111 protein-coding genes, 3 tRNA genes and 4 rRNA genes (1 of these 118 running past the window's edge) are annotated in these 114,844 nt (G+C 52.0%); 64 read left to right on the top strand and 54 right to left on the bottom strand.

From position 1 onward, the window contains the following. From secY to P2W74_RS01945, 10 genes are all read left to right on the top strand, one after another. Nucleotides 1-796 carry the 3' portion of a preprotein translocase subunit SecY gene (gene secY / locus P2W74_RS01900; protein ID WP_001118864.1) on the top strand. 536 nt of this gene lie to the left of the window's left edge, so only the last 796 of its 1,332 coding nucleotides appear in the window; its start codon lies off the left edge, out of view; the stop codon is at nt 794-796. Between the two features lie 31 nt (nt 797-827). Continuing rightward, nucleotides 828-944: a 50S ribosomal protein L36 gene (rpmJ, locus tag P2W74_RS01905; protein ID WP_000868187.1), complete on the top strand. Its 117-nt coding sequence runs from the start codon at nt 828-830 to the stop codon at nt 942-944. Between the two features lie 146 nt (nt 945-1,090). Beyond that, nucleotides 1,091-1,447 carry a 30S ribosomal protein S13 gene (gene rpsM, locus P2W74_RS01910; protein WP_003031135.1) on the top strand — a complete coding sequence of 119 codons (357 nt, stop codon included), beginning with the start codon at nt 1,091-1,093 and terminating at the stop codon, nt 1,445-1,447. 16 nt (nt 1,448-1,463) lie between these two features. Beyond that, on the top strand, nt 1,464-1,853 hold the full coding sequence (gene rpsK / locus P2W74_RS01915) for a 30S ribosomal protein S11 (RefSeq protein ID WP_001029684.1): 390 nt from the start codon (nt 1,464-1,466) through the stop codon (nt 1,851-1,853). 33 nt (nt 1,854-1,886) lie between these two features. Continuing rightward, nucleotides 1,887-2,507, top strand: coding sequence for a 30S ribosomal protein S4 (gene rpsD / locus P2W74_RS01920; RefSeq protein ID WP_000135224.1), 621 nt, complete (start codon nt 1,887-1,889; stop codon nt 2,505-2,507). A 25-nt stretch (nt 2,508-2,532) separates the two neighbouring features. Beyond that, on the top strand, nt 2,533-3,522 hold the full coding sequence (locus P2W74_RS01925; protein WP_001162094.1) for a DNA-directed RNA polymerase subunit alpha: 990 nt from the start codon (nt 2,533-2,535) through the stop codon (nt 3,520-3,522). 40 nt (nt 3,523-3,562) lie between these two features. Then, complete coding sequence (gene rplQ, locus P2W74_RS01930) at nt 3,563-3,949, top strand: 50S ribosomal protein L17 (protein WP_001216372.1); 387 nt, start codon at nt 3,563-3,565, stop codon at nt 3,947-3,949. A gap of 107 nt (nt 3,950-4,056) precedes the next feature. Next, a complete protein-coding gene (locus P2W74_RS01935; protein ID WP_276293685.1) occupies nt 4,057-4,425 on the top strand; it encodes a DnaJ family domain-containing protein in 369 nt (122 codons plus the stop codon). Nucleotides 4,426-4,435: 10 nt separating this feature from the next. Continuing rightward, nucleotides 4,436-4,861, top strand: coding sequence for a Zn(2+)-responsive transcriptional regulator (gene zntR, locus P2W74_RS01940; RefSeq protein WP_276293686.1), 426 nt, complete (start codon nt 4,436-4,438; stop codon nt 4,859-4,861). 55 nt (nt 4,862-4,916) lie between these two features. Further along, nucleotides 4,917-5,135 carry an alternative ribosome-rescue factor A gene (locus P2W74_RS01945; RefSeq protein ID WP_276293687.1) on the top strand — a complete coding sequence of 73 codons (219 nt, stop codon included), beginning with the start codon at nt 4,917-4,919 and terminating at the stop codon, nt 5,133-5,135. Here P2W74_RS01945 and mscL read toward each other — a convergent pair. The 5 genes from mscL to def form a co-directional block, all read right to left on the bottom strand. Beyond that, nucleotides 5,132-5,545: a large-conductance mechanosensitive channel protein MscL gene (mscL, locus tag P2W74_RS01950; RefSeq protein ID WP_276295284.1), complete on the bottom strand. Its 414-nt coding sequence runs from the start codon at nt 5,543-5,545 to the stop codon at nt 5,132-5,134. The two genes, P2W74_RS01945 and mscL, sit on opposite strands and share 4 nt — an antisense overlap. A 146-nt stretch (nt 5,546-5,691) precedes the next feature. After that, the gene (gene trkA, locus P2W74_RS01955) at nt 5,692-7,068 is read right to left on the bottom strand and encodes a Trk system potassium transporter TrkA (protein ID WP_276293688.1); all 1,377 of its coding nucleotides are present in this window, start codon (nt 7,066-7,068) and stop codon (nt 5,692-5,694) included. Between the two features lie 21 nt (nt 7,069-7,089). After that, nucleotides 7,090-8,379, bottom strand: coding sequence for a 16S rRNA (cytosine(967)-C(5))-methyltransferase RsmB (gene rsmB, locus P2W74_RS01960; RefSeq protein WP_276293689.1), 1,290 nt, complete (start codon nt 8,377-8,379; stop codon nt 7,090-7,092). Between the two features lie 52 nt (nt 8,380-8,431). After that, nucleotides 8,432-9,379 carry a methionyl-tRNA formyltransferase gene (gene fmt / locus P2W74_RS01965; protein WP_276293690.1) on the bottom strand — a complete coding sequence of 316 codons (948 nt, stop codon included), beginning with the start codon at nt 9,377-9,379 and terminating at the stop codon, nt 8,432-8,434. 14 nt (nt 9,380-9,393) lie between these two features. After that, complete coding sequence (gene def, locus P2W74_RS01970) at nt 9,394-9,903, bottom strand: peptide deformylase (RefSeq protein ID WP_192610782.1); 510 nt, start codon at nt 9,901-9,903, stop codon at nt 9,394-9,396. A gap of 129 nt (nt 9,904-10,032) precedes the next feature. Between def and dprA the strand changes: the two genes are divergently transcribed. The 6 genes from dprA to P2W74_RS02000 are packed head-to-tail and all read left to right on the top strand — an operon-like array spanning nt 10,033 to nt 13,825. Then, on the top strand, nt 10,033-11,157 hold the full coding sequence (gene dprA, locus P2W74_RS01975) for a DNA-protecting protein DprA (RefSeq protein ID WP_276293691.1): 1,125 nt from the start codon (nt 10,033-10,035) through the stop codon (nt 11,155-11,157). After that, entirely contained in the window at nt 11,129-11,602 is a 474-nt protein-coding gene (smg, locus tag P2W74_RS01980) for a DUF494 family protein Smg (protein WP_192610784.1), read from the top strand. Before dprA ends, smg begins: the two co-directional genes overlap by 29 nt. Nucleotides 11,603-11,628: 26 nt before the next feature. After that, nucleotides 11,629-12,183: a DNA topoisomerase family protein gene (locus P2W74_RS01985; protein WP_276293692.1), complete on the top strand. Its 555-nt coding sequence runs from the start codon at nt 11,629-11,631 to the stop codon at nt 12,181-12,183. After that, nucleotides 12,176-12,748: an L-threonylcarbamoyladenylate synthase type 1 TsaC gene (gene tsaC, locus P2W74_RS01990; RefSeq protein WP_276293693.1), complete on the top strand. Its 573-nt coding sequence runs from the start codon at nt 12,176-12,178 to the stop codon at nt 12,746-12,748. The genes P2W74_RS01985 and tsaC overlap by 8 nt, the downstream gene beginning before the upstream one ends. 4 nt (nt 12,749-12,752) lie before the next feature. Beyond that, nucleotides 12,753-13,571 (top strand): shikimate dehydrogenase, encoded by an 819-nt coding sequence (gene aroE, locus P2W74_RS01995; RefSeq protein WP_276295285.1) that lies wholly within the window; start codon nt 12,753-12,755, stop codon nt 13,569-13,571. Continuing rightward, on the top strand, nt 13,568-13,825 hold the full coding sequence (locus tag P2W74_RS02000) for a DUF1488 family protein (protein ID WP_276293694.1): 258 nt from the start codon (nt 13,568-13,570) through the stop codon (nt 13,823-13,825). Before aroE ends, P2W74_RS02000 begins: the two co-directional genes overlap by 4 nt. Here the strand turns inward: P2W74_RS02000 and P2W74_RS02005 are convergent. Next, nucleotides 13,801-14,355, bottom strand: a complete 555-nt coding sequence (locus P2W74_RS02005; RefSeq protein ID WP_276293695.1) for a gamma carbonic anhydrase family protein — start codon at nt 14,353-14,355, stop codon at nt 13,801-13,803. The two genes, P2W74_RS02000 and P2W74_RS02005, sit on opposite strands and share 25 nt — an antisense overlap. Before the next feature lie 472 nt (nt 14,356-14,827). Between P2W74_RS02005 and P2W74_RS02010 the strand changes: the two genes are divergently transcribed. The 7 genes from P2W74_RS02010 to rrf (P2W74_RS02040) all read left to right on the top strand — a co-directional run bounded on the left by P2W74_RS02010 (nt 14,828) and on the right by rrf (P2W74_RS02040) (nt 20,232). Continuing rightward, nucleotides 14,828-16,375, top strand: a 16S ribosomal RNA gene (locus tag P2W74_RS02010). 70 nt (nt 16,376-16,445) lie between these two features. Continuing rightward, a tRNA-Ile gene (locus tag P2W74_RS02015) sits at nt 16,446-16,522 on the top strand. A 60-nt stretch (nt 16,523-16,582) separates the two neighbouring features. Further along, nucleotides 16,583-16,659, top strand: a tRNA-Ala gene (locus tag P2W74_RS02020). Between the two features lie 207 nt (nt 16,660-16,866). Beyond that, nucleotides 16,867-19,777 (top strand): 23S ribosomal RNA (locus P2W74_RS02025). A gap of 93 nt (nt 19,778-19,870) precedes the next feature. After that, a 5S ribosomal RNA gene (gene rrf / locus P2W74_RS02030) occupies nt 19,871-19,986 on the top strand. A 14-nt stretch (nt 19,987-20,000) separates the two neighbouring features. Next, nucleotides 20,001-20,076: transfer RNA gene (locus tag P2W74_RS02035), tRNA-Thr, on the top strand. Nucleotides 20,077-20,116: 40 nt separating this feature from the next. Next, a 5S ribosomal RNA gene (gene rrf, locus P2W74_RS02040) occupies nt 20,117-20,232 on the top strand. The 16S, 23S and 5S rRNA genes sit together here with 3 tRNA genes alongside, the layout of an rRNA operon. A gap of 407 nt (nt 20,233-20,639) precedes the next feature. On the opposite strand, the gene P2W74_RS02045 is transcribed toward rrf (P2W74_RS02040), so the two are convergent. The 7 genes from P2W74_RS02045 to P2W74_RS02075 form a co-directional block, all read right to left on the bottom strand. Then, complete coding sequence (locus P2W74_RS02045) at nt 20,640-21,398, bottom strand: amino acid ABC transporter ATP-binding protein (RefSeq protein WP_276293696.1); 759 nt, start codon at nt 21,396-21,398, stop codon at nt 20,640-20,642. 7 nt (nt 21,399-21,405) lie between these two features. Further along, on the bottom strand, nt 21,406-22,509 hold the full coding sequence (locus P2W74_RS02050; RefSeq protein WP_276295112.1) for an amino acid ABC transporter permease: 1,104 nt from the start codon (nt 22,507-22,509) through the stop codon (nt 21,406-21,408). A 9-nt stretch (nt 22,510-22,518) separates the two neighbouring features. Further along, nucleotides 22,519-23,700, bottom strand: a complete 1,182-nt coding sequence (locus tag P2W74_RS02055) for an amino acid ABC transporter permease (RefSeq protein ID WP_276293697.1) — start codon at nt 23,698-23,700, stop codon at nt 22,519-22,521. A 71-nt stretch (nt 23,701-23,771) separates the two neighbouring features. Next, a complete protein-coding gene (locus P2W74_RS02060) occupies nt 23,772-24,797 on the bottom strand; it encodes an amino acid ABC transporter substrate-binding protein (RefSeq protein WP_276293698.1) in 1,026 nt (341 codons plus the stop codon). A 448-nt stretch (nt 24,798-25,245) separates the two neighbouring features. Beyond that, nucleotides 25,246-25,467: a lipoprotein gene (locus P2W74_RS02065; RefSeq protein WP_276293699.1), complete on the bottom strand. Its 222-nt coding sequence runs from the start codon at nt 25,465-25,467 to the stop codon at nt 25,246-25,248. A gap of 269 nt (nt 25,468-25,736) precedes the next feature. Then, a complete protein-coding gene (locus tag P2W74_RS02070; protein ID WP_276293700.1) occupies nt 25,737-28,850 on the bottom strand; it encodes an efflux RND transporter permease subunit in 3,114 nt (1,037 codons plus the stop codon). 11 nt (nt 28,851-28,861) lie between these two features. Then, entirely contained in the window at nt 28,862-30,019 is a 1,158-nt protein-coding gene (locus P2W74_RS02075) for an efflux RND transporter periplasmic adaptor subunit (protein WP_276293701.1), read from the bottom strand. Nucleotides 30,020-30,425: 406 nt separating this feature from the next. On the opposite strand from P2W74_RS02075, the gene envR reads away from it, so the two are divergent. Next, nucleotides 30,426-31,088: an acrEF/envCD operon transcriptional regulator gene (envR, locus tag P2W74_RS02080; RefSeq protein ID WP_276293702.1), complete on the top strand. Its 663-nt coding sequence runs from the start codon at nt 30,426-30,428 to the stop codon at nt 31,086-31,088. A 37-nt stretch (nt 31,089-31,125) separates the two neighbouring features. Here envR and P2W74_RS02085 read toward each other — a convergent pair whose 3' ends face one another. From P2W74_RS02085 to acuI, 12 genes are all read right to left on the bottom strand, one after another. Then, the gene (locus tag P2W74_RS02085; protein ID WP_276293703.1) at nt 31,126-31,290 is read right to left on the bottom strand and encodes a DUF2556 family protein; all 165 of its coding nucleotides are present in this window, start codon (nt 31,288-31,290) and stop codon (nt 31,126-31,128) included. Nucleotides 31,291-31,372: 82 nt separating this feature from the next. Continuing rightward, on the bottom strand, nt 31,373-32,257 hold the full coding sequence (gene yhdJ, locus P2W74_RS02090; protein ID WP_276293704.1) for an adenine-specific DNA-methyltransferase: 885 nt from the start codon (nt 32,255-32,257) through the stop codon (nt 31,373-31,375). 86 nt (nt 32,258-32,343) lie between these two features. Then, complete coding sequence (gene fis / locus P2W74_RS02095; RefSeq protein WP_000462905.1) at nt 32,344-32,640, bottom strand: DNA-binding transcriptional regulator Fis; 297 nt, start codon at nt 32,638-32,640, stop codon at nt 32,344-32,346. 25 nt (nt 32,641-32,665) lie between these two features. Continuing rightward, nucleotides 32,666-33,631: a tRNA dihydrouridine synthase DusB gene (gene dusB / locus P2W74_RS02100; protein WP_192613679.1), complete on the bottom strand. Its 966-nt coding sequence runs from the start codon at nt 33,629-33,631 to the stop codon at nt 32,666-32,668. A 359-nt stretch (nt 33,632-33,990) separates the two neighbouring features. Next, complete coding sequence (gene prmA, locus P2W74_RS02105) at nt 33,991-34,872, bottom strand: 50S ribosomal protein L11 methyltransferase (RefSeq protein WP_276293705.1); 882 nt, start codon at nt 34,870-34,872, stop codon at nt 33,991-33,993. A gap of 11 nt (nt 34,873-34,883) precedes the next feature. Beyond that, a complete protein-coding gene (gene panF / locus P2W74_RS02110) occupies nt 34,884-36,335 on the bottom strand; it encodes a sodium/pantothenate symporter (RefSeq protein WP_276293706.1) in 1,452 nt (483 codons plus the stop codon). Beyond that, nucleotides 36,325-36,567, bottom strand: coding sequence for a YhdT family protein (locus P2W74_RS02115; protein WP_192613676.1), 243 nt, complete (start codon nt 36,565-36,567; stop codon nt 36,325-36,327). The genes panF and P2W74_RS02115 overlap by 11 nt, the downstream gene beginning before the upstream one ends. A gap of 107 nt (nt 36,568-36,674) precedes the next feature. Continuing rightward, the gene (accC, locus tag P2W74_RS02120; protein ID WP_276293707.1) at nt 36,675-38,024 is read right to left on the bottom strand and encodes an acetyl-CoA carboxylase biotin carboxylase subunit; all 1,350 of its coding nucleotides are present in this window, start codon (nt 38,022-38,024) and stop codon (nt 36,675-36,677) included. Nucleotides 38,025-38,034: 10 nt separating this feature from the next. Beyond that, nucleotides 38,035-38,505, bottom strand: a complete 471-nt coding sequence (accB, locus tag P2W74_RS02125; protein WP_276293708.1) for an acetyl-CoA carboxylase biotin carboxyl carrier protein — start codon at nt 38,503-38,505, stop codon at nt 38,035-38,037. Between the two features lie 393 nt (nt 38,506-38,898). Further along, on the bottom strand, nt 38,899-39,498 hold the full coding sequence (gene msrQ, locus P2W74_RS02130; protein ID WP_276293709.1) for a protein-methionine-sulfoxide reductase heme-binding subunit MsrQ: 600 nt from the start codon (nt 39,496-39,498) through the stop codon (nt 38,899-38,901). Further along, entirely contained in the window at nt 39,499-40,503 is a 1,005-nt protein-coding gene (msrP, locus tag P2W74_RS02135; RefSeq protein WP_276293710.1) for a protein-methionine-sulfoxide reductase catalytic subunit MsrP, read from the bottom strand. A gap of 118 nt (nt 40,504-40,621) precedes the next feature. Further along, nucleotides 40,622-41,596, bottom strand: coding sequence for an acrylyl-CoA reductase (NADPH) (gene acuI / locus P2W74_RS02140; protein WP_276293711.1), 975 nt, complete (start codon nt 41,594-41,596; stop codon nt 40,622-40,624). A gap of 268 nt (nt 41,597-41,864) precedes the next feature. Here acuI and csrD point away from each other — a divergent pair, with 268 nt between their 5' ends. From csrD to tldD, 8 genes are all read left to right on the top strand, one after another. Next, nucleotides 41,865-43,805, top strand: a complete 1,941-nt coding sequence (csrD, locus tag P2W74_RS02145; RefSeq protein ID WP_276293712.1) for an RNase E specificity factor CsrD — start codon at nt 41,865-41,867, stop codon at nt 43,803-43,805. A gap of 307 nt (nt 43,806-44,112) precedes the next feature. Then, on the top strand, nt 44,113-45,156 hold the full coding sequence (gene mreB, locus P2W74_RS02150; RefSeq protein WP_000913396.1) for a rod shape-determining protein MreB: 1,044 nt from the start codon (nt 44,113-44,115) through the stop codon (nt 45,154-45,156). A gap of 64 nt (nt 45,157-45,220) precedes the next feature. Further along, nucleotides 45,221-46,237, top strand: coding sequence for a rod shape-determining protein MreC (gene mreC / locus P2W74_RS02155; RefSeq protein WP_276293713.1), 1,017 nt, complete (start codon nt 45,221-45,223; stop codon nt 46,235-46,237). After that, complete coding sequence (mreD, locus tag P2W74_RS02160) at nt 46,237-46,725, top strand: rod shape-determining protein MreD (RefSeq protein ID WP_276293714.1); 489 nt, start codon at nt 46,237-46,239, stop codon at nt 46,723-46,725. The genes mreC and mreD overlap by 1 nt, the downstream gene beginning before the upstream one ends. An 8-nt stretch (nt 46,726-46,733) precedes the next feature. After that, nucleotides 46,734-47,327 carry a Maf family protein gene (locus P2W74_RS02165; RefSeq protein ID WP_276293715.1) on the top strand — a complete coding sequence of 198 codons (594 nt, stop codon included), beginning with the start codon at nt 46,734-46,736 and terminating at the stop codon, nt 47,325-47,327. Continuing rightward, complete coding sequence (gene rng / locus P2W74_RS02170; RefSeq protein WP_192613665.1) at nt 47,317-48,786, top strand: ribonuclease G; 1,470 nt, start codon at nt 47,317-47,319, stop codon at nt 48,784-48,786. The genes P2W74_RS02165 and rng overlap by 11 nt, the downstream gene beginning before the upstream one ends. Before the next feature lie 58 nt (nt 48,787-48,844). Continuing rightward, nucleotides 48,845-52,651, top strand: coding sequence for an AsmA2 domain-containing protein YhdP (gene yhdP, locus P2W74_RS02175; protein ID WP_276293716.1), 3,807 nt, complete (start codon nt 48,845-48,847; stop codon nt 52,649-52,651). Between the two features lie 75 nt (nt 52,652-52,726). Then, nucleotides 52,727-54,172, top strand: a complete 1,446-nt coding sequence (gene tldD / locus P2W74_RS02180) for a metalloprotease TldD (protein ID WP_276295113.1) — start codon at nt 52,727-52,729, stop codon at nt 54,170-54,172. Between the two features lie 94 nt (nt 54,173-54,266). On the opposite strand, the gene aaeR is transcribed toward tldD, so the two are convergent. Further along, entirely contained in the window at nt 54,267-55,196 is a 930-nt protein-coding gene (gene aaeR, locus P2W74_RS02185) for an HTH-type transcriptional activator AaeR (protein WP_276293717.1), read from the bottom strand. Nucleotides 55,197-55,378: 182 nt separating this feature from the next. On the opposite strand from aaeR, the gene aaeX reads away from it, so the two are divergent. The 4 genes from aaeX to P2W74_RS02205 all read left to right on the top strand — a co-directional run bounded on the left by aaeX (nt 55,379) and on the right by P2W74_RS02205 (nt 58,892). Continuing rightward, the gene (aaeX, locus tag P2W74_RS02190; RefSeq protein ID WP_162379314.1) at nt 55,379-55,582 is read left to right on the top strand and encodes a p-hydroxybenzoic acid efflux pump operon protein AaeX; all 204 of its coding nucleotides are present in this window, start codon (nt 55,379-55,381) and stop codon (nt 55,580-55,582) included. Between the two features lie 7 nt (nt 55,583-55,589). Further along, nucleotides 55,590-56,522, top strand: a complete 933-nt coding sequence (aaeA, locus tag P2W74_RS02195) for a p-hydroxybenzoic acid efflux pump subunit AaeA (protein WP_276293718.1) — start codon at nt 55,590-55,592, stop codon at nt 56,520-56,522. Nucleotides 56,523-56,527: 5 nt separating this feature from the next. After that, nucleotides 56,528-58,495, top strand: a complete 1,968-nt coding sequence (aaeB, locus tag P2W74_RS02200) for a p-hydroxybenzoic acid efflux pump subunit AaeB (protein ID WP_276295114.1) — start codon at nt 56,528-56,530, stop codon at nt 58,493-58,495. Nucleotides 58,496-58,619: 124 nt separating this feature from the next. Then, nucleotides 58,620-58,892 (top strand): barstar family protein, encoded by a 273-nt coding sequence (locus tag P2W74_RS02205; protein WP_203359808.1) that lies wholly within the window; start codon nt 58,620-58,622, stop codon nt 58,890-58,892. A 63-nt stretch (nt 58,893-58,955) separates the two neighbouring features. Here the strand turns inward: P2W74_RS02205 and yhcN-B are convergent, their stop codons facing one another. The 3 genes from yhcN-B to argR all read right to left on the bottom strand — a co-directional run bounded on the left by yhcN-B (nt 58,956) and on the right by argR (nt 60,433). Next, the gene (gene yhcN-B / locus P2W74_RS02210; protein WP_162379317.1) at nt 58,956-59,222 is read right to left on the bottom strand and encodes a DUF1471 family stress response protein YhcN-B; all 267 of its coding nucleotides are present in this window, start codon (nt 59,220-59,222) and stop codon (nt 58,956-58,958) included. Between the two features lie 99 nt (nt 59,223-59,321). Next, nucleotides 59,322-59,585, bottom strand: a complete 264-nt coding sequence (yhcN, locus tag P2W74_RS02215; RefSeq protein WP_276293719.1) for a peroxide/acid stress response protein YhcN — start codon at nt 59,583-59,585, stop codon at nt 59,322-59,324. Between the two features lie 377 nt (nt 59,586-59,962). Continuing rightward, entirely contained in the window at nt 59,963-60,433 is a 471-nt protein-coding gene (gene argR / locus P2W74_RS02220; RefSeq protein WP_162379319.1) for a transcriptional regulator ArgR, read from the bottom strand. 415 nt (nt 60,434-60,848) lie between these two features. Between argR and mdh the strand changes: the two genes are divergently transcribed. Further along, nucleotides 60,849-61,787, top strand: a complete 939-nt coding sequence (mdh, locus tag P2W74_RS02225) for a malate dehydrogenase (protein WP_276293720.1) — start codon at nt 60,849-60,851, stop codon at nt 61,785-61,787. Nucleotides 61,788-61,860: 73 nt separating this feature from the next. Here the strand turns inward: mdh and degS are convergent, their stop codons facing one another. From degS to zapG, 3 genes are all read right to left on the bottom strand, one after another. Then, nucleotides 61,861-62,928 (bottom strand): outer membrane-stress sensor serine endopeptidase DegS, encoded by a 1,068-nt coding sequence (degS, locus tag P2W74_RS02230; RefSeq protein WP_276293721.1) that lies wholly within the window; start codon nt 62,926-62,928, stop codon nt 61,861-61,863. 92 nt (nt 62,929-63,020) lie between these two features. Further along, entirely contained in the window at nt 63,021-64,388 is a 1,368-nt protein-coding gene (degQ, locus tag P2W74_RS02235) for a serine endoprotease DegQ (RefSeq protein ID WP_276293722.1), read from the bottom strand. Between the two features lie 167 nt (nt 64,389-64,555). Beyond that, nucleotides 64,556-64,954 carry a Z-ring associated protein ZapG gene (gene zapG, locus P2W74_RS02240; RefSeq protein ID WP_203359810.1) on the bottom strand — a complete coding sequence of 133 codons (399 nt, stop codon included), beginning with the start codon at nt 64,952-64,954 and terminating at the stop codon, nt 64,556-64,558. Between the two features lie 192 nt (nt 64,955-65,146). Between zapG and zapE the strand changes: the two genes are divergently transcribed. From zapE to rpsI, 3 genes are all read left to right on the top strand, one after another. Then, nucleotides 65,147-66,274 (top strand): cell division protein ZapE, encoded by a 1,128-nt coding sequence (gene zapE / locus P2W74_RS02245; RefSeq protein ID WP_276293723.1) that lies wholly within the window; start codon nt 65,147-65,149, stop codon nt 66,272-66,274. Nucleotides 66,275-66,492: 218 nt separating this feature from the next. Next, nucleotides 66,493-66,921 carry a 50S ribosomal protein L13 gene (gene rplM, locus P2W74_RS02250; RefSeq protein ID WP_024551131.1) on the top strand — a complete coding sequence of 143 codons (429 nt, stop codon included), beginning with the start codon at nt 66,493-66,495 and terminating at the stop codon, nt 66,919-66,921. Nucleotides 66,922-66,936: 15 nt separating this feature from the next. Continuing rightward, nucleotides 66,937-67,329 carry a 30S ribosomal protein S9 gene (rpsI, locus tag P2W74_RS02255; RefSeq protein WP_003860436.1) on the top strand — a complete coding sequence of 131 codons (393 nt, stop codon included), beginning with the start codon at nt 66,937-66,939 and terminating at the stop codon, nt 67,327-67,329. 63 nt (nt 67,330-67,392) lie between these two features. On the opposite strand, the gene P2W74_RS02260 is transcribed toward rpsI, so the two are convergent. Then, a complete protein-coding gene (locus P2W74_RS02260; RefSeq protein WP_276293724.1) occupies nt 67,393-67,647 on the bottom strand; it encodes a hypothetical protein in 255 nt (84 codons plus the stop codon). On the opposite strand from P2W74_RS02260, the gene sspA reads away from it, so the two are divergent. Next, nucleotides 67,646-68,284 (top strand): stringent starvation protein SspA, encoded by a 639-nt coding sequence (sspA, locus tag P2W74_RS02265; protein ID WP_192613654.1) that lies wholly within the window; start codon nt 67,646-67,648, stop codon nt 68,282-68,284. The two genes, P2W74_RS02260 and sspA, sit on opposite strands and share 2 nt — an antisense overlap. A gap of 5 nt (nt 68,285-68,289) precedes the next feature. Further along, nucleotides 68,290-68,793, top strand: a complete 504-nt coding sequence (gene sspB / locus P2W74_RS02270) for a ClpXP protease specificity-enhancing factor (protein WP_276293725.1) — start codon at nt 68,290-68,292, stop codon at nt 68,791-68,793. 55 nt (nt 68,794-68,848) lie between these two features. Here sspB and dcuC read toward each other — a convergent pair whose 3' ends face one another. Then, nucleotides 68,849-70,216 carry an anaerobic C4-dicarboxylate transporter DcuC gene (dcuC, locus tag P2W74_RS02275; RefSeq protein ID WP_276293726.1) on the bottom strand — a complete coding sequence of 456 codons (1,368 nt, stop codon included), beginning with the start codon at nt 70,214-70,216 and terminating at the stop codon, nt 68,849-68,851. Nucleotides 70,217-70,602: 386 nt separating this feature from the next. On the opposite strand from dcuC, the gene nanR reads away from it, so the two are divergent. The 5 genes from nanR to nanQ all read left to right on the top strand — a co-directional run bounded on the left by nanR (nt 70,603) and on the right by nanQ (nt 75,493). Further along, entirely contained in the window at nt 70,603-71,394 is a 792-nt protein-coding gene (nanR, locus tag P2W74_RS02280; RefSeq protein WP_276295115.1) for a transcriptional regulator NanR, read from the top strand. 134 nt (nt 71,395-71,528) lie between these two features. Then, complete coding sequence (gene nanA, locus P2W74_RS02285) at nt 71,529-72,422, top strand: N-acetylneuraminate lyase (protein WP_276293727.1); 894 nt, start codon at nt 71,529-71,531, stop codon at nt 72,420-72,422. Between the two features lie 110 nt (nt 72,423-72,532). After that, entirely contained in the window at nt 72,533-74,023 is a 1,491-nt protein-coding gene (locus P2W74_RS02290; protein WP_276293728.1) for an MFS transporter, read from the top strand. A gap of 130 nt (nt 74,024-74,153) precedes the next feature. Beyond that, a complete protein-coding gene (gene nanK / locus P2W74_RS02295) occupies nt 74,154-75,026 on the top strand; it encodes an N-acetylmannosamine kinase (RefSeq protein ID WP_276293729.1) in 873 nt (290 codons plus the stop codon). Further along, a complete protein-coding gene (gene nanQ, locus P2W74_RS02300; protein ID WP_276295116.1) occupies nt 75,026-75,493 on the top strand; it encodes an N-acetylneuraminate anomerase in 468 nt (155 codons plus the stop codon). Before nanK ends, nanQ begins: the two co-directional genes overlap by 1 nt. Before the next feature lie 94 nt (nt 75,494-75,587). Here the strand turns inward: nanQ and gltD are convergent, their stop codons facing one another. After that, nucleotides 75,588-77,006 carry a glutamate synthase subunit GltD gene (gene gltD, locus P2W74_RS02305; protein ID WP_276293730.1) on the bottom strand — a complete coding sequence of 473 codons (1,419 nt, stop codon included), beginning with the start codon at nt 77,004-77,006 and terminating at the stop codon, nt 75,588-75,590. A gap of 9 nt (nt 77,007-77,015) precedes the next feature. Next, on the bottom strand, nt 77,016-81,476 hold the full coding sequence (gene gltB / locus P2W74_RS02310) for a glutamate synthase large subunit (RefSeq protein WP_276293731.1): 4,461 nt from the start codon (nt 81,474-81,476) through the stop codon (nt 77,016-77,018). A 685-nt stretch (nt 81,477-82,161) separates the two neighbouring features. Here gltB and mnmL point away from each other — a divergent pair. The 4 genes from mnmL to mtgA all read left to right on the top strand — a co-directional run bounded on the left by mnmL (nt 82,162) and on the right by mtgA (nt 87,216). Further along, entirely contained in the window at nt 82,162-83,097 is a 936-nt protein-coding gene (gene mnmL / locus P2W74_RS02315; protein ID WP_276293732.1) for a tRNA modification radical SAM protein MnmL/YtqA, read from the top strand. 172 nt (nt 83,098-83,269) lie between these two features. Continuing rightward, the gene (gene arcB / locus P2W74_RS02320; RefSeq protein ID WP_276293733.1) at nt 83,270-85,606 is read left to right on the top strand and encodes an aerobic respiration two-component sensor histidine kinase ArcB; all 2,337 of its coding nucleotides are present in this window, start codon (nt 83,270-83,272) and stop codon (nt 85,604-85,606) included. Between the two features lie 231 nt (nt 85,607-85,837). Further along, nucleotides 85,838-86,491 carry an isoprenoid biosynthesis glyoxalase ElbB gene (gene elbB, locus P2W74_RS02325; protein WP_276293734.1) on the top strand — a complete coding sequence of 218 codons (654 nt, stop codon included), beginning with the start codon at nt 85,838-85,840 and terminating at the stop codon, nt 86,489-86,491. Next, the gene (gene mtgA / locus P2W74_RS02330) at nt 86,488-87,216 is read left to right on the top strand and encodes a monofunctional biosynthetic peptidoglycan transglycosylase (protein ID WP_276293735.1); all 729 of its coding nucleotides are present in this window, start codon (nt 86,488-86,490) and stop codon (nt 87,214-87,216) included. The genes elbB and mtgA overlap by 4 nt, the downstream gene beginning before the upstream one ends. Nucleotides 87,217-87,332: 116 nt before the next feature. On the opposite strand, the gene pgtA is transcribed toward mtgA, so the two are convergent. From pgtA to P2W74_RS02345, 3 genes are read right to left on the bottom strand one after another with little or no spacing between them, the layout of a single operon-like run. Beyond that, nucleotides 87,333-88,619 carry a two-component system response regulator PgtA gene (gene pgtA, locus P2W74_RS02335; protein WP_276293736.1) on the bottom strand — a complete coding sequence of 429 codons (1,287 nt, stop codon included), beginning with the start codon at nt 88,617-88,619 and terminating at the stop codon, nt 87,333-87,335. A gap of 2 nt (nt 88,620-88,621) precedes the next feature. Then, entirely contained in the window at nt 88,622-90,589 is a 1,968-nt protein-coding gene (gene pgtB / locus P2W74_RS02340) for a two-component system sensor histidine kinase PgtB (protein ID WP_276293737.1), read from the bottom strand. Then, nucleotides 90,586-91,818: an ABC transporter substrate-binding protein gene (locus tag P2W74_RS02345; RefSeq protein WP_276293738.1), complete on the bottom strand. Its 1,233-nt coding sequence runs from the start codon at nt 91,816-91,818 to the stop codon at nt 90,586-90,588. The genes pgtB and P2W74_RS02345 overlap by 4 nt, the downstream gene beginning before the upstream one ends. Nucleotides 91,819-92,283: 465 nt before the next feature. Here P2W74_RS02345 and pgtP point away from each other — a divergent pair, with 465 nt between their 5' ends. Both pgtP and P2W74_RS02355 read left to right on the top strand, forming a co-directional pair. Then, complete coding sequence (pgtP, locus tag P2W74_RS02350) at nt 92,284-93,672, top strand: phosphoglycerate transporter PgtP (protein ID WP_276293739.1); 1,389 nt, start codon at nt 92,284-92,286, stop codon at nt 93,670-93,672. A 6-nt stretch (nt 93,673-93,678) separates the two neighbouring features. Beyond that, nucleotides 93,679-94,617 carry a PQQ-dependent sugar dehydrogenase family protein gene (locus P2W74_RS02355; protein WP_276293740.1) on the top strand — a complete coding sequence of 313 codons (939 nt, stop codon included), beginning with the start codon at nt 93,679-93,681 and terminating at the stop codon, nt 94,615-94,617. A 110-nt stretch (nt 94,618-94,727) separates the two neighbouring features. On the opposite strand, the gene yrbL is transcribed toward P2W74_RS02355, so the two are convergent. The 12 genes from yrbL to P2W74_RS02415 form a co-directional block, all read right to left on the bottom strand. Further along, nucleotides 94,728-95,360: a PhoP regulatory network protein YrbL gene (gene yrbL, locus P2W74_RS02360; protein ID WP_276293741.1), complete on the bottom strand. Its 633-nt coding sequence runs from the start codon at nt 95,358-95,360 to the stop codon at nt 94,728-94,730. A 312-nt stretch (nt 95,361-95,672) separates the two neighbouring features. Continuing rightward, complete coding sequence (gene npr, locus P2W74_RS02365; RefSeq protein WP_012135339.1) at nt 95,673-95,945, bottom strand: PTS phosphocarrier protein NPr; 273 nt, start codon at nt 95,943-95,945, stop codon at nt 95,673-95,675. Then, on the bottom strand, nt 95,942-96,796 hold the full coding sequence (rapZ, locus tag P2W74_RS02370) for an RNase adapter RapZ (RefSeq protein ID WP_162379338.1): 855 nt from the start codon (nt 96,794-96,796) through the stop codon (nt 95,942-95,944). Before rapZ ends, npr begins: the two co-directional genes overlap by 4 nt. Nucleotides 96,797-96,841: 45 nt before the next feature. Then, nucleotides 96,842-97,333, bottom strand: a complete 492-nt coding sequence (ptsN, locus tag P2W74_RS02375; RefSeq protein WP_276293742.1) for a PTS IIA-like nitrogen regulatory protein PtsN — start codon at nt 97,331-97,333, stop codon at nt 96,842-96,844. A gap of 118 nt (nt 97,334-97,451) precedes the next feature. Continuing rightward, nucleotides 97,452-97,739: a ribosome hibernation promoting factor gene (gene hpf, locus P2W74_RS02380; protein WP_162379340.1), complete on the bottom strand. Its 288-nt coding sequence runs from the start codon at nt 97,737-97,739 to the stop codon at nt 97,452-97,454. Nucleotides 97,740-97,761: 22 nt separating this feature from the next. Beyond that, on the bottom strand, nt 97,762-99,195 hold the full coding sequence (gene rpoN, locus P2W74_RS02385) for an RNA polymerase factor sigma-54 (protein ID WP_276293743.1): 1,434 nt from the start codon (nt 99,193-99,195) through the stop codon (nt 97,762-97,764). Between the two features lie 47 nt (nt 99,196-99,242). After that, nucleotides 99,243-99,968 (bottom strand): LPS export ABC transporter ATP-binding protein, encoded by a 726-nt coding sequence (gene lptB / locus P2W74_RS02390; RefSeq protein WP_276293744.1) that lies wholly within the window; start codon nt 99,966-99,968, stop codon nt 99,243-99,245. 6 nt (nt 99,969-99,974) lie between these two features. Next, entirely contained in the window at nt 99,975-100,529 is a 555-nt protein-coding gene (gene lptA, locus P2W74_RS02395) for a lipopolysaccharide ABC transporter substrate-binding protein LptA (RefSeq protein WP_276293745.1), read from the bottom strand. After that, a complete protein-coding gene (gene lptC, locus P2W74_RS02400) occupies nt 100,498-101,073 on the bottom strand; it encodes an LPS export ABC transporter periplasmic protein LptC (RefSeq protein WP_276293746.1) in 576 nt (191 codons plus the stop codon). Before lptC ends, lptA begins: the two co-directional genes overlap by 32 nt. Beyond that, complete coding sequence (gene kdsC / locus P2W74_RS02405; RefSeq protein ID WP_276293747.1) at nt 101,070-101,636, bottom strand: 3-deoxy-manno-octulosonate-8-phosphatase KdsC; 567 nt, start codon at nt 101,634-101,636, stop codon at nt 101,070-101,072. The genes lptC and kdsC overlap by 4 nt, the downstream gene beginning before the upstream one ends. Before the next feature lie 19 nt (nt 101,637-101,655). Further along, nucleotides 101,656-102,642 carry an arabinose-5-phosphate isomerase KdsD gene (kdsD, locus tag P2W74_RS02410; protein ID WP_276293748.1) on the bottom strand — a complete coding sequence of 329 codons (987 nt, stop codon included), beginning with the start codon at nt 102,640-102,642 and terminating at the stop codon, nt 101,656-101,658. A 13-nt stretch (nt 102,643-102,655) separates the two neighbouring features. Next, nucleotides 102,656-103,633: a calcium/sodium antiporter gene (locus P2W74_RS02415; RefSeq protein ID WP_276293749.1), complete on the bottom strand. Its 978-nt coding sequence runs from the start codon at nt 103,631-103,633 to the stop codon at nt 102,656-102,658. A 212-nt stretch (nt 103,634-103,845) separates the two neighbouring features. On the opposite strand from P2W74_RS02415, the gene mlaF reads away from it, so the two are divergent. The 7 genes from mlaF to murA all read left to right on the top strand — a co-directional run bounded on the left by mlaF (nt 103,846) and on the right by murA (nt 108,651). Further along, on the top strand, nt 103,846-104,658 hold the full coding sequence (gene mlaF, locus P2W74_RS02420; RefSeq protein ID WP_276293750.1) for a phospholipid ABC transporter ATP-binding protein MlaF: 813 nt from the start codon (nt 103,846-103,848) through the stop codon (nt 104,656-104,658). Nucleotides 104,659-104,665: 7 nt separating this feature from the next. Further along, nucleotides 104,666-105,448 (top strand): lipid asymmetry maintenance ABC transporter permease subunit MlaE, encoded by a 783-nt coding sequence (mlaE, locus tag P2W74_RS02425; RefSeq protein WP_045448070.1) that lies wholly within the window; start codon nt 104,666-104,668, stop codon nt 105,446-105,448. Between the two features lie 4 nt (nt 105,449-105,452). Continuing rightward, nucleotides 105,453-106,010, top strand: a complete 558-nt coding sequence (gene mlaD, locus P2W74_RS02430; protein WP_276293751.1) for an outer membrane lipid asymmetry maintenance protein MlaD — start codon at nt 105,453-105,455, stop codon at nt 106,008-106,010. Nucleotides 106,011-106,028: 18 nt separating this feature from the next. Then, nucleotides 106,029-106,664 carry a phospholipid-binding protein MlaC gene (gene mlaC, locus P2W74_RS02435; protein WP_276293752.1) on the top strand — a complete coding sequence of 212 codons (636 nt, stop codon included), beginning with the start codon at nt 106,029-106,031 and terminating at the stop codon, nt 106,662-106,664. Beyond that, nucleotides 106,664-106,957 carry a lipid asymmetry maintenance protein MlaB gene (gene mlaB, locus P2W74_RS02440; protein WP_276293753.1) on the top strand — a complete coding sequence of 98 codons (294 nt, stop codon included), beginning with the start codon at nt 106,664-106,666 and terminating at the stop codon, nt 106,955-106,957. The genes mlaC and mlaB overlap by 1 nt, the downstream gene beginning before the upstream one ends. A gap of 126 nt (nt 106,958-107,083) precedes the next feature. Then, entirely contained in the window at nt 107,084-107,338 is a 255-nt protein-coding gene (gene ibaG / locus P2W74_RS02445; RefSeq protein ID WP_192613625.1) for a BolA family iron metabolism protein IbaG, read from the top strand. 53 nt (nt 107,339-107,391) lie between these two features. Continuing rightward, on the top strand, nt 107,392-108,651 hold the full coding sequence (murA, locus tag P2W74_RS02450) for a UDP-N-acetylglucosamine 1-carboxyvinyltransferase (RefSeq protein ID WP_276293754.1): 1,260 nt from the start codon (nt 107,392-107,394) through the stop codon (nt 108,649-108,651). Nucleotides 108,652-108,710: 59 nt separating this feature from the next. Here murA and sfsB read toward each other — a convergent pair whose 3' ends face one another. Together sfsB and ispB are read right to left on the bottom strand one after the other, a co-directional pair. Continuing rightward, complete coding sequence (sfsB, locus tag P2W74_RS02455) at nt 108,711-108,995, bottom strand: DNA-binding transcriptional regulator SfsB (protein ID WP_276293755.1); 285 nt, start codon at nt 108,993-108,995, stop codon at nt 108,711-108,713. A gap of 228 nt (nt 108,996-109,223) precedes the next feature. Then, nucleotides 109,224-110,195 (bottom strand): octaprenyl diphosphate synthase, encoded by a 972-nt coding sequence (gene ispB / locus P2W74_RS02460; protein WP_276293756.1) that lies wholly within the window; start codon nt 110,193-110,195, stop codon nt 109,224-109,226. Nucleotides 110,196-110,452: 257 nt separating this feature from the next. Between ispB and rplU the strand changes: the two genes are divergently transcribed. The 4 genes from rplU to cgtA all read left to right on the top strand — a co-directional run bounded on the left by rplU (nt 110,453) and on the right by cgtA (nt 113,322). Further along, complete coding sequence (gene rplU / locus P2W74_RS02465; RefSeq protein WP_276293757.1) at nt 110,453-110,764, top strand: 50S ribosomal protein L21; 312 nt, start codon at nt 110,453-110,455, stop codon at nt 110,762-110,764. Between the two features lie 19 nt (nt 110,765-110,783). Continuing rightward, nucleotides 110,784-111,041 (top strand): 50S ribosomal protein L27, encoded by a 258-nt coding sequence (gene rpmA, locus P2W74_RS02470; protein ID WP_003025030.1) that lies wholly within the window; start codon nt 110,784-110,786, stop codon nt 111,039-111,041. A gap of 127 nt (nt 111,042-111,168) precedes the next feature. Then, on the top strand, nt 111,169-112,134 hold the full coding sequence (locus P2W74_RS02475) for a DMT family transporter (RefSeq protein ID WP_276293758.1): 966 nt from the start codon (nt 111,169-111,171) through the stop codon (nt 112,132-112,134). 15 nt (nt 112,135-112,149) lie between these two features. Continuing rightward, nucleotides 112,150-113,322, top strand: coding sequence for an Obg family GTPase CgtA (cgtA, locus tag P2W74_RS02480; RefSeq protein ID WP_276293759.1), 1,173 nt, complete (start codon nt 112,150-112,152; stop codon nt 113,320-113,322). A 79-nt stretch (nt 113,323-113,401) separates the two neighbouring features. Here the strand turns inward: cgtA and dacB are convergent, their stop codons facing one another. Further along, nucleotides 113,402-114,835: a serine-type D-Ala-D-Ala carboxypeptidase gene (gene dacB, locus P2W74_RS02485; RefSeq protein ID WP_276293760.1), complete on the bottom strand. Its 1,434-nt coding sequence runs from the start codon at nt 114,833-114,835 to the stop codon at nt 113,402-113,404. Nucleotides 114,836-114,844 lie beyond the last annotated feature (9 nt).

A 114,844-nucleotide genomic window follows, 5' to 3' on the forward strand; every position in this document is an offset into this window, starting at 1 on the left:
TGAGCGTGGTATCGGCAACGGTATCTCGATCATTATCTTCGCTGGTATTGTTGCGGGACTCCCGCCAGCCATTGCCCATACTATCGAGCAAGCGCGTCAAGGCGACCTGCACTTCCTCGTGTTGCTGTTGGTTGCAGTATTAGTATTTGCAGTGACGTTCTTTGTTGTATTTGTTGAGCGTGGTCAACGCCGCATTGTGGTAAACTACGCAAAACGTCAGCAAGGTCGTCGTGTCTATGCTGCACAGAGCACACATTTACCGCTGAAAGTGAATATGGCGGGGGTCATCCCGGCAATCTTCGCTTCCAGTATCATTCTGTTCCCAGCAACCATCGCGTCATGGTTCGGGGGCGGAACCGGTTGGAACTGGCTGACAACAATTTCGCTGTATTTGCAGCCTGGGCAACCGCTTTATGTGTTACTCTATGCGTCTGCAATCATCTTCTTCTGTTTCTTCTACACGGCGTTGGTTTTCAACCCGCGTGAAACAGCAGATAACCTGAAGAAGTCCGGTGCATTTGTACCAGGAATTCGTCCGGGAGAGCAAACGGCGAAGTATATCGATAAAGTAATGACCCGCCTGACCCTGGTTGGTGCGCTCTACATTACCTTTATCTGCCTGATCCCGGAGTTCATGCGTGATGCAATGAAAGTACCGTTCTACTTCGGTGGGACCTCACTGCTTATCGTTGTTGTCGTGATTATGGACTTTATGGCTCAAGTGCAAACTCTGATGATGTCAAGTCAGTACGAGTCTGCATTGAAGAAGGCGAACCTGAAAGGCTACGGCCGATAATTGGTCGCCCGAGAAGTTACGGAGAGTAAAAATGAAAGTTCGTGCTTCCGTCAAGAAATTATGCCGTAACTGCAAAATCGTTAAGCGTGATGGTGTCATCCGTGTGATTTGCAGTGCCGAGCCGAAGCATAAACAGCGCCAAGGCTGATTTATTCGCATATTTTTCTTGCAAAGTTGGGTTGAGCTGGCTAGATTAGCCAGCCAATCTTTTGTATGTCTGTGCGTTTCCATTTGAGTATCCTGAAAACGGGCTTTTCAGCATGGTGCGTACATATTAAATAGTAGGAGTGCATAGTGGCCCGTATAGCAGGCATTAACATTCCTGATCAAAAACATGCTGTGATCGCATTAACTTCGATCTACGGCGTCGGCAAGACCCGTTCCAAGGCCATTTTGGCTGCAGCGGGTATCGCTGAAGATGTTAAGATCAGTGAGCTGTCTGAAGAACAAATCGACACGCTGCGTGACGAAGTTGCCAAATTTGTCGTTGAAGGTGATCTGCGCCGTGAAGTTAGCATGAGCATCAAGCGCCTTATGGACCTTGGTTGCTATCGCGGTTTGCGTCATCGTCGTGGTCTCCCGGTTCGCGGTCAGCGTACCAAGACCAACGCACGTACCCGTAAGGGTCCGCGCAAACCGATCAAGAAATAATCGGGGTGATTGAATAATGGCAAAGGCACCAATTCGTGCACGTAAACGTGTAAGAAAACAAGTCTCTGACGGCGTGGCTCATATCCATGCTTCTTTCAACAACACCATCGTGACTATCACTGATCGTCAGGGTAACGCGCTGGGTTGGGCAACAGCCGGTGGTTCCGGTTTCCGTGGTTCTCGCAAATCCACTCCGTTTGCAGCTCAGGTTGCAGCAGAGCGTTGCGCTGACGCCGTAAAAGAATACGGCATCAAGAATCTGGAAGTTATGGTCAAAGGACCGGGTCCAGGTCGCGAATCTACTATTCGTGCACTGAACGCCGCTGGTTTCCGCATCACTAATATTACTGATGTGACTCCGATCCCTCATAACGGTTGTCGTCCGCCGAAAAAACGCCGCGTATAACGCTGTCGTTTCCAGGTTTGTTGGAGAAAGAAAATGGCAAGATATTTGGGTCCTAAGCTCAAGCTGAGCCGTCGTGAGGGCACCGACTTATTCCTTAAGTCTGGCGTTCGCGCGATCGATACCAAGTGTAAAATTGAACAAGCTCCTGGCCAGCACGGTGCGCGTAAACCGCGTCTGTCTGACTATGGTGTGCAGTTGCGTGAAAAGCAAAAAGTTCGCCGTATCTACGGTGTGCTGGAGCGTCAGTTCCGTAACTACTACAAAGAAGCAGCACGTCTGAAAGGCAACACCGGTGAAAACCTGTTGGCTCTGCTGGAAGGTCGTCTGGACAACGTTGTATACCGTATGGGCTTCGGCGCCACTCGTGCAGAAGCACGTCAGCTGGTAAGCCATAAAGCAATTATGGTAAACGGTCGTGTTGTTAACATCGCTTCTTATCAGGTTAGTCCGAATGACGTTGTTAGCATTCGTGAGAAAGCGAAGAAGCAGTCTCGCGTGAAAGCCGCTCTGGAGCTGGCTGAGCAGCGTGAAAAGCCAACCTGGCTGGAAGTTGATGCTGGCAAGATGGAAGGTACGTTTAAGCGTAAGCCTGAGCGTTCTGATCTGTCTGCGGACATTAACGAACACCTGATCGTCGAGCTTTACTCCAAGTAAAGCTTAGTACCAAAGAGAGGACACAATGCAGGGTTCTGTGACAGAGTTTCTAAAACCGCGCCTGGTAGATATCGAGCAAGTGAGTTCGACGCACGCCAAGGTGACCCTTGAGCCTTTAGAGCGTGGCTTTGGCCATACTCTGGGTAACGCACTGCGCCGTATTCTGCTCTCATCGATGCCGGGTTGCGCGGTGACCGAGGTTGAGATTGATGGTGTACTACATGAGTACAGCACCAAAGAAGGCGTTCAGGAAGATATCCTGGAAATCCTGCTCAACCTGAAAGGGCTGGCGGTGAGAGTTCAGGGTAAAGATGAAGTTATTCTTACCTTGAATAAATCTGGCATTGGCCCTGTGACTGCAGCCGATATCACCCATGATGGGGATGTCGAAATCGTCAAGCCGCAGCACGTGATCTGCCACCTGACCGATGAGAACGCGTCTATTAGCATGCGTATCAAAGTTCAGCGCGGTCGTGGTTATGTGCCGGCTTCTACCCGAATTCATTCGGAAGAAGATGAGCGCCCAATCGGCCGTCTGCTGGTCGACGCATGCTACAGCCCTGTAGAGCGTATTGCCTACAATGTTGAAGCAGCGCGTGTAGAACAGCGTACCGACCTGGACAAGCTGGTCATCGAAATGGAAACCAACGGCACAATCGATCCTGAAGAGGCGATTCGTCGTGCGGCAACCATTCTGGCTGAACAACTGGAAGCTTTTGTTGACTTACGTGATGTACGTCAGCCGGAAGTGAAAGAAGAGAAACCAGAATTCGATCCGATCCTGCTGCGCCCTGTTGACGATCTGGAATTGACTGTCCGCTCTGCTAACTGCCTTAAAGCAGAAGCTATCCACTATATCGGTGATCTGGTACAGCGTACTGAGGTTGAGCTTCTTAAGACGCCTAACCTTGGTAAAAAATCTCTTACTGAGATTAAAGACGTGCTGGCTTCCCGTGGACTGTCTCTGGGCATGCGCCTGGAAAACTGGCCACCGGCAAGCATCGCTGACGAGTAACCGGATCACAGGTTAAGGTTTTACTGAGAAGGATAAGGTCATGCGCCATCGTAAGAGTGGTCGTCAACTGAACCGCAACAGCAGCCATCGCCAGGCAATGTTCCGCAACATGGCAGGTTCACTGGTTCGTCATGAAATCATCAAGACGACCCTGCCTAAAGCGAAAGAGCTGCGCCGCGTAGTTGAGCCGCTGATTACTCTTGCCAAGACTGATAGCGTAGCTAATCGTCGTCTGGCATTCGCCCGCACTCGTGATAACGAGATCGTGGCAAAACTGTTTAACGAGCTGGGCCCGCGTTTCGCGAGCCGCGCCGGTGGTTACACTCGCATTCTGAAGTGTGGCTTCCGTGCAGGCGACAACGCGCCGATGGCATACATCGAGCTGGTTGATCGCTCTGAGTCGAAAGCAGAAGCTGCTGCAGAGTAATCTGTAGTAACGTAAGAAAACCCGCCCCGGCGGGTTTTTTTATATCCGTTGTATCCCCACTTGCCTACAATATCTGTACTCTTTTTGTTCATCCCCTGGAGTGTTGTATGTGGTTACTTGACCAGTGGGCAGAGCGCCATATTGTCGATGCACAATCCAAAGGCGAGTTTGATAACCTTCCTGGTAGCGGTAAAGCGCTTATTCTTGACGATGACTCGCATGTCCCAGACGATCTTCGTGTTGGTTATCGCTTATTAAAAAATGCAGGATGCCTGCCTCCTGAACTGGAACAACGCAGAGAGGCCATCCAGTTACTTGATATACTCAAAGGTATCAGGCAGGACGACCCGCAGTATCAGGAGATCAGCCGACGTCTGTCATTGCTCGAGTTAAAACTGAGACAGGCTGGTTTGAGTACTGAGTTTTTACGCGGAGAATATGCGGATAAACTGATGCATAAAATCAACGATCAATAACGGAGTTCTTATGTACCGCATTGGTGAACTGGCAAAGCTGGCGGAAGTGACCCCTGATACCATCCGCTATTATGAAAAGCAGCAAATGATGGAGCATTTTGTGCGCACCGAAGGAGGATTTCGGCTTTATACCGAAAGCGATCTCCAGCGGCTTAAATTTATTCGTTATGCGCGCCAACTTGGTTTTACGCTTGAGTCGATCCGCGAGCTCCTTTCGATCCGTGTTGATCCGGAACATCACACATGTCAGGAATCAAAGGGGATTGTGCAGGAGCGACTGAAAGAAGTGGAAGCCAGAATAGCAGAACTGCAAACTATGCAGCGTTCATTGCAAAGACTCAATGATGCCTGCTGTGGCAAGGCGCACAGTAGCGTGTATTGTTCGATTCTGGAGGCCCTTGAACAGGGAGCCAGCGGAGTAAAAACGGGATGTTGATTTATTGAACGGGGGCGCTTACACTCGCGCCGTAAAACAGATAACTGGAGAAATTATGAGTCGTTATCAGCACACGAAAGGGCAGATAAAGGACAATGCTATTGAGGCATTACTGCATGACCCTTTGTTCAGGCAGCGCGTAGAAAAAAATAAAAAAGGGAAAGGAAGTTATTTGCGAAAGGGCAAGCATGGTAATCGGGGTAACTGGGAGGCCAGTGGCAAGAGCGTGAATTACTTTCTTACCACTGGCCTTCTGCTTTCAGCGACGTGTTAAGAACGCGTATTTTGTTCTTTCAGCAGGTCGCGAATTTCGGTAAGCAACACTTCTTCTTTTGTCGGTGCAGGTGCCGCAGCCGGTTCTTCTTTCTTACTACGATTGAGGTTATTGATCAGTTTGATCGCCATAAAGATGGCAAACGCAACAATAACAAAATCAAAGATGTTCTGGATAAACACACCATAATGCATGACGACCGCTGGGATATCTCCCTGTGCAGCACGCAGTGTGACAGCAAATTGTTTAAAGTCGATCCCACCAATTAATAATCCCAGAGGGGGCATGATGATATCGGCAACCAGTGATGAAACAATTTTACCGAATGCCGCACCAATAATGACACCCACTGCCAAATCCACAACATTCCCGCGCATCGCGAATTCGCGAAACTCTTTAATTATGCTCATTTTATTCTCCCTAAGCAGACTGACGAGTCTAAGTTTAACAAATGTTAAGGTATTTTCCATTTAAGGATATTCTCTTTAGGAAAATAAATTAAACCTTGATAAATAAAGGGAATTAAAAAAGGCACCGAAATGGTGCCCTTTTTTAATTACAGGAAGAACGGACTTGGCTGGAATAAACGTTCAACGTCGGTAATAAACTTTTTGTCTGTCAGGAACATAATGACATGATCGCCCTGTTCAATACGCAGGTTATCGTTGGCGATCATGACATCATTCCCTCTGACAACCGCACCAATGATCGTTCCCGGTGGCAGTTTTATTTCATCGATCACGCGACCCACGACGCGGGAAGTCGTCTCATCACCGTGTGCCACAGCCTCTATGGCCTCCGCAACGCCACGGCGCAATGAAGAAACCCCGACAATGTCAGCTTTACGTACGTGACTGAGAAGTGCGGATATTGTTGCCTGCTGCGGTGAAATCGCAATATCAATCACGCTGCCCTGAACAAGGTCGACATAAGCACGGCGCTGAATCAGCACCATCACCTTTTTAGCCCCCATTCGTTTGGCGAGCATCGCCGACATAATATTGGCTTCATCATCGTTGGTGACTGCGATGAATAGATCGACTTGATCGATATGTTCTTCCGCCAACAATTCCTGATCCGACGCATCGCCAAAGAAGACGATCGTATTCTGTAGTTTCTCGGCAAGCTCGGCTGCACGTTGCTGATTACGTTCAATCAACTTCACGCTGTAATCTTTTTCCAGACGGCGCGCAAGTCCTGCGCCGATATTACCGCCACCAACCAGCATGATGCGCTTGTAGGGTTTTTCCAGGCGTTGCAATTCACTCATCACCGCACGAATGTGCTGAGACGCAGCGATAAAGAAGACTTCGTCACCCGCTTCGACAATCGTGGATCCTTGCGGACGAATCGGTCTGTCATGACGAAAAATTGCCGCAACACGGGTATCAATATGCGGCATATGTTCGCGCATTGTGGATAACGCGTTTCCAATCAGTGGGCCGCCATAATACGCTTTTACCACTGCCAGGCTGACTTTGCCTTCCGCGAAATTGACCACTTGTAATGCGCCAGGATATTCAATCAATCGATAGATATTATCAATGACTAATTGTTCTGGAGCGATGAGATGATCGATAGGAACCGCTTCGGAATGGAACAGCTTATCCGCATCGCGGACATAATCTGGCGAGCGAATTCGTGCAATACGATTCGGAGTGTTGAAGAGAGAATAGGCGACCTGACAGGCGACCATATTGGTTTCATCGGAACTGGTAACGGCGACGAGCATGTCTGCATCATCAGCTCCCGCTTCACGCAGCACACGAGGATGGGAACCGTGTCCTTGCACAACGCGAAGATCGAATTTGTCCTGCAAAGTACGCAAGCGCTCACCGTTGGTATCGACCACCGTGATATCGTTGTTCTCTCCGACCAGGTTTTCAGCCAGCGTACCGCCAACCTGCCCTGCGCCCAGAATGATAATTTTCATCAGTCGCGACCCGTTATCTCATCACTTTTTGATTAGCTTAGCGTAAAAGAAGCCATCACCTTCTTCCAATCCTGGCAGATTTTGCAGCCCAGGATTCTCAGGTGTACCTGTCTCCTGTAATGCAGCGTTTGGAGTGCGCTGCAGGAAGGCTTTAATCTGCTGACTGTTTTCTTCCGGCAGAATGGAACAGGTAGCGTAAACCAGCGTACCGCCAGGCTTCAGGTGTGGCCATACAGCATCAAGAATTTCAGCCTGCAACTGAGCAAGTTCAGCAATATCACGGTCACGACGCAGCCACTTGATGTCCGGATGGCGACGAATAACGCCAGTGGCCGAACAGGGGGCATCCAGCAGAATTCGATCAAACTGCTGCTCGCCGCACCATTGTGCCGGATAACGCCCATCACCTTGCTTAACGGCTGCCTTCATGCCGAGGCGTTTCAGGTTGTCGTAAACGCGTGATAAGCGTTTTTCATCAACGTCGACTGCCGTTACATTAGCATCAGGGGCAACTTCCAGAATATGTGTCGTTTTACCACCAGGAGCGCAGCATAAATCGAGGATCTGCTCACCGTTTTGCGGTAGCAGATAGCCGACGCAACCTTGGGCAGAGGCATCCTGAACGGTAACCCAACCTTGCTCGAAACCAGGCAAAGCCAGTACTGACGTAGGGGGCTCCAGACGCACGGCATCCGGGTAATCCGGGTGTGGGAAGCCGGTCAGGCCGGCGTCAGCCAACAGATCAAGCCATGCATCGCGGGTATGGTGATTGCGGTTAACGCGTAACCACATTGGCGGTCGTTGGTTATTGGCTTCAAGGATACTTTCCCACTGCTGTGGATAGGCATTCTTAATGCGCTTTACTAACCAGGACGGATGTAAGAAACGAAGTTCGCTTTGTGCAAATTCGGTTAATAGTTCTTCCTGGCGGCGCTGGAATTGGCGTAGTACGCCGTTTATCAGCCCTTTCAACTGTGGGCGTTTGATAACGACTGCACCTTCCACAGTCTCAGCAAGCGCAGCATGAGGAGGAATACGGGTATGCAATAGTTGGTAGAAGCCGACCATAATCAAATAATGGACCGTGCGCTGCTTGCCCGTCATCGGGCGCTCCATCAGTTGTTTGATCATCCACTCCAACTGGGAAAGCGTGCGCAATACGCCAAAGCAGAGTTCCTGCAACAGTGCTTTATCTTTATCGGTGACTTTCTGCTGCATGGCGGGCAGAACATTGCTTAACGACTGCCCCTTTTCGACAACCTGTTCGACGGCTTGGGCCGCCATACTGCGTAAATTAAGATTTTTTTTCATAACCGCAAAAATAAAAATGCCCGGTTACACCGGGCGTATTGAGATGTGACCGTCAGGCCAGACGGTTGCCAGGAATAAACCATTCCCGACGTGAATTTAGTAGATCCTGGGCACTCATCGCCTTTTTCCCTGCGGGTTGCAATGAGAGCAGGTTCAGAATGCCGTTGCCCGTCGCGACCTGGATACCTTGTTTGGTGGCTTCAAGGATGGTGCCGGGTTCTGCTTGCGTGGCGGTCTCAATGACTGATGCCTGCCAGACTTTCACGGGCTGACCCTCTATTTCCAGCCAGCTCATCGGCCAGGGGTTAAAGGCGCGAATGCAACGTTCTAACTGTGCGGCAGAGAGAGACCAGTCTATGCGGGCCTCTTCTTTGCTGAGCTTCTCTGCATGGGTAACCAGAGCGTCGTTTTGCACTTCAGGCTTTGCGGTACCCGCTGCGAGTTGCTTGAGTGTATCGATCAGCCCCTGCGGCCCCAGGTTTGCCAGTTTGTCATACAGCGTGCCGCTGGTATCTTCTGCTGTGATCGGGCATGCAAGCTTATAAAGCATGTCGCCAGTATCCAGGCCGACATCCATTTGCATAATGGTTACACCCGTTTCGCTATCTCCTGCCCACAGCGAACGCTGAATAGGTGCGGCGCCTCGCCAACGAGGGAGAAGGGAGCCGTGAACGTTGATGCAGCCAAGACGTGGCATGTCCAGTACTGCTTTTGGCAGAATCAAGCCATAAGCCACTACGACCATCACATCAGCCTTCAAGTCGGCAACCTGTTGCTGGTTTTCGTGCGGGCGTAAAGATACAGGCTGAAAAACCGGTAACCCTTTCTCTTCGGCCAGTACTTTCACTGGGCTGGGCATCAGTTTTTTGCCGCGTCCTGCCGGGCGGTCAGGTTGGGTAAACACACCAACGACGTTATGTCCTGAAGACAACAGCGCGTCGAGATGACGCGCTGCAAAGTCAGGTGTTCCCGCAAAAATGATACGTAGTGAGTCTGACACGTTGATTCTTGTCCTTAAGCTCGGGCGTTCAGGCGGTCGAGTTTTTCAACTTTCTGACGAATGCGTTGTTGTTTCAGCGGCGACAGGTAATCAATAAAAAGTTTACCGACCAGATGATCCATTTCGTGCTGAATACAAATCGCCAGCAGGCCATCAGCTTCCAGTTCAAATGGTTTACCATCGCGATCGAGGGCGCGAATTTTTACTTTCTCTGCGCGTGGCACTAACGCACGCTGCTCTGGAATAGAGAGACAGCCTTCCTCAATGCCAGTTTCACCGTATTTTTCCAGCAACTCTGGATTGATGAGTACCAGACGTTCATCGCGGTTCTCGGACACATCAATCACGATAATCCGTTGATGAATATCGACCTGCGTTGCCGCCAGGCCAATACCTTCTTCTGCGTACATCGTCTCGAACATATCATCGACGATACGCTGAATTTCTGCATTCACTTCTTCTACCGGTTTTGCGACTTTGCGAAGACGCTCGTCCGGAATATGTAACACTTGCAAAACTGACATAGTTATCCAGAGTTGTGTTCAGGAGTTGGAAAGATTATTACCTCTATTCTAGACAAAACCCCTGCTGATTGACAGCATCACTGACCAATCGCAAAGATTGCCAGGACCGCTTGTGACAGGGGGAGAAGGATGACCCATATCGAAGTTTGGCTACGCCTAATGCGTGTCAGTGAGATGTACGGCGACGCAATGGTACGTACGGCCAATGTTCTCATTAATCAGACCCATATTGATCCTGCATTGTTACACAGTGCAGGATTCTCAATCCGTCAGGCTGAACGCTTTTTAACGCTCCCACAAAAGGAACTGGACATTGCGTTGGACTGGTTAGCGCAGCCTCATCACTATTTCATTACGGCGGAGAGTAAGCATTATCCTCAACAGCTTCGTGCGATTGAGGACTACCCCGGCGCGCTCTTTGTGGCTGGGGATCCTGAATGCCTTTCCTCCCCCCAGCTTGCCGTTGTGGGGAGCCGCTCGCACTCCTGGTATGGCGAACGATGGGGGCGCATATTCTGTGAAAGGCTTGCCGCGGTAGGGATAACGGTGACCAGCGGACTGGCACTCGGTATCGATGGCGTCGCACATAAAGCCGCGTTAAGTGTAAATGGGAAAAGCGTTGCTGTATTGGGTAACGGTCTGTTGACTATACATCCGCGTCGGCATGCCCAGCTCGCAGAAAACATCGTCGGTATGGGAGGAGCTTTGATCTCTGAGTTTCCGCTGGCGACACCTCCGTTAGCGCATCATTTCCCCCGGCGAAACCGCATTATTAGTGGTCTCAGTAAAGGCGTTTTGGTGATTGAGGCGGCTCTGCGCAGCGGGTCTTTGGTTACCGCACGTTGTGCGATGGAGCAAGGGCGAGAGGTCTTTGCTTTACCAGGGCCGATAGGTAGCCCGGGGAGTGAAGGTCCCCATTGGCTGATAAAGCAGGGGGCCACACTGGTGACAGCGCCAGAGGATATACTCGAAAATTTGCAATACGGGTTACATTGGTTGCCAGATGAGCCTGAAAATACACTTTATTCACCAGATCACGAAGCGGTGGCATTGCCATTTCCTGAGCTCCTGGCTAACGTAGGAGATGAGGCAACACCTGTTGACGTCGTCGCTGAACGTGCCGGCCAACCTGTGCCAGTGGTAGTGGCTCAACTACTCGAACTGGAGTTAGCAGGATGGATCGCAGCTGTACCCGGCGGCTATGTCCGATTGAGGAGGGCAAGCCATGTTCGACGTACTAATGTATTTGTTTGAGACATACATCCATAACGAAGCTGAATTGCGTGTGGATCAGGACAAACTGGAACGGGATCTTACCGACGCTGGTTTTGATCGTGAAGACATCTACAACGCGTTATTGTGGCTGGAAAAGCTTGCTGACTATCAGGAAGGCCTCGCTGAACCCATGCAACTCGCCTCAGATCCGCTCTCTGTACGTATTTATACTGCTGAAGAGTGCGATCGCCTGGATGCCAGTTGCCGGGGATTCTTGTTATTCCTGGAGCAGATACAGGTGCTAAACCTCGAGACACGGGAAATGGTCATTGAACGTGTGCTCGCACTGGATACTGCAGAATTCGACCTGGAAGATCTAAAGTGGGTGATCCTGATGGTTCTGTTCAACATTCCAGGTTGTGAAAATGCATATCAACAAATGGAAGAATTACTCTTTGAAGTGAATGAAGGTATGCTGCATTAAACGATCTTTATTCAGCATGAGTTGTTATGGCTAAATCAGCACTGTTCACGGTGCGTAAAAATGAGCCCTGCCCGCAATGCGGGGCCGAACTTGTTATTCGTTCCGGGAAACACGGTCCGTTTCTCGGCTGCTCGCAATATCCGGAATGTGATTATGTCCGTCCTCTGAAATCGTCAGCGGACGGACATATTGTCAAAGTTCTGGAGGGTAAATTTTGTCCTGCATGCGGCGCTGAACTTGTGTTGCGGCAGGGGCGGTTCGGTATGTTTATTGGTTGCAGCGATTATCCCGCGTGTGGGCATACCGAAATTATCGATAAACCTGATGAAACCGCGATTACCTGCCCTCAGTGTCGGACGGGTCATCTGGTCCAGCGCCGTTCACGTTATGGCAAAACCTTTCACTCCTGCGATCGCTATCCTGAGTGTCAGTTTGTCATCAACTTCAAACCGATAGCGGAAGAGTGTCCTGAGTGCCACTACCCTCTACTCATCGAAAAGAAAACCGCGCAGGGTGTGAAACACGTCTGTGCCAGTAAACAATGTGGAAAGCCGTTACCGGCGGATATTAAAAGTGAATAAAAACCTGCCATCAGACGTTATCGCTGCCGCGATAGAGGTACTGAGTAAAGAAAATGTCATCGCCTATCCAACAGAAGCCGTCTTCGGTGTGGGGTGTGATCCTGATAGCGAAGTGGCCGTTAATCGCCTGTTGGCCTTAAAACAGCGCCCGGTCGATAAAGGGTTAATTTTGATCGCGGCCAGTTTTGAGCAGCTTAAACCGTATATTGACGATAGTATGCTGACCAATGCCCAGCGTGATGCCGTGTTTGCGCGTTGGCCTGGTCCGGTGACTTTTGTTTTCCCCGCGCCGGCGACAACGCCTCGCTGGTTGACGGGACGCTTTGATTCACTGGCCGTGCGCGTCACCGACCATCCGCTCGTGGTTGCATTGTGCCAGGCTTATGGTAAGCCGTTAGTTTCTACCAGCGCCAACCTGAGTGGATTGCCGCCATGCCGTACTGTTGAAGAAGTACGGGAGCAGTTCGGGGCAGACTTCCCTGTTGTTGAAGGCGAAACGGGAGGTCGTTTGAATCCATCTGAAATTCGTGATGCCCTGACGGGTGAATTGTTTCGACAGGGGTAAGATGATGGAAACCTATGCCGTTTTTGGTAATCCGATCGCACACAGTAAGTCGCCGTTCATTCATCAGCATTTTGCACAGCAACTGCAAATTGAACACCCATATGGGCGTGTATTAGCGCCGATCAATGATTTTATCGGTACGCTTAATACCTTCTTTGCTGAAGGGGGAAAAGGGGCGAATGTTACCGTTCCTTTTAAAGAAGACGCGTTCGCGCGAGCAGATGAATTGACGGAGCGCGCGGCTCTTGCCGGGGCCGTCAACACGCTCAAAAAGCTTGAGGATGGTCGCATACTGGGTGATAACACTGACGGTATTGGTCTGTTAAGCGATCTTGAACGCTTATCCTTCATTCGGCCGGGTGCGCGCGTCCTGCTCATTGGTGCGGGCGGCGCTTCCCGTGGCGTATTGTTGCCACTGATTTCCATGGATTGCGCAGTGACTATCGTGAACCGAACGGCTTCGCGTGCGGAAGAACTGGCGCAAATTTTTGCGCATACGGGGAGTGTTCAGTCTCTGAGAATGGATGCGCTGGCGGGTCATGAGTTCGATCTGATCATTAACGCAACGTCCAGTGGGATCAGTGGTGATATTCCTGCTATTCCCGCATCACTTATTCATCCTTCCGTTTATTGCTACGACATGTTCTACCAGAAAGGGAATACACCGTTCCTTACCTGGTGTATAGAGAAGGGAGCCAGATCTTACGCAGATGGTCTGGGTATGCTGGTGGGGCAGGCGGCGCACGCTGTTTTGCTTTGGCACGGTACATTACCAGACGTTGAGCCAGTGATTAAATTGCTGCAACAGGAGTTGTCTGCATGAATCAGGCCATCCAGTTCCCTGACAGAGAAGAGTGGAACGCAGATATCGACGCTGTCAGCTTTCCTGCGCTGGTAAATGGTATGCAACTCATGTGTGCGATTAAAGGAGAGAAGCTGGCGCATCGTTTTGGCGGCGATACTCCTGAGCAGTGGCTGGCTGCTTTTTGTGATCATCGCTGGGATCTGGAAGAAGAAGCAGAAGCACTGATCCAGTCCCAGCAAGAAGACGATCACGGTTGGGTCTGGTTGTCCTGACTGAGATATTCGTCTTTCCACTTCACATAGTTATTCGCGGAGTATTGCAGACCCGCCCTCTCCGCGTCGCTCAGTGGGCGGATTTGTTTCACCGGGCTTCCCAGATACAGATATCCACTCTCAAGACGTTTGTTTTGCGGCACGAGACTACCTGCCCCGATCATGACGTCATCTTCTATTACTGCGCCATCCAACAGAATGGATCCCATTCCGACTAAGACGCGGTTACCAATAATGCAGCCGTGTAGCATGACCTTGTGTCCGACGGTCACATCTTCACCCACGATCAAGGGATTACCTTGTGGGTTGGACGTCGATTTATGGGTGACATGCAGTACGCTGCCATCCTGAATATTCGTACGGGCACCGACCTCGACGTAATTCACGTCTCCGCGAATAGCAACGAGCGGCCAAATACCGACATCATCCGCCAGCCGAACATCGCCAATGACGACACTGCTGGCATCGATCATCACGCGTTTTCCGATCTGCGGGAAAAGATCCTTATAAGGACGTAGTACGTCAGACATATTTACCTCAACAAAATAGAACCGTAATGAAGACTTTGGTTGGATTATTGGCTCTGTGCAAGCGATTTGAGTATCAAAAAACAGGCGAATTGAGCAGGAATGGAACGAAAGGGGTGAAAAAGCAGCAAACAGAAAAAAAGATCGAAAAAAACCTTGTGCAAAAATCACGGATCCCTATAATGCGCCTCCATCGACACGGCGGATGTGAATCACTTCACACAAACAGCCGGTTCGGTTGAAGAGAAAAATCCTGAAAATCAGGGTTGACTCTGAAAGAGGAAAGCGTAATATACGCCACCTCGCGACAGAGCGCTGAAGCGCGTCGCACTGCTCTTTAACAATTTATCAGACAATCTGTGTGGGCACTCGAAGATACGGATTCTTAACGTCGCAAGACGAAAAATGAATACCAAGTCTCAAGAGTGAACATACGTAATTCATTACGAAGTTTAATTCTTTGAGCATCAAACTTAAATTGAAGAGTTTGATCATGGCTCAGATTGAACGCTGGCGGCAGGCCTAACACATGCAAGTCGAACGGTAGCACAGGAGAGCTTGCTCTCTGGGTGACGAGTGGCGGACGGGTGAGTAATGTCTGGGAAACTGCCCGATGGAGGGGGATAACTACTGGAAACGGTAGCTAATACCGCATAATGTCGCAAGACCAAAGAGGGGGACCTTCGGGCCTCTTGCCATCGGATGTGCCCAGATGGGATTAGCTAGTAGGTGGGGTAACGGCTCACCTAGGCGACGATCCCTAGCTGGTCTGAGAGGATGACCAGCCACACTGGAACTGAGACACGGTCCAGACTCCTACGGGAGGCAGCAGTGGGGAATATTGCACAATGGGCGCAAGCCTGATGCAGCCATGCCGCGTGTATGAAGAAGGCCTTCGGGTTGTAAAGTACTTTCAGCGGGGAGGAAGGGGTTAAGGTTAATAACCTTAGCCATTGACGTTACCCGCAGAAGAAGCACCGGCTAACTCCGTGCCAGCAGCCGCGGTAATACGGAGGGTGCAAGCGTTAATCGGAATTACTGGGCGTAAAGCGCACGCAGGCGGTCTGTCAAGTCGGATGTGAAATCCCCGGGCTCAACCTGGGAACTGCATCCGAAACTGGCAGGCTAGAGTCCTTGTAGAGGGGGGTAGAATTCCAGGTGTAGCGGTGAAATGCGTAGAGATCTGGAGGAATACCGGTGGCGAAGGCGGCCCCCTGGACAAAGACTGACGCTCAGGTGCGAAAGCGTGGGGGAGCAAACAGGATTAGATACCCTGGTAGTCCACGCCGTAAACGATGTCGACTTGGAGGTTGTTCCCTTGAGGAGTGGCTTCCGGAGCTAACGCGTTAAGTCGACCGCCTGGGGAGTACGGCCGCAAGGTTAAAACTCAAATGAATTGACGGGGGCCCGCACAAGCGGTGGAGCATGTGGTTTAAATTCGATGCAACGCGAAGAACCTTACCTACTCTTGACATCCACGGAATTTAGCAGAGATGCTTTAGTGCCTTCGGGAACCGTGAGACAGGTGCTGCATGGCTGTCGTCAGCTCGTGTTGTGAAATGTTGGGTTAAGTCCCGCAACGAGCGCAACCCTTATCCTTTGTTGCCAGCGGTTCGGCCGGGAACTCAAAGGAGACTGCCAGTGATAAACTGGAGGAAGGTGGGGGATGACGTCAAGTCATCATGGCCCTTACGAGTAGGGCTACACACGTGCTACAATGGCATATACAAAGAGAAGCGACCTCGCGAGAGCAAGCGGACCTCATAAAGTATGTCGTAGTCCGGATCGGAGTCTGCAACTCGACTCCCGTGAAGTCGGAATCGCTAGTAATACGTGGATCAGAATGCCACGGTGAATACGTTCCCGGGCCTTGTACACACCGCCCGTCACCCCATGGGAGTGGGTTGCAAAAGAAGTAGGTAGCTTAACCTTCGGGAGGGCGCTTACCACTTTGTGATTCATGACTGGGGTGAAGTCGTAACAAGGTAACCGTAGGGGAACCTGCGGTTGGATCACCTCCTTACCTTAAAGAACCTGCCTTTGTAGTGCTCACACAGATTGTCTGATGAAAATTAGCAGTAAGAAATCTCTGCAGGCTTGTAGCTCAGGTGGTTAGAGCGCACCCCTGATAAGGGTGAGGTCGGTGGTTCAAGTCCACTCAGGCCTACCAAATTCCTTCTGATACCGCGTTGTGTCTCAGACGGATTAAGGTGAACGAGATGACTTCGATGGGGCTATAGCTCAGCTGGGAGAGCGCCTGCTTTGCACGGCAGGAGGTCTGCGGTTCGATCCCGCATAGCTCCACCATTACTTACTGCAAAAACACCAAGAAAACTTCAGAGTGTACCTGAAAAGGTTCACTGCGAAGTTTTGCTCTTTAAAAATCTGGATCAAGCTGAAAATTGAAACGACACACTGTGTCTGTTCTCCGTAATAAGAACAGATAAGCGGTGTGTTCGAGTCTCTCAAATTTTCACAACACGATGTGTTTTACGAAACACCTTCGGGTTGTGAGGTTAAGCGACTAAGCGTACACGGTGGATGCCCTGGCAGTCAGAGGCGATGAAGGACGTGCTAATCTGCGATAAGCGTCGGTAAGGTGATATGAACCGTTATAGCCGGCGATTTCCGAATGGGGAAACCCAGTGTGTTTCGACACACTATCATTACGTGAATACATAGCGTAATGAAGCGAACCGGGGGAACTGAAACATCTAAGTACCCCGAGGAAAAGAAATCAACCGAGATTCCCCCAGTAGCGGCGAGCGAACGGGGAGCAGCCCAGAGTCTGAATCAGCATGTGTGGTAGTGGAACGGTCTGGAAAGTCCGACGGTACAGGGTGATAGTCCCGTACACAAAATCGCATGTGGTGTGAACTCGAAGAGTAGGGCGGGGACACGTGGTATCCTGTCTGAATATGGGGGGACCATCCTCCAAGGCTAAATACTCCTGACTGACCGATAGTGAACCAGTACCGTGAGGGAAAGGCGAAAAGAACCCCGGCGAGGGGAGTGAAAAAGAACCTGAAACCGTGTACGTACAAGCAGTGGGAGCCTCTTTTATGGGGTGACTGCGTACCTTTTGTATAATGGGTCAGCGACTTATATTCTGTAGCAAGGTTAACCGAATAGGGGAGCCGAAGGGAAACCGAGTCTTAACTGGGCGTTAAGTTGCAGGGGTATAGACCCGAAACCCGGTGATCTAGCCATGGGCAGGTTGAAGGTTGGGTAACACTAACTGGAGGAACCGAACCGACTAATGTTGAAAATTAGCGGATGACTTGTGGCTGGGGGTGAAAGGCCAATCAAACCGGGAGATAGCTGGTTCTCCCCGAAAGCTATTTAGGTAGCGCCTCGTGAACTCATCTTCGGGGGTAGAGCACTGTTTCGGCTAGGGGGTCATCCCGACTTACCAACCCGATGCAAACTGCGAATACCGAAGAATGTTATCACGGGAGACACACGGCGGGTGCTAACGTCCGTCGTGAAGAGGGAAACAACCCAGACCGCCAGCTAAGGTCCCAAAGTCATGGTTAAGTGGGAAACGATGTGGGAAGGCACAGACAGCCAGGATGTTGGCTTAGAAGCAGCCATCATTTAAAGAAAGCGTAATAGCTCACTGGTCGAGTCGGCCTGCGCGGAAGATGTAACGGGGCTAAACCATGCACCGAAGCTGCGGCAGCGACACTATGTGTTGTTGGGTAGGGGAGCGTTCTGTAAGCCGTTGAAGGTGGCCTGTGAGGGTTGCTGGAGGTATCAGAAGTGCGAATGCTGACATAAGTAACGATAAAGCGGGTGAAAAGCCCGCTCGCCGGAAGACCAAGGGTTCCTGTCCAACGTTAATCGGGGCAGGGTGAGTCGACCCCTAAGAGCGAGGCCGAAAGGCGTAGTCGATGGGAAACAGGTTAATATTCCTGTACTTGGTGTTACTGCGAAGGGGGGACGGAGAAGGCTATGTTGGCCGGGCGACGGTTGTCCCGGTTTAAGCATGTAGGCGGAGCGTTTAGGTAAATCCGGACGCTTACTAACGCTGAGGTGTGATGACGAGGCACTACGGTGCTGGAAGTAACAAATGCCCTGCTTCCAGGAAAAGCCTCTAAGCATCAGGTAACACAAAATCGTACCCCAAACCGACACAGGTGGTCAGGTAGAGAATACCAAGGCGCTTGAGAGAACTCGGGTGAAGGAACTAGGCAAAATGGTGCCGTAACTTCGGGAGAAGGCACGCTGATATGTAGGTGAAACGACTTGCTCGTGGAGCTGAAATCAGTCGAAGATACCAGCTGGCTGCAACTGTTTATTAAAAACACAGCACTGTGCAAACACGAAAGTGGACGTATACGGTGTGACGCCTGCCCGTGCCGGAAGGTTAATTGATGGGGTTATCCGTAAGGAGAGAAGCTCTTGATCGAAGCCCCGGTAAACGGCGGCCGTAACTATAACTGGTCCTAAGGTAGCGAAATTCCTTGTCGGGTAAGTTCCGACCTGCACGAATGGCGTAATGATGGCCAGGCTGTCTCCACCCGAGACTCAGTGAAATTGAACTCGCTGTGAAGATGCAGTGTACCCGCGGCAAGACGGAAAGACCCGTGAACCTTTACTATAGCTTGACACTGAACACTGGTCCTTGATGTGTAGGATAGGTGGGAGGCTTTGAAGTGTGGACGCCAGTCTGCATGAGCCAACCTTGAAATACCACCCTTTAATGGCTGGTGTTCTAACGTAGACCCGTAATCCGGGTTGCGGACAGTGTCTGGTGGGTAGTTTGACTGGGGCGGTCTCCTCCTAAAGAGTAACGGAGGAGCACGAAGGTTAGCTAATCCTGGTCGGACATCAGGAGGTTAGTGCAAAGGCATAAGCTAGCTTGACTGCGAGAGTGACGGCTCGAGCAGGTGCGAAAGCAGGTCTTAGTGATCCGGTGGTTCTGAATGGAAGGGCCATCGCTCAACGGATAAAAAGGTACTCCGGGGATAACAGGCTGATACCGCCCAAGAGTTCATATCGACGGCGGTGTTTGGCACCTCGATGTCGGCTCATCACATCCTGGGGCTGAAGTAGGTCCCAAGGGTATGGCTGTTCGCCATTTAAGTGGTACGCGAGCTGGGTTTAGAACGTCGTGAGACAGTTCGGTCCCTATCTGCCGTGGGCGCTGGAGAATTGAGGGGGGCTGCTCCTAGTACGAGAGGACCGAGTGGACGCATCACTGGTGTTCGGGTTGTCATGCCAATGGCATTGCCCGGTAGCTAAATGCGGAAGAGATAAGTGCTGAAAGCATCTAAGCACGAAACTTGCCCCGAGATGAGTTCTCCCTGAGACTATAAGTCTCCTGAAGGAACGTTGAAGACTACGACGTTGATAGGTCGGGTGTGTAAGTGTAGCGATACATTGAGCTAACCGATACTAATGAACCGTGAGGCTTAACCTTACAACGCCAAAGGTGTTTTGGCGAAGAGACATCAGATTCAGCTTGATACAGATAAGATTAACCGGCGAAAAGCGGGTTAATAAACAGAATTTGCCTGGCGGCTGTAGCGCGGTGGTCCCACCTGACCCCATGCCGAACTCAGAAGTGAAATGCCGTAGCGCCGATGGTAGTGTGGGGTCTCCCCATGCGAGAGTAGGGAACTGCCAGGCATCAAATTTAGCGTGCTGATATGGCTCAGTTGGTAGAGCGCACCCTTGGTAAGGGTGAGGTCCCCAGTTCGACTCTGGGTATCAGCACCACTTAATTCGGTTAAAGTTCGGTGCAGTAAAAAAGAATTTGTCTGGCGGCTGTAGCGCGGTGGTCCCACCTGACCCCATGCCGAACTCAGAAGTGAAACGCCGTAGCGCCGATGGTAGTGTGGGGTCTCCCCATGCGAGAGTAGGGAACTGCCAGACATCAAATCAAAGCGAAAGGCTCAGTCGAAAGACTGGGCCTTTTGTTTTATCTGTTGTTTGTCGGTGAAAGCTCTCCGGAGCAGGACAAAATCGTCGGGAACGATTTTGAACGCCGTTTACGGCGGCCCCGCAGGGGCGAGTATCAGGATGATACGAGTACTATGGAGTCGGGAGCGGATTTGAACGTTGCGCAGCAACGGCCCGAAGGGTGGCGGGCAGGACGCCCGCCATAAACTGCCAGACATCAAATAAGAAGAACCCCGGTCCGCAAGGTCCGGGGTTTTTTGCGTTTGTTAGCCTGATAAGCGCAGTGACATAAGGCGGGACAAGTGCTCGAATTTTGCCGGATAGTGGCGTAAACACCTTATCCGGCCAACGGGTCTTGCCAGGCATTAAATTATGCAAAATTAATGCAGTACCTGCGACAAAAACGCGCGGGTGCGCTCTGATTTTGGTTGGGAGAAAAATTCCTCCGGGGGTGCCTGTTCAACAATTTCACCACGATCCATAAAGATCACCCGGTCAGCTACCGTTCTGGCAAACCCCATTTCATGCGTCACACACAGCATCGTCATCCCGGACTGCGCCAGGCCAATCATGGTATCCAGTACCTCTTTCACCATTTCAGGATCCAGAGCTGAGGTAGGTTCGTCAAAAAGCATAATTTTTGGTTTCATGCACAGTGAGCGCGCAATCGCCACGCGTTGTTGCTGGCCACCCGATATTTGTCCCGGGAATTTATGCGCATGTTCAGCGATCCGTACCCGTTCCAGATAAAGCATCGCCAGCGCTTCAGCCTCTTTCTTTGGCATTTTATGAACCCAAATCGGTGCGAGCGTGCAATTTTGCAAAACCGTCAGGTGAGGAAACAAATTGAAGTGCTGGAACACCATCCCAACTTCCTGCCTGACACGCTCAATATTGCGGATGTCTTCATTGAGTTCAATTCCATCCACGATGATACGTCCTTGCTGATGCTCCTCCAGATGGTTAATACAGCGGATGGTGGTTGATTTACCTGAGCCGGATGGCCCACAAAGTACAATTCGCTCGCCTTGCTTCACATTCAGATTGATATTTTTCAGGACATGAAATTGCCCGAACCATTTGTTGACGTTTTCCAGCGTAATCATCGCGTCGGCAGGTTGGATTAATAATTGGCTCATAGATTCCTCAGTGCGGCGTACGCCCGGTGTTAAAACGTTTCTCCAGATGCTGGCTATAGCGAGACATGCTGAAACAGAAAACCCAGTAAATCAGAGCAGCAAAAACATATCCTTCGGTCGACATGCCCAGCCAGGCGGGATCGACAGTGGCCTGCTGCACGCTGCTAAACAGATCAAACAGGCCGATGATGATCACCAGACTGGTATCTTTAAACAGTGCAATGATGGTGTTCACAAGCCCTGGGATCACCATCTTCAACGCTTGCGGAAGAATGACGAGCCCCTGGGTTTTCCAGTAACCCAATGCCAGAGACTCCGCTGCTTCATACTGGCCTTTTGGTAACGCCTGTAATCCCCCGCGCACCACTTCTGCGACATAGGCGGACTGGAACAGAATTACGCCTACCAGTGCCCGGATAAGTTTGTCGATGCTGGTACCTTCCGCCATGAAGAGCGGTAGCATGACTGAAGACATAAACAGTACGGTAATCAGGGGGACGCCACGCCAGAATTCAATAAAAATGACGGACAGTACGCGAACGACCGGCATATGAGAACGGCGGCTTAGCGCCAGCAAAATCCCTAATGGCAGCGCCCCCGCGATGCCCACCGAGGCAATAATCAGGGTCAGGGTTAACCCGCCCCACTGCCGTGTTTCTACTCGATTAAGCCCCAAAACACCGCCATACATGAGCCACCAGACAACGATAGGGTAGATGACGGCCCAAACCGCAATATAGCGCCCGCGATGTGGTATCGATCTCCAGAACATAGGGGCAATGGAGAGCAGGCCGATGAGTAATGCAAGATTGATACGCCAGCGCTGTTCATGTGGATAGAGCCCATACATAAACTGACCAAAGCGCTCATGGACAAACACCCAACAGGCGCCTGCTTTTGTGCAATCACCCCGGGTGGAACCTACCCAGTTAGCCTGCAAGAATGCCCAGTTCAGTAGAGGGGGAATGAGTTCCCACATGAGCCATAGGCAAAAAATCGTCAGCAGACTATTGGACCAACTGGAAAATAAATTCTTACGGGCCCACAGCACTGCGCGGCCTGCGCCGTTACTGGCGGGGCGCGGGGGATGAGACAGCAGAGCTTTTGTCATCATGATTCCTTAGCGCTCTATCAGTGCGATACGGCGGTTATAAATGTTCATCAGCAGTGATATAGACAGGCTGATAATGAGGTACACAGACATGGTAATGGCGATAGTCTCAATGGCTTGCCCCGTCTGGTTGAGAACCGTCCCGGCAAACAGCGACACCATGTCCGGGTAGCCAATGGCGGCGGCAAGCGAAGAGTTTTTGACAATGTTCAGATACTGGCTGGTCAGTGGCGGAATGATCACGCGCAGCGCCTGAGGAATAATGACCTGGCGTAACGTCACCGTATTTGGCAGACCCAATGAACGTGCCGCCTCATGTTGACCATAAGGAACCGCCTGAATACCGGCCCGAATAATTTCTGCAATAAATGCGGAGGTATACACTGATAACGCCAGAGTCAGCGCGGCCAACTCGGGAATGAGAGCCATTCCCCCCCGGAAGTTAAACCCACGTAATTCCGGTACGTTCCAGTGAAGCGCAGCGCCAAAAATCCAGTGCGCCATCATGGGGAACAAGACGATCAATGCCATCGCCGTCGGCCAGGTTCTGCGTAACTGACCTGTTTTTATCTGGTGCATTTTGTTGAAGCGAAATAGCCCAACGGACAACGCGGCGGCAAACAGGATTGCAAGGCAAAACGCGAACAGACCTTCCCCTGGCAATGGGGATGGGATATAGAGCCCCCGGTTGCTCAGAAAGACCAGATCCAGCGCACTGACGGCCTGACGCGGCCCCGGAAGATTGCGCAGTACGGCAAAGTACCAAAAGAAGATCTGCAACAGGGGCGGGATATTGCGGAAGGTTTCGATGTAGAGGGTGGAAAGTTTGCGTAATAGCCAGTTATCCGAGAGGCGAGCAAGCCCGAGAAAGAAACCGAGAAATGACGCGAATACAATGCATAATGCGGAAACTAAAAGCGTATTGAGCAATCCGACGATAAATACGCGACCATAGGTATCGCCCTGTTCGTAATCGATCAGGTGCTGGACGATACCGAATCCGGCACTGCGATCGAGAAAAGCAAACCCTGAGGTAATGCCCCGGTTGCCTAAATTATTAATGGTGTTATGTATTAAATAGATAGCAACGCTGACAACCACGATGACGGCGAGTATTTGAAATAACCAGGCGCGTACCGCAGGGTTAGAAAAGGATAACGTTCCTTTTACGGGGGGGCGGCGATGGAACATAGAAAAACCTCGGAAACCATGACTCTTGGCTGAGCGCCGCCTGGTCGCGGCGCCCGTTACATCACATCGGATTAGCGTACGGGAGGGGCATACTGAATGCCGCCGTTGTTCCAGAGATTATTCTGACCACGTTTGATCTTCAGGGGGCTTTCCGATCCCACGTTACGTTCAAAGATCTCCGCGTAGTTCCCCACTTGCTTAATGACGTTGTAAGCCCATTTGTTATCGAGCTTAAGATCCTTGCCGTAATCCCCTTCTTTACCCAGCAGATGCGCCATATCAGGTGTTGCCGGGTTAGCGGCTTTTTCATCTACGTTCTTCGAGTTCACGCCCATTTCCTCAGCGTTCAGCATGGCAAAGAGCGTCCAGCGGACGACAGAGAACCACTCATCGTCGCCACGGCGAACGACAGGTCCCAGCGGTTCTTTTGAAATGACTTCCGGCAACACTATCCATTCAGTCGGATTGCTGAGTTTGATCCTCAGGGCATACAGTTGAGACTGGTCGGAAGCTAATGTATCGCAACGACCTGATTCCAGCGCTTTGGCTGATTCGTCAGAGCGGTCGAAAGTCACCGGTGTGTATTTCATGTTATTGGCCTTGAAGTAATCGGCCACATTGAGTTCAGTATCGGTTCCCGCCTGGATACAAACGGTCGCACCGTCCAGCTCTTTGGCGCTCTTCAGGTCTGCTTTATTATGCGTAAGGAAACCGATGCCATCGTAGTAAGTCACACCGGTGAAAGACATGCCCATGCCGGCGTCGCGGGAAGAGGTCCAGGTGGTATTGCGGGATAACATATCAACTTCGCCAGACTGCAACGCAGTAAAACGTTCTTTTGCCGTGAGCGGGGTGTATTTTACTTTTGTATCATCGCCAAATACTGCGGCGGCGACACCACGGCAAACATCGACATCAATACCCGAAAATTTACCGTTCGCGTCAGCGTAAGAAAAACCAGGCAGGCCGTCACTGATACCACATTGTACGAAACCTTTTTTCTTCACAGCATCCAGAGTTGCTCCGGCATGTGCCTGATTTGCAACCGCAAGCAGCACGCCGGCTGCAGCTACGCTGGCTATCATCATCTTTTTCATAATGCATCCTGTGGCGAAATTATTGTTATTGAGAGACGTTCTGGAAACGCCTTTTACCTGTCTGTGGCTCTGGCCATACTCTTTTAAGCAAAGGTGGTGCCAGGTTTTGCGTTCGAATCTCTAACGCAATATGTCTGAGTGTAGACAGGAAAAAATAAATGCAGCGCCCTGAAATGGTGCGAAATTGAAACGTAAGCCACATTTTGGAGCAAAATATTTAAATTTCAGGTGATGTGTTGAATAATGATTTCGGGCGTGAAAATTGACAGGGTAAGAATGTAGAAAAAATGAGGATAGTTGCGAGAGTTTTGGTTGCTAAATTTATCGCTGTACTCTGTAAGTAAAACGAATAATTAAAAATCAGGGATTAAAACGAAGCCAACATTTTGTCTTATATGAAGATTATTTCTTTGACGTTAAAAGCGCGGCAATGCCGCGCTTTTAACATTTATTTGGACAGCGCGATGATCCCCATCGTCATGCCAGCCACGGCGGCAGCCCCTACGGCGACAGCCCCTGCAGTTTCCCAGTTATCCTGAGTGGTCCCCTTCATACAGGTATTGGTATGAACCAGACGGCCCTGATCATCATACACGGGTACGCAAGGGGAATCATGTGCACAGCCCGCCAGTAATGCGGCGAGCAATGTCACTGAAATTAATCTTTTCATGGTGTTACCTCAAAAATAAACGTTTCGCGAAATACAGCAAAGACAAATGCCAGGCCATCTGCGAACTCGTGGTTATTTTACCACCACTTAAAAAGCGGCTGGCATAGGGAATAATCTCAATTCGTGTGAATTGTAAACATAATGGAGAAACAAGCCGGTTGAGAGAACGTTATCGGGATGAAATAGAGAAAAATAAATGACTATCTGTTTAATAAATAAGGAGGAGATTATTTTGTAAAAAGACGCCCGGAGGCGCCTTTATTTACAAATTAATCGTGATGTCGGTTGAAGCGGCGTTTCACCACGACGAAGAACACAGGCACAAAGAAGATGGCCAGCAATGTCGCCGTAAGCATCCCTCCCATCACGCCTGTTCCTACCGCATTTTGCGCACCGCTACCGGCACCATGACTGATAACCAATGGCATAACCCCCAGAATGAAGGCGAGGGATGTCATCAGAATAGGACGCAGACGCATACGTGATGCTTCGAGCGTTGCTTCAATTAATCCGCGCCCCTCTTTTTCCATCAGATCCTTGGCAAACTCGACAATCAAAATGGCGTTTTTGGCTGAAAGCCCGATCGTCGTTAGCAGGCCAACCTGGAAGTACACGTCATTGTTCATTCCGCGAAGCGATGCCGCCAGAAGCGCACCGACCACACCGAGCGGTACCACCAGCATGACCGAGAATGGAATGGACCAGCTTTCATACAGTGCGGCAAGACAGAGAAAGACCACGATTAACGAGATTGCATACAGTGCGGGTGCCTGGTTTCCAGAAAGACGTTCCTGGTATGACATACCCGTCCAGTCGTGGCCAATCCCACCTGGGAGTTTGGCTGCCAGACTTTCCATCAGTACCATGGCCTCGCCCGTACTTCTGCCAGGCGCTGCTTCACCCAGCAGTTCCATTGACGGCATACCATTGTAGCGTTCCAGACGCGGCGAACCATATACCCAGTGCGCTGAACTGAAGGTTGAGAACGGCACCATTTCGCCATTTGCGCTGCGCACATAGAAATTATTGATGTCGCTGGGCAGCATGCGGAACGGCGCATCCGCCTGTACGTATACTTTTTTCACCCGACCGTGATCGATAAAGTCATTCACGTAGGTGCCACCGAGCGCGGTGGAGATCGTCTGGTTGATATCGGACAGACTCACACCCAGCGCTTGTGCTTTTTCCTGATCGATTTCCAGCTTGAATTGCGGGGTATCTTCCAGGCCATTAGGACGCACACGTACCAGCAAATCCGGATGTTCTTTCACCATGCCCAATAGCTGATTTCGCGCATTGGTGAGTTCTGTATGGCCGAGGTTGGCCTGGTCGATCAACTCAAAGTCAAAACCCGTTGCCGTACCTAATTCGATAATGGCTGGGAGGTTAAACGGAAATACAAGCCCGTCTTTGATCTGGCTGAAGGCTTTAGTCGCACGCACCACGATCGCACCTACGCCATTTTCTTCTCCAGAGCGCTCTTCCCATGGTTTAAGACTAATAAAGACGATACCGGAGTTTTGCCCCTGACCGCTGAAGCTGAATCCATTGACGGTGAAGACGGACTCAACGTTGGCTTTTTCCTGTTTCAGATAATAATCCTGAATTTGATCCAGAACTTTTTGTGTACGATCCTGCGTCGCGCCTGCCGGTAGCTGTACCATCGTCATGAAAACGCCCTGATCTTCCTCTGGAAGAAAGGAGGTTGGCAGCCGCAGGAACAGGATGGCCATTCCACCGACAATAAGGACATACACCAACAGATAACGTCCTGTCTTGCGTAGAATACCGCTCACGCTGCTGCTGTAGTGATCAACGCTCTTATCAAATAGCGCGTTAAACCAGCCGAAGATGCCGCCTTTCTTTTCGTGATGTTCGCCAGATGCCGGTTTGAGCAACGTGGCGCAAAGGGCAGGGGTCAGAATGAGCGCGACAAGCACTGAAAGCGCCATCGCAGACACGATGGTCAATGAGAACTGGCGATAAATTGCGCCTGTCGATCCACCGAAGAACGCCATCGGGACAAACACCGCAGAGAGCACCATCGCAATACCGACCAGCGCACCCTGTATCTGTTCCATGGATTTCTGCGTTGCCTCTTTCGGCGGCAGCTTATCTTCCACCATCACGCGTTCGACGTTCTCTACCACTACGATGGCGTCATCAACCAGCAAGCCGATGGCGAGAACCATCCCGAACATCGTCAGGGTATTGATCGAAAATCCGAAGGCTGCCAGCACGGCGAATGTGCCCAACAGAACGACCGGCACAGCGATGGTTGGAATTAACGTGGCGCGCAGGTTTTGTAAAAACAGATACATGACCAGGAAGACAAGGATAATGGCTTCAAACAGTGTCTTCACCACTTCGTGAATCGAGATTTTTACAAAGGGGGTGGTGTCATACGGGTAAACGACCTTTAAACCTTGCGGGAAAAAAGGCTGTAATTCGGCGAGTTTTGATTTGATCGCCGCAGCCGTATTCAGCGCATTGGCGCCGGTTGCCAGCTTAATCCCCAGACCTGTCGCCGCCTGACCATTAATTTTGGTCACCATATTGTAGTTTTCGCCGCCGAGTTCAATACGGGCCACCTCTTTGAGGTGGACCATCGAACCATCCTGGTTCACCTTCAGCGTGATACGACCAAACTCCTCCGGTGTTTTCAGCCGCGTCTGAGCAATGATGGATGCGTTCAACTGCTGATCTGCTATGGAGGGGGTTCCCCCTAACTGACCTGCAGCAATCTGGTTATTCTGCGTTTTTAGCTGATTGATAACGTCCAGCGGCGTGAGTTGATACTTATTCAGCGCGTTGCTGTCGAGCCAGATACGCATGGCATACTGCGCACCAAACAGTTGCACGTCACCCACGCCCGAGGTGCGGCTGATGGCATCCTTGACGTTAGACGCGACATAATCGGAAATGTCATCCTGCGTCAGACTCTTGTTGTCGGAAACGAATCCCGCCACAAGAAGGAAGCTGCTGCTGGATTTTTCGACGCTAATGCCCTGCTGTTGTACTTCCTGAGGCAGGAGAGGCATGGCCAGTTGCAGTTTGTTCTGCACCTGAACTTGCGCAATATCAGGGTCGGTGCCGGACTGGAATGTCAGCGTGATCGTCACGCTTCCGGAAGAGTCGCTGGTGGATGACATATACATCAGGTTATCGATGCCATTCATATTTTGTTCGATAACCTGGGTCACCGTGTCCTGCACGGTTTGTGCATCCGCGCCTGGGTAAGTCGCGGAAACAGCAACTGCTGGGGGCGCAATGGTGGGGTACTGCGCAACAGGTAGCTGTATTATTGCCAGGGCGCCGGCCATCATCAGAATGATAGCCAGTACCCAGGCAAAGATAGGGCGATTAATAAAAAAATTAGCCATGTCCTGTTACCTTATTGCGCCGAATCGGCTGTCGGAGCATCGGTGGTTGCCTTGACATGGACACCCTGGCGAACTTTCTGTAATCCGCTAACAATGACGTTGTCACCGGGTTGCAAGCCTTCACTGATGAGCCATTTATCGCCAATCGCCTGCGTGGCGATAACGGCACGGGTTTCTGCCTGACTTTGTTTGTTGACTACCATCACGGTGGCATCGCCGCGAGGCGTGCGAGTTACACCCTGTTGCGGAACGAGAATGGCATTAGGCTGGGTTCCTTCATCAATACGCGCGCGAACAAACATGCCGGGAAGCAGGGTGTGTTGAGGGTTAGGAAAAACGGCTCTTAGCGTTATTGAGCCGGTGCTTTCGTCAACCGTCACATCAGAGAATTGCAGGGTACCTTTCAACGGATATACCTGACCATTCTCCATGACAAGCTCAACATCGCTGCGGGTATTGTCTTTGTGCAGGCTTCCTTGTTCAACTGACTGTCTGAGGCGCATAAAGTCGTTGCTGGATTGCGTCACATCCACATAAATCGGATCAAGCTGCTGCACGGTCGCCAGTGCAGTTGACTGACCATTGGTCACCAGAGCGCCTTCGGTTACGCTGGATTTGCCAATCCGTCCGCTAATTGGCGATGTCACTTTAGTGTAAGCAAGGTTGATGTGTGCGCTCTCAACAGCTGCTTTTGCCGCAACTACCGCCGCATCGGCCTGGCGAGCATCAGCAATGGCCTGATCGTACTCTTGCTGGCTGATGTATTTTGTTCCCACTAACGGAACGTAACGTTTCACGGTTAAATGCGCGATTGTGGCCGCAGCTTCACTTTTTGCCAGTTCACCTTTGGCGCTGTTGTAATCGGCCTGATACGTCGCGGGATCGATCTGGTAAAGCGACTGACCGGCTTCAATATCGCTGCCTTCAGTAAAATTCCTTTTGAGTACAATCCCACTCACCTGAGGGCGTACCTCTGCAATTCGAAATGAGGCCGTGCGTCCAGGCAGCTCGGTGGTGATAGCGAGAGGTGCGGATTCGACCACATGAACGGTGACTTGTGGTTCAGCGGGATTCATCTGTGTTTCCCCTTGATCGTTACAACCGGCAAGTAACGCAGCAGAGATTATGATGAATGAGGGCAGGAGTGAAAACCTGGCATATTTCGTCATTACTGTTCCTTAAAAAACCAAAAGCTCGTTATTTACCGGGTAACGGTAAGGCGTTAACGTGTACAAATAAAATAACAGTTGGCTATCCTACAAATTATTAGCTTGCGATGTAAGCAATACTTATTTCGTTGCGCTACCAACGGCACGGAAACACAAAAAAAGATTAACATTTTGCATTCTTTAAATGATTGGGGAGGTAAAGCTTTGATGTTTATTAACACATCTTGAAATTTATATTTGTGTTATGAATATCTAACATTTTTATATGCGTTCCATTTATTGTTTTTTTTGAATATTTAGTGCTTAATTAAAAGTAAGTGATACATTCCTTCACTATTAAAGATATTATGAGATTGTCTTAATCATCTCTTTATCGCCACTTACTCTGTCCCAGACACGCTGAATCATGGTTAAAAAAACGAAAGCTGATGCCCTCAAGACCCGGCAACACTTGATTGAAACGGCAATTACGCAGTTTGCCTTGCGCGGTGTAGGCAACACCACCTTAAACGATATCGCGGATGCGGCGAACGTCACTCGTGGGGCTATCTATTGGCATTTTGAGAATAAGAACCAGCTTTTTAATGAGTTGTGGTTGCAACAACCCGCACTGCGCGATCTTATTCAGGACAGATTAACATCTTACCCTGGAGATAATCCTTTACAGGACCTGCGTGAGAAATTAGTTGCCGGGTTACAATATATTGCAGAAAACCCAAGGCAGCAGGCGTTATTGCAAATTTTATATCACAAATGTGAATTTCATAACGGCATGACATCAGAGCAGGAAATTCGAGAGAAAATTGGCTTCAGTCATCAAACAATGCGTGAACTCTTGCAACAATGCATGGCGAAAAATTTGATTTCAATCTGTCTTGATTTAGACGTCATATTAATTATTCTGCATGGTAGTTTTAGCGGAATAGTAAAAAACTGGTTAATGAATCCGGCAAGTTATGATCTCTACAACCAGGCGCCTGTGCTAGTCGATAATGTCCTGAGAATGCTAAGCCCGGAGGGTTGCGTGATGCAATTGATGCAGAGCGACAACTGTGTTGAGGAGGCATAATTTTTCATCGAACATGAGTGAGTCGGATGCCCAGTCCTTACTGGAGGTCGGCACATTTGACCAGTTTGAGGGGATTGACGGAGTTCATATTACGGCACTTGTCATATTCTGAGGTCATCAGTTCGATCCATTGCATGAGTAATGCATCAAACAGGAAAACCGAAACGGCAAAAACAACCAGCCACCAATATTTGCGAATCATTACCAAACCCTGAGTATTCATGCCCGAGCGTGCAGGGAATATACATGAAATTGTGTGGCGGAAAAGCAGACTTACAATGCTTTTAATTCGTTGAATCCATCCCCGTTGTTTCTATATTACGGCTCTTTTTCGACAGGTTTTTCGTCTTCCGCTTTTTCATTTTTTCAAGGTCTTTTTCCGAATAATGCGAACTGATGCGTAGTCTTCGCAGACCCATTTTGACGTATTCATTATTGACTTCGATGCCGATAAATTTTCGCCCGGCGTCCACCGCGACGGCTCCGGTGGTGAAACTCCCCGCAAACGGATCCAGGACGGTATCACCCGGATTTGAGGAGGCCAGCACGATCCGCTTTAACAGTGCCGTGGGTTTTTGCGTTGGATGGTTTTCGTATTCATCCATCAGGAAACGTACGCGTGGGAAGTCCCAGACATTTCCGGGAACCTTTTGCTGATTGTAGGGTTGCGGCGGATTTTTCCTGTAATCGATCAGCGCTCTTTTAGCGCCGGTTTTGGTTTCAACCAAAATGTCTTCCCGGTTGAAGGTATAACTTTTGGGGTCTTTGACCATCATCAGGATCGGCTCATACATCGAACCAAAGAAATTTTTAGCCTGCACGCCTGAGCTGTCGTATGACCATACGATACGGCTTTTAATATCAAACAGTTTTCTGCATTTAAGATCGATATGCGGCATGTTTTCGGTGCTGTTCATGATGTACATCGTGCCCTGTTTCTTCAGGACCCGGTGGCACTCATCAATACATTCGAACAGCCAGGCAAGAAAAACCTCTTCGTTCCATGATTCGACCATGCCATCGAAGTCTTTTCCGATGTTGTAAGGGGGATCGGCAAAGATAAGGTCGACGCTGCCGGAAGGCAGTTTTTTCAGTTCAGTCAGCGCATCACCATGGATTATTTTTTTAGATTCATCGCCATAGTAGTTAGGGGCAAATCCAGCATTCATGGTTAAACTCCTGTGTGATGCGAATAAAAAAGGCGCTTCCCCATGCCGAGTAGCGCCTTTTTACACAAGCAATTAGCTAATCGAAATTAGTTCATGCCGTACTTTTTCAATTTTTTACGCAGCGTACCACGGTTGATGCCCATCATCAGGGCAGCGCGGGTCTGGTTACCACGGGTGTATTGCATCACCATGTCCAACAGGGGCTGTTCTACTTCAGCCAGTACCAGCTCATAGAGGTCATTCACATCCTGACCATTCAGTTGAGCAAAATAGTTCTTCAGTGCCTGTTTAACCGAGTCACGCAGGGGTTTTTGGGTTACCTGATCCTGAGAGTTAACGGTAGAAACGGTCAGTACGTCAGAATTTACGCGTTGTTCGAACATAGTTCTGTCAGCTCTTTATTTCTGTTTACGCAAAATTTTCGAAGTATGCCTCCAACGCCACCAGCTGTTCGCTGGCATCCTCAATGGCGTTGAATGTGCGCCGAAACTGGTCATTTGGAGCGTGCTCCTGGAGATACCAGGAGACGTGTTTACGTGCAATTCGGTACCCTTTTGCCTGACCATAAAAGTCATGCAGTTCCCGAACATGCGCGCAAAGCAAGCGCTTAACCTCTGCCAGAGGCAGGGGGGGTAGCAGCTCCCCAGTGTCCAGATAATGCTGGATTTCCCGAAAGATCCAGGGTCTTCCCTGAGCAGCACGGCCTATCATAAGGGCATCCGCCCCCGTATAGTCGAGTACAGCTCTGGCTTTATGCGGGTCAGTTATGTCGCCATTCGCGATAATCGGAATGGAAACTTTCTGCTTAACTGTCCGAATGCTGTCGTACTCAGCGTCTCCATTGAACAGACAGGCGCGGGTGCGTCCATGAATGGTCAGAGCCTGAATGCCACAGTCTTCAGCCAGTTGGGCAATCTCTACGCAGTTACGGTGTTCCGGAGCCCAACCGGTGCGAATCTTGAGAGTGACAGGAACGTCCACAGCACTGACGACCTCGTTGAGTATCGACTTCACGAGATCCGGGTACTGTAGTAGGGCTGAACCTGCAAGCTTGCGATTCACTTTTTTAGCCGGACACCCCATATTGATATCAATAATTTGGGCGCCGCTTTCCACGTTAATACGTGCGGCATCAGCCATTTCAACAGGGTCGCTACCGGCAATTTGCACCGTGCGAATTCCTGGCTCATCAACGTGCACCATCCGTAAACGAGATTTGTCGCTTTCCCACACTTGCGGGTTAGAAGACATCATCTCAGATACTGTTAAACCTGCTCCCATCTCATAACACAGCGTCCGAAAAGGTCTGTCAGTAATGCCAGCCATGGGCGCTGCGATCAGGCGATTTCTAAGCTGGTATTGTCCGATGCGCATGAGTTAAGAAATGACCATACTGTGACTGCAAGGCGGCGTATATTACGCATTTTTTGCCCGAGATGAAAGGCCAAACTTTGACCAATCCTCTGAGGTGGATCAAAGAATCGCAGTTAAAGCGGACGGTAATTATTAATAGATTATATAAATCATTGAGTTATAAATTTACGCGGGAAATTTATACGTCTGCAATTTTGCGTAACTTCTCATTTTTTCTTCATTGAGAAGTGCGCAAACAAGATAATCTGCTGAATTAATCAGCAAATTATCGTCTGACTCTGTGATCGCGGCCTCATTACAGGACAATCCCGCCCACCTCTCGGGGCAAGAGGCGTGGTCGAATAACCACGCCGAATGTATTACTTTTTACGACCGGTAATACGACACCATTCTTCTTTCTCTACCACGGGGTCGAGGGTAAAGAGATCGGCGTACGCTTCACAAACACTGTCTGCCTGACTGGCGAGAATGCCAGAAAGTCCCAGTAAACCGCCCTCAGAGGGCAGCACGCTGATTAACGGTGCCAGTTCGCGTAATGGGCCTGCCAGGATGTTTGCCACGACGACATCGGCTTTCATGGCTTCTGGCTGGTCTTGCGGCAGATAGAGTTCCAGGCGGTCAGAGACGCCATTACGTTGGGCATTGTCACGGCTGGCCTGAATGGCCTGTGGGTCAATATCCACACCGATCGCTTTTGCCGCACCCAGCTTCAGGGCCGCAATGGCCAGAATGCCGGAGCCACAGCCAAAGTCGATAACCGTCTTACCGTTCAGATCAAGTCCATCCAGCCATTGCAGGCACAATGAGGTGGTAGGGTGCGTACCGGTACCAAACGCCAGACCCGGGTCCAGCATGACGTTAACGGCGTTTTCATCCGGAACATCACGCCAGCTTGGGCAAATCCACAGACGTTCGCCAAAGCGCATCGGGTGGAAGTTATCCATCCATTCGCGCTCCCAGTCTTTGTCTTCGAGCTGTTCGATTTTATGGACGAAGCCAGTGCCCAGCAGAGGGTGATTCTCAAGGATGGCCACCACCTCTTTCATGTCGGTTTCGGCGTCGAAAAGGCCAGTCACATCCGTATCGCCCCAAAGACGGGTTTCGCCCGGCAACGGTTCAAACACCGGCGTATCGTGCGTATCCTGGAAGGTGATAGAAACGGCGCCCGCTTCCATCAGAGCGTCGCTTAACTCTTCAGCATTCGCACCGGTGGTATTCAGTTTCAGTTGGATCCAAGGCATAGCAAAACTCTTTATTTATCAGTAGTCAATACGGAGGCTTGTGGGGCGGTTGAACCAAAACGGTTTCCGACCAGGAAAGCCAACAAACTTAGCAGCAACGAGGGCACAATAGGATGGAAGCCCATGTACTGAACATTAAAGGTGGCCAGTACGGCATACAGCACGCCACCGACGATCATGGCGCTCAATGCCCCTGCCGCATTCGCACGTTCCCAGTACAGGCCGAGTACCAGCGGCCATAAGAACACCGCTTCCAGCCCGCCAAATGCCAGCAGATTCAGCCAGATGATCATCTCTGGCGGCTTCCACGCGGCAAGGAGTAGCAGCGCGCCCAGCAAAAGGGTTATCACCGCCGACATCCGCTTGAGCCGTGTTTCATTGGCAATCTGTTCCGGGCGAATGTTCAGATAGAGATCTTTAATGATCGTAGCGGAACTTTGCAGCAACTGGGCGTTGATCGTCGACATGATCGCCGCCATAGGGGCCGCCAGAAAGATCCCTGCGGCAAAGGGAGGTAACACTTTGACCATCAGCGTCGGGATAACCAGATCGGGCACCGTCAGGTCAGGGATGACCGCACGGCCTAACGCACCCGCCAGGTGCATACCGAACATCAGGATCGCCACCACAATCGTGCCGATAATGATTCCCCGGTGTACCGCTTTACTGTCTTTATAGGAGATGCAGCGCACCGCCGTATGCGGCAGGCCGATAACGCCGAAACAGACCAGTACCCAAAACGAGGTCATAAAGGCTGGCGACAGAATATCGTCCGCACCCTGTGGCGAAACCAGCTTCGGATCGATCGTTTGCAAGGTTTCTACGGCATGGCTTAAACCGCCTGCAGCATGCACCACGCCTACCAGCAGGACGATTGTGCCAATCAGCATCACCATGCCTTGCATAGTGTCGTTGAGCACGCTGGCGCGAAAGCCGCCAAATGCAGTGTACAGCGCGATACTGATACCAAAAATCAGCAAGCCGGTGTCGTAGGGGATCCCCGCCGCCGTCTCCAGCAGACGCGCACCGCCAATGAACTGCACGGTCATTGCACCCACAAATGCCACCAGTAAACTGAGACTGGCCAGCCACACCAGAAGACGGCTTTGGTAACGGGCAAACAGCATATCGTTAAGCGTCACGGCATTGTAACGCCGTGCCAGAATAGCGAATTTTTTACCGAGAATGCCCAGCGAGAGCCAGACTGCAGGCAACTGGATCATGGCCAGCAGTACCCAACCCAGCCCGTACTTGTAGGCGGCACCGGGGCCGCCAATAAATGAACTGGCGCTGATGTAGGTGGCGGTCAGCGTCATTGCCAGGACAACCCCCCCCATTGAGCGACTACCGAGAAAATACTCATTCAGGAAGCTGCCAGTGGCTCTTTTTCTCATGGCGTAGACCGAGAGGCCAAAGACCACCAGAAGATAAGCAACAAGCGGCAAAATGACTTCAAGCTGCATCGTCATCCTCCAGAGGAATATCGCGATAGATAAATTTCACCATTGCCCAGCAGAGTAAAATAAAGACCAGCGGCGTTAACAGACAGGCCATTTCAAACCAGTGTGGCAGTCCGGTAATGCCCAGCGCCGAATCAGGTAAGTAAGCAGCTACTAACCAAGCCGCCAAATATAAAAGGGTCAGCCACAGCGCCCAGCGCGCTTCTTTATGGGCCTGAACAAAACGTTTGTCCATTTTTTGTCCCTTGTGGATGAAGAAAGCGGGATTGTACATGATGGGGCTTTACGATCCCCAGAAATAAAAAAGGCCGGATAATCCGGCCTTTTTCAGTTAGCGTATGCTTACTTGTTTTGCAGACCGAGTTTCTTCTCCAGATAGTGGATGTTGGTTCCACCATTCTGGAAGTGCTCGTCGCTCATGATACGCATCTGCAGTTCAACGTTGGTTTTGATCCCGTCGATGATCAGCTCTTGCAGGGCGTTCTTCATGCGGGCAATCGCCACATCACGGTTTTCGCCGTAGCAGATAAGCTTACCGATCATTGAGTCATAGTACGGCGGTACGGTGTAACCGGCGTAGATATGAGATTCCCAACGCACACCAAAGCCACCCGGCGCGTGGAAACGCGTGATTTTACCCGGGCTTGGCAGGAAGGTGTTCGGGTCTTCGGCGTTGATACGGCATTCTACCGCATGGCCTTTAACCACAACTTCGTCCTGTTTGATGGACAGAGGCTGACCGGCAGCAATACGCAACTGCTCTTTGATCAGGTCAACACCGGTGATCATTTCGGTAACCGGGTGTTCAACCTGAATACGGGTGTTCATTTCAATGAAGTAGAACTCGCCGTTTTCGAACAGGAACTCGAAAGTACCCGCACCGCGATAGCCGATATCGACACACGCTTTAGAGCAGCGCTCGCCGATGTAGCGACGCAGTTCCGGCGTAATGCCCGGTGCTGGAGCCTCTTCGACCACTTTCTGGTGACGACGCTGCATGGAGCAGTCACGTTCTGCCAGATAAATAGCGTTACCCTGACCGTCAGCCAGCACCTGAATTTCGATGTGGCGTGGGTTTTCCAGGTATTTTTCCATGTAAACCATGTCGTTGCTGAAGGCGGCTTTCGCTTCAGCTTTGGTCATGGAAATGGACTGCGCCAGTTCAGCATCGCTACGTACAACGCGCATACCGCGACCGCCGCCACCGCCGGACGCTTTGATGATAACCGGGTAGCCAATGCGTTTAGCATGAGCACGGTTAGCATCCATATCGTCAGTCAGAGGGCCGTCAGAACCTGGTACGGTTGGCACACCGGCTTTTTTCATTGCGGTGATTGCAGACACTTTGTCGCCCATCAGGCGGATGGTGTCGGCTTTCGGACCGATGAAGATAAAGCCAGAGCGTTCAACTTGTTCAGCAAAGTTGGCGTTCTCAGAGAGGAAGCCGTAACCCGGATGAATTGCCACCGCGCCGGTGATTTCAGCGGCGCTGATGATAGCCGGGATGTTCAGATAGCTTTTTACGGACGGAGCCGGGCCAATACAGACCGTCTCATCCGCCAACAATACGTGTTTTAAATCGCGATCCGCGCTTGAGTGCACAGCGACCGTCTTGATGCCCAGTTCTTTACAGGCACGAAGAATACGCAGTGCGATCTCGCCGCGGTTGGCGATAACAATTTTATCCAGCATGTTCGCCTCGTTATTCGATGACGACCAGCGGCTCGTCAAATTCTACCGGTTGACCACTTTCGACCAGAATCGCTTTCACCACGCCGGATTTATCGGCTTCGATCTGGTTCATCATTTTCATGGCTTCAACGATGCACAGGGTATCGCCCGCGTTAACTTTCTGACCGATTTCGATGAACGCTTTTGCATCCGGGCTCGGAGTGCGGTAGAAGGTACCAACCATCGGGGAACGTACGATGTGACCACTGATTTCAGCTGCTGCTGGGGCTTCCATGCTTGGAGTTACAGCCTGAGCGACAGCGTTAGACAGAGCTGGCTGTTGCATCATTGGCGCAGCATAAGCCTGTTGCATCATAGGAAAACCTGCATTTGGCGCTGCACGGCTGATGCGTACAGACTCTTCGCCTTCAGAAATTTCCAGTTCGGAGATGCCTGATTCTTCAACCAGCTCGATCAGTTTTTTAATCTTACGAATATCCATGAGTGGGTTCCGTACTCTTTGTTTAGTGTGATTGTGACAGGCGTTTTACTGCCGTCTGTAAAGCGTATGTCCCGGACGCTGGCAATCAAGTGAATCTCCAGTCATGTCGGGACGCCGGTATATTTGGCCTCACGTTGTTATATGAGACTTGTCGGACATTGTGCTGCGATCTTCTGCAATCCTCCGGCAAAAAACAAAATATACCTTCAATGCGCGAATGTCACCTTTTCAGCGGCTTAAAAACACTGTCGGGGAAACCAAGGTCGCACATTATAACGATTTCGTAGCAATTGGCAGCTAAATACTGGTCTTATCAGGGAAGATAATCAACCGCTAACCTGTAAACGCCATCAGAGAGTCTGTGTTTTGCAACAAGCCGCACATATCGGGCAACTACCGCCACCATTGGCGGAACTTCTTGTAACGCCATGCCAAAAGCGCAAACGCAAGCAGGGCATAAATGACCGGTTGCGGGGAGATAATTTTTACCGACCACAGGTAATGAATGGGCGCAAGAATCGCCACAAGATAGACGAAGTTGTGCAAAAGTTGCCAGCGTTTACCCAGTTTTCGTTGTGCAGCCTGCGTGGACGTTAATGTGAGGGCCAACAATATAGTCCAACTGATAATCCCCAGCACCAAATAGGGGCGCGTAATCAATTCGCGGCCGAACAGCGCAAGATTATTAATACCTAACTCCAGCGTCGCATAGCTGGTCAAATGCAGCGTCGCCCAGGCGAAACACCATAGTCCTAATAAGCGACGGATGCGTATCAATAATGGCTGTTTAGCGTAGCGCGCCAGAGGGGCGACGAGCAAGGTCGCCAGGAGGAATTTCAGTGCAGTCCTACCGGTAAAGTGTTGAATATCTTTGACGGGGTCAGCGCTTAGCCCCCCGTTGTTCACTGCCCATACGAGCCACAAAAACGGTAACAAACCGGCGAGATGTAAAAGCACTTTCAGCCCGGTTATCTGTTTTACCGACAATCGCACTTAGAAATTCTCCCGCAAATTCAAACCGCGATAGAGAGCGGCAACGTCATCGGCATAACCGTTGAACAGAAGTGTGGGCTGGCGTTGCACATCCAGAATACCGCCTGAACCGATAAAACGTTCTGTCGCTTGCGACCAGCGAGGGTGATCGACCTGTGGGTTCACATTCGCATAAAAACCGTACTCGTTAGGGGCGGCCAGATTCCAGGTGGTAGGAGGGCGTTCACGGGTCAATTTGATACTCACAATCGACTTAATCCCTTTAAAACCATACTTCCACGGCACTGTTAAACGGATAGGGGCGCCGTTTTGCGGGGGAAGCGCTTTGCCATATACCCCCACGGTGAGCAGCGTGAGTGGGTGCATCGCCTCATCCAGACGCAGTCCCTCAACGTAGGGATATTTCAGCCCTCCGCCAATAAAACGATCTTTTTGCCCCGGCATTTGGTCGGGCGCGTAGAGGGTTTCGAACGCGACATATTTGGCGTTGCTGGTGGGTTCAACCAGCGCCAGCAATTTATGCAGAGGAAAACCAATCCAGGGGACGACCATGGACCACGCTTCAACGCAACGCATGCGGTAAATGCGCTCTTCAAGCGGAAAACGCGTGGTTAGCGCGTCATGATCCAGCGTTAAGGGTTTCGCCACCTCACCGCTGATCTTCAGGGTCCAGGGATCGGTTTTCAGACTACCCGCATTCGCTGCCGGGTCTGCTTTATCCAGGCCAAATTCGTAGAAGTTGTTATAGCCGGAGACTTTATCGGCTGGCGTTAACGGCAGATCGTTTTGCCAGGCGGAAGGCTTACTGAACTTCAGCGGCTTACCGGCAGGTGCTGGCGGGCGATCGTTGCCTTTAAACCAATCCAGGAGATCGGCATGGGCAGTGGCGGGCAGTGACAGGGCCGCGGTGCTGATCCCTAACGCTTTGAGGACCTGGCGGCGTTGCATAAAAAAAGCCGATTCGGCAGTGACATCGGCTTCTGTAAATGGACGTATTCTTTTCATAACAGACCCCGGTATACGCGCCATGGCTCACGGGTGGCGCGTAGTTACTATGGCAGGAAGTCTGTCAATCTGCTGCGAAATTTAGTTAATTAAGTGTAAATTTCTGATGCGTACGCCCTTATTTTACCTTCACCAGCGTGCGGCCTTGTACCTGGTTATTAATGATGGCATTAGCGAACTTCGGTGCGTCAGCCAGGGTAATTTCTGTTGCTGCCTGCGTATAGAAAGATTCTGGCAGGTCGTTAACCAGGCGTTTCCATGCTTGTGCACGGCGGGCGGCGGGCGTCATGACCGAATCCACGCCCTGTAAACGCACATTACGCAGAATAAATGGCATTACCGTGGTTGGCAGAGTAAACCCACCCGCCAGTCCGCAGGCGGCGACACAGCCGCCGTAGTTCATTTGCGCCAGCACTTTTGCCAACACCTTGTCGCCGACAGTATCAATTGCGCCTGCCCAGAGCTGTTTCTCCAGTGGGCGAGTTTCGGCAAATTCATCGCGGCCGAGAATGCGGTTGGCGCCAAGGCTACGCAGGTAGTCATGGGTGCTTTCACGGCCCGATACCGCCGCAACCTGATAACCCAGTTTATGCAGCAGCGCGACGGCGGTACTGCCCACACCGCCGCTGGCGCCAGTGACCACAATCTCACCGTCTTCAGGGCGAATGCCCGCATCTTCCAGCGCCATTACGCACAGCATTGCCGTAAACCCGGCGGTGCCGATGACCATCGCTTTACGGCCATCCAGCCCTTGCGGAAGGGCAACCAGCCAGTCGCCTTTCACCCGTGCGCGTTCTGCCAGACCGCCCCAGTGGTTTTCACCTACTCCCCAGCCGGTCAGTAATACCTCTTGCCCTGCATGAAAACGGGGATCTTCGCTTGCGCAAACGGTACCCGCGAAATCAATACCAGGAATCATCGGAAAATGACGGATAATTTTACCTGTGCCCGTTATGGCGAGTGCGTCTTTGTAGTTCAGGCTCGACCAGTGTATGTCCACCGTCACATCACCTTCCGGCAGCCGACTTTCTTCGAGGGTCTGAACGGATGCGAGGGTTTTACCGTCCTGCTGTTCTAAGATCAAAGCCTGCATAACCTGTCCTCAATTTGCATGTGCCCGTCGTTTTTCAAGCGGCAACCCGAAATCCATTGGGCATCGTGGATTGGAAAATTATCTACGAAGACTATACTCGCTAATTAAAACGTGAAGTCGATTCAGCGCAATAAATTGCCAGATATACCTGATTTGGTAGTATGCCCGCACACTTTGCGCAACAGGGCGGATTTCGTGTTTAGTTTTGCGTTTTCGTGTCGCTTTATCACTTTTTTGCCGCTTTATAACTATCGGAGTTAACACAAGGATGCGATTAACGACGAAATTTTCAGCCTTTGTTACGCTGCTCACTGGACTCACGATCTTCGTGACGCTCATTGGCAGTTCGCTGAGTTTCTACAACGCCATTCAGTACAAGTACTCCAGCCGCGTTCAGGCGGTCGCCACGGCAATCGATACCCATCTTGTCTCCAGCGATTTCGTCACGCTGACGCCCCAGGTTAACGAACTGATGATGTCGGCCGATATTGTGCGCACCGATATTCTGCAGGGAACAAAGCAGGTTTACAGCTATTCACGTCACGGCAGCTATCGTCCGGCAGGCACCAATCATCTTTACCGTGAGCTGACGGTGCCTTTGGTGAAGCACCCTGGAATGTCATTGCATCTGGTGTATCAGGATCCCATGGGCAATTACTTCCATTCGCTGATGACCACCGCACCGCTGACGCTGGCGATTGGATTCATTATTCTCATGCTGTTTCTGGCAGTGCGTTGGCTGCAGCGTCAGCTTTTCGGTCAGGAACTTCTGGAAGTGCGTTCGACGCGCATTTTAAACGGCGAACGCGGGCCAAACGTGCGTGGCTCGGTGTATGAGTGGCCAGCGCGAACCAGTAGCGCGCTCGATATGCTGCTCTCTGAAATTCAGAATGCCCGCGAACAACGCAGTCGGCTGGATACGTTGATCCGCTCTTACGCGGCGCAGGATATAAAAACAGGGCTGGGCAACCGCCTGTTTTTTGATAACCAACTGGCGACGTTGCTGGAAGACCAGGAGAAGGTCGGCGCGCATGGCGTAGTGATGATGATCCGGCTGCCAGACTTTAATCTTCTGCGCGACAGTGGGGGGCGTAACCTTGCCGAAGAGCAGCTGTTCATGCTTATTAATCTGCTCTCGACATTCATCATGCGCTACCCAGGTTCGCTCCTGGCGCGCTATCACCGCAGCGACTTCGCCGTTTTATTACCGCACCGCACACTGAAAGAATCTGAAAGTATTGCCGGGCAGCTGCTAAAAGCGGTCGACGCGTTACCGGTGAATAAAATGCTCGATCGTGACGATATGGTGCATATTGGTATTTGCGCCTGGCGCAGCGGGCAGTCAACGGAACAAGTGATGGAACATGCTGAAGCCGCCACCCGCAATGCCGTATTGCAGGGAGGGAACAGTTGGGCGGTTTATGACGATTCCCTGCCGGAAAAAGGCCGTGGCAACGTGCGCTGGCGTACACTCATTGAGCAGATGCTGACTCGCGGCGGGCCACGAATTTATCAAAAACCGGCGGTGACGCGCGAAGGCCGGGTACACCATCGGGAACTGATGTGTCGCATTTTTGATGGCGAAGAAGAGGTGATTGCGGCGGAATACATGCCGATGGTGCTGCAGTTTGGCTTGTCGGAAGAGTACGACCGCCTGCAGATCAGTCGCCTGATCCCATTATTAGGTTACTGGCCGCAAGAATCCCTGGCCATGCAGGTGACGGTGGAGTCGTTAATTCGTCCCCGTTTCCAGCGCTGGTTGCGTGATACCTTGATGCAGTGTGAAAAATCGTATCGGAAACGCATAATTATTGAACTTGCAGAGGCAGATGTGTGTCAACACATCAGCCGGTTACAGCCTGTGATTCGTCTGGTGAACGCGCTTGGCGTTCGGGTGGCGGTTACGCAGGCGGGTTTGACGCTGGTAAGCACCAGTTGGATTAAAGAACTCAATGTCGAATTGCTCAAGCTGCATCCCGGCCTGGTAAGAAACATTGAGAAGCGAACGGAGAACCAGCTGTTGGTTCAAAGTCTGGTGGAGGCCTGCACGGGCACCCATACGCAGGTTTACGCCACGGGCGTCCGATCGCGTAGCGAGTGGCACACATTGACCGAGCGCGGAGTGGCGGGCGGACAGGGCGATTTTTTTGCCTCATCACAGCCACTTGACACAAACGTGAAAAAATATTCGCAAAGATACTCGGTTTAACCTGCCGTTTAATTTGTTTTCACGTAGAATAACGCGCGCTGTGCCTCATGGGGGTGTGCTTGTCTGCTCGCCAGATTGTTGCAGCAAATATGCAGGTGAATGACCTTTGACAGGTTGCAAATGCGGGCGAGGATGGCTGCTGATGTACTCAGCCCTGAGGGACTCAGGCAGAGATTTGTAACAAAGGAAACGAACTGCACTAATTTTCACCGTAGCAGATGATTTTTGCGCCTTGTCGCTGCTGCGTGTGGTTGGTAAAGTAAGCGGATTTTGTTTTCCGCCCCAGCTTTCAGGATTATCCCTTAGTATGTTGAAAAAATTTCGTGGCATGTTTTCCAATGACCTGTCCATTGACCTGGGTACCGCGAATACCCTGATTTATGTAAAAGGACAAGGCATCGTATTGAATGAGCCTTCCGTTGTGGCCATTCGTCAGGATCGTGCCGGCTCACCAAAAAGCGTGGCTGCAGTAGGTCATGACGCGAAGCAGATGCTGGGGCGTACGCCGGGCAATATCGCTGCGATTCGCCCAATGAAAGACGGCGTTATCGCTGACTTCTTCGTGACTGAAAAAATGCTCCAGCACTTTATCAAGCAAGTGCACAGCAACAGCTTTATGCGTCCAAGCCCTCGCGTACTGGTGTGTGTTCCGGTTGGCGCGACTCAGGTTGAACGTCGTGCGATTCGTGAATCCGCTCAGGGCGCAGGCGCTCGTGAAGTGTTCCTGATTGAAGAACCGATGGCGGCGGCCATTGGTGCCGGTCTGCCGGTTTCCGAAGCAACCGGTTCTATGGTTGTCGATATCGGTGGCGGTACCACTGAAGTTGCGGTTATCTCCCTGAACGGTGTGGTTTACTCTTCTTCCGTGCGTATTGGCGGCGACCGCTTCGACGAAGCGATCATCAATTACGTACGTCGTAATTACGGCTCTCTGATCGGTGAAGCCACCGCAGAGCGTATTAAACACGAAATCGGCTCCGCCTATCCGGGCGACGAAGTGCGCGAAATCGAAGTTCGCGGCCGTAACCTGGCTGAAGGCGTTCCGCGTGGCTTTACCCTGAACTCAAACGAGATTCTGGAAGCGCTGCAGGAACCGCTGACTGGTATCGTGAGCGCGGTGATGGTTGCACTGGAACAGTGCCCGCCAGAGCTGGCGTCCGACATCTCCGAGCGTGGTATGGTTCTGACCGGCGGTGGCGCATTGCTGCGTAACCTTGACCGTCTGTTAATGGAAGAGACCGGTATCCCAGTCGTTGTTGCTGAAGATCCGCTGACCTGTGTGGCGCGCGGCGGCGGCAAGGCGCTGGAAATGATCGACATGCACGGCGGCGATCTGTTTAGCGAAGAGTAGTCGAGTGCAGGCAGGGTAGCCCGTGGGCTGCCCTTCCGCTCTGACACGAGAATACGCATAGCCTATGAAGCCCATTTTTAGCCGTGGCCCGTCGCTACAGATTCGCCTCATTCTGGCGGTGCTGGTTGCGCTCGGCGTGATTATTGCCGACAGCCGCCTGGGTACGTTCAGTCAAATTCGAACGTACATGGATACCGCCGTCAGTCCTTTCTACTTTATTTCAAATGGTCCCCGGGAATTACTCGACGGCGTATCGCAAACGCTGGCATCGCGTGACCAACTCGAACTTGAAAACCGGGCGTTGCGGCAGGAACTGCTGCTGAAAAACAGCGAAATACTGATGCTGGGGCAATATAAACAGGAGAACGCGCGCTTGCGCGAGCTGCTGGGATCGCCGCTGCGTCAGGATGAGCAAAAGATGGTGACTCAGGTCATCTCAACGGTGAACGACCCTTACAGCGATCAGGTGGTGATCGACAAAGGCAGCGTTAACGGCGTTTATGAAGGCCAGCCGGTCATCAGCGACAAAGGCGTGGTCGGTCAGGTTGTTGCGGTAGCAAAACTGACCAGCCGTGTACTGCTAATTTGCGACGCGACGCATGCGCTGCCGATTCAGGTACTGCGTAACGATATTCGCGTTATCGCTGCGGGCAATGGTTGCACTGATGATTTGCAGCTTGAGCATTTACCGGCCAATACCGATATTCGCGTTGGCGATGTGCTGGTGACATCCGGTCTGGGTGGTCGGTTCCCGGAAGGGTATCCGGTTGCGGTGGTCTCTTCCGTTAAGCTGGATACGCAGCGTGCTTACACCGTGATTCAGGCCCGTCCGACGGCGGGTTTACAGCGCCTGCGTTACCTGCTGTTGCTGTGGGGCGCTGACCGTAACGGCGCGAACCCAATGACGCCGGAAGAAGTACACCGTGTAGCAAATGAACGCCTGATGCAGATGATGCCGCAAGTTCTTCCTGCGCCAGACGCGATGGGGCCGCCTGCGCCCGTTCCAGCTCCAGCGACAGGGATAACCCAACCGCCAGCGGATGCGACGACGCCACCGCCCCGCGCGCCGGGAGGGCAATAGTGGCAAGCTATCGTAGCCAGGGACGCTGGGTTATCTGGCTCTCGTTTCTTATCGCACTGTTGCTGCAAGTCATGCCCTGGCCGGACGACATTATCGTCTTCCGGCCAAACTGGGTGCTGCTCATTTTGCTGTACTGGACTCTCGCGCTACCGCACCGCGTAAATGTCGGTACGGGATTTGTGATGGGTGCCATACTGGATTTGATCAGCGGCTCAACGCTTGGCGTGCGGGCTTTGTCAATGAGCATCATCGCCTATTTGGTTGCACTGAAATTCCAGCTATTCCGAAACCTGGCGCTCTGGCAGCAGGCGCTGGTGGTTATGCTACTTTCTCTGGTCGTCGATATTATTGTTTTCTGGGCCGAGTTTTTAGTGATCAATGTCTCTTTCAGACCTGAAGTATTCTGGAGTAGTGTAGTCAATGGTGTGCTCTGGCCATGGTTATTTTTGCTGATGCGTAAAGTGCGTCAGCAGTTCGCGGTGCAATAAAGGTTTTTATGACTTCTCTGTATTTAGCTTCCGGTTCTCCGCGTCGTCAGGAGTTGTTAACGCAGCTTGGCGTCTCTTTTGAACGTATCCTTACCGGTGTTGAAGAAAAACGTCGTGAGGGAGAAAGCGCTCAACAGTATGTCTCTCGTCTGGCGCGAGAAAAGGCGCAAGCGGGCGTGGCGCAAACGCCGCGTGATTTACCGGTGCTGGGGGCAGATACCATCGTTATCCTGGGTGGTGAAGTGCTGGAAAAACCACGTGATGCTGCGCACGCGACGCAGATGTTGCGCAAAATGTCCGGAAAAACGCACCAGGTGATGACTGCCGTTGCACTGGCTGACAGCCAGTACGTGCTGGACTGCCTGGTGGTGACAGAGGTGACCTTCAGAGCACTGACCGACGAGGACATCGCAGGCTATGTCGCCAGCGGTGAACCGATGGATAAAGCAGGTGCATACGGTATTCAGGGGTTGGGTGGCTGTTTTGTCAGGAAGATAAATGGCAGCTATCACGCCGTGGTCGGCTTACCGCTGGTTGAAACGTATGAGTTGCTGAGTAATTTTAACTCACTGCGTGAGAAAAGGGATACACATGACGGCTGAATTGTTGGTAAACGTAACGCCATCGGAAACACGAGTGGCGTACATTGATGGCGGTATTCTTCAGGAAATTCATATTGAACGTGAGGCGCGACGCGGAATAGTAGGCAATATCTACAAAGGTCGTGTGAGTCGCGTACTTCCGGGTATGCAGGCGGCTTTTGTAGATATTGGACTGGATAAAGCCGCATTTCTTCACGCTTCAGACATTATGCCACACACCGAGTGCGTGGCCGGTGAGGAACAAAAAAACTTCACCGTACGTGACATCTCTGAGCTGGTGCGTCAGGGGCAGGATCTGATGGTACAGGTGGTTAAAGATCCGCTCGGCACCAAAGGCGCCCGCCTGACCACGGACATTACGCTGCCTTCCCGTTATCTCGTCTTTATGCCGGGTGCGTCACACGTTGGCGTTTCTCAGCGTATTGAAAGCGAAGCCGAACGTGAACGCCTGAAAAATGTGGTCGCTGATTATTGCGACGAGCAGGGCGGATTTATCATTCGTACGGCGGCGGAAGGGGTATGCGAAGAGGATCTGGCATCAGATGCCGCCTATCTCAAACGCGTCTGGACCAAAGTCATGGAGCGCAAAAAGCGCCCGCAAACCCGCTATCAGATGTATGGCGAACTGGCGCTGGCACAGCGTGTTTTACGTGATTTTGCCGACGCACAGCTCGACCGGATCCGTGTGGATTCGCGCCTGACTTACGAGGCACTGCTGGAATTCACCGCAGAATATATTCCAGAAATGACCAGCAAGCTGGAGCACTACAGTGGACGTCAGCCCATTTTTGATCTCTTTGATGTCGAAAATGAGATCCAGCGGGCACTGGAGCGTAAAGTTGAGCTGAAATCTGGCGGCTATCTGATTATCGATCAGACTGAAGCCATGACCACCGTTGATATTAATACTGGCGCGTTTGTCGGGCATCGAAACCTCGATGACACCATCTTCAATACCAACATTGAAGCGACGCAGGCCATTGCCCGGCAGCTGAGATTGCGCAATCTGGGCGGGATTATCATTATCGATTTTATCGACATGAATAATGAAGATCACCGACGCCGCGTGCTGCATTCACTGGAGCAGGCGCTCAGCAAAGATCGCGTGAAGACCAGCATCAACGGCTTTTCGCAGTTGGGGCTGGTGGAGATGACGCGCAAGCGTACGCGTGAAAGTGTGGAACATGTGCTATGCAATGAGTGTCCGACTTGCCATGGGCGCGGTACGGTGAAAACGGTCGAAACCGTCTGCTACGAGATTATGCGTGAAATTGTCCGCGTTCATCATGCTTACGATTCAGACCGATTCCTGGTCTATGCTTCTCCTTCCGTTGCGGAGACGTTGAAAGGCGAGGAGTCGCATGCGTTGGCAGAAGTGGAAATCTTCGTCGGCAAGCAGGTCAAAGTGCAAATTGAACCGCTCTATAACCAGGAGCAATTTGACGTGGTCATGATGTAAACAGGCAATAAGCCGCAGATAACTGGCGGCTTGTTTTTGGGTAGACAAGGAGAGACGCGTGAGGCGATTGCCGGGGATATTATTGCTCACTGGAGCCGCGCTCGTCGTTGTCGCAGCGCTGCTGGTCAGTGGACTGCGCCTTGCGTTGCCCCATCTGGACAGCTGGCGACCGACGATCCTTACCAGGATTGAGTCGGCAACGGGGATCCCTGTTGCTGCCAGCCAACTGAGCGCCAATTGGCAAAACTTCGGTCCCACACTCGAGGCGAGGGATATTCACGCCAGGCTGAAAGATGGCGGTGAACTCTCCGTAAAGCGCGTCACACTGGCCCTGGATGTCTGGCAAAGTCTGCTGAACATGCGCTGGCAGTTTCGCGACCTGACCTTCTGGCAGTTGAATATCCGCACCAATACGCCGATCCAACGCAACGAGAGCAGTGACGGGTTTGAAACCAACCGCATTAGCGATCTCTTCCTGCGCCAGTTTGATCACTTCGATCTGCGCGACAGCCAAATCAGTTTTCTCACCCTTTCAGGCCAGCGCGCTGAACTGGCGATCCCGCAACTTACCTGGCTAAACGGCAAAGACAGACACCGCGCCGAAGGGCAGGTTAGCCTCTCCAGTCTCACCGGACAGCATGGCGTAATGCAGGTTCGTATGGATCTGCGAGACGATGAAGGGCTACTGAACAATGGCCGGGTCTGGTTACAGGCTGATGACATCGACGTGAAGCCGTGGCTGGGTAAATGGATGCAGGACAATGTGGCGTTACAGACGGCACGTTTTAGCCTGGAAGGATGGATGACGCTTAGCAAAGGCGAAGTCTCCGGCGGCGATATCTGGCTCAAACAGGGCGGTGCGACCTGGAAGGGTGACAATAATGCGCACTCCTTTTCCGTCGACAATCTGACCGCGCATATCAGCCGCGAACAGCCCGGTTGGCAATTTTATATTCCGAATACCAGCATAACGCTGGATAACAAGCCCTGGCCGCGTGGGGCGCTGACTTTAGCCTGGGTTCCGGAACAGGAAGTGGGCGGGCAGAACAATAAACGTAGTGATGAATTACGTATTCGAGCCAGTAACCTTGAACTGTCCGATATGGATGGGTTGCGCCCTGTCGTCGCAAAACTCTCCCCTGCCCTGGGCGACATCTGGCAAGCCACACAGCCGAGCGGAAAGATTGACATCCTGGCGCTGGACATTCCCTTACAGGCGACTGAAAAAACCCGCTTCCAGGCCTCATGGAATGATCTGGCCTGGAAACAATGGAAACTGTTACCCGGTGCGGAGAATTTCTCCGGCACGCTGTCGGGGAGCGTTGAAAATGGCGCGCTGACGGCCTCGATGCAACAGGCCAAAATGCCGTATGAAACCGTTTTCCGCGCACCCCTGGAAATTGAACATGGCGTAGCGACATTGAACTGGCTGAAGAACGATAAAGGTTTTCAGTTAGACGGGCGAAATATTGACGTTAAGGCAAAAGCTGTCCATGCGCGCGGTGGTTTCCGTTATCTGCAACCTGCGGGCGATGAACCCTGGCTAGGCATTCTGGCGGGCATCAGCACGGACGACGGTTCTCAGGCCTGGCGCTACTTCCCGGAAAACTTGATGGGCACTGCGCTGGTCGACTATCTCAGTGGCGCGATTCAGGGTGGCCAGGCGGATAATGCCACGCTGGTCTATGGCGGTAATCCGCGTCTGTTCCCGTATAAACATAACGAAGGTCAGTTCCAGGTACTGGTGCCGCTGCGTAATGCGAAATTTGCGTTTCAGCCGGACTGGCCCGCGCTGACAGATCTCAATATTGAGCTCAACTTCCTGAACGATGGCCTGTGGATGAAGACCGATGGCGTCAATCTGGGCGGCGTCAGGGCCAGCAATTTGACGGCGAATATCCCTGACTACAGCAAAGAAAAACTGCTGATTGATGCGGATATCAAGGGGCCAGGTAAAGCGGTCGGTCCCTATTTCGACGAAACGCCACTGAAGGATTCTCTCGGCGCGACGCTGGAACAACTCCAGATTGACGGTGATGTGAATGCTCGCTTACATCTCGACATCCCGCTGGATGGTGAGCAGGTGACGGCGAAGGGCGATGTTTCATTGAACAACAATAGCTTGTTCATTCAACCGCTCGACAGCACGCTGAAAAATCTGACTGGCAAATTCAGTTTTGTGAATGGCAATCTCAAGAGCCAGCCGCTGACGGCAAACTGGTTTAATCAGCCGTTGAATGTGGATTTCTCTACCAACGAAGGCGCGAAAGCCTATCAGGTTGCGGTCAATCTCAAGGGCAACTGGCAGCCAACCCGCATGGGCGTGCTGCCAGAGCAAGTCAATGGTGCGTTAAACGGCAGCATGGCGTGGAACGGCAAAGTGGGGATCGATCTCCCGTATCACGCAGGTGCGACGTACAACATCGACATGACAGGCGATCTGCGGAATGTAAGTAGTCACTTACCTGCACCGTTAAATAAACAGCCCGGTGAGCCGTTGCCTGTGAATATTAAAGCAACGGGTAACTTGCAGAGTTTCGACCTGACAGGCAGCGCAGGCAATAAAAACCATTTTAATACGCGCTGGCTGCTGAATCACAAATTGACGCTGGACCGCGCTATCTGGACAACCGACAGCCACACAACGCCGCAACTGCCGGAGAAAGAAGGCGTCGAACTAAACCTGCCGGCCATGGATGGTGCAGAATGGTTGGCGCTGTTCCAGAAAGGTGCGGCAGATAATGTCGGTGCCAATGCAAATTTCCCTCAGCGTATTACGCTGCGTACGCCTTCTCTGTCACTTGGCGGGCAGCAGTGGAATAACCTGAGTATTGTCTCAGAACCTTCGCCGAATGGCTCTCAGGTCGCCGCACAAGGGCGAGAGATCAACGCCACGCTGGCGATGCGTAATAACGCGCCATGGCTGGCAAATATTAAGTACCTCTATTACAACCCGAGCGTAGCGAAGAGTAGCGGAAGTGCGCCGTCACCGTCACCGTCACCGTTCTCGTCGAATGACAGAGTGAGTTTCCGTGGCTGGCCGGACGTACAACTGCGCTGTGAAGAGTGCTGGATGTGGGGACAAAAATACGGGCGTATCGACGGGGATGTTGACATCAAAGGCGACACGCTGACGCTGTCTAACGGGTTACTGGATACCGGTTTCGCCCGACTGACGGTAGACGGCGAGTGGGTGAATATCCCAGACCGTGAACGCACATCGTTTAAGGGTAAACTGCGCGGTAGCAAGATTGACGCCGCTGCGGGATTCTTTGGTTTCTCAACCCCTATTCGCAATGCGTCGTTTAATGTGGACTACGATCTGCACTGGCGTAACCCGCCGTGGCAGCCCGAAGAAGCCTCGCTTAACGGTATTTTAAAAGTGCATCTTGGCAAAGGTGAAATCACGGAGCTGAGTACTGGTCATGCCGGTCAATTACTGCGTTTGCTGAGCTTTGATGCCCTGTTGCGTAAGCTGCGTTTTGATTTCAGTGACACCTTTAACGAAGGTTTTTATTTCGATTCCATTCGCAGCACGGCGTGGATTAAAGACGGTGTTCTGAATACAGACGACACGCTAGTGGATGGCCTGGAAGCCGATATCGCCATGAAGGGGTCGGTGAATCTGGTGCGTCGGGAGCTCAATCTGGAGGCGGTTGTGGCACCGGAGATCTCCGCGACGGTAGGCGTAGCGGCTGCGTTTGCGGTTAACCCAATCGTCGGCGCGGCAGTGTTTGCCGCCAGTAAAGTGCTGGGGCCGTTGTGGAGCAAAGTGTCGATTCTGCGCTACCGCATCACGGGTCCGGTAGACAAACCGCAGATTAACGAAGTCCTGCGCCAGGCGCGTAAAGAAAGCCCGCAATGATTTGACGGGGGCGAGTAATTGCCCCAATCTCAGTAAATAGATCTTCTACCGCAGTAACTAATGAGTAGCAAAACGATGAGTCTGAACCTGGTAAGTGAACAATTGCTAGCGGCGAATGGCCTGAAACATCAGGATCTGTTCGCTATTCTGGGCCAACTGGCCGAACGCCGTCTTGATTACGGCGATCTCTATTTTCAGTCGAGCTATCACGAATCCTGGGTTTTAGAAGACCGCATCATTAAAGATGGTTCTTACAACATCGATCAGGGCGTTGGTGTACGTGCGATCAGCGGTGAAAAAACCGGATTTGCTTACGCGGATCAGATAAGCCTGCTGGCGCTTGAACAAAGTGCTCACGCGGCACGTACCATTGTGCGGGAAAACGGGGACGGCAAAGTGAAAACGCTGGCTGCCGTGGAGCATCAGGCACTTTATACCTCCGCTGATCCGCTGCAGAGCATGAGCCGTGAAGAGAAGCTGGACATTCTACGCCGTGTGGACAAAGTGGCGCGTGAAGCCGACAAACGTGTGCAGGAAGTGACTGCCAGCCTGACCGGCGTTTATGAGCTTATTCTGGTTGCTGCGACCGACGGTACGCTGGCGGCAGATGTTCGCCCGCTGGTGCGCCTGTCTGTCAGCGTACAGGTTGAAGAGGACGGTAAACGCGAGCGCGGCGCCAGCGGCGGCGGCGGTCGTTTTGGCTATGAGTTCTTCTTAGGCTCGCTGGACGGCGAAGTGCGCGCGGATGCGTGGGCAAAAGAAGCGGTACGTATGGCACTGGTGAATCTCTCAGCGGTTGCCGCGCCGGCGGGAACGCTGCCGGTGGTATTGGGCGCAGGCTGGCCGGGCGTGTTGCTGCACGAAGCGGTAGGGCACGGACTGGAAGGCGATTTCAACCGTCGTGGTACATCAGTTTTCAGCGGCCATATGGGTGAGCTGGTGGCTTCTGAGCTTTGTACCGTGGTTGACGACGGCACGATGGTTGACCGCCGTGGCTCTGTCGCCATCGATGACGAAGGGACGCCGGGACAGTACAACGTATTGATCGAAAACGGCATCCTGAAAGGGTACATGCAGGATAAACTGAATGCGCGTTTGATGGGCGTTGCGCCTACAGGGAATGGGCGTCGTGAGTCTTATGCGCACCTGCCGATGCCGCGTATGACCAACACCTACATGTTGCCAGGAAAATCCACGCCGCAGGAAATTATCGAATCGGTTGAATACGGGATCTACGCACCTAATTTTGGCGGCGGCCAGGTGGACATCACTTCCGGTAAGTTTGTGTTCTCGACCTCAGAAGCCTATCTGATCGAAAACGGAAAAGTGACGAAGCCGGTTAAAGGCGCCACGCTGATTGGTTCAGGTATCGAAGCCATGCAGCAAATTTCGATGGTCGGCAATGACCTGAAACTGGATAACGGTGTTGGCGTCTGTGGTAAGGAAGGGCAAAGTCTGCCGGTAGGCGTTGGTCAGCCGACGCTGAAGGTGGATAATCTGACGGTGGGTGGTACTGCCTGATTGTCAGAGGCCGGATGGCGGCTGATGCCTTATCCGGCCTACGAAATTTGTTCCTGCTCCAGGCCCGATAAGCGTAGCGCCATCGGGCCTGTTATTACTTTTCCTTCCCTCTGCCGTACATCCCCTGAAACAGCTTCGCCACGTCGACAAAGTAGTCTGTCAGATAGTTGATCACTACCTGCACTTTTAAGGGCAGTTTGTCTTTTTCGGTGTACAGCGCGTAGACCGGACGAGGATCTGACTGATAACGGGGCAGCAAGATCTCAAGCTCTCCCCGATTGATCTCATTGATCACCCACATCAGCGGGACGTAGGCGATCCCGGCACCAACCGTCAGCCAGCGGCTGAGCGTCATAGGATCGTTGGTCACGAATCTTCCCTGGGGGATTAGCCGGGTGGAGATCCCTTCCGGGGCGATCAGCTCAAATTCGTTATCCGGTCGCACGCTGTATTCCAGCCAGGAGTGGTTGCTGAGATCGGCGGGCTTTTCCGGTACGCCAAATTGTGCGAGATAGCTTTTTGCGGCGCAGACCACCATCGGCATTGCTCCCAGACGGCGAGAAAACAGGCTCGAGTCCTGCAACGCGCCGACCCGAATCACGACGTCCAGACCGTCGGCAATCAGGTCAGGAGCTGGAATACCTGTTACCAGATTCACCGTGAGCCCAGGGTATTCCTTCAGCATCCTGGCGGTCAGTCCGGCAAGGACATTTTGCGCCATGGTTGAAGAACAGCCGATGCGCAACGTACCGATAGGGGTGTTGTTAAACGCATAGAGCTGCTCATGCACATCCTGGACTTCATGCAACATTCGGCGGCAGCCCTGGTAGTAAATTTTACCGGCTTCGGTAAGGCCAATGCTGCGTGTACTGCGGTTCAGCAGCTTCACCTGCAGTTCATCTTCCAGTTTTGCCACGGTCTGGCTAATGGAGGAGACGCTCATTTGTAGCTGTCTGGCAGCGGCGGTAAAGGAGCCAAATTCGACCACTTTGGCAAACACCGACATCCGTTTTAATCGTTCCATTATTCACTCTGGCTTAAAAGTGATTTAGATCACATATTATAGATAACAGCATAACAGTTACGCTAATATATTATTATTCAAATAACAGCAGTGTCGCTCTCGCCTGGCTTTCCTTGCCCTTCTCTGCGGCGACATTGGCTAATAACTCTATCGCCTGCACTCTCTCTACAATCAAGGTCAACATGAGTCTGTTTCCCGTTATCGTGGTGTTTGGGCTGTCCTTCCCACCGATATTTTTCGAACTTCTTTTATCACTGGCGATTTTCTGGCTGGTGCGCCGGGTGCTGGTACCGACAGGTATCTATGATTTTGTATGGCATCCGGCGCTGTTTAATACCGCGCTCTATTGCTGCCTGTTTTATCTGATATCGCGCATGTTTGTTTGAGGCTGAAGTGAAAACACTAACAAGAAAAATCTCCCGCACGGCCATTACGCTGATACTGGTCATTCTGGCGTTCATCGCCATTTTTCGTGCCTGGGTCTATTACACCGAGTCACCGTGGACGCGTGATGCGCGTTTCAGCGCGGATGTTGTGGCTATCGCGCCAGATGTGGCAGGGCTTATCACCCATGTGAATGTTCGCGATAACCAACTGGTGAAAAAGGATCAGGTGCTGTTTACCATCGATCAGCCACGTTATAAAAAGGCGCTTGAAGAGGCCGAAGCCGATGTGGCGTATTACCAGGTGTTGTCGCAGGAAAAACGCCAGGAGGCCGGTCGACGTAATCGTCTTGGCGTTCAGGCGATGTCTCGTGAAGAGATCGATCAGGCCAACAACGTTCTGCAAACCGTATTGCATCAGCTCGCGAGAGCGCAGGCCACTCGTGACCTGGCGAAATTAGATCTCGAACGGACCGTTATTCGCGCACCGGCAGACGGTTGGATAACCAACCTGAACGTCTATACCGGTGAGTTTATTACCCGTGGTTCCACGGCAGTTGCTCTGGTGAAACAGAACTCTTTTTATGTCCTGGCGTATATGGAAGAAACCAAGCTGGAGGGCGTTCATCCGGGCTATCGTGCGGAAATTACGCCGCTGGGCAGTAATCGGGTGTTAAAAGGAAGTGTGGACAGCGTGGCGGCGGGGGTCACAAATGCCAGCAGTACCCGCGATGCGAAGGGCATGGCGACCATTGATTCCAACCTCGAATGGGTGCGACTGGCGCAGCGTGTTCCGGTGCGGATCCGTCTTGATGACCAGCAGAACAATCTCTGGCCAGCAGGTACAACGGCGACTGTCGTGATCACCGGCCAGCAGGATCGTGATGAAAGTCAGGATTCCTTCTTTCGCAAATTAGCGCATCGTCTGCGCGAGTTTGGTTAATCATGATGGGGATGTTCACCATCGCCAGCCAACACGTTCGCTTTGCGATAAAGCTGGCGTGCGCGATTGTGCTGGCTCTGTTTGTTGGCTTTCACTTTCAGCTTGAAACGCCGCGCTGGGCAGTACTGACTGCGGCACTTGTTGCGGCGGGGCCGGCATTTGCTGCCGGAGGCGAACCGTATTCCGGCGCCATCCGCTATCGCGGTATGTTGCGCATCATCGGAACCTTTATCGGTTGTATCGCCGCGCTGGCGATCATCATCACCATGATTCGCGCACCGCTGCTGATGATTCTGGTGTGCTGTATTTGGGCGGGATTTTGCACCTGGATCTCCTCTCTGGTGCGTCTTGAAAACTCCTACGCGTGGGGGCTTTCGGGGTATACCGCACTCATTATCGTCATCACTATTCAAACGGAACCGCTATTGACGCCGCAGTTCGCCCTTGAGCGCTGTAGCGAGATTGTGATTGGCATCGTCTGTGCCATCGTCGCGGATCTGATTTTCTCTCCACGATCGGTGAAGCAAGAGGTTGATCTTGAACTGGATAATCTGCTCATCGCGCAGTATCAACTGATGCAACTGTGCATTAAGCACGGTGACAGTGAGGAAGTGGACCGGGCCTGGAGCGCGCTTGTACGGCGTACTGCGGCACTGGATGGCATGCGCAGCAATCTGAACATGGAGTCCTCGCGCTGGGGGCGTGCTAACCGACGTCTGAAGGCGCTCAATACGCTCTCTCTGACGCTGATCACGCAATCCTGCGAAACCTATATGATTCAAAATACGCGTCCGGAATTGATCACCGATACGTTTCGTGAGTTGTTTGAAACCCCCGTTGAAACTGCGCAGGATGTTCACCGGCAGCTCAAGCGCATGCGTCGCGTGATCGCCTGGACGGGTGAGCGGGAAACGCCGGTGACCCTGTACACCTGGGTCGGGGCAGCCACGCGGTATCTGTTATTGAAACGCGGTGTGGTGGGTAATACGAAAATCAGTGCGACCGAAGAAGAGATTTTACAGGGCGAGCCCGTGGTGAAGGTGGAGTCTGCCGAGCGTCACCATGCGATGGTCAACTTCTGGCGCACCACCTTGTCATGCGTGCTGGGGACGTTGTTCTGGCTGTGGACAGGATGGACGTCTGGTAGCGGAGCGATGGTGATGATTGCGGTAGTGACCTCACTGGCGATGCGATTGCCGAATCCGCGAATGGTCGCGATCGACTTTATCTACGGGACGCTGGCGGCGCTGCCGTTGGGGTTACTCTATTTTCTGGTGATCATCCCTAACACCCAACAAAGTATGTTGCTGCTCTGTCTGAGTCTGGCGGTACTGGGATTCTTTCTGGGAATCGAAGTCCAGAAACGCCGCCTGGGTTCGATGGGGGCACTGGCGAGCACCATTAACATCATTGTGCTCGACAACCCCATGACCTTCCATTTCAGCCAGTTTCTGGACAGCGCATTGGGGCAGATTGTCGGCTGTATGCTGGCGTTTATCGTGATCTTACTGGTGCGGGATAACTCTCGTGACAGGACCGGTCGCGTGTTGCTCAATCAGTTTGTTTCGGCGGCCGTCTCGGCGATGACCACCAATGTTGTTCGCCGTAAGCAAAACCATCTTCCGGCACTCTATCAGCAGCTGTTTTTGCTGATGAACAAATTCCCTGGGGATTTACCCAAGTTCCGTCTGGCGCTGACGATGATCATTGCGCATCAACGTCTTCGTGACGCGCCGGTTCCGGTGAATGACGATCTCTCTATTTTCCACCGTCAGCTTCGCCGTACCGCCGATCGCGTGATTTCCGCCAGTAGCGACGACAAGCGTCGGCGATACTTCGGACAACTTCTTGAGGAACTCGATATCTATCAGGAAAAACTGCGCATCTGGGAAGCGCCACCGCAGGTCACGGAACCGGTAAAACGACTCTCTGGCATGTTGCATAAGTATCAGCATGCCCTGACGGATAACTAAACACGGAAAAGCCGACGCCAAAAGCGTCGGTTTTTTTATGGCTATACTTAACCGATGTGCAGGAATAGTCGTGGCGGGTAGTTTGGTGGGTTGCGAAAGCGCTTACCGGAGGTGGTGGCGGGTAATGAATATCTATACCTTTGATTTTGATGAGATAGAAAACCAGAGTGATTTTTACCGTGAGTTTGCGCGGATGTTTGGTATTGCCAGAGAACAGATCAGCGATCTGGATTCTCTGTGGGAGATAGTGATCGGCGAAGTGTTGCCGTTACCGCTGGAAATAGAGTTTGTTCATCTACCTGAAAAACAGCGCCGACGTTATGGAGCGTTGATTTTGCTGTTCGATGAAGCAGAAGAAGAGCTGGAAGGGCAGTTACGTTTTAACGTTCGGCTCTAAGCGTCAGGCATAAAAAAGCCCCCGACAGGAGGGGGCGAAATCGTCGGGCTAGACGACAAGGGTTTATTTGTAGAGTTCTGCCGTGGCGTGCCACTGTGAACCTTCTTTCAGTTCAACCACACGATAGCTGCTGGCGCCAGCTTTCTCCGCTTTAGCGGCGAGTTCCTGACGCATATCCATCGGGGAGCTACCAATCTGAGAAACAGAGATACTGCCCATGGATTGCAGATTTTGTGCTTCTTGCGCATTGACCTGGTGTACGGCGGCGTTTGCGCCGAAAGAGAGAACAGAAGCCAGGCCGAGTGAAGCGATAAGATATTTAGTGTTCATAGTTTACATTCCTCAATACGGTTAACTCAGCGGTTTGAAGGGCGTTCTTATGCGATATTCCCGCGAGTTATTGTTTGCATTAGCGATGACAGGCGAGCCTTATTTGTACAGTTCAGCAGTGGCGTGCCAGTGGCTACCGCTACGTGCTTCGGTGATCTGATACGCGGAGGCGCCTTGTTGTTCCGCTTTTTTATTCAGCATTTCATGCATGTCCATCGGTGAAGAGCCGATCGCGCTGACGGAAACGGAACCGATAGCTTCGCGGTTTTGCGCCTGCTGGGCATTGATAGAATCTGCGGCGAATGCACCGAATGAGAGAACAGAGAGAATACTTAACGTTGCAACCGCTGTTTTGATTTTCATGATATTTACCTCGTCGAATTCTTTTATTGGGGTCCTTTGTTTCGTGACCCTCATCACAAAATAAAGTATACACTAGTAACGCCATCAATTAATACCCTGCTAATTGTTAAGTGGGTAATTAAGTATTAAAAAAATCAGTTTTTATAATGTCATGGAATTAAAAATGTTTCTGATGACGAGGTTTTTGATTTAAATTTAATAAATTCATATAGATATGGATTTTAACGAAATGTGCGATTCCGGGCTTTATCATTGACTGCGTGAATGTGTCTCAGCGATTAAACGCACTATTCGTTAAATCAAAAGCAGTGAAAGTGCGCGTAAAGCAGAGAGAAAGACAGGATTTTCCCCGCCGTGTGTGGCGGCGGGGAGAGGGGTTACAGCTCTTGTTCGAACAGTTCGAGAATCGCTTCGTACAGATCTTTCACCGAGAAGCCATTGGCTGGGGTTGTGAAAATGGTGTCATCGCCCGCAATTGTCCCGAGGATACCTTCCGCTTTGCCCAGTGAGTCCAGCAGGCGTGCGATCAGTTGCGCTGCGCCAGGGCTGGTATGGATCACGACAACGGCATCATTGAAATCGATATCTAATACCAGGTTCTTTAACGGGCTGGATGTCGTGGGGACACCCAACTCTGCCGGGAGGCAGTACACCATCTCCATTTTTGCGTTGCGGGTTCGCACGGCGCCGAACTTGGTCAGCATGCGTGAGACTTTGGACTGATTGATGTTATCAAAGCCCTGATCCTGCAACGCGAGGACGATTTCACCCTGTGAGCTGAATTTTTCTTCTTTAAGCAGCGCTTTAAACGCCTTTACTAATTCTTCTTGTTTTGCCGAGCTTCGCATAAGTCACCCGTAATATGGCGGTAGAAACAACATTATTGTGCATACAGATGAATTTTTATGCAAACAGTCTGCCTTGTTCGAGGCTGAAATAATGTTATGAAAGAGCGGAATTTTATCAAATTTCGTTATCAAGAAACATGCCTGTGTCACGGCTCGCAAATAAGGTTAAAAGTAAATTAAATGTTATCAAATTGATGTTGTTTTGAAGGGGGAGTAGGGTATATTGTCCGCACTTGTGGAAAAGTTGCTCTACTGCTGCAGTGGCTTTGGATTACGTAAATTAAATGCATAAAAGCCAAATTCGCGTGACTCCGCATTATTGGCACGTGAGTATTGTAATCGTTAATTTTGTGAATTAAGGTCGCCGCCGCGGAGCAATAAACACTTAGCTTATCAATATAATAAGGAGTTTAGGATGAAAGTTGCAGTCCTCGGCGCAGCTGGCGGTATCGGTCAGGCGCTAGCATTACTGTTAAAAAATCAACTGCCTTCAGGTTCAGAACTCTCCCTGTACGACATCGCTCCAGTGACCCCAGGTGTGGCCACTGACCTGAGCCATATCCCAACTGCTGTGAAGATCAAAGGTTTCTGTGGCGAAGACGCAACCCCAGCACTGGAAGGCGCTGATGTGGTTCTGATCTCTGCTGGCGTAGCGCGCAAACCGGGTATGGATCGTTCCGACCTGTTTAACGTTAACGCCGGTATCGTGAAAAACCTGGTCCAGCAGATTGCGAAAACTTGTCCGAAAGCGTGCGTGGGTATTATCACCAACCCGGTGAACACCACTGTCGCTATCGCTGCAGAAGTCCTGAAGAAAGCCGGTGTTTACGACAAGAACAAACTGTTTGGCGTGACCACGCTGGACATCATCCGCTCCAACACCTTTGTTGCGGAACTGAAAGGCAAGCTGCCGACGGAAGTTGAAGTGCCGGTAATCGGCGGACACTCTGGTGTGACTATTCTGCCACTGCTGTCGCAAATCCCGGGCGTTAGCTTCACCGAAGAAGAAGTCGCTGCCCTGACCAAACGTATCCAGAACGCGGGTACTGAAGTGGTTGAAGCAAAAGCCGGTGGCGGATCTGCAACCCTGTCTATGGGTCAGGCTGCAGCACGCTTTGGCCTGTCTCTGGTTCGCGCGATGCAGGGCGAAAAAGGGGTTGTGGAATGTGCCTACGTTGAAGGCGACGGCCAGTATGCGCGTTTCTTCTCACAGCCGCTGCTGCTGGGCAAAAACGGTGTGGAAGAGCGTAAGTCTATCGGCAAACTGAGTGCCTTTGAGCAAAATGCGATGGAAGGCATGCTGGATACGCTGAAGAAAGATATCACTCTGGGCGAAGAGTTCGTTAATAAGTAAGCGAACCGCCATCAGTGAAAAAAAACCGGAGCATTGCGACTCCGGTTTTTTTGTGCCTGGATTTGGGAAATACTCAGTTGGTTGCCGGATATTCCTGAATGGTGACCTGCAGCGTCAGCTGCTTGTCATCCCGCATGACGATCACGGGGATCACCGAGCCTGGGCGAATTTCAGCCACCTGGTCCATGGTTTCCAGCGCGGAAACGGCAGGTTTATTGTTCACTGAAATGATCAAATCATTGACCTGAATGCCAGCCTGAGCCGCCGGGCCATCCGGTGAGACTTCGTTGACGACAATTCCCTGAATCTGATCTATCCCACCGCTCTGGGCATGCATTGGCGCGATTTCGCGGCCGCCAATACCGATGTAGCCACGGATCACGCGACCATCACGGATAAGCTTATCCATAATTTTTGTCGCCAGCTGGAACGGAATGGCGAAGCCAATGCCTTCCGGCGTTTCGCCGTCGTTACTTTTATCAAAGGATAAGGTGTTAATGCCCATCAACTCACCCAACGAGTTGATCAGCGCGCCACCGGAGTTACCGTGGTTGATGGAGGCGTCCGTTTGCAGAAAATTTTGGCGCCCGGAAGGGTTCAGGCCAATACGACCGGTAGCGCTGATGATCCCCTGAGTGATGGTTTGTCCGAGGTTATACGGGTTGCCGATAGCCAGAACGACGTCGCCGATATGCGGCGTACGGCGCGAGTTTATCGGAATCGTCGGGAGCCCACCGGCGGCACTGATTTTTAACACGGCCAAATCGGTCAGCGTATCGGACCCCACCAGCAGCGCCTCAAACACGCGTCCATCCTGTAGGGCGACGATTATCTGATCGGCGTCGTTAATGACATGCTTGTTCGTGATGATATAACCGCGCTGATCCATGATCACACCGGAGCCCAGCGTGCGGATCTCAAGCTGGTTATGCGCCGTGCTGTTCATACTGCGGTTATAGACGTTAACGACGGCTGGCGCTGCACGGCGAACCGCCGAGTTGTAACTGGCGGGCGTCTCATCGGTACTGTCGAATTGCGGAGCCGTAAGGGTATTTATTTTGCGCAGCGACGGCATAGCAGCCAACAAAATGGCGCCGACAATTAAACCAATCGCGACTGAACGTAAGAGCTTCACAAACATGATGGAGGCGTCATTAAAAAAGGGAACGGCAGCAGCATACCATGAGTTTACCGGACATCACACGCGAGGCTGATGTCCGGTTCACGACGGACTTAACGTAAGAGCAAATAAATGCTCTCATTACCGCGAACGATTTGCAGGGCAATGATTGACGGTTTTGCCTCCAGCACCTTGCGCATCTCGGCAATAGAGTTCACACGATCGCGGTTTACACTGACAATGACGTCATCTTTATGTAAACCCGCCTGAGCGGCAGGGCTGCTTTTTTCAACATTATCAATCTTGATGCCTTTGCTGCCGTCTTTCAATTGACCATCGCTCAACGTAGCGCCTTGCAGCGCAGGGGCGATCATCTCAGCACTGGCGGATGATGATGTGTTGGAGTCCAGGGTAACGTCGACCTCCAGTGGTTTACCGTCACGCAACAGACCCAGTTTCACGGTGGTGCCTGGCTCCGTTGTTGCAATACGCGAGCGTAACTCTGCAAAACTGTTGAGTGGCTTCCCGTTAAGACTGGTGATGACATCTCCGGACTTCACCCCCGCCTTTGCGGAACCCGAGTTTGGCAGCACTTCGCTGACAAATGCGCCGCGCTGTACGTCAAGTTTGAACGCTTTGGCGATATCGGCAGTCATTTCCGTGCCTTTAATGCCCAGCAGGCCCCGCTTGATTTCCCCGAACTGGATCAACTGCTGCGCCAGCGTGCGCGCCATGTTGCTCGGGATAGCAAACCCAATCCCGATACTGCCGCCGCCAGGGGCGAGGATAGCGGTGTTAATACCGATCAGCTCGCCGTTCAGGTTGAGCAGAGCGCCGCCGGAGTTACCGCGGTTGATGGATGCGTCAGTCTGAATAAAGTTTTCCAGCCCTTCCAGATTCAGCCCGCTACGCCCCAGTGCTGACACAATACCGGATGTCGCCGTTTGCCCCAGCCCAAACGGATTACCTACGGCGACGGCAAAGTCCCCTACGCGCAACTTGTCGGAGTCGGCGATGGCAATTTGCGTCAGATTACTGGCTTTCTGAATTTGCAGCAGAGCGATATCACTTTGATCGTCACTGCCGATCAGTTTGGCATCGAACTCGCGCCCGTCATTTAACTGGACGCTGATCTTCTGCGCCTGACTGATAACGTGATTATTGGTCAGGACATATCCTTTCGCGGCATCAATGATGACCCCAGAGCCTAAACCTTCGAAAGGCTGTGACGGCTGGTCAGGCAACTCATCGCCAAAAAATTTTTTGAACTCTTCCGGGACTTTTTGCCCCTGGGCTGCCGTTCCTTCGACTCTTACGCTAACCACAGCAGGCAGTACTTTTTCCAGCATTGGGGCGAGGCTTGGCAGCGCTGCCTGGCCAGGAATTTGTGCCGGTATTGACGCGAGGGCCTGAAACGGCACTGAGAGCGTTAAACCGATACTTAACGCTAATGCACTCAACAACTGGGTTTGTTTTTTCATGGATCCTGCTCTCGTACCTTGAGTGAAAGGAAAGGCGATTCAAAACAGTTTGATGTTATTGAATTTTCGACCTGGCAACAATGAGACTGCTGACTAAATAATAGCTGGGACAGGAGAGAAGAGAGGGCGCAATGACTGCGCCCAATAAAATTATTTACGTTACATGGTTAACCGCGTTTGGCACCTGCACGCAGCAGGCCTGACGCCCCTTCGGAATAGTCACGTGGCATCTGAACCGGTGCCTGATCGTTACCGGCTTCAGACTCCGCCAGGCGATTACGGAACGGGTTAGTTTCCGCAGTCAGTTCCGGCAGCAGGCTGCTGGAGCTTTTTGCCATGTGTTGATACAGCTGGCGATAATCATGCGCCATGGTATCCAGCAGCTCAGCGCTGCGGGCAAAGTGGCTGACCAACTCTTCACGATACTCTTCCAGCTCAGCTTTGTTCTTTTCCAGTTCGTACTGCAATGCCTGCTGTTGACGTAATTTACGATTACCAAAACGCACGGCTACGGCACCAATGATGATACCGACGACTAACCCAATTAGCGCATATTCCCAGGTCATGAACATCTCCCGTTGTCTTTTGTTTCCGTAGGGTGTTGGCTTTAGGCTCCATGCCTGCGCCTGATTATGCCACTATAACCGCTAATCCCGTAGAAGTGGAATCCCGACTTTATATCGCGTAGTGTAGAACGGCCTTTTTTTCGTCAACCGTGAACGACGGCACACCGATTCTCAAGGAATAACAATAACATCATGCAAAGCTTTTCCCCGACATCGCGTTACCTCCATGCCCTCGACGAGGGAAGCCATCAACCCGACGACGTGCAAAAAGAAGCGGTTAACCGGCTGGAAACTATTTACCAGGAACTGACGAGCAGCGAGTCCCCTGAGCCACAGGCCAGCGGACTGATGGCCCGTTTTGGCAAATTGTTGGGAAAACGTGAGCCAGCAGCACGTTTACCGGTGCGCGGTCTGTATATGTGGGGCGGGGTAGGGCGCGGGAAAACCTGGCTGATGGATCTGTTTTATCACAGTCTGCCGGGCGAACGTAAACAGCGACTGCATTTCCATCGCTTTATGCTGCGTGTACATGAAGAACTGACCGCCCTCCAGGGGAAAAGCGATCCGCTGGAGATCGTTGCCGACCGTTTTAAAGCAGAGACGGATGTGCTCTGTTTTGATGAGTTTTTTGTCTCGGATATCACCGATGCGATGCTGCTCGGTGGATTAATGAAGGCGCTGTTTGCTCGCGGTATCACGCTGGTGGCAACATCCAACATTCCGCCGGATGACTTATACCGTAACGGTCTACAGCGCGCGCGTTTTCTCCCGGCCATCGACGCGATAAAACAGCACTGCGACATTATGAATGTGGACGCCGGGGTCGATTATCGCCTGCGTACGCTGACTCAGGCGCATTTGTGGCTCGCCCCGCTTAACGATGACACGCAACAGCAGATGGATTCGCTCTGGCTGGCGCTTGCGGGAACAAGGCGTGAGCACGCGCCGGTGCTGGAAGTTAACCATCGTCCGCTCGCCACCCAGGGAGTCGAAAACCAAACGCTGGCGGTCTCGTTCTCCACGCTGTGCGTGGATGCCCGCAGCCAGCATGACTACATTGCGTTGTCGCGTCTTTACCACACGGTGTTGTTGTTTGATGTCCCTGTGATGACGCCGTTGATGGAGAGTGAGGCACGCCGCTTTATTGCTCTGGTGGATGAGTTTTATGAACGCCACGTCAAACTGGTGGTTAGTGCCGCGGTGCCTTTATATGAAATTTATCAGGGCGAGCGCCTGAAGTTCGAATTCCAGCGCTGCCTCTCGCGTTTACAGGAGATGCAGAGCGAGGTGTACCTGAAGCGGGAACACCTCGCCGGTTAAACCTGTGGCAAATCACATAAAGGGGTCGATCTTTGACCCCGACTTCTCTATAATCTTGCGACCCCACGTTACAAGAGAGTTTTTTTCCCAAAACTTTCTCTGCGCCGGCATAGGCTATTCGAAGGGGTAGGTTTGCTGGACAATGTCGTGTGAACCTCAACTAACTAAACGTTTGGGTGTTCACCAACGTGTAACTTATTTATTTGGGTAAGCTTTTAATGAAAACTTTTACAGCTAAACCAGAAACCGTAAAACGCGACTGGTATGTTGTTGACGCGACCGGTAAAACTCTGGGCCGTCTTGCTACTGAACTGGCTCGTCGCCTGCGCGGTAAGCACAAAGCGGAATACACTCCGCACGTAGATACCGGTGATTACATCATCGTTCTGAACGCTGACAAAGTTGCTGTAACCGGCAACAAGCGTACTGACAAAGTGTACTATCACCACACTGGCCACATCGGCGGTATCAAACAAGCGACCTTTGAAGAGATGATTGCCCGCCGTCCTGAGCGTGTGATTGAAATCGCGGTTAAAGGCATGTTGCCAAAAGGCCCGCTGGGTCGTGCTATGTACCGTAAACTGAAAGTTTACGCGGGCAATGAGCACAACCATGCGGCACAGCAACCGCAAGTTCTTGACATCTAATCGGGATTATAGGCAATGGCTGAAAATCAATACTACGGCACTGGTCGCCGCAAAAGTTCCGCAGCTCGCGTTTTCATCAAACCGGGCAGTGGTAAAATCGTTATCAACCAACGTTCTCTGGAACAGTACTTCGGTCGTGAAACTGCCCGCATGGTAGTTCGTCAGCCGCTGGAACTGGTCGACATGGTTGAGAAACTGGATCTGTACATCACCGTTAAAGGTGGTGGTATCTCTGGTCAGGCTGGTGCGATCCGTCACGGTATCACCCGCGCTCTGATGGAGTACGACGAGTCCCTGCGTTCTGAACTGCGTAAAGCTGGCTTCGTTACTCGTGACGCTCGTCAGGTTGAACGTAAGAAAGTCGGTCTGCGTAAAGCACGTCGTCGTCCGCAGTTCTCCAAACGTTAATTGGTTTCTGCTTCGGCAGAGCACAATTGGCGAAAAACCCGCTTCGGCGGGTTTTTTTATGAATTAATCGCCGTTAAACACACCGCTATCCTCTGAATAGCGCCCTCTTTTTCCCCATTTCCAGAATCGACTCACCACAAAGGTCACAAAATCTGGTAAACTATCATCCAATTTTCTGCCCAAATATCGAGGATTGTTCATTTTTTGTTTGATTTTTGAACAGCGAATGACTTTTCCGACGATGGGAAACATAACTTCTGACTGGTCACCTGGTGGCTGGTAGCAGTAAAAATTCTGAATATACCTGGAGGTTTTCATGGCTGTCGCTGCCAACAAACGTTCGGTAATGACGCTGTTTTCTGGTCCTACTGACATCTATAGCCATCAGGTCCGCATTGTGCTGGCTGAGAAAGGTGTTAGTTTCGAGATCGAGCACGTGGAAAAGGACAATCCACCTCAGGATCTGATTGACCTCAACCCGAATCAGAGCGTACCGACACTGGTGGATCGTGAGCTGACCCTATGGGAATCTCGCATCATTATGGAATATCTTGATGAGCGTTTCCCTCATCCACCGCTGATGCCGGTTTACCCGGTTGCTCGCGGTGAAAGCCGCCTGTACATGCACCGTATAGAAAAAGACTGGTATACGCTGATGAACGTCATCGTAAACGGGTCTGCTTCTGAAGCTGACACTGCACGCAAACAACTGCGTGAAGAACTGCAGGCGATCGCGCCTGTATTTGGTCAGAAACCGTATTTCCTGAGCGATGAATTCAGCCTGGTCGATTGCTACCTGGCGCCGTTGCTGTGGCGTTTGCCGCAGTTGGGCATTGAGTTCAGTGGTGCGGGTGCGAAAGAGCTGAAAGGTTACATGACACGTGTCTTTGAACGTGACTCTTTCCTGGCGTCGCTGACCGAACCTGAGCGTGAAATGCGCCTCGGCCGGGGTTAATCTGTATGGATTTGTCACAGCTATCCCCACGCCGTCCATACCTGCTGCGTGCATTTTATGAATGGCTGCTGGATAACCAGCTAACGCCGCACTTGGTGGTGGATGTGACGCTTCCTGGCGTGCATGTCCCCATGGAATATGCACGTGACGGGCAAATAGTCCTGAACATTGCGCCTCGTGCGGTGGGGAACCTGGAGCTGGCGAATGACGAAGTGCGTTTCAATGCGCGCTTTGGCGGCGTACCTCGCCAGGTTTCAGTTCCGCTGGCTGCCGTACTGGCGATTTATGCGCGTGAGAATGGTGCGGGTACGATGTTCGAACCTGAAGCCGCTTACGATGAAGACGTCACCAGTATCAATGATGACGATGAATCCCCTGGCGCTGAGAGCGAGACGGTGATGTCTGTTATCGATGGTGATAAGCCGGATCATAATGATGACAACCGTCCTGATGACGATCCGCCGCCACCGCCGCGTGGTGGTCGACCGGCGCTCCGCGTCGTAAAATAAATCGTCTATAAAATCAAACAGGCCCCCAGGGGCCTGTTTTGTATTCTACGGTCCGCTAATAAAAAAATATGATAGTGGCAATCATATTCACCACGAATCCTACCGCCATTGGGATCGCCGTACGTTTAACCACCTCAAAGGGTGAAACGCCCGCAATGCCTGACGTCACAACAATCACGGCGGTGATTGGTGAAACCGCGCGAGCCAGCGTTGTCGCAAAATGCATCGGCATGATCATAACGACGGCGGGAATATGAAGCCCTGCGGCGATATCCGGAATTAGACTCGCAAAAGACATAAATGGCGCGTTGCCGGAACCCATCACAATTGCGCAGGCTGCAATGACGATCGCCATGATGATCATGACGCCAATACCGCCCAGGCCGGAATGTTCAGCCCCTTTGATCACTGCATCTACGGTACCGATGGTGGTTAAGCCTTTGGCAAAAATTTCCCCAGCGACCACCAGTGTGACAACATTCGCAAACTGGGTGCCCATACCATCAAAGAACGCCTGGACGTCATCCATCGTCTCCCGAAGATTGTGCGTACGAATGAATTCCACAAATATGGTGATGGTCATGCTCATCAGCATCACTACCACCAAATTGAGCTCTGACTGCATGTAGCCGGTATGTGCCAGGAAGAGTGAGCCAAGCATCAGGATGAGCGGCATGACGGGTAAGAGCGCGTAATAAAGCGGGGGGACATCCTCAAGAGCGCTTTGCTCGACGGGGTGCCCGCTCTCGGTCGTCGCCTTTTGGTCAAATCGGCGTTGAACGAAAAAGTGGGCGATAGCGACAGCAACAATGACGCATGTGGCGACAGGAAGCTGGTACTGAAAGAAATAGGTCGCGATTTTCATTCCGGCTACCTGCGCCGCGAAAATAGAGTTTGTTTCGAGGATCCCCCACTCAATCGACATTGATGTTGCAATGACTGCCACCGCAGAAAGACGGCTCACTCCCAGGCTGACCAACGTCGGATAGAGCGTGACCATCAATAGCATTCCCAGCCCCGACGCGCTGGTAATAAATTGTGCCATGATCTGTCCGATCACATAGGTTGCGGCGAGAACAATATAGGGTGATTTGATAAGCTTCAGTGGCCGGCTCAGCAGACTCACCATTGCCCGACTGGCTCCCATCCGGTCCATATAACGGGCATAACCCCCCACAGCCATGATGGACAACCCTAACCCGGCGGCCCTGGTTGAGAGCATGCGCAGGATCTCATTATAAATATCAACCAACAGATAGCCGCTGCTTTTGGCCGGATCCAATAGCGATCCCAGACCTAACCAGACGCCACATAGCATCAGGAAGATCCCCGCAGCGGCCAATACTATCTGGGGTTTATAGTTTTTGAGGATCAGATAGCCCATCGTAATTAAAACGATAACAGAAATTATTATGCCGAACATTTTCTCACTCCATGCCAGAAAGAAGATGAATCAGGTAATGATGTTGTGCTGGAGCGGATGTTATATTTTTCTTTATGGTTTTTATGGCATGGATATCGTGTTTTTAAATTGAATATTTAATTATTTTGTTTAAAAACATATTCTTATGATTATTTTTCAAGACCATATTCTTAAATTTCATCAACTCACTCAGAGGCCCCATATCGTAAAAACAGAGAGAATAAATAAAGCGAGAATATAGGGGGAAATAGCGCACTGAATAAATCATGTATAATCAGAGAAAGCGGGATCCGTTTGTCTTCTGGATGGAAAAGCCGGAGCATTTCACCCCGCTTTCGATCCTGTGTTAGGATGACTTTTGTTATTGTTGGTCATAATTCATCAGACTGGACGCTATGAACGCATTTGATTCGCAAGCAGAAGATTCTCCATCAACCATCGGTCACAGTTTGCGCCGCCGCCCGCTGGCACGCAAAAAACTCTCTGAAATGGTTGAAGAAGAGCTGGAGCAGATGATCCGCCGCCGTGAATTTGGCGAAGGGGAGCAGTTGCCATCCGAACGCGAACTGATGGCATTCTTTAACGTCGGACGCCCGTCGGTACGTGAAGCGCTGGCCGCGCTCAAGCGCAAAGGTCTGGTACAAATCAACAACGGTGAACGCGCGCGCGTCTCGCGCCCTTCGGCGGACACCATCATCAGCGAACTTTCCGGCATGGCGAAAGATTTTCTCTCGCACCCTGGCGGCATTGCGCATTTTGAACAACTGCGCCTTTTCTTTGAATCGAGCCTGGTGCGTTACGCCGCCGAGCACGCCACAGACGAACAGATCGCCCTGCTGAGCAAAGCCCTGGAGATCAACAGTCAGTCGCTGGATGACAATAGCCAGTTCATTCGCTCCGATGTTGATTTTCACCGTGTGCTGGCAGAGATCCCCGGCAACCCGATCTTTATGGCGATCCACGTCGCGCTACTCGACTGGCTGATCGCCGCGCGCCCGAAAGTGGCCGATGAAGCGCTGTATGAACATAACAGCGTGAGTTATCAACAGCATATCGCTATTGTTGATGCGATCCGCGCCCGCGATCCTGACGAAGCTGACCGCGCACTACAATGCCACCTCAACAGCGTTTCTGCCACCTGGCACGCCTTCGGTAAAGCCAAAAAATCCCGCAAGTAATCCCCATATTGCGATCGGTTTAGTGAAGTCGATCGCACAATAAGCTTTCTGTATTACGCTGTCGTAAAAGTGTTCTGGTATAACAGGTATAAAGGTACACAGTTAATCAGTTTAAACACCACTACGAGGTATTTATGGCAAGTAATTTACGTGGCGTGATGCCCGCACTCCTGACCCCTTTCGACGCGCAGCAGAAAATCGATAAGGACAGCCTGCGTCGCCTGGTGCGATTCAACATTGAGCAGGGAATTGATGGGGTGTATGTCGGAGGTTCCACCGGGGAAGCCTTTGTGCAAAGCCTTGCCGAACGCGAAGAAGTGCTTGAAATCGTGGCCGAAGAGGGCAAAGGCAAAATCACCCTGATTGCTCATGTGGGTTGTGTCAGTACGGCGGAAAGCCAGCAACTGGCAGCAGCGGCCAGCCGTTACGGTTTTGATGCTGTCTCTGCGGTTACGCCGTTCTACTACCCGTTCAGCTTTGAAGAACATTGCGATCACTACCGTGCAATTATCGATTCTGCTGATGGATTGCCAATGGTGGTCTACAACATTCCGGCACTGAGCGGCGTCAAACTGACGCTGGATCAGATCAACACGCTGGTCACGCTGCCAGGCGTTGGCGCGCTGAAACAGACCTCGGGCGATCTCTATCAGATGGAGCAGATCCGTCGTGCGCATCCGGATCTGGTGCTCTACAACGGTTACGACGAGATCTTCGCTTCCGGTCTGATGGCGGGTGCGGATGGCGGGATCGGCAGTACCTACAACATTATGGGCTGGCGCTACATGGGGATCGTGCAGGCTCTGCAAGAAGGGAATATCGCCAAAGCGCAGCAGTTGCAGCGTGAATGTAACAAGGTGATCGACCTGCTGATCAAAGTGGGCGTGTTCCGTGGCCTGAAAGCGGTGCTGCACTACATGGATGTCGTCTCTGTACCGCTGTGCCGCAAACCGTTTGCGCCGGTGGATGAAAAATATCTACCGGAACTGCAAGCATTAGCCAACCAACTGCTGGCGGAAAGGGCGTAACAGCGGATAGCCGGGGGCGCTTTGCCTGCCCGGCCTACATAGATCGAACGTAGGCCGGATAAGGCAATGCCGTTATCCGGCACAACAATAAAAATCGTCGGGAGAGTAAAATGAGTACTAATACCCAGAGCATCCCGTGGTATCGCCATCTCAACCGGGCGCAGTGGCGGGCATTTTCCGCCGCCTGGTTAGGGTATGTGCTTGATGGATTTGATTTTGTATTAATTGCGCTTGTATTGACAGATGTACAAAGTGAGTTTGGGTTGACGACGGTTCAGGCGGCAAGCCTGATCTCGGCAGCCTTTATTTCCCGTTGGTTCGGCGGGCTGATGCTTGGCGCCATGGGGGACCGTTATGGTCGCCGTCTGGCAATGGTCAGTAGCATTATCCTTTTTTCCGTCGGTACGCTGGCCTGCGGTTTTGCACCCGGTTACACCACCATGTTTATCGCTCGTCTGGTCATTGGTATGGGCATGGCGGGCGAATATGGCTCAAGCGCAACCTACGTTATTGAAAGCTGGCCGAAGCAACTGCGCAACAAAGCCAGCGGATTTTTGATCTCCGGCTTCTCTATTGGCGCGGTTATCGCAGCCCAGGTCTACAGTCTGGTGGTACCCATCTGGGGCTGGCGCGTCCTCTTTTTCATTGGCATCGTACCGATCGTCTTTGCGCTCTGGCTGCGAAAAAATATTCCGGAAGCGGAAGACTGGAAAGAAAAACACGAAGGAAAAGCGCCAGTACGTACCATGGTCGATATTCTCTACCGGGGTGAACATCGGGTCATTAACATCCTGATGACCATCGTGGCGGCGACTGCTCTGTGGTTCTGCTTCGCAGGCAATCTGCACAATGCCGCACTTGTGGCGGGATTAGGTCTGCTGTGCGCTGTCATTTTCATCAGCTTTATGGTGCAGAGTAGCGGTAAACGCTGGCCAACCGGCGTCACGCTCATGCTGGTGGTGCTGTTTGCGTTCCTTTACTCCTGGCCTATCCAGGCATTGCTCCCGACCTATCTCAAAACCGAACTGTCCTATGACCCGCACACGGTAGCGAACATCCTGTTCTTTAGCGGCTTCGGCGCGGCGGTAGGTTGCTGCGTGGGCGGTTTCCTCGGCGACTGGCTGGGCACCCGCAAAGCCTATGTCTGTAGCCTGCTGGCCTCACAGTTGCTCATTATTCCGGTCTTTGCCATTGGCGGTGGAAACGTATGGGTATTGGGTCTACTGCTGTTCTTCCAGCAGATGTTGGGTCAGGGGATCTCCGGGATCCTACCGAAGCTGATCGGCGGATATTTTGATACCGACCAGCGTGCGGCAGGTCTGGGCTTTACCTATAACGTGGGTGCCCTTGGTGGCGCGCTGGCGCCGATCCTTGGTGCATTGATTGCGCAACGTCTGGATCTGGGCACCGCGCTGGCATCGCTCTCCTTTAGCCTGACGTTTGTGGTGATCCTGCTGATTGGCCTCGATATGCCGACCCGTGTTCAGCGCTGGTTGCGTCCAGAAGCGCTACGTACGCATGACGCTATCGACGGCAAACCGTTCAGCGGCGTCGTACCGTTGGGCGGTGACAAAAGCGCCTTAGTCAACACGAAAAATTGATCCGCTTGCCCGGTCGCATACCGGGCAATCTTTGTAGGGGAAGAAGCATGTTGTTACCTGAACTACAGGGTAAAAGAAGTACTGCCATCACTCGACCGGGATCCCGTTGTCAGTGGCATCAGGAGGCGCAATGACGACATTGGCGATAGATATCGGTGGCACCAAACTGGCTGCCGCGCTGGTGGGTGACGATCTGCAGATCCGTGAACGCTGCGAACGTCCCACCCCTGCCAGCAAAACACCGGATGCGCTGCGCGAAGCCTTAAAAATGCTGATTGAGCCGCTGCAAGCTCAGGCGAAACGGGTGGCTATTGCCTCGACCGGCATTATTCATCAGGGCGTCTTGCAGTCGATTAATCCGCAAAATCTGGGCGGGCTGATGCACTTCCCACTGGTGCACACCTTAGAGGAACTGACTGGTTTACCGGCGCTGGCGGTGAATGATGCTCAGGCAGCGGCCTGGGCGGAATACCATGCCATTACGGAAGATATCAGCGATATGGTGTTTATCACGGTTTCAACCGGCGTCGGGGGAGGTATCGTCAGCGACGGTAAATTACTGACCGGCGTTGGGGGACTCGCCGGACATCTGGGACATACGCTGGCGGATCCGCAGGGGCCGGTGTGTGGCTGCGGACGCGTGGGGTGTGTGGAAGCGATCGCCTCCGGACGCGGGATCGCAGCGGCGGCTCAGGGAGAGCTTGCCGGATGTGATGCAAAAACGATTTTTGCCCGGGCGGCTGAAGGGCATGAACAGGCAATAGGGTTGGTCCAGCATTCCGCTCAGGTGCTGGCGCGGTTAATTGCCGATGTGAAAGCCACCACCGATTGTCAGCGGGTGGTCATTGGCGGCAGCGTGGGCCTGGCGCCAGGGTATCTGGCGCAGGTTCGTCACTTTCTGGCGCAGGAGCAGCCGGTGTACCACGTGGCGTTGAGTGCGGCGTATTACCGGCATGACGCCGGGTTATTAGGGGCTGCGTTGATAGCTCAGGGAGGCAGATGATGATGATGGGCGAAGTGCAGTCGCTACCGACTGCGGGGCTACATCCAGTACTGGAAGAGGCGCTGACGCTGGCGTTAGCGGCCCGACCACAGGAAACAGCGCCAGGGCGTTATGAACTGCGCGGTGACGATATCTTTATGAATGTGATGCAGTTTGCCACACAACCTCCGCAGGCGAAGAAGGCAGAGCTGCATGAAAAGTACATCGATATTCAACTGCTGTTGGCGGGCGAGGAACGCATTCTGTTCGGCATCACCGGTTCTGCGCGTCAGTGTGAGGAGATGCACGTTGAGGAGGATTATCAGCTGTGTACTCACATCGACAATGAACAGGCGTTGGTGTTGAAACCGGGCATGTTCGCGGTATTTATGCCGGGAGAACCGCATAAGCCGGGCTGCGTTGTTGATGTTCCTGGGGACATTAAGAAGGTGGTTGTGAAGGTGAAAGCGAGTTTATTCAACGCATAAAAAAGCCGGAGGGCGGCTTCGCCTTATCCGGCCAACAACGTACGCAAAACCGTAGGCCGGATGAGGCGGTTACGCCGCCCTCCGGCACTGAGACTTACACTTCCAGCCAGTTCATGATCCCATCTGCCGCTTTACGGCCTTCGGCAATCGCGGTGACCACCAGATCCGAACCGCGAACGATATCGCCACCGGCGAAGATTTTCGGGTTGCTGGTCTGGAAGGCGTTGTCGCTGCCTTCCGGTGCGATAATCCGCCCCTGAGAGTCCAGCTCAACGCTGTGCTGCGCCAGCCATTCCATGCTGTGCGGACGGAAACCAAACGCCATCACCACCGCATCTGCCGGAACAACGTGCTCGGAACCGGCAACGATCTCCGCGCGACGACGGCCTTTCGCATCCGGGGCGCCCATCTCAGTGCGCGCCATTTTCACGCCGCACACCTTACCGTTAGCGTTTATTTCCACACCCAGCGGCTGCACGTTGAACTGAAACTCGACGCCTTCTTCACGCGCGTTTTTCACTTCGCGTCTGGAGCCTGGCATGTTCTCTTCGTCACGACGATAGGCACAGGTGACGTGCGTCGCGCCCTGGCGAACTGAAGTACGCACGCAGTCCATGGCGGTATCACCACCGCCCAGCACCACCACGCGTTTGCCTTCCATGCTGACAAACGGTTCATCAGTGGTTTCGCCAAAGCCCATCATCTGCTTGGTATTGGCGATCAGGAACGGCAGGGCGTCGAATACGCCGTCAGCGTTTTCGTTTTCCAGACCGCCACGCATCGACTGATAGGTCCCGACGCCGAGGAAGACGGCATCGTACTCTTTCAGCAGGGCGTCGAGCTGTACGTCACGACCCACTTCAACGTTGAGTTTGAACTCAATGCCCATGCCGGTGAAAATTTCACGGCGGCGGGTCATCACCTCTTTTTCCAGCTTGAACGCGGGAATGCCAAAGGTCAGCAGGCCGCCGATCTCCGGATGCCTGTCAAACACCACCGCCTTCACGCCGTTGCGGGTCAGCACATCGGCACAGGCTAGCCCTGCTGGCCCGGCACCAATGATGGCCACGCGTTTGTCGGTCTGGCGTACGCCGGTCATATCCGGACGCCAGCCCATCTCGAAGGCTTTGTCGTTGATATAGCGTTCGATATTGCCGATGGTCACCGCGCCAAACTCATCGTTCAGCGTACAGGAACCTTCGCACAGTCGGTCTTGCGGGCAGACGCGACCGCACACTTCCGGCAGGGTATTGGTCTGGTGAGACAACTCCGCCGCTTCAAAGATACGCCCTTCGTTCGCCAGCTTCAGCCAGTTCGGGATGTAGTTGTGAACCGGACATTTCCACTCGCAGTACGGGTTGCCGCAGGAGAGACAGCGATCCGCCTGCGCTTTCGCCTGACCTTCGGAAAACGGCTCGTAGATTTCTACAAACTCGATTTTGCGGATCTTCAGCGGTTTTTTCGGCGGATCAACGCGCTGCAGGTCGATAAATTGGTATACGTTCTGACTCATCTTAACCCCTTACTGCGCCTGCACACGCAGCTCAGCTGCGCTACGACTACGGTGACCCAACAGTGCTTTCACATCGCTGGACTTCGGTTTAACCAGCGCGAATTTCGCGGAGAAAGCAGGCCAGTTTGCCAGAATCTCTTCACCACGTTGAGAACCGGTGTGCTGCACATGCTCGGTGATCAAACCGCGCAGGTGTTCTTCGTGGATGGCCAGCGAGTCTACGCTCAGCACTTCCACCAGTTCCGGGTTCACACGTTTGCGGAAATCGCCGCTCTCGTCCAGCACGTAGGCGAATCCGCCCGTCATGCCAGCACCGAAGTTCACCCCGGTTTTACCGAGAATACACACAATACCGCCGGTCATGTATTCACAGCCATTGTCGCCAATGCCTTCCACGACCGTGATCGCGCCGGAATTACGTACGCCGAAACGTTCACCCGCACGGCCTGCGGCAAACAAACGTCCTCCGGTGGCGCCATACAGACAGGTGTTGCCGATAATGCTCGCCTCATGGCTGCGGAAGGCCGAACCGACCGGAGGACGTACCGCCAGCAAGCCGCCCGCCATGCCTTTGCCGACATAGTCGTTGGCATCACCGGTCAGGTACAGCTCCACGCCGCCCGCGTTCCAGACGCCGAAGCTCTGGCCTGCCGTACCGCTGAAGTGCGCCTTGATGGGGTCCGCCGCCAGTCCCTGATCGCCATGCGTCTGCGCGATATAGCCAGAGAGCGTCGCGCCGACGGAACGGTCAGTGTTGCGAATATCAAACCAGAACGTTTTGCTCAGGCACTCGTCGACGAACGGTTTTGCCTGTTGCAACAGCTGCGCGTTCAGCACACCGTTGTCGAACGGTGGGTTGTTTTCGGTGCAGAACACGGCTTTGCCTGGATGCGGCTCGGCGGTTTCCAGCAGGCGAGACAGTTCCAGCTTCTGCTGTTTGGCGGTAAACCCTTCCAGCTCTTTTAGCAGGTCGGTACGGCCAATCAGATCCACCAGACGCGTCACGCCAAGCATCGCCATCAGCTCGCGGGTTTCGCGGGCGATGAATTCAAAGTAGTTGGTCACTTTGAATGGCAGGCCGTGGTAGTGGTTCTTACGCAGTTTTTCGTCCTGGGTTGCCACGCCCGTTGCGCAGTTGTTCAGGTGGCAAATACGCAGGTATTTACACCCCAGCGCCACCATCGGGCCGGTTCCGAAGCCGAAGCTTTCCGCGCCCAGAATTGCCGCTTTGATGATATCGACACCGGTTTTCAGACCGCCATCGACCTGCAAACGGATTTTGTGACGCAAGCCGTTAGCCACCAGTGCCTGCTGGGTTTCCACCAGCCCCAGTTCCCACGGACAGCCCGCGTATTTCACTGACGAGAGCGGACTCGCGCCGGTGCCGCCGTCGTAACCGGCGATGGTGATCAAATCGGCATAGGCTTTCGCCACGCCGGTGGCGATGGTGCCGACGCCCGGTTCGGAAACCAGCTTCACGGAGATCATCGCTTTTGGGTTGACCTGCTTGAGGTCGAAAATCAGCTGCGCCAAGTCCTCGATAGAGTAGATATCGTGGTGCGGCGGCGGGGAGATCAGCGTCACGCCCGGTACCGAGTAGCGCAGTTTGGCGATGTACGGGGTCACTTTATCCCCCGGCAACTGACCGCCTTCGCCCGGCTTCGCGCCCTGAGCGACTTTAATTTGAATCACGTCGGCGTTCACCAGATACGCCGGGGTCACACCGAAACGACCGGAGGCCACCTGCTTGATGCGCGACACTTTATTGGTGCCGTAGCGCGCCGGATCTTCACCGCCTTCGCCGGAGTTAGAGTTGCCGCCGATGCTGTTCATCGCTTCCGCCAGCGCTTCGTGTGCTTCCGGGCTCAGTGCGCCGATAGACATCGCTGCCGTATCGAAGCGTTTGAACAGTTCAGTGGCGGGCTCGACTTCATCAATGCTCACGGCCTTTTCGCCGGGCGTGATTGCCAGCAGATCGCGCAGCGTTGTCGCCGGGCGTTCGTTGACCAGTTTCGCGTACTCCTGATAATCGCTGTACTCGCCGCTTTGAACGGCCTGTTGCAGCGTGCGCACGACATCCGGGTTATAGGCGTGATACTCGCCACCGTGAACATATTTCAGCAAACCGCCCTGACCCAACGGTTTACGCGCCAGCCAGGCATGTTTAGAGAGATTCAGCAGGTCCTGCTGGAAGTCTGTAAAACCTGCGCCACTGATACGGCTGACCACGCCCTGGAAGCATAAGCTGACCACATCATCGTGCAGACCGACGGCTTCAAACAGTTTTGAGCAGCGGTAAGAGGCGATAGTCGAGATGCCCATTTTGGACATGATCTTGTAAAGGCCTTTGTTGATACCGTTACGGTAGTTCAGCATCACGGTACGATAGTCTTTCGCAATCGCGTGGGTGTCGCTCAGGCGGCCCAGTGTTTCATACGCGAGGTAGGGGTAGATTGCCGTCGCGCCGAAGCCCAGCAACACGGCAAAGTGGTGCGGGTCGCGCGTGCTGGCGGTTTCGACAATGATGTTAGCGTCACAGCGCAGGCTCTGTTCTACCAGACGCGTCTGCACCGCACCGACCGCCATCGGCGCCGGAACCGGCAAACGGTTTTTGCCAATGTTACGGTCAGAGAGCACCAGCAACACGGTGCCGTTGCGTACCATTTGCTCCGCTTTGTCGCACAGCGCTTTCACCGTCTCTTCGAGCGAGGTTTGCGTCACGTCGAAGGTGATGTCCAGCGTATCCGCGCGATAATGCTCCTCTTTCATGGTGGTGAGCTGTTTGAAATCGGAGTACAGCAAAATCGGCGATTTGAAGCTCAAACGGTGCGCCTGGCCTTCCGCTTCGCAAAAGACGTTCATTTCCCGACCGATGCTGGTGGCCAGCGACATTACGTGTGCTTCGCGCAGCGGATCGATCGGCGGGTTGGTGACCTGCGCGAACTGCTGACGGAAGTAATCGTAAATGATGCGTGGCTGGCTGGAGAGCACGGCAAACGGGGTGTCGTCGCCCATTGAACCCACCGCTTCCTGGCCGTTTTCGCCCAACACGCGGATAACGGAATCCAGCTCTTCGGCGCTGTAGTTAAACTGTTTCTGGTAGCTGGCGAGAGTGTCGTCATCCAGCTCACGTTGACCCACCTGGTCATCGGCCAGTTCTTCAAACGGCACCAGACGGCGGACGTTTTTCTCCATCCACTCTTTATACGGGTGGCGGCTTTTCAGGTCGTCGTCAGTTTCCGCAGAGTGCAGGATGTGCCCGCTGCGGGTGTCGATCACCATCAGTTCGCCCGGACCGACGCGGCCTTTCTCGACCACTTCGTCAGGCTGGTAATCCCAGATCCCCACTTCAGAGGCGCAGGTGATCAGTTTATCTTTGGTGATGACGTAGCGCGCTGGGCGCAGACCGTTACGGTCCAGGTTACAGGCCGCAAAGCGACCATCAGACATCACGATGCCTGCCGGGCCGTCCCACGGCTCCATGTGCATGGAGTTAAAGTCAAAGAAGGCGCGCAGATCCGGATCCATATCCGGGTTGTTCTGCCAGGCTGGCGGCACCAGCAGGCGCATGGCGCGGATGATGTCCATCCCGCCAGCCAGCAGCAGTTCCAGCATGTTATCCAGTGAGCTGGAGTCGGAGCCGGTTTCGTTGACGAACGGGGCGGCGGACTGCAAATCCGGGATCAGCGGCGTCTGGAATTTATAAGTACGGGCGCGCGCCCACTGGCGGTTACCGGTGATGGTGTTGATCTCACCGTTGTGCGCCAGGTAGCGGAACGGCTGTGCCAGCGGCCAGCGTGGCACGGTGTTAGTGGAGAAGCGCTGGTGGAACAGGCAGATAGCCGATTCCAGACGCAGGTCCGCGAGGTCCAGGTAAAAGCGCGGCAAATCCGCCGGCATACACAGACCTTTATAAATGTTCACCAGGTTCGACAGACTGCAAACGTAGAAGTCTTTGTCTTCCTGCAGACGTTTTTCGATACGGCGGCGGGCGATAAACAGGCGGCGTTCCATATCGCGTGGACGCCAACCCGCAGGCGCGTTAACGAAAATTTGCTCAATACGTGGCAGAGAGGAGAGGGCAATTTCACCAAGAACGCCTTCATTGGTCGGCACTTCGCGCCAGCCAACGATCGACAGGGTTTCCTGCTGGAGTTCTTCTTCGACAATTCGACGGGATGCGGCCGCCAGCTCAGGATCTTTGTTCAAAAAGATCATGCCGACGGCGTAGTTTTTGGCTAAACGCCAGCCGCGCTCTTCGGCAACAATGCGAAAAAAGCGGTCGGGTTTTTGCAGCAGCAAACCGCAGCCATCGCCGGTTTTTCCATCCGCGAGAATGGCGCCACGGTGCTGCATTCGGGCCAGCGCGTGTATAGCAGTACGCACTACCTTGTGGCTAGGTTCGCCTTCTATGTGGGCGATCAGGCCGAAACCACAGTTATCCCTCTCAAGAGATTTATCGTACAACATATCAGTGAACCTCCCCAGGCTCTGAGGGACGCCTCTCTGGACCGCTGCGCACGGGCACACCAAGAGCATGGCGACGGGGTTTGCGTGTCATACGCTTACCTCGCATTCGCCCTCTTTCATCCGTTTCGCGTAGGTCAAACAAGTTTGAGGACTTGCTGTCAGAGGGAATCTCAATTACTGCATAAATATGATGAGCACACGACTCATCCAGAAAGCTTCCAGCGGATTTCCAACTTATCGGGAATCCACACACAGGTCAAATGGCAATCTTATTTATGCAAAAATGTGCTATTGGTCGATTAATGTGTTGAATGCATTGAAAATAATAGACTTTTTACATTGATTTAACGCTCGGTAAACGGAGCGGAGAGTGTGATCTGTCTCACTGTCTGGAAGGGCTGTTGGCCCCTATCTCAGCTTGATTAACCGTGAGAGTCAGCATTTTATGCTGGTTTATGGATGGCAGGCGTTTCATGATACTGTTTTTACCCTGAAGCCGTCAGAAGATGAAAAAAAGGGCTAAAGATAAGGAAAAGTAATTAAGGCTATTTTGAATGAAATTTCGTTTATTTTGATTGGTTATGCAATTAATAAAAGGCTGCCGTGACGATTGATCCAGGTCATCGCCGACAAAGGCTAAAAATGGCAGGCTTTGGCCTCTTTTCAAGGCGCGGTCTATCAGATTATGCAGTTACAGAAATTAGTCAATATGTTTGGTGGGGATCTTTCACGTCGTTATGGGCAAAAGGTTCATAAACTGACGCTGCACGGCGGGTTTAGCTGCCCAAACCGTGATGGCACCATCGGACGTGGCGGATGCACCTTCTGTAATGTCGCCTCTTTTGCCGATGAAGCACAACAGCATCACTCCATTGCCGAGCAACTCGCGCACCAGGCGAATTTGGTGAATCGCGCCAAACGTTATCTGGCCTATTTCCAGGCTTACACCAGCACCTTTGCCGAAGTACAGGTACTGCGCTCGATGTATCAACAGGCGGTAAGCCAGGCCAGCATTGTGGGATTGTGCGTTGGCACGCGCCCGGACTGCGTTCCCGATGCTGTGTTGGATCTGCTGTGCGAATACAAAGACCAGGGCTATGAAGTCTGGCTGGAACTGGGGCTGCAAACCGCAAACGACAAAACACTACACCGCATCAATCGCGGTCATGATTTCGCCTGTTATCAACGCACCACTCAACGTGCCCGTGAGCGCGGGTTAAAAGTCTGCTCGCACCTGATTGTCGGCCTGCCGGGAGAAGGGCAGAGCGAATGTCTGCAGACGCTGGAGCGTGTCGTGGAAACCGGCGTCGATGGTATTAAGTTGCACCCGCTGCACATTGTTAAAGGCAGCATCATGGCGAAGGCGTGGGAAGCAGGGCGCTTAAGCGGCATTGCGCTGGAGGATTACACCGTAACCGCGGGCGAGATGATCCGCCATACGCCGCCGGAGGTGATTTTCCACCGCATCTCTGCCAGCGCTCGTCGGCCAACGTTGCTTGCTCCGCTGTGGTGCGAAAACCGCTGGACCGGGATGGTGGAGCTGGATAAGTACCTGAATGAACACGGCGTACAGGGCTCGGCGCTGGGACGTAGCTGGGTGATGCCTGACAATGTGCGTTGATATGTTGAGGGGCGCAGCGCGTATCCGACCTGGGCAGGGAAACGCAGGCCGGATAAGGTGCTAGCCGCCATCCGGCGTAAAGATGGCGCCATTCACGTATTTTTCACACATTCTTCAACGCCTTGCTCAGAATTGAGTATTATTGTGCCAGGTTGTCGTGAAGGAACCCTCTATGAAGCAAATCCGTATGCTGGCGCAGTACTATGTCGACCTGATGATGAAATTAGGTCTGGTGCGCTTTTCGCTGCTGTTAGCGCTGGCTTTGGTCGTGCTGGCCATCGTGGTGCAGATGGCTGTCACCATGGTATTGCATGGTCAGGTTGAAAGTATTGATGTTATTCGCTCAATCTTTTTCGGCCTGCTAATCACCCCCTGGGCGGTCTATTTCTTGTCGGTGGTGGTGGAACAACTGGAAGAGTCCAGGCAACGTTTGTCGCGTCTGGTGCAAAAGCTGGAAGAGATGCGCGAACGCGATCTCAAGCTCAACGTGCAGTTGAAAGACAATATTTCCCAGCTTAATCAGGAGATCGCTGACCGCGAAAAAGCAGAAGCGGAACGGCACTCGACGTTTGAGCAGCTCAAGGTGGAAATTAAAGAGCGCGAAGAGACGCAAATCCAGCTTGAACAGCAATCCTCCTTCTTACGTTCCTTCCTCGACGCTTCTCCGGACCTGGTTTTTTATCGTAATGAAGATAAAGAGTTTTCTGGCTGCAACCGCGCCATGGAACTGCTGACGGGGAAGAGCGAAAAGCAACTGGTAAATTTAAGACCTATCGATGTTTACTCGCCAGAAGCGGCTGAGAAAGTGATTGAAACGGACGAGAAAGTCTTTCGCCACAATGTGTCGCTGACCTATGAGCAATGGCTGGATTATCCCGACGGGCGCAAAGCCTGCTTTGAAATTCGCAAAGTCCCTTATTACGACCGCGTGGGTAAGCGCCACGGTCTTATGGGCTTTGGCCGCGATATTACCGAACGCAAGCGCTATCAGGACGCACTGGAGCGCGCCAGCCGCGATAAAACGACATTTATTTCGACCATCAGCCATGAGTTACGCACGCCGCTGAACGGTATTGTCGGCTTAAGCCGTATTCTGCTCGACACTGACCTGACGAGCGAGCAGGAAAAATACCTGAAGACTATCCATGTTTCAGCGGTGACGCTGGGCAATATTTTCAACGATATTATTGATATGGATAAGATGGAGCGGCGTAAGGTTCAACTGGACAACCAGCCGGTAGATTTCACCAGCTTTATGGCGGATCTTGAGAATCTCTCCGGTTTGCAGGCCCAGCAAAAAGGGCTGCGTTTTGTCCTTGATCCGACCTTGCCATTACCGCATAAAGTGATCACTGACGGTACGCGACTGCGTCAGATCCTGTGGAATCTGATCAGTAATGCGGTGAAGTTCACCCAGCAAGGGCAGGTGACGGTGCGGGCCCGTTTTGATGAAGGGGATATGCTGCACTTTGAAGTCGAAGATTCCGGGATCGGTATCCCGCAGGATGAGCAGGATAAAATCTTCGCCATGTATTATCAGGTGAAAGACAGCCACGGCGGTAAACCGGCGACGGGCACCGGGATTGGTCTGGCCGTATCTCGCCGCCTGGCCAAAAACATGGGCGGCGACATTACGGTTTCCAGCCAGCCGGGCCACGGCTCTGTCTTTACGCTCACCGTGCATGCTCCCGCCGTTGCGGAAGAGGTGGAGGATGCGTTTGAAGAAAACGAGTTACCGCTGCCTGCGCTCAATGTGCTGCTGGTCGAAGACATTGAACTGAACGTGATTGTCGCGCGCTCGGTGCTGGAAAAACTGGGGAACAGCGTGGATGTGGCGATGACCGGAAAAGCCGCACTGGAGATGTTTACCCCGGGTGAATACGATTTGGTGCTGCTGGATATTCAATTGCCGGACATGACCGGACTGGATATCTCCCGAGAGCTCACCCAGCGCTATGCGCGGGAAGAGCTGCCGCCGCTGGTGGCGTTGACCGCCAACGTGCTGAAAGACAAAAAAGAGTACCTGGATGCGGGAATGGACGATGTGCTGAGCAAGCCGTTGTCGGTTCCGGCGCTAACGGCCATGATTAAAAAATACTGGGATACCCGTGATAAAGAGGAGAGCACTGTGACACCTGAAGAAAGCAGTAAATCGCAAGCGCTGTTAGATATCCCGATGTTAGAGCAGTACATCGAACTGGTAGGGCCGAAGTTAATTACCGATGGCCTGGCGGTGTTTGAGAAGATGATGCCGGGTTATTTAAGTGTGCTGGAGTCCAATTTGACGGCGCGTGATAAAAAAGGTGTTGTTGAAGAAGGCCACAAAATTAAAGGTGCGGCGGGTTCCGTTGGCCTGCGACACCTGCAACAGCTCGGTCAGCAAATTCAATCACCGGATCTCCCGGCCTGGGAAGATAACGTGGGTGAATGGATTGAAGAGATGAAGCAGGAGTGGCAGCACGACGTCGCCGTACTGAAAGCCTGGGTGGCAAACGCTGGAAAAAAATGACCCCGGCTTGACCGGGGTGCGCGAACACTGCGCCAACACCAGGGAAATCGTGGCTGCGCCGTAAGTTATAATGATGATTTACAAGGGCGCAGCTCTGTTTTTCAGGCCGCACGCAGTTAAGATAGCAACATCTTAAATATTTTGTTACACGAAACAGCGAAATGTGTGAAGCGTAGCATTTTTATTACAATTATTAATGCGTTTCAGTCAGATGCGAAAAGGACGATGACGATGAAAAAAATTGGTGTAGTGCTCAGTGGCTGTGGTGTCTATGACGGTTCTGAAATTCATGAAGCCGTTTTGACTTTGCTGGCGATAGCCCGTAATGACGCTCAGGCCATCTGTTTTGCACCTGACAGGCAGCAAACGGATGTGATTAATCATCTGACTGGCGAAGCGATGGCGGACTCACGCAATGTTCTGGTTGAAGCGGCGCGTATTACGCGGGGCGATATTCGCCCGCTGGCTCAGGCCGTTGCCAGCGACCTGGATGCGCTGATTGTACCTGGTGGTTTTGGGGCAGCGAAAAACCTGAGTAATTTCGCCAGCCAGGGCAGTGAATGCCGGGTCGACAGCGATCTGGCGGCGCTGGCGGTGGCGATGCATCAGTCCGGTAAGCCACTGGGATTCATGTGCATTGCACCCGCGATGTTACCGAAAATGTTCGATTTTCCGCTGCGTGTGACCATCGGTACCGATATTGATACGGCTGAAGTGCTGGAAGATATGGGCGCAGAGCATGTGCCGTGCCCGGTCGACGACATTGTGGTCGATGAAGACAACAAAATTGTCACCACGCCCGCCTATATGCTGGCGCAGGATATTGCTCAGGCGGCACTCGGTATCGAAAAACTGGTGTCGCGCGTACTGGCTTTAACCGAATGAGTAAAGGGCACGGTATACCGCTGGCTATCCTAAAGCGCTTTTTTCTGCGCGCGGTTATCGTGCTGGCGGTTTTTTGGGGCGGCGGGATCGTGCTTTTCAGCGTGGTGCCGGTGCCCTTCTCGGCGGTCATGGTGGAACGGCAAATTGGCGCATGGTTGCAGGGCAACTTTGGCTACGTGGCGCATTCCGACTGGGTCAGCATGGACGAAATATCTCCGTGGATGGGGCTGGCGGTGATTGCCGCAGAAGATCAGAAGTTCCCCGACCATTGGGGATTTGATATGGCTTCCATTGAGAAAGCGCTGGCGCACAATGAACGCAATGAGAACCGTATTCGCGGTGCTTCTACGTTATCGCAGCAGACCGCGAAAAACCTGTTCTTGTGGGATGGTCGCAGTTGGGTGCGTAAAGGTCTGGAAGCCGGTTTAACGTTAGGGATAGAAACGGTCTGGAGTAAGAAGCGTATTCTGACGGTCTATCTGAACATTGCGGAATTTGGGGACGGAATTTTTGGCGTGGAAGCTGCCGCACAGCATTACTTTCACAAACCCGCCAGCCGGTTAACGATGTCGGAGGCGGCGCTTCTGGCCGCAGTGCTGCCAAATCCTTTGCGGTTTAAAGCCAGTGCACCTTCTGGTTATGTGCGTAGCCGTCAGGCGTGGATCCTTCGCCAGATGCGCCAGCTAGGCGGAGAGTCATTTATGACCCGCCACCGTCTTCATTAAACTAATGGCTGAATACGTGAATTGAACTACACACGTATTTGCGACCCCGAATTTTTGATTAAAGGAATAATCAGAGCAAGTTTGAATGGTAGCTGTAGGGGGAAACGATGCCCCAGTTATTCCTCTTCTTTTTTCCCTCTTCCTGCTTTTTTTTCATAGCGGAAATCCATTTTATCGATCCCATACTTTTTCATCCTCAGATAGAGCTTTTTTCTTGGAATTTGGAAATAGTCGACGACGTCATTGATGCGCCCTTTATAGATATTGAGAGCATCGATAATAATCTGCCGTTCGTAGCTTTCGACGCGTTCATCCAGTGGTGTTGAATTGGCGTCCATGACCTGGAGATTGGCGGAATCTTCAAGCATGAGTACACCGACAGCCGCCAGTTCCGCAGCGTTGACCAACTCAATGATGTTACCCGGCCAGATTCGGGTCATCAGCCGTTTCATGAACGCTTTTCCCAGTAGTGGCGGTTGGCGATTTAATCGCTTACAGGTAAGTGTCAGGTAATGATTGAATATCGGTTCAATGTCTCCTGGACGCTGGCTCAGCGGAAGACATTCGATGTGGGTGAGGGAAAAAAGATAATAGAGTTCTGCCGTAAGTTTCTGTGCCGCAGCCAATTCAGCTAGCGGCGTCTGGCTGATGACAACGAGGCGAAACGATCTGTCTTGTGGTCGTTCTTGTTGTTGGAGCAGGTAACGCTGGTTTTCCAGCGTAAGGTGCTCAATATTTTTAAGCAACAGCGTGCCGCCCTCGGCTGCTTTGACCCACTCCTCCAGCAACTGTGTGCTATTAGCACTCAGCGTCTGGTTGATTAGCGGACTGTCCCTGCGGGAGCTGAACTGATGAAGATACTGCGCTGCCAGAGTTCTCCCGGTACCCGGCTCACCGTAAAAACAGACAGGGAGCGCTGTTTCCGCCAGTGTTTCTAATCGTTGACGTGTTTGGCGTATCCAACTGCTGTCGCCGATTAAATGCTGATTGAACTGAGACCTGCGCCATTTTTTCTGCTCCATATAGGCACTGCGCTCCTTCAGAGCCTTCTCAATCAGCATCAGGAGCTGTTCCGGATTAACCGGTTTTTGCAAAAAGTCGTAAGCGCCTTTTTTTACTGCTTCAACGGCCATCGGTACATCGCCGTGTCCGGTAATCATCAGAATGGGCAGGCTGGTGTCGATAGTCATCAGCTTTTCCAATAACACCATACCGGAAATGTCTGGCATGCAGACGTCGCAAACTACGATGCCTGGCCATTCATTCTGAAGTAGCACTAATGCTTGTGTGGGATCGTTGCAGGTGCAAACTGAATGGCCTTCGCGCTGTAAGAGTTCACTGTAGGCCTGCAGGACGTCACTATCATCATCGATCAGCAGGATAGAAGGGGTATCGTTTGACATACTTAGGGCCTCCCGAAACGTAGAATAACCAGCGCATGGCGGTCCAGTGTTGACGCAATGTCCAACTCTCCCTGGCACTGATGCATAATGGAATGACTGATAGAAAGACCTATCCCCAGACCGACGGGTTTATCGGTGGTAAAGGGCATAAGGAGCCGATCGGCCAGTTGTAGCGGCCATCCCTTTCCGTTATCGGCAACGTAAAGCGTTAGTGTGGAGGCATGAACTTCGTAGTCAATGGTAATGGACGGAGGTTCGTTTTGGCGCGCTTCTAACGCGTTAGTAAATAGGTTGACCAGCACCTGCTGAATCAGGACGTCATCGCCGTAGACCGGAGGGAAGTCGCTTGGTTGGCTAAGGGTCGCCTTCAGCGGGCGATGCTTCAGCGCCAAAAGTTCCCATGATGATTCGATAACCTGTTGTAGATTTATGGCTTCGCAGACAAGCTCACTATCACGGCGACGTGCAAAACTACGTAGTCGTTTAACGATGTTGTCAATGCGTTCGACCAACGCTCGCATGGTTTCCACGTAATTTTTCACGGAGGTAACGTCTTGTTGCGCCAGCGCACGATCGGCGCTGAAGAGATACATGGACATCGCGTTCAGCGGTTGATTGATCTCATGCGCGAGCGTCGTCATTGTTTGACCGACTACGGCCAGCTTGGCCGTTTGGATCAATTCGCTTTGTGCAGTACGCAGATGTTTTTCAGTAGCGATCCGTTCGCAGATTTCCAGTTCCAACTGGCGCTGCTGCTGGTTTATTTGCTCAATTGTTTGGCGTAGTAGGTTAGCGATTCTGCCGAGTTCATCAGTGCCGGACACGGTAATATCAGCGTTCAGTTCCCCATTGCTAAGTTTGACGACGGCGTCATTGAGTTGCCTGAATCGGCGGATCATTCTGGGACGAATATAAAAATAGTTTACCAGGATCACGAATAGCAGAGCTGTCACCATTGCAGCAAAGATCAGCAACCCGCTAATTTGCATTATTTTTTCTAATCTCAGGTTGAATGTTTGTAGCTGCTGGTGGCTGTTCCCCAACTGCATTTCCAATTGTCCGCGTATTTGCATCAGCACACGCTCTTTTTCTCTGATGGTACTCTCTAGTGTCTGTTGAGCCTGCCGTCTGGTCGCCAAAGTCCCGGGCAGATAGTTTTGCTGTGTGCCAAGTTCCAGCAGCGAATAAACAGTCTGGTGCAGTGTGATCGTACTTGAATAAACGGACAATGCGCGAACGTTTTCATCAACGCTGTGTTTCAAATAGTTGAGGTAGTTTATGTGTTGGTTTAATGATTCATTTTCTGCGTCGTTAGTGTTAGCGATTTCTTTTAGGGTGTCGACGATTTGGGCTTCTATGTGGGAGAGCGTGAAGACCAACTGCAGTTCATCCTGCACGCCATGAAGCGATTTTTGTAGTATTTGGTTTTCGCGGCGATCTTTTTCCCGACTAAGTTGATTTAGCAGGGATGACTGTTGCCAGCTTAAGTCCTGGGTGAGTGAGTTCAGTTCGCTGTTGAAATCGTCATGTAACCAGTTGATTCTGGAGGAAATAACATAAAGTTTTTCCTTTTCCTGGTTATTGTCATATAACGCTTTATCCAGGTTGTCGAGTAGTTTGCGGCTATTGATGACCTGTTGGCTCAGTGCATTTTGGTGCTGAGGGTCCAGATGTGGGCTTATTGCCTGAATTTTTTGCAGACGTTGTTCAATCTGCATTCTGACCTGCATGCGGCTGTTGGTGTTGTTAGTCTGTTGTAGTTCATTGAACTCGTTAACGAGTGCCGTCAGGTTCTCTTCAAACAGAAATGATGCCTGAATCCGGGGAAAGTAGTCATCGAGCGCATAGCGTACCTGGGAATTCTGTTCATGCCATGAGTAAAGACTGACTACGCTGACGAATAGCGTCAGGATTGCGCTGAAAACGAATGCCAGTCGTAAGCTCGTACCAATGGTGAGCAACCGCTTCATTTTAACAACTCAATTTGTGTCATCGCCTGTTGCTGCTGATGTTGAAAAAATTGTTGCCATGCCATCATCTGCGTTTCTCGAAATCCCGATTTCTGTTCAAATTGCCATAAATAATCCGGATCGGCGGCCTGTTCTGGTGAAACAGGAACCGCGGTCAGCAAACCCCGAATTTCCGGAAGTGGATGTTTCAGCTTCTTCTCTGCTGCGTACAACGCCTTCCAGGCATCCTGAAGTTGGGTAAGGCGGAAGGTGATCGCGTTGTCAAACATAAGCTGGATCAGTTTCTGGCGTTGCATGATCAGCGGATAATCGAGAGAGGGTGACGAGAACAGTTGCGACTGTTGTTCTGCCTGTGGGTTATCGGGTGGTAACGGGTAAACGGGGTATTTTCCCGAGTCGGAATCGCTGAGAGCCTGTTGCCCTTTTGGGCTCAGCAGAAAATCGATAAAACGCCCAGCTTCCTGCGGATGCTTGCTGTCATAGGTTATGGCAGTGAACATTGGGGCTGCGCGAGAGGTCGGAAAATAGATGAAGTGTAAAGACGGATTGTTTAGCAACACGTTAGCGTAGTTATCGATCACCGGCCCTACATCTCCAAGCCCGTTGCTTATCTTGTTGGCGACGCCGAAACTGCGCGATGAAATGGTTGCCAGATTGCCGCCAATCTTCAACAAGGTATTCCAGCCTTCTCGCCACCCTTGTTGTTGCAACAGATCTTCGATCATCAGGTGCGTGGTATCTGAGCGTGATGGGCTACTCATCAGCAGCGTTCCCTGATATCGCGATTGGCTCAGCGCTGCCCAGGTGGTCGGCATTGGTTCGTTTCTTTCTTCCAGGCGACTAACGTTCATCAAAATACCATAACCGGAAATGGCGACGGCGACGGTGGTCGCCCGGATGGATTCCGGCACCAGCTTCCGGCTGGTCTCCATCGTATTGTTAAACGGCTGGAGGTGGTTTTTGCTTTGCAGTCGCTGCAATAACATAGGGGATGAACTCAACACCAAATCGATATTTTCACCCAATGGATTTTCAAGCAGGCGCTCAATAGACGAACTGGTACGGTTCAGTGTGCGGATTTTGACGGCCTGCGGCTGCTTTTGCCATTGATTGATAATATGTTCCGTCGCTTCCGATGAGAGCGTTGTGGCGATCACCAGTTCGTTTGCGGAGGCGACGCTGGCGTACAAGAAACAACCTAATAGCACTCTTTGTAAAACGTAAATCATTTCGGAGTATAACCCTGATGAGCTTGTGATGTTTTTTGTTTTTTGGCTGCTTTATTATCGGGCAACTGCTACGGATAAAATATGTGACTGCTCTCAAAATTATAAAACAATAGATAATGAACTCATTTTTTTGTATTGAACCTTATATTGCACATTATTGATTAAGTCGTTGTGATAATCCAGTCTGTAAAAGCATTATGGGAAATAATTGGCATATGTGGATTTCTTTTTTGAGTTATTTTTGACTCATTAGTAGAGTATTGTACTTTTCGCCGTCTTTCTTCATTATCAGCATGGCCATTTGAACTTAGTTATGGTCGATTAATGTCAAATGTGAAAATTAATGCTGACAGTCAGGAAAAATAGCTGAGTGTGTCTGAAATGATTTCTATTGAACGGCATTATGTATTTTTACATAAAGTAAGTGTTATCTAAATTAACCCTATGAAAATAGGAAGGTGATCTATGCTCTCTTTATTGAAGCCAAAAGTGGCTACACATAAAGTGCCGGATAGCGAAATTAAAAATACCTATAATCGTTATCGTATGCAGGCGCTTTTTAGCGTATTTATCGGCTATCTCTCTTATTATATTGTCAGAAATAACTTCGTTCTTTCCACACCTTATCTGAAACAGGAATTGAATCTGTCAGCCACGCAAATCGGCCTGCTTAGTAGTTGTATGCTGATAGCTTATGGTATTAGTAAAGGTATTATGAGTAGTCTGGCGGATAAAGCAAATCCCAAAGTTTATATGGCCGTGGGACTGGTACTTTGTGCGTTGGTTAACTTCGCGCTAGGTTTTAGTTTTGCCTTTTGGATGTTTGCTGGATTAATCATACTGAATGGCTTCTTTCAGGGGATGGGGGTCGGCCCATCGTTTATCACCATCGCTAACTGGTTCCCGCGTAAAGAGCGCGGTATTGTCGGCGCGGTCTGGAATATTTCTCACAACGTCGGTGGTGGTATTGTTGCACCCATTGTTGGCTGTGCATTCGCGCTGGTAGGGACTGAGCACTGGAAAATAGCCACTTACGTCGTTCCGGCCGTGGTTGCTGTTGTGATGGCGGCGGTTGTATTGATATCAGGGAAAGGTTCTCCAGTTAGTGAAGGGTTACCACCTTTGAGCACTATTGTTCCGAATGATGTCACCGTCAAGGCAAAAGATGATCGTGCACCTGAAGATATGAGTTCATGGCAGATTTTTTGCACTTACGTGCTTAAAAACAAAAATGCCTGGTTTGTTTCCTTTGTCGATGTTTTCGTTTATATGGTTCGTTTCGGTATTATCAGCTGGTTACCGATTTACCTATTAAGCGTTAAGCATTTCACCAAAGCGGAAATGAGTACTGCATTTCTGATTTTTGAATGGGCCGCGATCCCTACCACTCTGTTGGCGGGTTGGTTGAGCGATAAGCTGTTCCGTGGTCGTCGTATGCCGCCCGCTATCATCAGCATGGTTTTAATTTTTTTCTGCCTGCTGGGTTACTGGAAGAGTGACTCTTTGCTGAGCATTACTATTTTCGCCGCCTGTGTCGGTTGTCTGATTTATGTACCACAGTTCCTGGCATCAGTGCAGACGATGGAAATTGTTCCTGGTTTCGCTGTCGGTTCCGCCGTCGGCTTGCGTGGCTTCATGAGTTATATCCTTGGCGCGTCGTTGGGAACGAGTCTGTTTGGCGTCATGGTTGATCACGTGGGTTGGGATGGGGGTTTTTACCTGCTGCTTGTCGGCGTCATATGTTGCATCATTTTTTGTTTTCTAACGCACTTTGGTGCTCTGGAGCTGGAACGTCAGCGCCAGAATGGAGATGAGAGCAGCGACCTTAAGGGCCTTCAGGCCGAGAGAAACTAACCCTTAATGAGGTTTGCTCAATACGTAAACCTCGCTATTTCTTTTATCTTTATTCAAGAGGGAATAATGATGCTGAAGAAGATCGGTCTTTTTTCGTTGGTCCTGCTATCCGCATCTTTCGCATCGGCGGAAGATCATGCGTTGAATGCGACAGAGTTATCACGTTTTCCCATTGAGGAGGCGCGTCAGGGCGTTGCAGTAGATGCCAGCTATATTTACGCCATTGACGACAAAACTATCGCCAAATACCCGAAAAAAGGCGGTAGTAAACCCCTTTCTGTATGGCATGGGAAGGAAGGCGATAATATCAAACACTTCAACTCCTGTTACGCGCAGGACAACGTTTTATATTGTTCACACTCCAACTATTCCAGCAGGCCGGTGTTAAGCTCAATGGAAATGTTTAGTACCCATGATATGTCTCACGTTGGCAATCACAGCTTTGGTTTTATGGGATTCAACTACGGTTCAGTAACCTGGGTCTTTCCTTATCGCGGTTACTGGTGGGCCGGATTCGCCAACTATGACGAAAAAGGAACCGAGGCTGGAAAAGATCATAACTATACGGCGCTGGTCAAATTTGATAACGAAGGTCGCGTACTGGAGAGTTGGGCTTTTCCATCGAACGTTTTGGCAAAAATGGCGCCGAAGAGTAGTTCCGGCGGCGGTTGGGGTCCTGACGGCCTGCTATACGTCACGGGTCACGATGCCAAAGAACTCTATGTTTTGCGGTTGCCGGAAACCGGTTCAATACTGGAGTATGTGGCTACCATCAACGTGCCATTTGAAGGGCAGGCCTGGGCCTGGGATCGTAGCTCACCAGATCGGATTATTTATGGTATCACCCGCAACAGCAAAGAAGTGATCGTAAGTAAAATACCCAGCATTCCCACGGAGTTGCTAAAACCGCAAGCGTTAGTGAAGTCCGTAGACGCGATGAAGTGATGGATTGAGAAATAGTGCATGGGTTTGCCGATATTATGGCAAACCCATGCCGATTAGGTTAGCCCGTTAACATTCAAGTTCGAACCTGGCTTAACCGGCGTTTGGCTGAGTTACGCTTCGCGGGAAGACAGGGCCAGCGTGCTTCTGTCTTTCGACGGCGCGTCTTTCTTCAGCGCTACCGCGAGTGCAGGTTGGGCAATAAACCGTTCCCACAATCTTTCTTGTTTACGCTCACAAAACCACTTTGACCAGGTCGCCAGGGGGATAAGCGTACTCTCTCCTATATTGTCGCAAATTACCGGGATCACCTCTGATTCGCTGATGCGATGACACAGAATATTCTGCGGCTTCAGGGTCATGGTGACAATGCGGTTGTCACGCAAGTAGCGTTTGAGTTTCTTCAGGAGTTGACGCAAGACCACGGTGTCTTCTTCATAGCGGCACTGGGCAGCAAACTCCGTCAACGTGACGGACGGTTTGCCGTCAAAGTCGGCGATGACATCGTAGACGTAACCTGTGCCACAATCGGTTTCCACCGTCCCGTAATAGCGCGGAATACCGCTCCAGTCTTTCAGGTGGCGTGACAGGTGCGCGTAGTATTTCAGCTCGCGTCGGGTTTCCTTGTCGCCGCCATCCCCATTGTGGTAGACGATCTTAATACAACGCTGGGCATCATCCGGATGCGCATAACATTTACGATGTCTTCCGGTGCCCAGGGGGATCTGTTGGGATAAACGTATCATGAGATCTCTGGAAATGTTTTCTGACATAAATCCAGTATGACCTTCCAACTTAAATGAATCCTAAACGATCGGTCTTAAGGTTTTCTTAATATTGTTACAGGGCAGAAAAGCGCACTAAATGTACAAGTGATGTCTGAGTGTAACAGTAGGCAGGGGGGATTTGGCACCGCGGAGGAGGTGAACATCGCGGGTTTGCCGAATGGCGAAGCACAGTATCAGCGTGTATACAGGCAATCCAGCCCGGTAAGCTTACGCATGCCGGGCTGGACGGTGTTTCTCGGGGGATATGACGCTATAGCAGAGGAACGCCGCTTAGTCTTCGTCGAACCCTGAATTGAACAACGCGATGACAGCCGCCAACGCTTCCACTTCCTGGGGGCCGGTGGCTTCGATTTCGATTTGGCGCCCTTTGGCTGAGTCCAGCATCAGTAGCGCAATCACGCTGTTTGCTTCAGCCTCAGTCCCTTCATCATTGCGTAACAATACTTCAGCTTCAAAACCCTGCATTAATTCAAAGAGTTTCATTGCTGGCCGGGCGTGCATACCCAGCTTATTCGTGACTTCAACAGTTTGCTTCACGGTCATGTTTTGCGTTTTTCCAGCGTACGATGGCGTGACTGTACGTTCTTGCCGCGAGAACGGAAGTAGTCTGCCAGCTGCTCTGCAATATACACCGAACGGTGTTTCCCGCCAGTACAACCAATGGCTACGGTGAGGTAGCTGCGGTTGTTTGTCTCCAGCATCGGTAACCATAGCTCAAGATAGCTGCGAGTCTGATAAATAAAATTGTGTACTTCTGTGTGCCTGTCGAGGAATGCGGCGACCGGCTTATCCAGGCCCGTCATTGGGCGCAGTTTCGGGTCCCAGTGCGGGTTAGGCAGGAAGCGCACATCGAACACATAATCCGCATCAATCGGAATACCGTGCTTGAAGCCGAAAGACTCGAAGACCATCGTCAGTTCGCGTTCACGTTTACCCAGCAGGCGAGTTCGCAACATCTCTGCCAGTTCATGCACGGACATTTCGGACGTATCAACGATCAGATCTGCACGGGAACGCAAGGGTTCCAGCAAATCACTTTCTTCATCAATGGCGCTTTCCAGCGACAGATTCTTGCTGGACAGCGGGTGCAGGCGGCGCGTGTCGCTGTAACGGCGAATCAGCGTGTTGCGATCGGCATCGAGAAACAACAACTGAGGGGAGAAGGCATCCGGCAGGTTATTCATTGCCTGCTCGAAAATCTCCGGCGATTCCGGCATGTTGCGCACATCGATGCTGACGGCCGCAGAAATCTGGCGATCGGCCAGTGTTCGGGCCAGATCGGGCAACAGCACTACGGGAAGGTTATCCACGCAGTAAAAACCCATATCTTCCAGCGCTCGCAGGGCGACAGACTTACCTGACCCTGAACGACCGCTGACGATCATCAGTACCATGTACCGTTTCTCCTCACAACGACAAAAAGGGATGCCATTGGGTTGTTATGCTTCATCCTGTCCACCTTCGGTGTCAGTGATGATTTTATAAAGTTCTTCGTCACTTTGGGCTGAACGCAGGCGGCGGCAGATAGTTTTATCCGCCAGACGTTTCGCCACCAGAGATAGCGTATGCAAATGCGTTTTGGTTTGGTCGGCGGGAACAAGCAGGGCGAAAAGCAGATCGACAGGCTGATTATCTATAGCGTCGAAAGCAATAGGCGTTTCGAGTTGTACGAACACGCCGACAGCGCGTAACGTATCTTCTTCCAGCTTCCCGTGCGGGATTGCAATGCCGTTACCAATCCCTGTACTGCCCATTTTCTCACGCGTCAGAATGGCTTCAAACACCACCTGAGAGGGCAGGCTGAGCTGTTTTGCCGCCAGTTCGCTGATGATTTCCAGCGCGCGTTTTTTGCTTTGGCAGTGGACGCCACTGCGCGTACATTCCTGGTTAAGTACACTGCTCAGTTGTAGAGTCGAATCGTTATTTATCATAATTTCACCTAAGAACCTGCCCCATCCAACTGACGGGTCAGATTCGGAGCGCTAACTGTACAAATGGCCTGTTGTGCTTCACAACAGGCCGTCCTGCACCCGTTAACTGCCCGGACAATTAGTGTTGTTTCAGTTTATCTTTATGTTTCGTTAATTGCCGGGCCAGTTTATCAATCAATCCGTCAATAGCGGCATACATATCCTGACCTTCGGCACTGGCATGAATCTCGCCGCCGTTCACATGCAGTGTCGCATCCGAGGTGTGGGTCACTTTCTCCACTTTCAACACAATGTAGACCTGATTAATCCGGTCAAAATACTGTTCAAGCTTAGCGAACTTGCTTGAAATAAACTCACGCAAAGCTTCAGTAATTTCGACGTTATTTCCAGTGATGTTGAGCTGCATAGTGTCTTCCTTATCGGTTGGGTCAAACCAGTTGTTTGCGCTGGTTAGACGGCGGAATGGATAAAGACTCTCGGTACTTCGCAACGGTACGGCGCGCTACCATGATACCTTGTTCTGACAGCATAGAGGTTAACTTGCTGTCGCTCAGTGGTTTCGCGGGGTTTTCCGCAGCAATTAACTTCTTCACCAGCGCTCGTATCGCCGTGGACGAGGCTTCGCCGCCGCCTTCGGTATTGACGTGGCTGGAAAAGAAATATTTCAGTTCAAAAATTCCGCGCGGACTGTGCAGATACTTTTGCGTCGTCACTCGGGAAATTGTCGACTCATGCATTTCGACGGCCTGGGCGATATCCGCCAGCACCATCGGTTTCATAAACTCTTCGCCTTGCTCAAAAAAGGCTTGTTGCTGCTCAACGATACAGCGGCTGACGCGCAGCAATGTATCGTTACGGCTTTCCAGACTTTTGATTAACCACTTCGCATCCTGAAGATTGCTACGGATAAACTGGCTGTCCGCGTCGTTACGCGCGCCATTGCACATGGCGGCATAGTGCTGATTGATCTGCAAACGAGGAATGCTGTCGCTGTTCAGTTCCACCGTCCAGCGATCGTTATGTTTACGGACCAGCACATCAGGGATCACGTATTCAGGCTCGCCTGTCTGGATCGACTGTCCGGGTCTGGGATCGAGCGACTGAATAAGATTGACCGCTTCTTTGAGCACCTCTTCCTTCAGGCGAGTGACGCGCATCAATGAGCGAAAATCGTGATTGGCCAGCAGATCAAGGTGATCGCTGATGATCAGGCGAGCCTCTTGCAGCCAGGGCGTCGCGGTGTCGAATTGCGAGAGTTGGATCAGCAAACAGTCGCGAAGATCTTTTGCTGCCACGCCGACAGGATCAAAACGCTGAATGCGTTTAAGCACGGCTTCAACTTCATCAAGGTCAATCTCTTCGTCACCCATGCTCTCGAGGATGTCATCCAGCGAGACGGTGAGATAGCCGGTTTCGTCTACCGCATCGACGATCGACGTAGCGATCGCCCGGTCAGTGTCCGAGAACGGCGTAAGTTCCACCTGCCACATCAGGTAATCCTGTAGCGACTGCGTGGTTTCACCCTGATAGACCGGCAGCTCATCGTCGATATAGTCGCCGCTGGTGCCGGACGGCGTTCCTGCGGTGTAGATTTCATCCCAACTGGCATCAAGCGGCAGCTCTTCCGGCATCTCTTTTTGTTCGAGTGCGTCTGCGGTGTCCAGGGTTTCGCTGTCCTGAGTTTCCTGGGTGTCGATTTCTTCGTGAAGATCGGTTTGCTCGAGCAGTGGATTACTTTCCAGCGCTTGCTGAAGTTCTTGCTGAAGTTCCAGCGTGGACAACTGCAACAGACGGATAGCCTGTTGTAGTTGAGGCGTCATGGCCAGTTGTTGGCTGAGCCTGAGTTGCAAACCTTGCTTCATGTTCAGAGTGATTCTCTCCCGCTATGACGTCGCAATCTTCTACCCTATCAGAGTCTGAAGTCTTCCCCAAGGTATACACGTTTAACGTGCTCATCTTGCAGGATTTCTGTCGGCGTACCGTGTGCGATTAGGTGTCCCTGACTCACGATATAAGCGCGTTCGCAGACCGCCAGCGTTTCACGGACGTTATGGTCGGTGATCAATACGCCGAGCCCGCTGTCGCGCAGATGCTCAATGATGCGTTTAATATCGATAACGGAAATGGGGTCAACACCCGCAAAAGGTTCATCCAGCAGGATAAATTTAGGGTTGGCCGCCAGCGCACGGGCGATTTCCACACGACGGCGTTCACCGCCGGAGAGCGACTGGCCCAGGCTGTCACGCAGGTGCTCGATATGAAATTCTTCCATCAGCTCATTGGCTCTGTCGTCGCGCTGTTCGCTCGACAGATCGTCACGGATTTGCAACACCGCCATCAGGTTATCAAATACACTCAGGCGACGGAAAATGGAGGCTTCCTGCGGCAGATACCCGATACCGCGGCGCGCACGCGCATGCAGCGGCAGCAGGCTGATATCTTCGTCATCAATAATGATGTTGCCTGCATCACGCGGCACGATGCCCACAACCATATAAAAGGTCGTGGTTTTACCCGCACCGTTTGGGCCGAGAAGACCCACGATTTCCCCGGAGTTGACGGTCAGACTGACATCTTCCACCACCCGGCGGCCCTTATAGGCCTTTGCAAGATTCTTTGCAGTTAATGTTGCCATAACGAATTAGTTACCCTTCTTCTGTGCCGGGGCCTGGCCTTTGTTTTTGTCTTGCAGCTGCGACGGAACCAGAACCGTGGTCACACGTTTGCCTTTTTCACTAAAGGCCTGCATTTTTTGCTCTTTCACCAGATAGGTGATTTTGTCGCCGGTAATGTTGCTGTCGAGCTGCTCCAGGTAGGCGTTTCCGGTGAGGATGACGAAATCTTTCGCCAGCTCATAATGCATTTTCGAGGCGTGGCCTTTAACCGGCTTACCGTTGTCCTGCATCTGATAGAAGGTGGCAGGGTTGCCGAAGCCATCAATCACTTCTTTGCCATCTTCACCGCCCGGACGGGTAACGACCACTTTATCAGCATTAATTTTGATGGTGCCCTGGGTGACAATGACGTTACCGGTGAAGGTGACGACATTGCCCTGCATGTCCAGGGACTGCTGGTCCGATTCAATATGAATCGGCTGCTCGGTATCGCCCGTGACGGCGAACGCAGGAATGCTGGCGGCCAGAAGTGAGCTGGCAAGCACAAGATTAAGGCTGAGTTTGTTTTTTTGGAATTTCATAGGAGGTTCTAACCTTTTCAATCAGCTCGGCGTTCTTGCTGCGTAAGTTGCCGCGCATTTTCAGTCCGCTGGAGTTAAATGTTGTTCCGTATAACGTCACGAGATCGTCAGAGGTAACATCCTGCGTTACCAGATTGATCTTCGCGTTATCGGTCGTAATTCTGCGTAGTTGAGAGTCAGGCACCAACGCGTTGACTTCAACGTGGCCGTAGAGATACAGCATCCGGTCATCGGTCAACTTGGCTTTGTCGGCCTTAATCGACCATGTCGGGATTTTATCCTTATCAAAGGTGGTTAACACGGGTCGGGTAAACCACGAAACCGCCTGATCTGAATAGTATTCAACATGTTGAGCGATGAGGCGATAGTTCAGCGCCCCTTCAGGACTGTATACGACGGTATCCGTATGCTCACTTTTATAAGTTGGGTCGCTGTTATTCACGACAACCTGGGGCGCATCGTCTTTATCGACCAGATTGATACCGATAAGCACCAGAATGGCCAACGACAGCACAATGATAACCCAACGTCTGGTTTTACTCATATCGATTGCCCTTTGGCCTCATCCAGTTTGCCCTGTGCCAACAGTAATAAATCGCAAACTTCCCGCACGGCGCCGCGACCTCCGTCAATGCGTGTCACGTAATCGGCACGTGGAATCAACAATGGGTGAGCGTCCGCCACGGCAACGCTCAGCCCCACTTTTTCCATCACCGGCCAGTCGATAAGATCATCGCCGACATAGGCGACGTTTTCTGACGCCACGCCCAGTTTATTCAGCAGATCGGCAAACGCGACCAGCTTGTCTGACTGACCCTGATAAAGATGCGTGATCCCAAGTGTGGCACAGCGATCTTCTACAAGTTTAGCTTTTCGTCCGGTAATAATGGCAACCTCAATACCGGAAGTGAGTGCGCAACGAATACCGTAGCCATCACGGACGTTGAAGGCCTTCAGCTCTTCACCGTTATTGCCCATATAAATCAGACCGTCAGACAGTACGCCATCCACATCGAGGATGAGAAGACGGATGTTTTCCGCCCTGGCGATGACCTGGGTGCTGACGGGTCCATAACAGGTCGCAAGCGACGCACCTGCTTTACTCATTTTTATTATCCTTGAGTTTCTACACTACGCCTGCACGCAGGAGATCATGCATATGTAACACACCGAGTAACTGGTCGCCATCGGCAACCAACACCGAGGTAATATGGCGGGATTGCATCAAATTCAGAGCATCAACGGCGAGAATACCTGGACGTACGCGAATGCCCCCAGGCGTCATAACATCGGCAATCCCTAACTGGCGAACATCACCGCCCATATCAAAGACGCGGCGTAAATCACCATCCGTGAAGATACCGTTAATCTTCATATCGTCATCGCAAATGACGGTCATCCCAAGATTCTTACGCGTGATTTCCAACAGCGCATCACGCAGGCTGGCGTTCTTTTTCACATGCGGGATTTCGTCACCCGTATGCATGATATCGTTAACGCGTAGCAAAAGTTTACGTCCAAGTGCCCCACCCGGATGGGATAACGCGAAGTCTTCTGCGGTGAATCCGCGGGCTTTTAGTAAGGCGACGGCAAGCGCGTCCCCCATCACCAATGTGGCAGTGGTGCTGCTGGTTGGCGCCAGACCCAGAGGGCAGGCTTCCCGGGGCACTTTAACACACAGATGCACATCTGCGGCACGTGCCATGCTGCTTTCTGGTCGGCTGGTAATACAGATGAGCGGGACATGCAGGCGCTTGAGTACGGGAATCAACGCCGTGATCTCACTCGATTCGCCGGAGTTTGAAATGGCAATAACCACATCCTGCGGCGACACCATGCCGAGATCGCCGTGGGCTGCTTCACCAGGATGAACAAAAAATGACGGCGTGCCAGTGCTGGCAAATGTTGCCGCCATTTTGCGCCCAATGTGGCCTGATTTGCCCATCCCCATCACGACGACTTTGCCCGAGCACCAGAACATTTTTTCACACGCAAGGGTGAAGTTCTGGTTGATGTACTGGCCTAACTCGGCCAGGCCTTCACGTTCAATTTCCAGGACTTCTTTGCCTGCTAGCTGAAAGTCAAAACCCGGTTGCAACTCTAAGTGAGACATAATCCGTTTCCAGTTACCCAACGAGAAGTGGCGATATCCAGTACAGCATCGCCAGCCATATGATAAAACCGCCAGTCAACAACACGCCCGCGCCCCGACCAATTCGGCGTGAACGATGCCAGCAGAGTAATGCAAAAATAATGCTGACCAGCAGCATGACGCCGTAGTCACGGCCAAAGGCCAAAAGGTTAACTTCACCCGGTGCGATCAGCGCCGGTAATCCTAAAACGATAACGATATTAAAAATATTAGCGCCGATGATGTTGCCGACGGCAATATCGTTTTCCCCTTTACGCACACCCGCGATAGCGGTCGCCAGCTCAGGTAAACTGGTCCCGATGGCCACCACCGTTAACCCGATAGTCAGCTCGCTCATGGCAAAATAATTGGCCAGTACCGTCGCGTTATCAACCACCATACGGGTTGCCATGGGCATAATAATCAGGGCGATGCCGAGCCACAAAAATGCAACGGGCAATCCGCCTTCACGCGGTAGCTCTGCAACCTGTTCCCGGGTAAGACTGTCATTACCCTGGCTGTCGGCCAGACGGGCGATTTTAACAATGAATAGCAGCCATAGCACAGCCAGAAGTAGGAGAAAGATTCCATCACTGCGGCTGAGTTGTCCGTCGTGGAGGACATAACCTGCCAGAACGCTGACGAATAACATTAATGGCAATTCACGACGCAGAACATCAGAATGCACGGTAAAAGGGTGAAATAGCGCGGCCAGGCCTAAAATCAACAAAATATTGGTGATATTTGAACCCATTGCCGTACCGACAGCGAGATCGAGTTGGCCATGCAGCGATGCGGCGACCGACACGATAATTTCCGGCAACGATGTCCCGATACTGACGACCGTCATCCCAATGACGAGCGGGGGGATCCCCAACGTTCGACAGAGAATGGAAGCGGCAAACACCAGGCGATCGGCACTGTAGACGACCAGAAGTAAACCAATAATTAACAGCGCCGTTGCTAAAAGCATCTAAAGTCCTTTCTTCAGGTATACTCGCCGGTCCACGGGAGAGATTGCCTGGAGGCCGTAACGAATTCTTAATTTTGACTTTATGCGGCTAAAAAGTAAAACAAATGCCAGCTTTAGCTAACCAGGGCAGGTAATATTCTGTAAATATGTTGGGTTCATGGTGAAATTCGACGCCATGATGAGATCAACAAAGTACTACGAAGGATGAATCAATGGGTCAGTCTGTGGCGAATTTAGTCGATATGCGCGACGTCAGCTTTTCCCGGGGCGATCGTTGTATTTTCGATAATATTTCCCTGACGGTGCCACGTGGAAAGGTCACAGCGATCATGGGGCCGTCGGGCATCGGTAAAACCACGCTGTTACGCCTGATCGGTGGGCAGATCGCGCCTGACAAAGGTGAGATTCTGTTTGATGGCGAGAATGTTCCCGCCATGTCCCGTTCACGGCTGTACACTGTACGTAAGCGTATGAGCATGCTGTTTCAGTCAGGGGCGCTGTTCACTGACATGAATGTGTTTGATAACGTGGCCTATCCGCTGCGCGAGCATACGCATTTACCCGCGGCCTTACTCAAAAGCACCGTCATGATGAAACTTGAGGCTGTTGGGCTGCGCGGTGCCGCAAAATTAATGCCTTCTGAACTTTCTGGCGGTATGGCGCGACGGGCGGCGTTAGCGCGTGCTATTGCTCTGGAACCGGATCTCATCATGTTTGATGAACCGTTCGTTGGTCAGGACCCTATCACCATGGGCGTGCTGGTGAAGCTGATTTCAGAACTGAACAGTTCACTGGGCGTGACCTGCGTCGTCGTGTCTCACGATGTCCCCGAAGTGCTGAGTATTGCGGATCACGCCTTTATCATGGCGGATAAAAAAATTGTGGCTCATGGCAGTGCTCAGGCTCTGCAAGAGAACGCAGATCCGCGCGTACGCCAGTTCCTTGACGGTATCGCCGACGGACCCGTTCCGTTCCGCTATCCCGCGGGCGACTATCACACCGATTTACTCGAAACAGGGAGTTAAGCCACTCATGCTGTTAAATGCGCTGGCATCGCTCGGACACCGGGGGATCAAAACCCTCAGGACGTTCGGGCGGGCCGGGTTAATGTTATTCAATGCGGTGGTCGGTAAGCCTGAGTTTCGCAAGCATGCGCCGTTGCTGATCCGCCAGCTCTATAATGTGGGTGTCTTGTCGATGCTTATCATTATTGTGTCTGGCGTGTTTATTGGCATGGTACTGGGGCTGCAGGGCTATCTGGTTCTGACGACTTACAGCGCGGAAACCAGTCTTGGTATGCTGGTGGCGCTGTCGTTGCTGCGTGAACTGGGGCCGGTGGTTGCGGCGCTGTTGTTTGCCGGGCGCGCCGGCTCTGCCTTAACCGCAGAAATTGGTCTTATGCGTGCGACCGAGCAACTTTCCAGTATGGAAATGATGGCGGTCGATCCATTGCGCCGGGTGATTTCCCCGCGCTTCTGGGCGGGCGTTATTTCGTTGCCGTTGCTCACCATTATTTTTGTGGCGGTGGGTATCTGGGGCGGATCACTGGTTGGCGTAAGCTGGAAAGGTATCGATGCTGGTTTCTTCTGGTCGGCGATGCAAAACGCTGTCGACTGGCGTCTGGACCTTGTGAACTGTTTGATTAAGAGCGTGGTGTTTGCCATTACAGTAACGTGGATTGCACTGTTCAATGGATATGACGCGATCCCGACTTCTGCCGGGATTAGCCGGGCAACGACACGCACCGTTGTGCACGCGTCTCTGGCCGTTCTCGGTCTGGATTTTGTGCTGACCGCACTGATGTTTGGGAATTGAGTTCATGCAAACGAAAAAAAATGAAATTTGGGTGGGGATCTTCTTGTTGGTTGCGCTGCTGGCGGCGTTCTTTATCTGCCTGAAAGCGGCGAACGTGACCTCCATGCGTACGGAGCCTACCTACACGGTTTATGCGACTTTCGATAACATTGGCGGACTGAGAGAACGCTCTCCCGTTCGTATTGGCGGAGTGGTTGTGGGACGGGTGTCAGACATCTCGTTAGATCCGAAAACCTATCTGCCACGTGTTACGCTGGATATCGAAGAGCGTTATAACCAAATTCCTGATACCAGTTCCCTGAGCATCCGCACCTCCGGTCTGCTTGGCGAGCAATACCTGGCCCTGAACGTCGGTTTCGACGATCCAGAACTGGGAACGTCTATGCTCAAGGATGGCAGCACCATTCAGGACACCAAATCTGCAATGGTTCTGGAAGATATGATTGGTCAGTTCCTTTACAACAGCAACAGTAAAGGAGATGAGAATAAGAATTCTGGCGATGCGCCTGCCGCAACGGAAGGCAATAATGACGCTACTGGGCCTGCGGGCGCAACGAAATAATCTCAGGAGAATCGACGTATGTTTAAACGATTAATGATGGTAGCGCTGCTGGTAATTGCACCGCTGAGTGCTGCGACGGCGGCTGACCAGACCAACCCGTACAAACAGATGGACGAAGCGGCACAGAAAACCTTTGACCGTCTTAAAAACGAACAGCCCAAAATCCGTGCTAACCCGGATTACCTGCGAGTTGTCGTTGATCAGGAACTGCTGCCGTATGTGCAGGTGAAATACGCTGGCGCTTTGGTTCTGGGTCGTTACTACAAAGACGCCACGCCTGCACAACGCGATGCCTATTTCACCGCATTTCGTGAATACCTGAAACAGGCTTATGGCCAGGCTTTGGCGATGTACCATGGTCAGACTTACCAGATTGCTCCGGAACAACCGCTGGGCGATGCGACTATCGTACCGATTCGTGTCACCATCAATGATCCGAACGGCCGGCCTCCGGTTCGCCTGGATTTCCAGTGGCGTAAAAACACCCAGACCGGTCACTGGCAGGCCTATGACATGATCGCGGAAGGCGTCAGCATGATCACCACCAAACAAAATGAGTGGAGCGACCTGCTGCGTACCAAAGGCATCGATGGCCTGACCGCACAGTTGAAATCCATTGCTCAACAAAAAATCACACTGGAAGAGAAAAAATAATGACGCAGTCACTCAGCTGGACGCGTGAAGGTGAAAAGCTGGCGTTAGCGGGTGAACTGGATCAGGACGTGCTAAACCCGTTATGGGATGTACGTGTGGAGGTCATGAAAGGTGTCACCTGCATCGATCTGAGCCAGGTTTCCCGGGTAGATTCGGGAGGGCTGGCGTTACTGGTCCATCTCATTAATCAGGCAAAACGGCAGGGTAATACCGTTTCGCTTAGCGGTGTAAACGACAAAGTTTATACGCTGGCGCAGCTTTACAATTTGCCCAACGACGTGCTGCCACGCTAATTTTTTCAGTACGTTACTATCGAAAGCCCCGATCGTATTCGCATCGGGGCTTTTTGCTTATTTAAGACAGCGCCACTTTGCTCTAAGATGTTGGGCTGTTTTCACTATTTGACGAATAAAGAGCCCATGGAAAATCATGAAATTCAGAGCGTGCTGATGAACGCACTCTCCCTCCAGGAAGTCCACGTCTCTGGCGATGGCAGTCACTTTCAGGTTATCGCCGTGGGTGAGATGTTTGACGGCATGAGCCGGGTCAAGAAACAGCAATCGGTCTATGGTCCGTTGATGGAGTACATTGCGGACAACCGCATCCATGCCGTGTCGATCAAAACATTTACGCCTGCTGAGTGGGCGCGCGATCGCAAACTTAACGGTTTTTGAGCTACGGGTGACGCACCGGTAGCGAGTATGAATTCTTAACAGAGAACAGAATAATGGATAAATTTCGTGTTCAGGGGCCAACCACGCTCCAGGGCGAAGTCACAATTTCAGGCGCTAAAAATGCCGCCCTGCCGATTCTCTTCGCGGCATTGCTGGCAGAAGAGCCGGTAGAAATTCAGAACGTCCCTAAACTGAAAGACGTTGATACGTCAATGAAGCTGCTGAGCCAGCTGGGTGCAAAAGTTGAACGCAATGGCTCTGTGCATATTGATGCCAGCGATGTGAACGTTTTCTGCGCCCCTTATGACCTGGTGAAAACCATGCGTGCCTCCATCTGGGCGCTTGGCCCGCTGGTGGCGCGTTTTGGTCAGGGTCAGGTTTCTCTGCCGGGCGGCTGCACCATCGGTGCGCGTCCGGTTGACCTGCACATCACCGGTCTGGAACAGCTGGGTGCCACCATCAAGCTGGAAGAAGGGTACGTTAAAGCTTCTGTGGAAGGGCGTCTGAAAGGCGCGCATATCGTGATGGACAAAGTCAGCGTTGGCGCGACGGTCACTATCATGTGCGCCGCTACGCTGGCAGAAGGCACCACCATCATTGAAAACGCCGCCCGTGAACCTGAGATTGTCGATACCGCGAACTTCCTGATTGCGCTGGGTGCGAAGGTAAGCGGGCAGGGCACTGACCGTATCACCATCGAAGGCGTTGAACGTTTGGGCGGCGGTGTTTACCGCGTGCTGCCTGACCGTATTGAAACCGGTACGTTCCTGGTGGCTGCGGCCATTTCTCGCGGCAAAATTGTCTGCCGTAACGCGCAGCCAGACACGCTGGACGCTGTTCTGGCAAAACTGCGTGATGCTGGCGCGGACATTGAAGTGGGTGCTGACTGGATCAGCCTCGACATGCACGGCAAACGCCCGAAAGCGGTCAACGTGCGTACTGCGCCGCATCCGGCGTTCCCAACCGACATGCAGGCACAGTTCACTCTGCTGAACCTGGTGGCGGAAGGGACCGGATTCATCACCGAAACCGTTTTTGAAAACCGTTTTATGCATGTCCCTGAGCTGAGCCGTATGGGCGCACATGCAGAGATCGAGAGCAACACGGTAATTTGCCATGGCGTTGAAAAACTCTCCGGCGCGCAGGTGATGGCGACGGATCTGCGGGCATCTGCGAGCCTGGTGTTGGCGGGTTGTATTGCGGAAGGCACCACGGTGGTGGATCGTATTTATCACATCGATCGCGGCTATGAGCGTATTGAAGATAAACTGCGTGCGCTGGGTGCGAACATTGAGCGTGTGAAAGGCGAATAATCGTCTTCTGCTTCGGTAATCCCCATTCATTACAGTGATATGGGGATTACTGTTTCTCTTCAGTCTACGACCTTTTTCTCTCTGCGAGCGCGCATCAGTCGTGTTCTGTCGATAAATTCGTGTGTCCGCGAATCATGATATCGTGATGGCCAAATCACCCAGGGATCCGTTCCTAGCGCTTGTGCGATAATCAATTCACCTTTTGGCCACGGGCGGGTTAAGGCATTCGCCAACGTAGAAGAACTGAGCCCATTTTTGCGTGATTCTGCAGCCATAGATGTCCCTTTTTTACGTAATCCAGCGATAATATCGGCTGGATGCCAGTCAATGAGTTTGCTCTCCATCAATCCCTCACTCCTTTGGTCAGTCACTTGCGGTTGGAAAAATCTGCTGGTGATGGACACTATACTCCCGGAGAACGAGCGTTCTGAAATGTTCATGTAACGTTCGCGAATATTCAGAATATACCAAGGGGAAAGAAGCGGTTATTGCAAGGTGTGAATGATGATTTAAGATATTTTCTGGAATGTATTTGAATCATCCCGTGCGATGCACGGGATGAGAATAAGGGATTAACGATCGCGTTGTACTGCGATGTGCGCCAGGCCAATTAGCGCCTCGCGCCATGGGGTGTCAGGTAAAACCTGAAGGGCTTCGATCGCTTTGTCGGCTTCTTCTTCAGCACGTTGACGTGTCCACTCCAGTGAGCCGCAGGCGGTCATTGCTTCCAGAACTGGTTCCAGAAGATGTCGACCATTACCTTGTTCAATGGCTGAACGGATCATCTGCGCTTGCTCTGGGGTGCCATTGCGCATGGCATGCAGCAGAGGTAACGTCGGTTTACCCTCGTTAAGGTCGTCACCCACGTTTTTACCTAACTGCTCGCCATCTGCACTGTAATCCAGTAAATCATCAATCAACTGGAAAGCGGTGCCGAGATAGCGGCCATAATCCTGCAATCCTTTTTCCTGTTCGTCGCTGCAACCCGCCAGAATGCCTGAACATTGTGCCGCCGCTTCAAACAGTCGCGCCGTTTTGCTGTAGATGACGCGCATGTAGTTTTCTTCGGTGATGTCAGGATCGTTCACGTTCATTAGCTGCAGGACTTCACCTTCTGCAATAACGTTGACGGCTGAAGACATGACCTCCAGCACTTTCAGCGAACCGAGGCTGGTCATCATCTGGAAGGCGCGGGTATAGATAAAGTCACCCACTAATACGCTGGCCGCATTGCCAAAAGCCGCATTCGCTGTTGCCTTCCCACGGCGCATATCTGATTCATCCACAACATCGTCGTGAAGCAGGGTTGCAGTGTGGATAAACTCGATTAAGGCCGCAATCGTGACGTGTTTTTTCTCCTCGTAACCGACGGCGCGTGCAGCGAGTACGGCGATCATCGGGCGGATGCGTTTTCCGCCGCCACTCACGATGTAATACCCTAACTGATTGATCAGTTGGACGTCGGAATTGAGCTGTTCAAGGATTGTCGCATTGACACCCGCCATATCTTGCGCGGTTAACTCATTGATTTTTTCTAAATTCATCGCAAAAGCCGGGCTTATCGCCCCGATTACCTCACAGTGCAACAAGGTAACTTAGGGTTTAGGGTTAGGAATATATGCTGATTGTACTGAAAAAACGCCATAGATAAACGTTACCGTACGTGTTGTGTTTTTTTTCTTCATGTATTGATGCTAGCACTTGTCAAAGGCTCGCGTTTTGCGTAATATTCGCGCCCTATTGTGAATATTTATAGCGCACTCTGAATCATTGAAAGGTGTGCGCGGAAGCGGAGTTTTTTATGTACGCGGTTTTCCAAAGTGGTGGTAAACAACACCGAGTAAGCGAAGGTCAGACCGTTCGCCTGGAAAAGCTGGACATCGCAACTGGCGAAACTATCGAGTTCGCTGAAGTTCTGATGATCGCAAACGGTGAAGAAGTCAAAATCGGCGTTCCTTTCGTTGATGGCGGCGTAATCAAAGCTGAAGTTGTTGCTCATGGTCGTGGCGAGAAAATTAAAATCGTTAAGTTTCGTCGCCGTAAACACTACCGTAAGCAGCAGGGCCATCGTCAGTGGTTCACTGATGTGAAAATCACTGGCATCAGCGCTTAAGTTAAGGGGAGCAGATTAAATGGCACATAAAAAGGCTGGCGGCTCGACTCGTAACGGTCGCGATTCAGAAGCTAAACGTCTGGGCGTAAAACGCTTCGGCGGCGAAACAGTTCTGGCTGGTAGCATCATCGTTCGTCAACGTGGTACTAAATTCCACGCTGGTTCTAACGTTGGTTGCGGCAAAGACCACACTCTGTTTGCCAAAGCAGACGGTAAAGTGAAATTTGAAGTTAAAGGCCCGAAAAACCGTAAATTCATCAGCATCGTTGCTGAATAAGTTTTTCGCGTCCCGGTAACGGATAAAAGCCCCGCAACGTGTTGCGGGGCTTTTTACATTCGACGACCGGTAAATATGCTCGTCGTACCGTCACAATCCGGAAACGAGCTCTTGCAGGGAATACGGCATGAAGCAGCAGGCAGGTATTGGTATTCTTTTGGCGCTCACCACCGCAATCTGTTGGGGTGCTCTACCAATAGCGATGAAGCAAGTGCTGGAGGTGATGGAGCCTCCTACCGTCGTGTTCTACCGTTTTTTAATGGCAAGTCTCGGCCTTGGGGCCATTCTTGCGGTTAGAAGAAAGCTCCCGCCGTTGCGTATTTTTCGTAAACCGCGTTGGCTGGTATTACTGGCCATTGCCACCGGCGGGCTGTTCGGGAACTTCATCCTGTTCAGCTCTTCCCTGCAGTATTTGAGTCCAACGGCCTCGCAGGTTATCGGTCAACTGTCACCGGTAGGCATGATGGTCGCCAGCGTATTTATCCTCAAGGAGAAAATGCGTGGTACGCAGGTTGTTGGCGCGCTCATGCTTCTGAGCGGTCTGGTGATGTTCTTTAATACCAGTCTGTTCGAGATCTTTACCAAACTGACGGATTACACCTGGGGTGTGATTTTTGGTGTCGGGGCGGCAACGGTCTGGGTGAGCTATGGGGTCGCGCAAAAGGTGTTATTGCGTCGTCTGGCCTCACAGCAGATCCTGTTTTTACTGTACACTTTATGTACGCTCGCGTTATTGCCGTTGGCTAAACCCGGTGTGATAGTGCAGCTCAGCGACTGGCAGCTTGCATGCCTGGTATTCTGCGGGCTGAATACGCTGGTAGGATACGGTGCCCTCGCGGAAGCGATGGCGCGCTGGCAGGCGGCACAGGTGAGCGCCATCATTACGCTCACACCGCTGTTTACGTTGTTATTTTCAGATTTATTATCACTGGCCTGGCCCGATTTCTTCGCCAGACCGATGTTAAACCTTTTAGGTTATCTCGGTGCGTTTATCGTGGTTGCGGGCGCGATGTATTCCGCCATTGGTCATCGTATTTGGGGCGGTTTACGTAAGCATGAAACGGTGGTTTCGCAGCCCCGCTCAGGCGAATGATTTACGGAGAGTAAAATGAAGTTTGTTGATGAAGCATCGATTCTGGTCGTTGCAGGTGATGGCGGTAATGGTTGCGTAAGCTTCCGCCGCGAAAAGTACATCCCGAGAGGCGGCCCGGACGGCGGTGATGGTGGTGATGGTGGTGACGTTTGGCTGGAAGCTGACGAAAACCTGAACACGCTGATCGATTATCGCTTTGAAAAATCGTTCCGTGCGGAACGTGGTCAGAATGGCGCCAGCCGTGACTGTACCGGTAAGCGCGGTAAAGACGTTACGATCAAAGTTCCGGTCGGTACGCGCGTTATCGATCAGGGTACCGGCGAAACCATGGGTGACATGACCAAACACGGTCAGCGCCTGATGGTTGCTAAAGGTGGCTGGCACGGCCTGGGGAATACCCGTTTCAAATCCTCGGTCAACCGTACTCCGCGTCAGAAAACGATGGGTACACCGGGTGATAAGCGCGATCTGATGCTGGAGCTGATGCTGCTGGCCGATGTCGGTATGTTGGGGATGCCCAACGCCGGTAAATCGACGTTTATCCGTGCCGTGTCTGCAGCGAAACCGAAAGTGGCGGATTATCCGTTCACCACGCTGGTACCGAGCCTGGGCGTTGTGCGTATGGACAACGAAAAGAGCTTCGTGGTTGCCGACATCCCGGGCTTGATTGAAGGGGCTGCTGAAGGCGCTGGTCTGGGGATCCGCTTCCTGAAGCACCTGGAGCGCTGTCGCGTACTGCTGCACCTCATTGATATCGATCCGATTGACGGTTCTGATCCGGTTGAGAATGCCCGTATCATTATTGGCGAACTGGAAAAATACAGTCAGGATCTGGCATCCAAACCACGCTGGTTAGTGTTCAACAAAATTGATTTGATGGACAAAGCGGAAGCGGAAGAAAAAGCGAAAGCTATCGCCGAGGCACTGGGTTGGGAAGATAAATACTATCTGATCTCCGCAGCCAGCCAGTTGGGCGTGAAAGATCTCTGCTGGGATGTGATGACCTTCATCATTGAGAATCCGATTGTTCAGGCTGAAGAAGCGAAACAGCCAGAGAAAGTCGAGTTCATGTGGGACGATTATCATCGTCAGCAGCTCGCTGAAGTCGAAGACGAAGCGGAAGATGACTGGGATGAAGATTGGGACGAAGACGACGAAGAAGGCGTCGAGTTCATCTACAAACGCTAATCTCCATAAAACCCCGGCCATGCCGGGGTTTTTTATGCCAGTCTTGTAGGCCGGATAAGCGCTATCCGGCAACACTCATCTAGTTATTCTGATAAATATCTTTATACAAACGGCTTTCAAAACGGACCAGTGGAAGACGACGGTTGCGTTGGTCAGCTGGCTCTACGGCATATCCGGAAAGATACTGCACAAATGCCATCCTTTGTCCGCTGGCGGTAGTGATAAAGCCCGCCAGGTTATACACCCCCTGCAGTGAACCCGTTTTCGCCGATACCTTGCCATCTACGCCTGCCTGATGAAGCCCTGCACGGTATTGCAGAGAACCATCGTGGCCCGCCAGCGGCAGCATGGAGATAAAGTTCAGTTCATTGTCGTGCTGGGCAATGTATTGCAGCACCTGCATCATGGTGGCAGGGGCAATCAGGTTATGGCGGGAAAGACCGGAACCGTCGGCAATAATGGTGTTGCCAATATTAACCCCTGCCTGTTGACGTAGGATCTGGCGAACTGCATCGGAGCCTGCGCGCCATGTTCCAGGGACGTTAAAGCGCGCGTGGCCAATCATACGGAACACTGTGTCGGCGATCATGTTGTCGGATTTTTTCAGCATAATCTTAAGCAGGTCATGCAAAGGCGCTGACTGTTTGCTGGCAATGATCGTTCCTGGCTCGTTGACCAATGTCTGGCGCAGCAGCGTACCGCTGTACGTGATCCCAGCCTGTTTTAGCTCATCTTTGATGATTGCCCCGGCATAACTGGCGCCATCCTGAATCGCGAACGCCAGCGGAAGGGGATCGCTACGCTGAGGCAGGCAACCGGTAAGCGTAAAGCGATTTAAATCACCGGGGACGACATCCAGTTCGCAATATTGTGCATCGGCAGAGCCACGCGGTAGCGTGCGAACCTGGCTGAACATCGTCACCGGGTAATACGATGCCACACGGACATACGCTAAATCATTCGCTTTTTCCGCACTGTAAAGCGAAATCGAGAAGCAGTTGCGATCGACAATGGCTGCTGTGGGCGGTGCGCTAAAACATTGCGTCATGTCGTTCCATGGCCAGCCGGGCGCTTTATCGTGGCTGGCAAAAATGGAGGTGTCGATGAGGACATTACCAGAAATTTGCGTCACGCCAGATTTCTTCAGGGTGGCGACCATATTGCGAATATCCTGACGTTTTAGCGTCGGATCGGCCCCAAATCGTGCAATCAGGTCACCGCTCAATACCCCGTTTTCCACCGAACCTTTTGTCTCCAGCGTGGTGGTAAAACGAAAGTCGGGGCCAAGCTGGATCAATGCCGCCAGCGCGGTGATCACCTTTTGCGTACTGGCGGGAAGCGCCATCTGCTGACTGTGATAATCAATGGCGGGCGCGGGGGCACCGACCTTCTGTACCATTAAGGCAAGATTGGCCCCGTCGGGAAGTTGATTGATGTATTCGTCAACATTCGCGGCCTGGACGCTGAACGCTATACTGGTGGTCAATCCGATGATAAATCTGGAAAATCGCATAATCTCGCG

The sequence above is a fragment of the Citrobacter enshiensis genome, assembly GCF_029338175.1.
In the GTDB taxonomy this organism is placed as follows: Bacteria; Pseudomonadota; Gammaproteobacteria; order Enterobacterales; family Enterobacteriaceae; genus Citrobacter_D; species Citrobacter_D enshiensis.

Coding starts and splice junctions, on each gene's coding strand:
- ispB (WP_276293756.1), bottom strand. CDS start 110,195: ATGAATTTAGAAAAAATCAATGAGTTAACCGCGCAAGATATGGCGGGT.
- nanK (WP_276293729.1), top strand. CDS start 74,154: ATGACGACATTGGCGATAGATATCGGTGGCACCAAACTGGCTGCCGCG.
- yhcN-B (WP_162379317.1), bottom strand. CDS start 59,222: ATGAACACTAAATATCTTATCGCTTCACTCGGCCTGGCTTCTGTTCTC.
- dusB (WP_192613679.1), bottom strand. CDS start 33,631: ATGCGCATCGGACAATACCAGCTTAGAAATCGCCTGATCGCAGCGCCC.
- accC (WP_276293707.1), bottom strand. CDS start 38,024: ATGCTGGATAAAATTGTTATCGCCAACCGCGGCGAGATCGCACTGCGT.
- rng (WP_192613665.1), top strand. CDS start 47,317: ATGACGGCTGAATTGTTGGTAAACGTAACGCCATCGGAAACACGAGTG.
- mtgA (WP_276293735.1), top strand. CDS start 86,488: ATGAGTAAAGGGCACGGTATACCGCTGGCTATCCTAAAGCGCTTTTTT.
- def (WP_192610782.1), bottom strand. CDS start 9,903: ATGTCAGTTTTGCAAGTGTTACATATTCCGGACGAGCGTCTTCGCAAA.
- rplQ (WP_001216372.1), top strand. CDS start 3,563: ATGCGCCATCGTAAGAGTGGTCGTCAACTGAACCGCAACAGCAGCCAT.
- trkA (WP_276293688.1), bottom strand. CDS start 7,068: ATGAAAATTATCATTCTGGGCGCAGGGCAGGTTGGCGGTACGCTGGCT.
- P2W74_RS02045 (WP_276293696.1), bottom strand. CDS start 21,398: ATGAGCCAATTATTAATCCAACCTGCCGACGCGATGATTACGCTGGAA.
- accB (WP_276293708.1), bottom strand. CDS start 38,505: ATGGATATTCGTAAGATTAAAAAACTGATCGAGCTGGTTGAAGAATCA.
- arcB (WP_276293733.1), top strand. CDS start 83,270: ATGAAGCAAATCCGTATGCTGGCGCAGTACTATGTCGACCTGATGATG.
- smg (WP_192610784.1), top strand. CDS start 11,129: ATGTTCGACGTACTAATGTATTTGTTTGAGACATACATCCATAACGAA.
- rpoN (WP_276293743.1), bottom strand. CDS start 99,195: ATGAAGCAAGGTTTGCAACTCAGGCTCAGCCAACAACTGGCCATGACG.
- mreB (WP_000913396.1), top strand. CDS start 44,113: ATGTTGAAAAAATTTCGTGGCATGTTTTCCAATGACCTGTCCATTGAC.
- P2W74_RS02055 (WP_276293697.1), bottom strand. CDS start 23,700: ATGTTCCATCGCCGCCCCCCCGTAAAAGGAACGTTATCCTTTTCTAAC.
- mscL (WP_276295284.1), bottom strand. CDS start 5,545: ATGAGCATAATTAAAGAGTTTCGCGAATTCGCGATGCGCGGGAATGTT.
- mlaE (WP_045448070.1), top strand. CDS start 104,666: ATGCTGTTAAATGCGCTGGCATCGCTCGGACACCGGGGGATCAAAACC.
- kdsD (WP_276293748.1), bottom strand. CDS start 102,642: ATGTCTCACTTAGAGTTGCAACCGGGTTTTGACTTTCAGCTAGCAGGC.
- P2W74_RS01985 (WP_276293692.1), top strand. CDS start 11,629: ATGGCTAAATCAGCACTGTTCACGGTGCGTAAAAATGAGCCCTGCCCG.
- P2W74_RS02005 (WP_276293695.1), bottom strand. CDS start 14,355: ATGTCTGACGTACTACGTCCTTATAAGGATCTTTTCCCGCAGATCGGA.
- fis (WP_000462905.1), bottom strand. CDS start 32,640: ATGTTCGAACAACGCGTAAATTCTGACGTACTGACCGTTTCTACCGTT.
- argR (WP_162379319.1), bottom strand. CDS start 60,433: ATGCGAAGCTCGGCAAAACAAGAAGAATTAGTAAAGGCGTTTAAAGCG.
- tldD (WP_276295113.1), top strand. CDS start 52,727: ATGAGTCTGAACCTGGTAAGTGAACAATTGCTAGCGGCGAATGGCCTG.
- dacB (WP_276293760.1), bottom strand. CDS start 114,835: ATGCGATTTTCCAGATTTATCATCGGATTGACCACCAGTATAGCGTTC.
- P2W74_RS02345 (WP_276293738.1), bottom strand. CDS start 91,818: ATGATTTACGTTTTACAAAGAGTGCTATTAGGTTGTTTCTTGTACGCC.
- gltD (WP_276293730.1), bottom strand. CDS start 77,006: ATGAGTCAGAACGTATACCAATTTATCGACCTGCAGCGCGTTGATCCG.
- mlaD (WP_276293751.1), top strand. CDS start 105,453: ATGCAAACGAAAAAAAATGAAATTTGGGTGGGGATCTTCTTGTTGGTT.
- lptC (WP_276293746.1), bottom strand. CDS start 101,073: ATGAGTAAAACCAGACGTTGGGTTATCATTGTGCTGTCGTTGGCCATT.
- zapG (WP_203359810.1), bottom strand. CDS start 64,954: ATGACCTGGGAATATGCGCTAATTGGGTTAGTCGTCGGTATCATCATT.
- acuI (WP_276293711.1), bottom strand. CDS start 41,596: ATGCAGGCTTTGATCTTAGAACAGCAGGACGGTAAAACCCTCGCATCC.
- gltB (WP_276293731.1), bottom strand. CDS start 81,476: ATGTTGTACGATAAATCTCTTGAGAGGGATAACTGTGGTTTCGGCCTG.
- aaeR (WP_276293717.1), bottom strand. CDS start 55,196: ATGGAACGATTAAAACGGATGTCGGTGTTTGCCAAAGTGGTCGAATTT.
- nanQ (WP_276295116.1), top strand. CDS start 75,026: ATGATGATGGGCGAAGTGCAGTCGCTACCGACTGCGGGGCTACATCCA.
- rapZ (WP_162379338.1), bottom strand. CDS start 96,796: ATGGTACTGATGATCGTCAGCGGTCGTTCAGGGTCAGGTAAGTCTGTC.
- envR (WP_276293702.1), top strand. CDS start 30,426: ATGGTTAAAAAAACGAAAGCTGATGCCCTCAAGACCCGGCAACACTTG.
- sspB (WP_276293725.1), top strand. CDS start 68,290: ATGGATTTGTCACAGCTATCCCCACGCCGTCCATACCTGCTGCGTGCA.
- rsmB (WP_276293689.1), bottom strand. CDS start 8,379: ATGAAAAAAAATCTTAATTTACGCAGTATGGCGGCCCAAGCCGTCGAA.
- P2W74_RS02115 (WP_192613676.1), bottom strand. CDS start 36,567: ATGGACAAACGTTTTGTTCAGGCCCATAAAGAAGCGCGCTGGGCGCTG.
- nanA (WP_276293727.1), top strand. CDS start 71,529: ATGGCAAGTAATTTACGTGGCGTGATGCCCGCACTCCTGACCCCTTTC.
- aroE (WP_276295285.1), top strand. CDS start 12,753: ATGGAAACCTATGCCGTTTTTGGTAATCCGATCGCACACAGTAAGTCG.
- P2W74_RS02000 (WP_276293694.1), top strand. CDS start 13,568: ATGAATCAGGCCATCCAGTTCCCTGACAGAGAAGAGTGGAACGCAGAT.
- dcuC (WP_276293726.1), bottom strand. CDS start 70,216: ATGTTCGGCATAATAATTTCTGTTATCGTTTTAATTACGATGGGCTAT.
- sfsB (WP_276293755.1), bottom strand. CDS start 108,995: ATGGAGAGCAAACTCATTGACTGGCATCCAGCCGATATTATCGCTGGA.
- mdh (WP_276293720.1), top strand. CDS start 60,849: ATGAAAGTTGCAGTCCTCGGCGCAGCTGGCGGTATCGGTCAGGCGCTA.
- pgtP (WP_276293739.1), top strand. CDS start 92,284: ATGCTCTCTTTATTGAAGCCAAAAGTGGCTACACATAAAGTGCCGGAT.
- pgtA (WP_276293736.1), bottom strand. CDS start 88,619: ATGTCAAACGATACCCCTTCTATCCTGCTGATCGATGATGATAGTGAC.
- rpsK (WP_001029684.1), top strand. CDS start 1,464: ATGGCAAAGGCACCAATTCGTGCACGTAAACGTGTAAGAAAACAAGTC.
- rpsI (WP_003860436.1), top strand. CDS start 66,937: ATGGCTGAAAATCAATACTACGGCACTGGTCGCCGCAAAAGTTCCGCA.
- P2W74_RS02075 (WP_276293701.1), bottom strand. CDS start 30,019: ATGACGAAATATGCCAGGTTTTCACTCCTGCCCTCATTCATCATAATC.
- P2W74_RS01925 (WP_001162094.1), top strand. CDS start 2,533: ATGCAGGGTTCTGTGACAGAGTTTCTAAAACCGCGCCTGGTAGATATC.
- npr (WP_012135339.1), bottom strand. CDS start 95,945: ATGACCGTGAAGCAAACTGTTGAAGTCACGAATAAGCTGGGTATGCAC.
- P2W74_RS02355 (WP_276293740.1), top strand. CDS start 93,679: ATGAGGTTTGCTCAATACGTAAACCTCGCTATTTCTTTTATCTTTATT.
- P2W74_RS02060 (WP_276293698.1), bottom strand. CDS start 24,797: ATGAAAAAGATGATGATAGCCAGCGTAGCTGCAGCCGGCGTGCTGCTT.
- rpsD (WP_000135224.1), top strand. CDS start 1,887: ATGGCAAGATATTTGGGTCCTAAGCTCAAGCTGAGCCGTCGTGAGGGC.
- sspA (WP_192613654.1), top strand. CDS start 67,646: ATGGCTGTCGCTGCCAACAAACGTTCGGTAATGACGCTGTTTTCTGGT.
- P2W74_RS02085 (WP_276293703.1), bottom strand. CDS start 31,290: ATGATTCGCAAATATTGGTGGCTGGTTGTTTTTGCCGTTTCGGTTTTC.
- csrD (WP_276293712.1), top strand. CDS start 41,865: ATGCGATTAACGACGAAATTTTCAGCCTTTGTTACGCTGCTCACTGGA.
- mlaF (WP_276293750.1), top strand. CDS start 103,846: ATGGGTCAGTCTGTGGCGAATTTAGTCGATATGCGCGACGTCAGCTTT.
- P2W74_RS01935 (WP_276293685.1), top strand. CDS start 4,057: ATGTGGTTACTTGACCAGTGGGCAGAGCGCCATATTGTCGATGCACAA.
- P2W74_RS02475 (WP_276293758.1), top strand. CDS start 111,169: ATGAAGCAGCAGGCAGGTATTGGTATTCTTTTGGCGCTCACCACCGCA.
- mreC (WP_276293713.1), top strand. CDS start 45,221: ATGAAGCCCATTTTTAGCCGTGGCCCGTCGCTACAGATTCGCCTCATT.
- P2W74_RS02205 (WP_203359808.1), top strand. CDS start 58,620: ATGAATATCTATACCTTTGATTTTGATGAGATAGAAAACCAGAGTGAT.
- rpmJ (WP_000868187.1), top strand. CDS start 828: ATGAAAGTTCGTGCTTCCGTCAAGAAATTATGCCGTAACTGCAAAATC.
- rplM (WP_024551131.1), top strand. CDS start 66,493: ATGAAAACTTTTACAGCTAAACCAGAAACCGTAAAACGCGACTGGTAT.
- pgtB (WP_276293737.1), bottom strand. CDS start 90,589: ATGAAGCGGTTGCTCACCATTGGTACGAGCTTACGACTGGCATTCGTT.
- mnmL (WP_276293732.1), top strand. CDS start 82,162: ATGCAGTTACAGAAATTAGTCAATATGTTTGGTGGGGATCTTTCACGT.
- kdsC (WP_276293747.1), bottom strand. CDS start 101,636: ATGAGTAAAGCAGGTGCGTCGCTTGCGACCTGTTATGGACCCGTCAGC.
- msrP (WP_276293710.1), bottom strand. CDS start 40,503: ATGAAAAGAATACGTCCATTTACAGAAGCCGATGTCACTGCCGAATCG.
- degQ (WP_276293722.1), bottom strand. CDS start 64,388: ATGAAAAAACAAACCCAGTTGTTGAGTGCATTAGCGTTAAGTATCGGT.
- P2W74_RS02070 (WP_276293700.1), bottom strand. CDS start 28,850: ATGGCTAATTTTTTTATTAATCGCCCTATCTTTGCCTGGGTACTGGCT.
- zapE (WP_276293723.1), top strand. CDS start 65,147: ATGCAAAGCTTTTCCCCGACATCGCGTTACCTCCATGCCCTCGACGAG.
- dprA (WP_276293691.1), top strand. CDS start 10,033: ATGACCCATATCGAAGTTTGGCTACGCCTAATGCGTGTCAGTGAGATG.
- ibaG (WP_192613625.1), top strand. CDS start 107,084: ATGGAAAATCATGAAATTCAGAGCGTGCTGATGAACGCACTCTCCCTC.
- yhcN (WP_276293719.1), bottom strand. CDS start 59,585: ATGAAAATCAAAACAGCGGTTGCAACGTTAAGTATTCTCTCTGTTCTC.
- murA (WP_276293754.1), top strand. CDS start 107,392: ATGGATAAATTTCGTGTTCAGGGGCCAACCACGCTCCAGGGCGAAGTC.
- P2W74_RS01945 (WP_276293687.1), top strand. CDS start 4,917: ATGAGTCGTTATCAGCACACGAAAGGGCAGATAAAGGACAATGCTATT.
- panF (WP_276293706.1), bottom strand. CDS start 36,335: ATGCAGCTTGAAGTCATTTTGCCGCTTGTTGCTTATCTTCTGGTGGTC.
- ptsN (WP_276293742.1), bottom strand. CDS start 97,333: ATGATAAATAACGATTCGACTCTACAACTGAGCAGTGTACTTAACCAG.
- aaeB (WP_276295114.1), top strand. CDS start 56,528: ATGGGGATGTTCACCATCGCCAGCCAACACGTTCGCTTTGCGATAAAG.
- mlaC (WP_276293752.1), top strand. CDS start 106,029: ATGTTTAAACGATTAATGATGGTAGCGCTGCTGGTAATTGCACCGCTG.
- yhdJ (WP_276293704.1), bottom strand. CDS start 32,257: ATGAATGCTGGATTTGCCCCTAACTACTATGGCGATGAATCTAAAAAA.
- lptA (WP_276293745.1), bottom strand. CDS start 100,529: ATGAAATTCCAAAAAAACAAACTCAGCCTTAATCTTGTGCTTGCCAGC.
- P2W74_RS02290 (WP_276293728.1), top strand. CDS start 72,533: ATGAGTACTAATACCCAGAGCATCCCGTGGTATCGCCATCTCAACCGG.
- P2W74_RS02050 (WP_276295112.1), bottom strand. CDS start 22,509: ATGACAAAAGCTCTGCTGTCTCATCCCCCGCGCCCCGCCAGTAACGGC.
- prmA (WP_276293705.1), bottom strand. CDS start 34,872: ATGCCTTGGATCCAACTGAAACTGAATACCACCGGTGCGAATGCTGAA.
- P2W74_RS02415 (WP_276293749.1), bottom strand. CDS start 103,633: ATGCTTTTAGCAACGGCGCTGTTAATTATTGGTTTACTTCTGGTCGTC.
- hpf (WP_162379340.1), bottom strand. CDS start 97,739: ATGCAGCTCAACATCACTGGAAATAACGTCGAAATTACTGAAGCTTTG.
- mlaB (WP_276293753.1), top strand. CDS start 106,664: ATGACGCAGTCACTCAGCTGGACGCGTGAAGGTGAAAAGCTGGCGTTA.
- P2W74_RS02165 (WP_276293715.1), top strand. CDS start 46,734: ATGACTTCTCTGTATTTAGCTTCCGGTTCTCCGCGTCGTCAGGAGTTG.
- cgtA (WP_276293759.1), top strand. CDS start 112,150: ATGAAGTTTGTTGATGAAGCATCGATTCTGGTCGTTGCAGGTGATGGC.
- elbB (WP_276293734.1), top strand. CDS start 85,838: ATGAAAAAAATTGGTGTAGTGCTCAGTGGCTGTGGTGTCTATGACGGT.
- aaeX (WP_162379314.1), top strand. CDS start 55,379: ATGAGTCTGTTTCCCGTTATCGTGGTGTTTGGGCTGTCCTTCCCACCG.
- degS (WP_276293721.1), bottom strand. CDS start 62,928: ATGTTTGTGAAGCTCTTACGTTCAGTCGCGATTGGTTTAATTGTCGGC.
- rplU (WP_276293757.1), top strand. CDS start 110,453: ATGTACGCGGTTTTCCAAAGTGGTGGTAAACAACACCGAGTAAGCGAA.
- P2W74_RS02065 (WP_276293699.1), bottom strand. CDS start 25,467: ATGAAAAGATTAATTTCAGTGACATTGCTCGCCGCATTACTGGCGGGC.
- rpmA (WP_003025030.1), top strand. CDS start 110,784: ATGGCACATAAAAAGGCTGGCGGCTCGACTCGTAACGGTCGCGATTCA.
- P2W74_RS02260 (WP_276293724.1), bottom strand. CDS start 67,647: ATGAAAACCTCCAGGTATATTCAGAATTTTTACTGCTACCAGCCACCA.
- zntR (WP_276293686.1), top strand. CDS start 4,436: ATGTACCGCATTGGTGAACTGGCAAAGCTGGCGGAAGTGACCCCTGAT.
- yrbL (WP_276293741.1), bottom strand. CDS start 95,360: ATGATACGTTTATCCCAACAGATCCCCCTGGGCACCGGAAGACATCGT.
- lptB (WP_276293744.1), bottom strand. CDS start 99,968: ATGGCAACATTAACTGCAAAGAATCTTGCAAAGGCCTATAAGGGCCGC.